Origin of the sequence: Nocardioides marmotae (assembly GCF_013177455.1) — a bacterium.
Classification (GTDB): domain Bacteria; phylum Actinomycetota; class Actinomycetes; order Propionibacteriales; family Nocardioidaceae; genus Nocardioides; species Nocardioides marmotae.
Genome location: NZ_CP053660.1, coordinates 55,714 through 168,398, shown reverse-complemented (window position 1 = coordinate 168,398; position 112,685 = coordinate 55,714). Strand labels below are relative to the sequence as shown.

The 112,685-nt window shown below is 74.5% G+C and carries 105 protein-coding genes and 4 tRNA genes (2 of these 109 only partly in view); 40 read left to right on the top strand and 69 right to left on the bottom strand.

Translation table 11 applies throughout. The features are described 5' to 3' along the window. Positions 1-1,351, bottom strand: the 5' portion of a protein-coding gene (locus HPC71_RS00805; RefSeq protein WP_216656502.1) for a YncE family protein. It extends 26 nt beyond the left edge of the window; 1,351 of the gene's 1,377 nt are visible here — the first part of the coding sequence; it begins with the start codon at positions 1,349-1,351; the stop codon falls past the left edge of the window. 101 nt (positions 1,352-1,452) lie between these two features. Here HPC71_RS00805 and HPC71_RS00800 point away from each other — a divergent pair, with 101 nt between their 5' ends. Genes HPC71_RS00800 through HPC71_RS00790 form a run of 3 tightly spaced genes read left to right on the top strand, consistent with a single transcriptional unit; the run spans position 1,453 to position 4,269 of the window. Then, positions 1,453-1,902, top strand: a complete 450-nt coding sequence (locus HPC71_RS00800; RefSeq protein ID WP_154615854.1) for a hypothetical protein — start codon at positions 1,453-1,455, stop codon at positions 1,900-1,902. Positions 1,903-1,909: 7 nt separating this feature from the next. Next, positions 1,910-2,881, top strand: coding sequence for an ESX secretion-associated protein EspG (locus HPC71_RS00795; protein ID WP_154615857.1), 972 nt, complete (start codon positions 1,910-1,912; stop codon positions 2,879-2,881). Between the two features lie 8 nt (positions 2,882-2,889). Then, positions 2,890-4,269: a hypothetical protein gene (locus HPC71_RS00790; RefSeq protein WP_154615859.1), complete on the top strand. Its 1,380-nt coding sequence runs from the start codon at positions 2,890-2,892 to the stop codon at positions 4,267-4,269. 74 nt (positions 4,270-4,343) lie between these two features. Here the strand turns inward: HPC71_RS00790 and HPC71_RS00785 are convergent, their stop codons facing one another. From HPC71_RS00785 to HPC71_RS00775, 3 genes are all read right to left on the bottom strand, one after another. Then, entirely contained in the window at positions 4,344-4,622 is a 279-nt protein-coding gene (locus HPC71_RS00785) for an HU family DNA-binding protein (RefSeq protein WP_154615861.1), read from the bottom strand. A gap of 170 nt (positions 4,623-4,792) precedes the next feature. Beyond that, on the bottom strand, positions 4,793-6,214 hold the full coding sequence (locus HPC71_RS00780) for a VWA domain-containing protein (protein WP_171895950.1): 1,422 nt from the start codon (positions 6,212-6,214) through the stop codon (positions 4,793-4,795). 7 nt (positions 6,215-6,221) lie between these two features. Next, positions 6,222-7,103 (bottom strand): AAA family ATPase, encoded by an 882-nt coding sequence (locus tag HPC71_RS00775; RefSeq protein ID WP_154615862.1) that lies wholly within the window; start codon positions 7,101-7,103, stop codon positions 6,222-6,224. A gap of 141 nt (positions 7,104-7,244) precedes the next feature. On the opposite strand from HPC71_RS00775, the gene HPC71_RS00770 reads away from it, so the two are divergent. Next, entirely contained in the window at positions 7,245-7,619 is a 375-nt protein-coding gene (locus HPC71_RS00770) for a hypothetical protein (RefSeq protein ID WP_154615864.1), read from the top strand. 24 nt (positions 7,620-7,643) lie between these two features. Here HPC71_RS00770 and HPC71_RS00765 read toward each other — a convergent pair whose 3' ends face one another. The 7 genes from HPC71_RS00765 to HPC71_RS00735 all read right to left on the bottom strand — a co-directional run bounded on the left by HPC71_RS00765 (position 7,644) and on the right by HPC71_RS00735 (position 12,873). Then, entirely contained in the window at positions 7,644-8,168 is a 525-nt protein-coding gene (locus HPC71_RS00765) for a gamma carbonic anhydrase family protein (RefSeq protein ID WP_171895949.1), read from the bottom strand. A 44-nt stretch (positions 8,169-8,212) separates the two neighbouring features. Further along, positions 8,213-10,591, bottom strand: a complete 2,379-nt coding sequence (locus HPC71_RS00760) for an ATP-binding cassette domain-containing protein (RefSeq protein WP_154615868.1) — start codon at positions 10,589-10,591, stop codon at positions 8,213-8,215. Positions 10,592-10,704: 113 nt separating this feature from the next. Continuing rightward, a complete protein-coding gene (locus HPC71_RS00755) occupies positions 10,705-11,355 on the bottom strand; it encodes a hypothetical protein (protein ID WP_154615870.1) in 651 nt (216 codons plus the stop codon). A 97-nt stretch (positions 11,356-11,452) separates the two neighbouring features. Continuing rightward, positions 11,453-11,707 (bottom strand): hypothetical protein, encoded by a 255-nt coding sequence (locus tag HPC71_RS00750; protein WP_154615872.1) that lies wholly within the window; start codon positions 11,705-11,707, stop codon positions 11,453-11,455. Positions 11,708-11,786: 79 nt separating this feature from the next. Beyond that, positions 11,787-11,876: transfer RNA gene (locus HPC71_RS00745), tRNA-Ser, on the bottom strand. A gap of 38 nt (positions 11,877-11,914) precedes the next feature. Beyond that, positions 11,915-12,361 (bottom strand): nucleoside deaminase, encoded by a 447-nt coding sequence (locus tag HPC71_RS00740; protein ID WP_154616163.1) that lies wholly within the window; start codon positions 12,359-12,361, stop codon positions 11,915-11,917. A 26-nt stretch (positions 12,362-12,387) separates the two neighbouring features. Further along, the gene (locus tag HPC71_RS00735; protein ID WP_171895948.1) at positions 12,388-12,873 is read right to left on the bottom strand and encodes a tRNA adenosine deaminase-associated protein; all 486 of its coding nucleotides are present in this window, start codon (positions 12,871-12,873) and stop codon (positions 12,388-12,390) included. Between the two features lie 101 nt (positions 12,874-12,974). On the opposite strand from HPC71_RS00735, the gene upp reads away from it, so the two are divergent. Then, entirely contained in the window at positions 12,975-13,616 is a 642-nt protein-coding gene (gene upp / locus HPC71_RS00730; RefSeq protein ID WP_154615874.1) for a uracil phosphoribosyltransferase, read from the top strand. Between the two features lie 206 nt (positions 13,617-13,822). Here upp and HPC71_RS00725 read toward each other — a convergent pair whose 3' ends face one another. Genes HPC71_RS00725 through thpR form a run of 4 tightly spaced genes read right to left on the bottom strand, consistent with a single transcriptional unit; the run spans position 13,823 to position 17,228 of the window. Then, positions 13,823-15,196, bottom strand: coding sequence for an NAD(P)(+) transhydrogenase (Re/Si-specific) subunit beta (locus HPC71_RS00725; protein ID WP_171895947.1), 1,374 nt, complete (start codon positions 15,194-15,196; stop codon positions 13,823-13,825). Further along, positions 15,193-15,492: an NAD(P) transhydrogenase subunit alpha part 2 gene (locus HPC71_RS00720; protein WP_154615876.1), complete on the bottom strand. Its 300-nt coding sequence runs from the start codon at positions 15,490-15,492 to the stop codon at positions 15,193-15,195. Before HPC71_RS00720 ends, HPC71_RS00725 begins: the two co-directional genes overlap by 4 nt. Then, entirely contained in the window at positions 15,492-16,613 is a 1,122-nt protein-coding gene (locus HPC71_RS00715) for an NAD(P) transhydrogenase subunit alpha (RefSeq protein WP_154615878.1), read from the bottom strand. Before HPC71_RS00715 ends, HPC71_RS00720 begins: the two co-directional genes overlap by 1 nt. Before the next feature lie 36 nt (positions 16,614-16,649). Next, the gene (gene thpR, locus HPC71_RS00710; protein ID WP_171895946.1) at positions 16,650-17,228 is read right to left on the bottom strand and encodes an RNA 2',3'-cyclic phosphodiesterase; all 579 of its coding nucleotides are present in this window, start codon (positions 17,226-17,228) and stop codon (positions 16,650-16,652) included. 76 nt (positions 17,229-17,304) lie between these two features. On the opposite strand from thpR, the gene HPC71_RS00705 reads away from it, so the two are divergent. Beyond that, the gene (locus HPC71_RS00705) at positions 17,305-18,042 is read left to right on the top strand and encodes a GTP pyrophosphokinase (protein WP_154615880.1); all 738 of its coding nucleotides are present in this window, start codon (positions 17,305-17,307) and stop codon (positions 18,040-18,042) included. A gap of 77 nt (positions 18,043-18,119) precedes the next feature. Here HPC71_RS00705 and HPC71_RS00700 read toward each other — a convergent pair whose 3' ends face one another. After that, on the bottom strand, positions 18,120-19,265 hold the full coding sequence (locus HPC71_RS00700) for an acyl-CoA dehydrogenase family protein (RefSeq protein WP_154615882.1): 1,146 nt from the start codon (positions 19,263-19,265) through the stop codon (positions 18,120-18,122). Between the two features lie 150 nt (positions 19,266-19,415). Between HPC71_RS00700 and glgX the strand changes: the two genes are divergently transcribed. From glgX to treZ, 3 genes are read left to right on the top strand one after another with little or no spacing between them, the layout of a single operon-like run. Beyond that, positions 19,416-21,581 carry a glycogen debranching protein GlgX gene (gene glgX / locus HPC71_RS00695; protein WP_154615884.1) on the top strand — a complete coding sequence of 722 codons (2,166 nt, stop codon included), beginning with the start codon at positions 19,416-19,418 and terminating at the stop codon, positions 21,579-21,581. Between the two features lie 2 nt (positions 21,582-21,583). Next, entirely contained in the window at positions 21,584-23,968 is a 2,385-nt protein-coding gene (gene treY / locus HPC71_RS00690) for a malto-oligosyltrehalose synthase (protein WP_171895945.1), read from the top strand. Between the two features lie 4 nt (positions 23,969-23,972). Continuing rightward, a complete protein-coding gene (treZ, locus tag HPC71_RS00685) occupies positions 23,973-25,781 on the top strand; it encodes a malto-oligosyltrehalose trehalohydrolase (protein WP_154615886.1) in 1,809 nt (602 codons plus the stop codon). A gap of 33 nt (positions 25,782-25,814) precedes the next feature. Here treZ and HPC71_RS00680 read toward each other — a convergent pair whose 3' ends face one another. The 3 genes from HPC71_RS00680 to HPC71_RS00670 are packed head-to-tail and all read right to left on the bottom strand — an operon-like array spanning position 25,815 to position 28,031. Continuing rightward, the gene (locus HPC71_RS00680) at positions 25,815-26,504 is read right to left on the bottom strand and encodes an NAD-dependent deacylase (RefSeq protein WP_154615889.1); all 690 of its coding nucleotides are present in this window, start codon (positions 26,502-26,504) and stop codon (positions 25,815-25,817) included. A gap of 37 nt (positions 26,505-26,541) precedes the next feature. Further along, on the bottom strand, positions 26,542-27,063 hold the full coding sequence (locus HPC71_RS00675) for a DUF4333 domain-containing protein (protein ID WP_154615891.1): 522 nt from the start codon (positions 27,061-27,063) through the stop codon (positions 26,542-26,544). 23 nt (positions 27,064-27,086) lie between these two features. Next, positions 27,087-28,031 (bottom strand): 1,4-dihydroxy-2-naphthoyl-CoA synthase, encoded by a 945-nt coding sequence (locus HPC71_RS00670; RefSeq protein ID WP_154615893.1) that lies wholly within the window; start codon positions 28,029-28,031, stop codon positions 27,087-27,089. 71 nt (positions 28,032-28,102) lie between these two features. Here HPC71_RS00670 and HPC71_RS00665 point away from each other — a divergent pair, with 71 nt between their 5' ends. Further along, on the top strand, positions 28,103-28,555 hold the full coding sequence (locus HPC71_RS00665) for a nitroreductase family deazaflavin-dependent oxidoreductase (protein WP_154615895.1): 453 nt from the start codon (positions 28,103-28,105) through the stop codon (positions 28,553-28,555). A gap of 132 nt (positions 28,556-28,687) precedes the next feature. On the opposite strand, the gene HPC71_RS00660 is transcribed toward HPC71_RS00665, so the two are convergent. The 5 genes from HPC71_RS00660 to HPC71_RS00640 form a co-directional block, all read right to left on the bottom strand. Further along, positions 28,688-29,299 (bottom strand): ACT domain-containing protein, encoded by a 612-nt coding sequence (locus tag HPC71_RS00660; protein WP_154615898.1) that lies wholly within the window; start codon positions 29,297-29,299, stop codon positions 28,688-28,690. A gap of 44 nt (positions 29,300-29,343) precedes the next feature. Then, positions 29,344-31,173, bottom strand: a complete 1,830-nt coding sequence (gene recD / locus HPC71_RS00655) for an exodeoxyribonuclease V subunit alpha (RefSeq protein ID WP_154615900.1) — start codon at positions 31,171-31,173, stop codon at positions 29,344-29,346. After that, positions 31,170-34,562, bottom strand: a complete 3,393-nt coding sequence (locus tag HPC71_RS00650) for a UvrD-helicase domain-containing protein (RefSeq protein ID WP_171895944.1) — start codon at positions 34,560-34,562, stop codon at positions 31,170-31,172. The genes recD and HPC71_RS00650 overlap by 4 nt, the downstream gene beginning before the upstream one ends. Then, a complete protein-coding gene (gene recC / locus HPC71_RS00645) occupies positions 34,559-37,906 on the bottom strand; it encodes an exodeoxyribonuclease V subunit gamma (protein ID WP_171895943.1) in 3,348 nt (1,115 codons plus the stop codon). The genes HPC71_RS00650 and recC overlap by 4 nt, the downstream gene beginning before the upstream one ends. A 72-nt stretch (positions 37,907-37,978) precedes the next feature. Next, complete coding sequence (locus tag HPC71_RS00640) at positions 37,979-38,632, bottom strand: SemiSWEET family transporter (protein ID WP_154672475.1); 654 nt, start codon at positions 38,630-38,632, stop codon at positions 37,979-37,981. A gap of 306 nt (positions 38,633-38,938) precedes the next feature. On the opposite strand from HPC71_RS00640, the gene HPC71_RS00635 reads away from it, so the two are divergent. Further along, positions 38,939-39,607, top strand: a complete 669-nt coding sequence (locus HPC71_RS00635; protein WP_171895942.1) for a hypothetical protein — start codon at positions 38,939-38,941, stop codon at positions 39,605-39,607. Between the two features lie 43 nt (positions 39,608-39,650). Here HPC71_RS00635 and HPC71_RS00630 read toward each other — a convergent pair whose 3' ends face one another. From HPC71_RS00630 to HPC71_RS20850, 3 genes are all read right to left on the bottom strand, one after another. Further along, positions 39,651-40,118, bottom strand: a complete 468-nt coding sequence (locus HPC71_RS00630; RefSeq protein WP_253943844.1) for a PGPGW domain-containing protein — start codon at positions 40,116-40,118, stop codon at positions 39,651-39,653. A 106-nt stretch (positions 40,119-40,224) separates the two neighbouring features. Continuing rightward, positions 40,225-40,806, bottom strand: coding sequence for a nuclear transport factor 2 family protein (locus HPC71_RS00625; RefSeq protein WP_154615906.1), 582 nt, complete (start codon positions 40,804-40,806; stop codon positions 40,225-40,227). 4 nt (positions 40,807-40,810) lie between these two features. Then, positions 40,811-41,620 carry a lytic transglycosylase domain-containing protein gene (locus HPC71_RS20850; RefSeq protein WP_253943843.1) on the bottom strand — a complete coding sequence of 270 codons (810 nt, stop codon included), beginning with the start codon at positions 41,618-41,620 and terminating at the stop codon, positions 40,811-40,813. 284 nt (positions 41,621-41,904) lie between these two features. Between HPC71_RS20850 and HPC71_RS00615 the strand changes: the two genes are divergently transcribed. Together HPC71_RS00615 and HPC71_RS00610 are read left to right on the top strand one after the other, a co-directional pair. Next, positions 41,905-42,726, top strand: coding sequence for an adenylate/guanylate cyclase domain-containing protein (locus HPC71_RS00615; protein WP_171895940.1), 822 nt, complete (start codon positions 41,905-41,907; stop codon positions 42,724-42,726). Positions 42,727-42,756: 30 nt separating this feature from the next. Continuing rightward, a complete protein-coding gene (locus tag HPC71_RS00610; protein WP_154615908.1) occupies positions 42,757-44,418 on the top strand; it encodes an FAD-binding dehydrogenase in 1,662 nt (553 codons plus the stop codon). A 49-nt stretch (positions 44,419-44,467) separates the two neighbouring features. Here HPC71_RS00610 and HPC71_RS00605 read toward each other — a convergent pair whose 3' ends face one another. Genes HPC71_RS00605 through HPC71_RS00595 form a run of 3 tightly spaced genes read right to left on the bottom strand, consistent with a single transcriptional unit; the run spans position 44,468 to position 47,034 of the window. Beyond that, a complete protein-coding gene (locus tag HPC71_RS00605) occupies positions 44,468-45,265 on the bottom strand; it encodes an HAD-IIA family hydrolase (protein WP_154615910.1) in 798 nt (265 codons plus the stop codon). Positions 45,266-45,297: 32 nt separating this feature from the next. Next, positions 45,298-46,305, bottom strand: a complete 1,008-nt coding sequence (locus HPC71_RS00600; protein ID WP_216656500.1) for an alpha/beta fold hydrolase — start codon at positions 46,303-46,305, stop codon at positions 45,298-45,300. Positions 46,306-46,362: 57 nt separating this feature from the next. Further along, positions 46,363-47,034 carry a TetR/AcrR family transcriptional regulator gene (locus HPC71_RS00595; RefSeq protein WP_171895939.1) on the bottom strand — a complete coding sequence of 224 codons (672 nt, stop codon included), beginning with the start codon at positions 47,032-47,034 and terminating at the stop codon, positions 46,363-46,365. Positions 47,035-47,110: 76 nt separating this feature from the next. Here HPC71_RS00595 and HPC71_RS00590 point away from each other — a divergent pair, with 76 nt between their 5' ends. Then, entirely contained in the window at positions 47,111-48,469 is a 1,359-nt protein-coding gene (locus HPC71_RS00590; protein WP_253943842.1) for a cytochrome P450, read from the top strand. 230 nt (positions 48,470-48,699) lie between these two features. On the opposite strand, the gene HPC71_RS00585 is transcribed toward HPC71_RS00590, so the two are convergent. Beyond that, positions 48,700-50,241: an ABC transporter substrate-binding protein gene (locus HPC71_RS00585; protein ID WP_171895938.1), complete on the bottom strand. Its 1,542-nt coding sequence runs from the start codon at positions 50,239-50,241 to the stop codon at positions 48,700-48,702. Positions 50,242-50,465: 224 nt separating this feature from the next. Here HPC71_RS00585 and HPC71_RS00580 point away from each other — a divergent pair, with 224 nt between their 5' ends. Continuing rightward, positions 50,466-50,822, top strand: a complete 357-nt coding sequence (locus HPC71_RS00580; RefSeq protein ID WP_154615920.1) for a VOC family protein — start codon at positions 50,466-50,468, stop codon at positions 50,820-50,822. Positions 50,823-50,914: 92 nt separating this feature from the next. On the opposite strand, the gene HPC71_RS00575 is transcribed toward HPC71_RS00580, so the two are convergent. Beyond that, positions 50,915-50,987 (bottom strand) — tRNA-Arg (locus HPC71_RS00575). A 342-nt stretch (positions 50,988-51,329) separates the two neighbouring features. Between HPC71_RS00575 and HPC71_RS00570 the strand changes: the two genes are divergently transcribed. Next, complete coding sequence (locus tag HPC71_RS00570; protein ID WP_171895937.1) at positions 51,330-53,138, top strand: phosphoenolpyruvate carboxykinase (GTP); 1,809 nt, start codon at positions 51,330-51,332, stop codon at positions 53,136-53,138. 120 nt (positions 53,139-53,258) lie between these two features. Next, complete coding sequence (locus HPC71_RS00565) at positions 53,259-54,269, top strand: phospholipase D-like domain-containing protein (RefSeq protein ID WP_171895936.1); 1,011 nt, start codon at positions 53,259-53,261, stop codon at positions 54,267-54,269. Between the two features lie 165 nt (positions 54,270-54,434). Here HPC71_RS00565 and HPC71_RS21140 read toward each other — a convergent pair whose 3' ends face one another. The 3 genes from HPC71_RS21140 to HPC71_RS00555 all read right to left on the bottom strand — a co-directional run bounded on the left by HPC71_RS21140 (position 54,435) and on the right by HPC71_RS00555 (position 55,438). Then, positions 54,435-54,569, bottom strand: coding sequence for a hypothetical protein (locus tag HPC71_RS21140; protein WP_257866226.1), 135 nt, complete (start codon positions 54,567-54,569; stop codon positions 54,435-54,437). A gap of 212 nt (positions 54,570-54,781) precedes the next feature. Continuing rightward, positions 54,782-54,875: transfer RNA gene (locus HPC71_RS00560), tRNA-Ser, on the bottom strand. Between the two features lie 65 nt (positions 54,876-54,940). Next, entirely contained in the window at positions 54,941-55,438 is a 498-nt protein-coding gene (locus HPC71_RS00555; protein WP_154615924.1) for a hypothetical protein, read from the bottom strand. Between the two features lie 129 nt (positions 55,439-55,567). Between HPC71_RS00555 and HPC71_RS00550 the strand changes: the two genes are divergently transcribed. Next, positions 55,568-55,655, top strand: a tRNA-Ser gene (locus HPC71_RS00550). Between the two features lie 71 nt (positions 55,656-55,726). Next, positions 55,727-55,957 (top strand): biotin/lipoyl-binding carrier protein, encoded by a 231-nt coding sequence (locus HPC71_RS00545; protein ID WP_154615926.1) that lies wholly within the window; start codon positions 55,727-55,729, stop codon positions 55,955-55,957. A 30-nt stretch (positions 55,958-55,987) separates the two neighbouring features. Here HPC71_RS00545 and HPC71_RS00540 read toward each other — a convergent pair whose 3' ends face one another. Together HPC71_RS00540 and HPC71_RS00535 are read right to left on the bottom strand one after the other, a co-directional pair. After that, a complete protein-coding gene (locus HPC71_RS00540) occupies positions 55,988-56,956 on the bottom strand; it encodes a hypothetical protein (protein WP_253943841.1) in 969 nt (322 codons plus the stop codon). Positions 56,957-57,105: 149 nt separating this feature from the next. Beyond that, positions 57,106-57,873 carry a carbon-nitrogen hydrolase family protein gene (locus HPC71_RS00535; protein ID WP_253943840.1) on the bottom strand — a complete coding sequence of 256 codons (768 nt, stop codon included), beginning with the start codon at positions 57,871-57,873 and terminating at the stop codon, positions 57,106-57,108. Between the two features lie 44 nt (positions 57,874-57,917). On the opposite strand from HPC71_RS00535, the gene mobA reads away from it, so the two are divergent. The 4 genes from mobA to HPC71_RS00515 are packed head-to-tail and all read left to right on the top strand — an operon-like array spanning position 57,918 to position 60,491. Continuing rightward, the gene (mobA, locus tag HPC71_RS00530; protein ID WP_171895935.1) at positions 57,918-58,472 is read left to right on the top strand and encodes a molybdenum cofactor guanylyltransferase; all 555 of its coding nucleotides are present in this window, start codon (positions 57,918-57,920) and stop codon (positions 58,470-58,472) included. A gap of 41 nt (positions 58,473-58,513) precedes the next feature. After that, positions 58,514-58,825, top strand: a complete 312-nt coding sequence (locus HPC71_RS20845; RefSeq protein WP_187811254.1) for a DUF6457 domain-containing protein — start codon at positions 58,514-58,516, stop codon at positions 58,823-58,825. A gap of 29 nt (positions 58,826-58,854) precedes the next feature. Next, positions 58,855-59,832, top strand: coding sequence for an NAD(P)H-quinone oxidoreductase (locus HPC71_RS00520; protein WP_154615930.1), 978 nt, complete (start codon positions 58,855-58,857; stop codon positions 59,830-59,832). A 38-nt stretch (positions 59,833-59,870) separates the two neighbouring features. Beyond that, positions 59,871-60,491 (top strand): bacterial proteasome activator family protein, encoded by a 621-nt coding sequence (locus HPC71_RS00515; protein WP_154615932.1) that lies wholly within the window; start codon positions 59,871-59,873, stop codon positions 60,489-60,491. A gap of 51 nt (positions 60,492-60,542) precedes the next feature. Here HPC71_RS00515 and HPC71_RS00510 read toward each other — a convergent pair whose 3' ends face one another. From HPC71_RS00510 to serS, 5 genes are read right to left on the bottom strand one after another with little or no spacing between them, the layout of a single operon-like run. Then, positions 60,543-61,157 (bottom strand): hypothetical protein, encoded by a 615-nt coding sequence (locus HPC71_RS00510; RefSeq protein WP_154615934.1) that lies wholly within the window; start codon positions 61,155-61,157, stop codon positions 60,543-60,545. A gap of 18 nt (positions 61,158-61,175) precedes the next feature. Beyond that, positions 61,176-61,970, bottom strand: coding sequence for an HAD family hydrolase (locus HPC71_RS00505; RefSeq protein WP_171895934.1), 795 nt, complete (start codon positions 61,968-61,970; stop codon positions 61,176-61,178). A 7-nt stretch (positions 61,971-61,977) separates the two neighbouring features. After that, positions 61,978-62,463: a GNAT family N-acetyltransferase gene (locus HPC71_RS00500; RefSeq protein WP_154672500.1), complete on the bottom strand. Its 486-nt coding sequence runs from the start codon at positions 62,461-62,463 to the stop codon at positions 61,978-61,980. Next, positions 62,460-63,317, bottom strand: a complete 858-nt coding sequence (locus tag HPC71_RS00495) for an HAD family hydrolase (protein WP_171895933.1) — start codon at positions 63,315-63,317, stop codon at positions 62,460-62,462. The genes HPC71_RS00500 and HPC71_RS00495 overlap by 4 nt, the downstream gene beginning before the upstream one ends. Then, positions 63,314-64,591, bottom strand: coding sequence for a serine--tRNA ligase (serS, locus tag HPC71_RS00490; RefSeq protein WP_154615936.1), 1,278 nt, complete (start codon positions 64,589-64,591; stop codon positions 63,314-63,316). Before serS ends, HPC71_RS00495 begins: the two co-directional genes overlap by 4 nt. A gap of 79 nt (positions 64,592-64,670) precedes the next feature. Between serS and HPC71_RS00485 the strand changes: the two genes are divergently transcribed. Next, positions 64,671-66,248 carry a bifunctional phosphatase PAP2/diacylglycerol kinase family protein gene (locus tag HPC71_RS00485; RefSeq protein ID WP_253943839.1) on the top strand — a complete coding sequence of 526 codons (1,578 nt, stop codon included), beginning with the start codon at positions 64,671-64,673 and terminating at the stop codon, positions 66,246-66,248. A 49-nt stretch (positions 66,249-66,297) separates the two neighbouring features. Here the strand turns inward: HPC71_RS00485 and HPC71_RS00480 are convergent, their stop codons facing one another. Further along, positions 66,298-66,696, bottom strand: a complete 399-nt coding sequence (locus HPC71_RS00480) for a DUF4446 family protein (protein WP_187811256.1) — start codon at positions 66,694-66,696, stop codon at positions 66,298-66,300. A gap of 23 nt (positions 66,697-66,719) precedes the next feature. Between HPC71_RS00480 and HPC71_RS00475 the strand changes: the two genes are divergently transcribed. The 4 genes from HPC71_RS00475 (at position 66,720) to HPC71_RS00460 (ending at position 70,028) form a co-directional block, all read left to right on the top strand. After that, on the top strand, positions 66,720-67,574 hold the full coding sequence (locus HPC71_RS00475; RefSeq protein WP_171895932.1) for a prephenate dehydratase: 855 nt from the start codon (positions 66,720-66,722) through the stop codon (positions 67,572-67,574). Between the two features lie 75 nt (positions 67,575-67,649). Continuing rightward, positions 67,650-68,252 (top strand): TMEM165/GDT1 family protein, encoded by a 603-nt coding sequence (locus tag HPC71_RS00470; protein WP_154615942.1) that lies wholly within the window; start codon positions 67,650-67,652, stop codon positions 68,250-68,252. A 28-nt stretch (positions 68,253-68,280) separates the two neighbouring features. Next, positions 68,281-69,543 (top strand): arginine deiminase, encoded by a 1,263-nt coding sequence (locus HPC71_RS00465; RefSeq protein WP_154615944.1) that lies wholly within the window; start codon positions 68,281-68,283, stop codon positions 69,541-69,543. A 122-nt stretch (positions 69,544-69,665) separates the two neighbouring features. Then, positions 69,666-70,028: a Crp/Fnr family transcriptional regulator gene (locus tag HPC71_RS00460; protein ID WP_154615946.1), complete on the top strand. Its 363-nt coding sequence runs from the start codon at positions 69,666-69,668 to the stop codon at positions 70,026-70,028. 25 nt (positions 70,029-70,053) lie between these two features. Here HPC71_RS00460 and HPC71_RS00455 read toward each other — a convergent pair whose 3' ends face one another. From HPC71_RS00455 to HPC71_RS00440, 4 genes are read right to left on the bottom strand one after another with little or no spacing between them, the layout of a single operon-like run. Beyond that, on the bottom strand, positions 70,054-70,989 hold the full coding sequence (locus tag HPC71_RS00455) for a DUF5926 family protein (protein WP_154615948.1): 936 nt from the start codon (positions 70,987-70,989) through the stop codon (positions 70,054-70,056). A 10-nt stretch (positions 70,990-70,999) separates the two neighbouring features. Then, positions 71,000-71,806, bottom strand: a complete 807-nt coding sequence (locus HPC71_RS00450; RefSeq protein WP_171895931.1) for a glycerophosphodiester phosphodiesterase family protein — start codon at positions 71,804-71,806, stop codon at positions 71,000-71,002. 23 nt (positions 71,807-71,829) lie between these two features. Next, positions 71,830-73,014, bottom strand: coding sequence for an ATP-binding protein (locus HPC71_RS00445; protein ID WP_154615950.1), 1,185 nt, complete (start codon positions 73,012-73,014; stop codon positions 71,830-71,832). 42 nt (positions 73,015-73,056) lie between these two features. After that, positions 73,057-73,314, bottom strand: a complete 258-nt coding sequence (locus HPC71_RS00440) for a hypothetical protein (protein WP_154615952.1) — start codon at positions 73,312-73,314, stop codon at positions 73,057-73,059. Between the two features lie 140 nt (positions 73,315-73,454). Here HPC71_RS00440 and HPC71_RS00435 point away from each other — a divergent pair, with 140 nt between their 5' ends. Next, the gene (locus tag HPC71_RS00435) at positions 73,455-74,321 is read left to right on the top strand and encodes an Fpg/Nei family DNA glycosylase (protein WP_171895930.1); all 867 of its coding nucleotides are present in this window, start codon (positions 73,455-73,457) and stop codon (positions 74,319-74,321) included. 62 nt (positions 74,322-74,383) lie between these two features. After that, positions 74,384-74,719, top strand: a complete 336-nt coding sequence (locus tag HPC71_RS00430; RefSeq protein WP_154615954.1) for a rhodanese-like domain-containing protein — start codon at positions 74,384-74,386, stop codon at positions 74,717-74,719. A gap of 132 nt (positions 74,720-74,851) precedes the next feature. Here the strand turns inward: HPC71_RS00430 and HPC71_RS00425 are convergent, their stop codons facing one another. After that, positions 74,852-75,382, bottom strand: coding sequence for a hypothetical protein (locus HPC71_RS00425; protein ID WP_154615956.1), 531 nt, complete (start codon positions 75,380-75,382; stop codon positions 74,852-74,854). Positions 75,383-75,467: 85 nt separating this feature from the next. Then, the gene (gene aat / locus HPC71_RS00420; protein WP_171895929.1) at positions 75,468-76,241 is read right to left on the bottom strand and encodes a leucyl/phenylalanyl-tRNA--protein transferase; all 774 of its coding nucleotides are present in this window, start codon (positions 76,239-76,241) and stop codon (positions 75,468-75,470) included. 36 nt (positions 76,242-76,277) lie between these two features. On the opposite strand from aat, the gene HPC71_RS00415 reads away from it, so the two are divergent. Then, positions 76,278-76,970: an EcsC family protein gene (locus HPC71_RS00415; protein WP_154615958.1), complete on the top strand. Its 693-nt coding sequence runs from the start codon at positions 76,278-76,280 to the stop codon at positions 76,968-76,970. Here the strand turns inward: HPC71_RS00415 and HPC71_RS00410 are convergent. The 6 genes from HPC71_RS00410 to HPC71_RS00385 form a co-directional block, all read right to left on the bottom strand. Then, positions 76,931-78,145: a hypothetical protein gene (locus HPC71_RS00410; protein ID WP_154615960.1), complete on the bottom strand. Its 1,215-nt coding sequence runs from the start codon at positions 78,143-78,145 to the stop codon at positions 76,931-76,933. The genes HPC71_RS00415 and HPC71_RS00410 overlap by 40 nt on opposite strands. Then, entirely contained in the window at positions 78,142-79,314 is a 1,173-nt protein-coding gene (locus HPC71_RS00405) for a hypothetical protein (RefSeq protein ID WP_154615962.1), read from the bottom strand. The genes HPC71_RS00410 and HPC71_RS00405 overlap by 4 nt, the downstream gene beginning before the upstream one ends. After that, complete coding sequence (locus HPC71_RS00400) at positions 79,311-80,414, bottom strand: hypothetical protein (protein ID WP_171895928.1); 1,104 nt, start codon at positions 80,412-80,414, stop codon at positions 79,311-79,313. Before HPC71_RS00400 ends, HPC71_RS00405 begins: the two co-directional genes overlap by 4 nt. Next, positions 80,411-81,352, bottom strand: a complete 942-nt coding sequence (locus HPC71_RS00395) for a hydroxymethylglutaryl-CoA lyase (protein WP_154615964.1) — start codon at positions 81,350-81,352, stop codon at positions 80,411-80,413. Before HPC71_RS00395 ends, HPC71_RS00400 begins: the two co-directional genes overlap by 4 nt. Further along, positions 81,349-83,271, bottom strand: a complete 1,923-nt coding sequence (locus tag HPC71_RS00390; protein ID WP_253943838.1) for an acetyl/propionyl/methylcrotonyl-CoA carboxylase subunit alpha — start codon at positions 83,269-83,271, stop codon at positions 81,349-81,351. Before HPC71_RS00390 ends, HPC71_RS00395 begins: the two co-directional genes overlap by 4 nt. A gap of 86 nt (positions 83,272-83,357) precedes the next feature. Continuing rightward, entirely contained in the window at positions 83,358-84,914 is a 1,557-nt protein-coding gene (locus tag HPC71_RS00385; RefSeq protein WP_284438248.1) for a carboxyl transferase domain-containing protein, read from the bottom strand. 130 nt (positions 84,915-85,044) lie between these two features. Here HPC71_RS00385 and HPC71_RS00380 point away from each other — a divergent pair, with 130 nt between their 5' ends. From HPC71_RS00380 to HPC71_RS00370, 3 genes are all read left to right on the top strand, one after another. Further along, entirely contained in the window at positions 85,045-86,331 is a 1,287-nt protein-coding gene (locus HPC71_RS00380; RefSeq protein ID WP_171895927.1) for an O-acetylhomoserine aminocarboxypropyltransferase/cysteine synthase family protein, read from the top strand. Between the two features lie 19 nt (positions 86,332-86,350). Continuing rightward, positions 86,351-87,463: a homoserine O-acetyltransferase MetX gene (metX, locus tag HPC71_RS00375; protein ID WP_171895926.1), complete on the top strand. Its 1,113-nt coding sequence runs from the start codon at positions 86,351-86,353 to the stop codon at positions 87,461-87,463. A 152-nt stretch (positions 87,464-87,615) separates the two neighbouring features. Continuing rightward, positions 87,616-88,170, top strand: a complete 555-nt coding sequence (locus tag HPC71_RS00370) for an SACE_7040 family transcriptional regulator (RefSeq protein ID WP_171895925.1) — start codon at positions 87,616-87,618, stop codon at positions 88,168-88,170. A gap of 23 nt (positions 88,171-88,193) precedes the next feature. Here HPC71_RS00370 and HPC71_RS00365 read toward each other — a convergent pair whose 3' ends face one another. Then, positions 88,194-88,889: a DUF6989 domain-containing protein gene (locus HPC71_RS00365; protein ID WP_154615968.1), complete on the bottom strand. Its 696-nt coding sequence runs from the start codon at positions 88,887-88,889 to the stop codon at positions 88,194-88,196. Positions 88,890-88,969: 80 nt separating this feature from the next. On the opposite strand from HPC71_RS00365, the gene HPC71_RS00360 reads away from it, so the two are divergent. Next, on the top strand, positions 88,970-89,665 hold the full coding sequence (locus tag HPC71_RS00360) for a hypothetical protein (protein WP_154615970.1): 696 nt from the start codon (positions 88,970-88,972) through the stop codon (positions 89,663-89,665). 44 nt (positions 89,666-89,709) lie between these two features. Here HPC71_RS00360 and HPC71_RS00355 read toward each other — a convergent pair whose 3' ends face one another. Next, a complete protein-coding gene (locus HPC71_RS00355; RefSeq protein WP_253943837.1) occupies positions 89,710-90,393 on the bottom strand; it encodes an SWIM zinc finger family protein in 684 nt (227 codons plus the stop codon). Between the two features lies 1 nt (position 90,394). Continuing rightward, positions 90,395-93,235, bottom strand: a complete 2,841-nt coding sequence (locus HPC71_RS00350) for a DEAD/DEAH box helicase (RefSeq protein ID WP_171895924.1) — start codon at positions 93,233-93,235, stop codon at positions 90,395-90,397. A 48-nt stretch (positions 93,236-93,283) separates the two neighbouring features. On the opposite strand from HPC71_RS00350, the gene HPC71_RS00345 reads away from it, so the two are divergent. Then, the gene (locus HPC71_RS00345; RefSeq protein ID WP_154612298.1) at positions 93,284-93,784 is read left to right on the top strand and encodes a glutathione peroxidase; all 501 of its coding nucleotides are present in this window, start codon (positions 93,284-93,286) and stop codon (positions 93,782-93,784) included. Positions 93,785-93,869: 85 nt separating this feature from the next. Next, entirely contained in the window at positions 93,870-95,447 is a 1,578-nt protein-coding gene (locus HPC71_RS00340; protein ID WP_171895923.1) for a DHA2 family efflux MFS transporter permease subunit, read from the top strand. 102 nt (positions 95,448-95,549) lie between these two features. On the opposite strand, the gene HPC71_RS00335 is transcribed toward HPC71_RS00340, so the two are convergent. After that, positions 95,550-97,667, bottom strand: coding sequence for a RecQ family ATP-dependent DNA helicase (locus HPC71_RS00335; RefSeq protein WP_154615972.1), 2,118 nt, complete (start codon positions 97,665-97,667; stop codon positions 95,550-95,552). A gap of 393 nt (positions 97,668-98,060) precedes the next feature. Here HPC71_RS00335 and HPC71_RS00330 point away from each other — a divergent pair, with 393 nt between their 5' ends. After that, positions 98,061-99,467 (top strand): MFS transporter, encoded by a 1,407-nt coding sequence (locus HPC71_RS00330; protein ID WP_154615974.1) that lies wholly within the window; start codon positions 98,061-98,063, stop codon positions 99,465-99,467. 64 nt (positions 99,468-99,531) lie between these two features. Here the strand turns inward: HPC71_RS00330 and HPC71_RS00325 are convergent, their stop codons facing one another. Continuing rightward, positions 99,532-101,475 (bottom strand): M13 family metallopeptidase, encoded by a 1,944-nt coding sequence (locus tag HPC71_RS00325; RefSeq protein ID WP_284438247.1) that lies wholly within the window; start codon positions 101,473-101,475, stop codon positions 99,532-99,534. 63 nt (positions 101,476-101,538) lie between these two features. On the opposite strand from HPC71_RS00325, the gene HPC71_RS00320 reads away from it, so the two are divergent. After that, positions 101,539-101,835 carry a putative quinol monooxygenase gene (locus HPC71_RS00320; RefSeq protein WP_154615977.1) on the top strand — a complete coding sequence of 99 codons (297 nt, stop codon included), beginning with the start codon at positions 101,539-101,541 and terminating at the stop codon, positions 101,833-101,835. Positions 101,836-102,034: 199 nt separating this feature from the next. Here HPC71_RS00320 and HPC71_RS21005 read toward each other — a convergent pair whose 3' ends face one another. Genes HPC71_RS21005 through HPC71_RS00300 form a run of 3 tightly spaced genes read right to left on the bottom strand, consistent with a single transcriptional unit; the run spans position 102,035 to position 104,834 of the window. Beyond that, a complete protein-coding gene (locus HPC71_RS21005) occupies positions 102,035-103,201 on the bottom strand; it encodes a 2-phosphosulfolactate phosphatase (RefSeq protein WP_253943836.1) in 1,167 nt (388 codons plus the stop codon). Then, positions 103,194-104,159, bottom strand: coding sequence for an NADPH:quinone oxidoreductase family protein (locus tag HPC71_RS00305; RefSeq protein ID WP_154615979.1), 966 nt, complete (start codon positions 104,157-104,159; stop codon positions 103,194-103,196). Before HPC71_RS00305 ends, HPC71_RS21005 begins: the two co-directional genes overlap by 8 nt. Before the next feature lie 9 nt (positions 104,160-104,168). After that, positions 104,169-104,834: an MOSC domain-containing protein gene (locus HPC71_RS00300; protein WP_154615981.1), complete on the bottom strand. Its 666-nt coding sequence runs from the start codon at positions 104,832-104,834 to the stop codon at positions 104,169-104,171. Positions 104,835-104,910: 76 nt separating this feature from the next. Here HPC71_RS00300 and HPC71_RS00295 point away from each other — a divergent pair, with 76 nt between their 5' ends. Continuing rightward, entirely contained in the window at positions 104,911-106,953 is a 2,043-nt protein-coding gene (locus HPC71_RS00295; RefSeq protein WP_154615983.1) for a vWA domain-containing protein, read from the top strand. Positions 106,954-106,958: 5 nt separating this feature from the next. Here HPC71_RS00295 and HPC71_RS00290 read toward each other — a convergent pair whose 3' ends face one another. The 6 genes from HPC71_RS00290 to HPC71_RS21210 all read right to left on the bottom strand — a co-directional run. Next, positions 106,959-108,290: a serine/threonine-protein kinase gene (locus tag HPC71_RS00290; protein ID WP_154615985.1), complete on the bottom strand. Its 1,332-nt coding sequence runs from the start codon at positions 108,288-108,290 to the stop codon at positions 106,959-106,961. Positions 108,291-108,311: 21 nt separating this feature from the next. Further along, entirely contained in the window at positions 108,312-109,532 is a 1,221-nt protein-coding gene (locus HPC71_RS00285; RefSeq protein ID WP_253943835.1) for a M15 family metallopeptidase, read from the bottom strand. 99 nt (positions 109,533-109,631) lie between these two features. Then, entirely contained in the window at positions 109,632-111,023 is a 1,392-nt protein-coding gene (locus HPC71_RS00280) for an MFS transporter (RefSeq protein ID WP_171895922.1), read from the bottom strand. Then, positions 111,020-111,604 carry a TetR/AcrR family transcriptional regulator gene (locus tag HPC71_RS00275; RefSeq protein ID WP_154612306.1) on the bottom strand — a complete coding sequence of 195 codons (585 nt, stop codon included), beginning with the start codon at positions 111,602-111,604 and terminating at the stop codon, positions 111,020-111,022. Before HPC71_RS00275 ends, HPC71_RS00280 begins: the two co-directional genes overlap by 4 nt. Before the next feature lie 83 nt (positions 111,605-111,687). Further along, positions 111,688-111,903 carry a ferredoxin gene (locus tag HPC71_RS00270; protein ID WP_154615989.1) on the bottom strand — a complete coding sequence of 72 codons (216 nt, stop codon included), beginning with the start codon at positions 111,901-111,903 and terminating at the stop codon, positions 111,688-111,690. Then, positions 111,903-112,685, bottom strand: the 3' portion of a protein-coding gene (locus HPC71_RS21210) for a fatty acid desaturase (protein WP_154615991.1). 666 nt of this gene lie beyond the right edge of the window; only the last 783 of its 1,449 coding nucleotides appear in the window; its start codon lies beyond the right edge, outside the window — the gene reads right to left on this strand; it ends in the stop codon at positions 111,903-111,905. Before HPC71_RS21210 ends, HPC71_RS00270 begins: the two co-directional genes overlap by 1 nt.

Genomic DNA, 112,685 nt, shown 5'->3' with positions numbered 1-112,685 from the left:
GCGACCGGTCGGGGACGTGGTTCGGCAGGCCGGCCACCAGGGTGCGGTCGACGAAGCCGTTGCGGACCCGCTGCGGGTGGTAGCCCACCTTGGTGGTCCGCACGATCCTCCCGGTCGCGTAGGAGATCTTCGAGATCGTGTCCGAGCCGCTCCACGAGATGTAGCAGTGCTTGCCGTCCCAGCTGGGGGTGACCCAGTAGGGCTTGAGGCCGCCCTTGAGCAGCCGGCCGGTGCGGAAGGTCCGGGCGTCGACGACGGTGGCGTAGTCCGACATGGTGCCGGCGACGCAGAGCTTGGTGCCGCGGTGGTTCATCGCGATGCCGTGGTGGGCGGAGTCGAGCAGGTAGAGCTCGCGCGGGGTGTCCGGGACCAGGTCGGGCAGCCGCTTGACGCGCGTGATCCGCCCGCTGCGGCGGTCCATCTCGACGAAGCCGTGGAAGAACGAGAGCTGGAAGTACATCTTCTGCTCGTCCGGGCTCAGCGTGATCGGGCGGACGGCGGTGCTGACCTTCGTCAGTCCGCGCTCGTCCAGGGCCTTGCGCAGGTCGTACCGGCGGACGACCTTGTTCGTCCGGGCGTCGACGACCTGGAGCACCCGCTCGTCCTTGAGCGGGTCCAGCAGCGGGTCGTCGAGCGGGGTGTAGACCAGCCCGATGCTGGCGTGGAGGATCCGCTTGCCGTCGTCGATGTAGGTGCTCTCGTGCGGGGAGCCGCCGGAGGGGAACTGGCCGAGGTCCTTGCCGTCCTTCATCCGGATGACGTGGACGACGTTGCCGGTCGAGGCGCTGACCACGACCCGCTTGCCGTCGGGCGAGACCGCCATGTGGTCGGAGCGGACGCCCGCGACCGGGAAGCGCCAGGCGATCTCCTGGGTGGCCAGGTCGATCCCGACCACGTCGCCGAAGGAGGGCCGGGAGACGACGAGGAGCCGGCCGTCGTTGGAGGTGTACATGTCGTCGACGTACTGGTCGTGGCCCTCGCCGATGAGGGCGCGGATCGCAAGGAAGTAGGCCAGCCGGTAGGGGTTGAGCGCGATCTCCTGCATCCGCGCGGCGCGGTCCGGGATGATGTCGATCCGGCCGAGCCGGCGGAAGCCCGGAGTCACGATGCTCGCCGTGCCGTCCCAGTTGTTGCCGACGAAGACCGCCCGGCGCACGCCGGGCGCCTGACGGGCGGCCTGCTGCGCCGACGTCGGCAGCTCACGCACGGCCGCCGCACGGCCCTCGTCGGCGGCGCTCGGGGCGGCGGCGCTCGGGGCGGCGGCGCCCGGGCCCACGGGGCCGGCGAAGGTGCCGGCCAGGGCGAGGGCCAGGGCCGGGACCATGGCGAGGAACGGGCGGCGAGGGAGCATGCGCCCGATCCTGCCGGTTCCGGGCGTTTCGGGACAGGTTCGTCCGGGAATGCGACGGCAGTCGAGGCCCCCCTCGTCGAGCGGCCCGACGAGGAGGATGGATGTACGGCGACACCGACGTGATGCGCCGCCGGGTCGACCAGCTGCGCGAGCAGGCCACCGACCTGCGGACGCTGGCCGACCAGCTGGTGGCCCGCACCGAGGGGACCGGATGGAGCGGCCGGGCCGCGGAGTCGCTCGGCGAGCGGGTCCGCGAGCGCGCCGCTCGCCTGCGGCAGGCCGCCGGCGGGCACGACCAGGCCGCCGAGGCGCTGGCCCGGCACGCGAGCGAGGTCGACCGGGCCAAGGACGCCATCGCCCAGGTCGAGCGCAAGGCCGGCAGCCTGGTGGCCGACGCCCGCGCCCGGGTCGCCCGCGTCGACGCGCAGGCCGCCGACGACCCCACCGGCATCACCCGCACCCCCGACCCCACCGACCAGCAGCTCGCCGCCTTCGACCCTCCCCCGCCCGGCCACCGCGACTGGCTCGGCGTCCACCTCCCCGGACTGTGAGGCCCCTGTGACCCTCGTCGACCTGAGCACGCCGCCACCGGCGCCCGCCCCCGGAGCCGGACCCCCCGCCGGCCTGCTCGACGCCCTCCCCCGCCGCGTCGCGCTCACCCTGCCCGAGCTGCGCTGCGCCGCCCAGCACGCCGGCGGCGCCCCGCTCCCCTTCGACGTCTGCGACCCCCAGCCGGCCGGCGACAGCGGGTTGGAGTCCCGGCTGGGCCGCTCCCGCGGGTCGGCCGAGGACGACGCCCGAGCCGCCGTGATGGCCGCGCTGCACGAGCCGGTCGGCTCGCTGACCCGCCGCGGGCTGCTCGTCGACGACGTCCTCGACGAGGGGCTGGCCGGCGCGCTCGGCCTGCTCGCGGTGCCCGACGTCGCCCTCGACCTCGACGTGGCGGTGCGGACCGGCGGCGGCCTGCTGCGCGCCCGCGCCTGGCACCGGGAGGCCGGCGGCGCGGTCGCCACGCTCGCCACCATCGACGGCGTGGCCTTCGAGCTCGCCTGGTTCGCGGCCGACCACTGGCCCGCCGAGCTGGCCCGCGTCGCGGTGCTCCCCGAGGACCACCCGACGGGCGGGTCGAGCGTCCCCGCGCACGTCGACCTCCCCTACGAGCTCGCGGACGCCGCCGCCGAGGCGGTGCGGTCCTCGCGGCCCGACCTGCTCGCGGTGCTCGCCGGCCAGGAGGGCGCGACCGTCCGCGGCGCCGACGGCACGACGTACGAGCTCGCGGAGGTGCTGGACCTGCTGGCCGGGCTCAGCGGCGAGGCCCAGGGCCGGTTGCGCGCGATGGTCGCGGACACCTCCGGACCCGAGACGACCGTCGTCGGCGTCGTGTCGTGGACGCTGCTGGCCGACGGGTGGCACGCGCTGCGGACCCACCGGGACCCCGGGACCGGCGAGGCGCGCGTGGAGGTACGACGCGTGGAACCGGCCGACCTCGGCCCGCTGCTCGCGCCGGTGCTGGCGGAGGTGACCCGATGAGCGAGCCCATGAACGAGCCCGTGAACGAGCCCGTGGACGAGCACCCCCTGGGCGACCCCCAGGACGAGCCGACCGTGCCGCGCGACGCGGTCGAGGCGGCGGACCTGGCCGACTCCTACGACCGGATGAGCCGGCTGGCCGACCTGTTCGACGCCGCCGGCGAGGAGGCCCGGGCCCGCGCGGCGCTGGGCGCGCAGGTGCTCGGCGACCCGGCGGTCGCGGAGTCCGCCGAGCTCGCGCCCGCCACGTGGGCGGAGGTCGAGCGCGACGTGCTGGCCGCCACCGGCGAGAAGCACGGGCTGCTCGGGCGCTCCGCCGAGCTCGACGCCGACGCGGTCGTCGTGCGCGCCACCGTGGCGACGTACCGCTGGATCGACGAGCTGGCCGCCGAGGCCTCGCGCACGCTGGGCGCGATCGCGGGCCGCGCGATCGGCTACCTCGCACCGGAGGTCGCCCTGGGCGGCCCCGTGCTGAGCGCCGGGCTGATCGAGCTCGACACGCTGGACCGCGAGGACGTCGCGTCGTACCTCTCCGAGCTGGCCCAGGACAACCCCGAGCTGCTCGAGCACGTCTCGGGCGGGGGCGGGCTGCTCGACGGGCTGCGGATGCGCTCGCTGCTGACCGTCGGCCTGCTCGCCGGGGAGACCGGCCGGGCGGCCGCCCGCGGCGGCCTGCGCGCGGTCGGGGCCGAGGACCTGGCGATCGACGTCGGCTCGGCCCTGCGCGACGTCGCCGGCGGGGTGGTCGACGCGCCCGGGGAGGCCGAGGACGCGGCCGCGCCGGCCGCGGGCGGGGCGCCGCGCGGGCTCGCGGGGCTGATGAGCGCCCTGGGCGAGGTCACCGCGTCGGTGGCGGTCACGAAGGTCGGCGAGGGCCGCTACATCGCCTACCTGCCCGGGCCGAGCGGCGGCGGTGCGCGGCTGCGGCTGGTCAGCGGCGACGCGGCGCCGTACGCCGCGCAGGTCGTCCGCTCGATCGAGGCGGCCGTCGAGGGCGACGACGACGCGCGGGTCATGCTCGTGGGCTCCGCCCAGGGCGGGGTGACCGCCGCCGAGGTGGCCGCGGCCGCGGGCGGGCCGTCCGGGTCGGCGTCGTTCACCGTCGAGCAGGTGGTGACCGCCGGCGCCCCGGCCGCGCAGGTGGCGCGGGTCCCCGAGCCCACGCGCGTCCTGGCGCTGGAGGACCGCGCCGACCCGGTCGCGCTGCTCGGCTCGCTGCTGAACCTCGCCATGCCCAACCGGCTGACGGTCGTGTTCGAGGCCGCCGCGGTCGACGGCTCGCGGGAGAGCACGTACGTCGCGGGCGGCCGCGCCGCGGACGCCGCCGACCACCCCGCGGTCCGCACCGAGCTGGACCGCCTCGCCTCCCTGGGCTACCTCGCGGGCTGAGGCCGGGAACGGCCGAGGGCCGGGCCCCCTGAGCGGGGTGCCCGGCCCTCGGCCGTCGTACGTCGGGTGGCAGCTCAGCTGCCGGCGACCGCCGACTTGAAGGCCGAGGCGGCCTTGAACGCCGGCGCGGTGGTGGCGGCGATCTCGATGGTCTCGCCGGTCTGCGGGTTGCGGCCCTGGCGAGCCGAGCGCTCGCGCGACTCGAAGGTGCCGAAGCCGCTGATGCTGACCTTGTCACCGGCGGCGACGGCCTTGACGATGGCGTCGAGGACGGCGTCGAGGGCCTGCTCGGCCTCCTTGTTGCCCAGACCGGTCTGCTCGGCGACGGCGTCGCGCAGCTGTCCCTTGTTCATGTCGTGCTCCTGTTCGTCGTCTGCTGGGGTCGTGCGGTGCCGGCCCGGTCGGGGTTCGGCGGCACGACCGGCGGCCTGCGCGTGGTGCCGCAGGCTCGTCCGGCGTCCCGCAGGCTAGCCGTACCGCGGCACAGCACGGCATCCGCGGGGCCCGAAACCGCCCGGCGTGTCTAGAGGATGTCGTGGACGAACTCGCCGAGCTGGGTCAGGTTCCGGCACTCCACCATGGGCACGACGGCCCCGTAGCGCGACGCCGCGGAGTCCCCGTTGTCCCAGTGCCGGCGGTGCTCGGGGTTGAGCCACCAGGCGTTCCGGATGCCGCCGACGAGCTCGCCGAGCGTGTCCAGCGCGAGGTCGGAGTAGTTCGACCGGGCGTCGCCGAGGATCAGCAGCGAGGACTTCGGGCCGAGCGCGTCGGCGTGGTTCTCGGCGAGCTTGGTGATCGCCCGCCCGTAGTTGGTCCGCCCCCACAGCGCCGCGTGCGAGGTGCTCGCCGCCAGGTCGGCCATCACGTCGACGACGTCGGCGCCGGGCCGGAAGTGCTCGGTCACCTCGTGGACGTGGTCGATGAAGGTGAAGGCGCGGACCTTCTGGAACTGGTCGCGCAGCGCGAAGACGAGCAGCAGCGTGAACTGCGCGAAGTTCGCGACCGAGCCGCTGACGTCGCACAGCACGACCAGCTCGGTGCGGTGCGGCCGCTTCGGGCGGTGGTGGGTGGTCAGCGGGACGCCGCCGGTCGAGATCGAGGCGCGGACGGTACGCCGGAAGTCCAGCGGGCCGCGCCGCTGCGCGTGCTGCTCCTTGGTCAGCCGGGCCGCGAGGCGGCGCGCGAGCGGGTAGATCTCGCGGCGCATCTGCTCCAGGTCGGTCCGGCGGGCGGACAGGAAGTCGAGCCGGTCGATGCTGGGGCGCAGGGCGACGTTCGCGACGTGCTCGGGCCCCTTCTCCTCCGCGATCCGGCGGCGGGCGTCGTCCTCGACCAGCCGGGTGAACCCGCCGACGCGGCGGCCCGCGGTGCGCTCGGCCTCCTCCTCGGTGCGGCCCTCGGCGAGCAGCCCCGCGACCAGCCGGTCGACGAGGTCGTTCGGCGCGACCCGCTGGAGAGCGGTGTACGCCGACCAGCTCGACAGCCCCGGCCCGCGGCCCGGCATGGCGCCGAACCGGGCGACCATCTCCGCGGCCAGGTCGCCGAGCGCCTGGCGGTCGTCCGCGGCCAGTGCCTCGGCCAGCCGCTCGCGGAAGTCGCGCAGCGCCTCGGCACCGTCGCGCACGGTGAACTGCTGGCCCGCCGCGTCGGGGCCGTCGCCCTCCCCGTCACCCGTCCCGTCGCCGGAGCCGGTCGCGGCGCCCGCACCGGAGCCGACCATCCGCGGGAAGTAGAGGTCGAAGAGCGCGTCGAAGGTGGGCCGCTGGGACTGCTTCTTGACCAGCGTGGCGGCGTACGCCGCGTGGACGGTCTGCCGGCTGCCCCACTCCAGCGCCGAGAGCGCCGCGATCGCGTCGAGGTCCTCGGCGAGGGAGACCGACAGCCCGGCGGACCGCAGCGCCTCGAGGAACGCGATGTGCCTGTCGAGCAGGCCGCTGCCGCTCACGGCCGGGTCACTTCCGCAGCCGCAGCTCGCGGACCGCGCGGTCGTGGTCGGAGGCGTGCTTGAGCACGACGCCGAGGGTGTCGGCGACCGCCTTGTCGTCGAGGTCGCCGATCTCGAGCGCGATGAGGGTCCGCGCCCAGTCCACCGACTCCGCGATCGAGGGGGCCTTCTTCAGCTCCAGCTCCCGCAGCCGCGCGATGGTGGCCACCAGCTGGCCGGCGACCCGCTCGTCGAGGTCGGGCACCTGGCTGGAGACGATCTCGCGCTCCCGCTCGGCGTCGGGGTAGTCCAGGTGCAGGTAGAGGCAGCGGCGCTTGACCGCCTCGGAGAGCTCGCGGGTGGCGTTGGAGGTCAGCACGACGAAGGGGCGGCGCACGGCCGCGACCGTCCCGAGCTCGGGGATCGTGACCTGGAAGTCCGAGAGCACCTCCAGCAGCAGGCCCTCCACCTCGACGTCGGTCTTGTCGACCTCGTCGATGAGCAGCACGGTCGGCTCCTCGCGGCGGATCGCGGTCAGCAGCGGCCGCGTCAGCAGGAACTCTTCCGTGAAGATGTCGTCGTGGGTCTCGTCCCACGTGGCCGCGTCACCGGTCGCCTGGGTGGCCTGGATGCGCAGCAGCTGCTTCTTGTAGTTCCACTCGTAGAGCGCTCGCGCCTCGTCGAGGCCCTCGTAGCACTGCAGCCGCACCAGCTCCGCGCCGCTCGCCCGGGCCACCGCCTTGGCCAGCTCGGTCTTGCCGACGCCGGCGGGCCCCTCGACGAGCAGCGGCTTCTGCAGGGCGCCGGCGAGGTACGCCGTCGTGGCGGTCGCCGGATCGGCGAGGTAGCCGGTCGCCGCGAGCCGGGTGGTGGCGTCGTCGGGCGAGGAGAACCAGTCGGCGGCGGTCATGGCCGCCATCCTCGCCCATGACCGGGTGGCGCGCCCGGTCCAGAGATTTCGCTCACGCCGGCGGCCGGGACGTGACCGGCCCCGGGGCGGGTCGTTGTCACCGGCGTACCCACCCCTCCGACCGGCAGCGGGAGCCCAGCGATGCGACCCACCACCAGGCGAGGCCCCACCCGGGCGCAGGTCTCCTCGGTGCTGCTGGCGTTCAAGGCCGCGGTGCTCGCCGCCGTCCTCGCGCTGACCGTCACCACCGGGCTGGCCGCCTCCGGCGGCGCCGCGGCCGCGCCGGACGCCCGGCCCCCGACGATGGCGATGGACCACGCGAGCCAGGCCGTGCACCGCGCGATGAACGAGCACAACTGCTCGAGCACCGGCTTCGACCCCGGCACCCAGCCCGACTCCGCGCTCGTGCGGACGACCCGCGGCGAGCTGCGCATCGTCTCCTTCGACCGCGGCTGGGACGTCTTCACCGGCCGCCGGCCCGGCCTGCTCGTCGCGGTCTGCCTCGCCCGCCCCTGAGCCCCGCGCCTGAGTTCCGCGCGGTCAGGCCGGGTGCGCGGTGGCGGCGTGACGCTTGGCGAGGTCGGCGTAGTAGATCGCGTTGGTGTCGACCCAGAGCTGCGAGGACGTGCCCTCGATCGGCTTGGCCGGCTTGCACGGCGTGCCGGTCGCGACGACGCCGGCCGGGATCTCGGTGCCCGGGGTGACGACCGAGCCGGCGGCGACGAGCGTGCCGGCGCCGATCGTGGCGCCGTCGAGCAGCGTCGAGCCGTTGCCGACGAGCGCCTGCTCGCCGACCTCCGCGCAGTGCACGACGCAGCCGTGGCCGACGGTGGCGTTCGGCCCGACGGTCAGCACCTGGTCGGGCCCGGCGTGCAGGACGCTGTTGTCCTGGATGTTGCTGCCCTCGCGCACGACGATGCGGCACACGTCGCCGCGCAGCACGGCGCCGTACCAGATGCTCGCGCCGGCCTCGACGGTCACGTCGCCGATCAGCGTGGCGGTCGGTGCGACCCAGGCGTCGGGGTGGACGGTGGGGCGCTTGCCCTCGAACTCGAAGAGGTTCACGGCGCCCATCCCACACCACGCGGGCGGTGCGGGCGGCGGCGGTCTCAGGCCCCGACGTACGCCGCGAGGTGCTGGCCGGTGAGCGTCGAGCGGTCGGCGACGAGCTCGGCCGGGGTGCCCTCGAAGACGACCCGGCCGCCGTCGTGCCCCGCGCCGGGGCCGAGGTCGATGATCCAGTCCGCGTGCGCCATGACCGCCTGGTGGTGCTCGATGACGATGACCGACCGGCCGTCGTCGACGAGCCGGTCGAGCAGGCCCAGCAGCTGCTCGACGTCGGCGAGGTGCAGGCCCGTGGTCGGCTCGTCGAGGACGTAGACGTCGCCCTTGTCGGCCATCTGCGCGGCCAGCTTGAGCCGCTGTCGCTCCCCGCCGGAGAGCGTCGTGAGCGGCTGGCCGAGCGTGAGGTAGCCGAGCCCGACGTCGGCGAGCCGGGCCAGGATCTTGTGCGCGGCCGGGACCTTGCCCTCGCCCGCGGCGAAGAACTCCTCGGCCTCGGCCACCGACATCCCGAGCACCTGGCTGATGTCGCGCCCGCCCAGGGTGTGCTCGAGGACGGCGGCCTGGAACCGCTTGCCCTCGCAGTCCTCGCAGGTCGTGGCCACCCCGGCCATGGTGGCGAGGTCGGTGAAGATCACCCCGGCGCCGTTGCAGGTCGGGCAGGCGCCCTCGGAGTTGGCGCTGAACAGCGCCGGCTTCACGCCGTTGGCCTTGGCGAAGGCCTTGCGGATCGGCTCCAGCAGCCCCGTGTACGTCGCCGGGTTGCTGCGCCGCGAGCCCTTGATGCCGCCCTGGTCGATGGCCACCACGCCCTCGCGGCCCGCGACCGAGCCGTGGACGAGCGAGCTCTTGCCCGAGCCCGCCACACCGGTGAGGACGACCAGCACGCCGAGCGGCACGTCGACGTCGACGTCCTGCAGGTTGTGGGTGGCGGCCCCCCGCACCTCCAGCACGCCCTTCGGCGTACGCACCTGCTCCTTGAGGCGGGCCCGGTCGTCGAGGTGGCGGCCGGTCAGCGTGCCGCTCGCCCGCAGCCCGTCGAGGGTGCCCTCGTAGACGATCTCGCCGCCGTCCGCGCCCGCGCCGGGGCCGAGGTCGACGACGTGGTCGGCGATCGCCATCGTCTCGGGCTTGTGCTCGACCACCAGGACGGTGTTGCCCTTGTCGCGCAGCTGGAGCAGCAGCTCGTTCATCCGCTGGATGTCGTGCGGGTGGAGCCCGACCGTGGGCTCGTCGAAGACGTAGGTGACGTCGGTCAGTGAGGAGCCGAGGTGGCGGATCATCTTGACCCGCTGCGCCTCGCCGCCCGAGAGGGTGCCGGAGGGCCGGTCCAGCGAGAGGTAGCCTAGGCCGATCGCGTCGAAGGAGTCCAGGGTGTGCCCGAGACCCTGGAGCAGCGGCGCGACCGACGGCTCGTCGAGCTCGTGCACCCACGTGGCGAGGTCGCTGATCTGCATCGCGCAGACGTCCGCGATGTTGAGCCCGCGGATCCGCGAGGAGCGCGCCTCGGGCGCCAGCCGGGTGCCGTCGCAGTCGGGGCAGGTGGCGAAGGTGACCGCCCGCTCGACGAAGGCGCGCACGTGGGGCTGCATCGCCTCGACGTCCTTGGCCAGGAACGACTTGTGGATCGAGGGGACCAGACCGAGGTAGGTCAGGTTGATCCCGTCGATCTTGAGCTTGGTGGCCTCGCGGTGGAGCAGGTCGTCGAGCTCGCGCCTGCTGTAGTCCCGGATCGGCTTGTCGGGGTCGAAGTAGCCGCAGCCGCGGAGGATCCGGCCCTGCCAGCCGTCCATGCTCCAACCCGGGATCGTCAGGGCGCCCTCGTTGAGCGACTTGCTCTCGTCGTACAGCGCCTCCAGCGCGATGTCGGAGACGGCACCCCGGCCCTCGCACCGCGGGCACATCCCGCCGAGGCGGTTGTACGTCGCCTTCTCGGCCTTGGTGCGGCCGCCCTTCTCCACCGTGATCGCGCCGCTGGCGCGCACCGAGGGGACGTTGAAGGAGTAGGCGTTCGGCGGACCGATCTGCGGGTCGCCGAGGCGGCTGAAGAGGATGCGGAGCATCGCGTTGGCGTCGGTGACCGTGCCGACCGTCGAGCGCGGGTTGGCCCCGAGCCGCTCCTGGTCGACGATGATCGCGGTGGTCAGCCCGTCGAGGACGTCGACCTCGGGGCGCGCCAGGGTCGGCATGAAGCCCTGCACGAACGCGCTGTAGGTCTCGTTGATCAGCCGTTGGGACTCCGCCGCGACCGTGCCGAAGACCAGCGAGCTCTTCCCCGACCCGGACACGCCGGTGAAGACCGTCAGCCGCCGCTTCGGCAGGTCGACGCTGACGTCGCGCAGGTTGTTGACCCGCGCCCCGCGGACCCGGATCAGGTCGTGGGTGTCGGCGGGGTGGCTGGCGAGGTGGCTGGCGGTCTCGGTCATGGATCTCCGTCCTCCGTCGGGCGGGGCCAGCATGCCGGACGCCGCCGACAGCGGCCGCCGGGCTGCTCGTCGGTGTCCAGACCACCCGGGCGGCCCGGGCTCATCGCTTGCGGTCAGGAGCCCGCGGACACCCGCTCGGCGAGGCGGACGGCGGCGGTCAGCACCAGGTCGGCGGTCTCGGGGTCGGCCACGGCCCGCTCGGGCACGAGCCCACCCAGCAGCCCGGCCGGCTGGGTGAGCCAGGCCCAGGCCCGCCACGGGTCCATCCGTGCGGCCAGGATCGGCTCGAGGACGGGTGCGAGGTCGGCGCGCACCTCGCCGTCGCCGCTCAGCTGGAACGCCGGCACGATGCTGCGCTCCTCGACCGGCACCACCAGCAGCCGGTGGGTCGAGGCGGCCTTGTGCACCGCGAACCGGGTCGCCTCGAGCGAGGCGCCGCGCAGCTCGGCCAGCGAGGCGTAGTCGTGCCACGGGGTCGCCAGCAGCTCCTCGCGCAGCCGGGCGTGCCGGCGCAGGACGAGGAGCGAGACCGGTACGGCGTGCTCGGGCTCGGTCCCCTCGCTGCGCAGCAGCTGCTCGACGTCTCGGAGCTGGGCGAGGCTGAGGTCGCCGCCCGTGCCGGGGTCGATCCAGCGGGCCCGGCCGTCCTCGCCGTCCCGCCGGAACGTCGGCAGGCCGGCCTCGGTCAGGTGGCCCTCCAGCCCCAGGGACTCGATCCACGTCGCGAGGTCCTCGCCCAGTGCCGCCCGCTGCTCCTCCGTCACGGTCCCAGCCTGCCGCATCGGGCCGGGTCGACCGCAGTCGCGGGCCGGGGTCGGGGCCCGGTCCGGGTCCGGGTCCGGCGCGCGGACGTCACCGCTCTCAGGCGTACCGGTGGTTCTTCTCCGCGTGGCCGGCGGGCCTGGTGCAGGCCCGCCCGCTGATGGCCCTGTGCCCGCAGGCGGCGTCCGTCGAGGGGGCCGCGGTCGTCTCGATCGCAGGCTTCCTGGCGGGTGTCCGCGCCGCCGGCGTACGGGTCTTCCGCGGCGCGGCGTCCTCGGCGGGGACGGACCGGGTCGCCCGGTCCTGCTCGTAGCGGGCCTCGCGGAGCGCACGCAGGTTGTCCATCTTGCTCATCGGCGGTCCATGGCACGACCTTAAGCCGCGCAACGACGAGAGCCTCGCCCGGCATGCCGGGCGAGGCTCTCGTGCTGGCTGGCGGTGGCGGTGGGATTTGAACCCACGGTGGGTTTGACCCCACACATCATTTCGAGTGATGCACCTTCGGCCGCTCGGACACGCCACCGCGGCAGAATGTACCGGAGGGCGGCGAGGCCCACGAAATCAGGCGGGGCCCGGCTGCCGGTGCCCGCGGAAGAACTCCTCGAGCAGCGCGGCGGACTCCTCGGCGAGCACCCCGCCGACGACCTCGGGCCGGTGGTTGAGGCGGCGGTCGCGGACGACGTCCCAGAGACTGCCGACGGCGCCGGCCTTGGGGTCCCAGGCACCGAGCACGACCCGCTCGACGCGGGCGAGGACGGCGGCGCCGGCGCACATGGTGCACGGTTCGAGGGTGACCACGAGCGTGCAGCCGTCCAGCCGCCACTCCCCGCGGCTGCGGGCGGCCTGGCGCAGCGCGACGACCTCGGCGTGCCCGGTGGGGTCGGCCTCGGCCTCGCGCACGTTGCGGCCGGTCCCGACGACCACGCCGTCGGGGTCGAGCACGACCGCGCCGATCGGGACGTCGCCGGTGGCCAGCGCGGCGCGCGCCTGGTCCAGGGCGGCGAGCATGGGCTCGCGCCAGCGCTGGGCTCCGCTCACGCCGAGGTGAGCCCCACGGCGTCGTCGAACAGCTCGCCGAAGCCCAACCGGCGGGCGACGTCGGAGAGCACCTCGTCCGGGTAGAGGTCGGGGTCGTCGAGCAGGTCGCCGAGGTCGAGCGCGTCCACGCCGAGATCCCCGAGCAGGGCCAGGTCGCCGGCCGGCACCTGGTCGTCGTCGTCCTCGGGCATCGGCAGCCGCAGGAACTCCACCGCCGAGGCGGCCAGGTCCCACTCGTCGGCGGCGGTGATGTCGGAGAGCAGCACGCGGGTGCTGGGGCCCGCCACGCGGACGAGGAGGAAGAAGTCCTCGTCCATCGCGACCATGCCGAGCGCGCCGGCATCGCCGGGCAGCCGGCGCAGCCCGTCGGCGAGGGTCGCGACGTCGTCGAGGTGGTCGTGGACGAGCTCGGCGACGGTCCACGCGCCGTCCTCGCGGTAGGCCGCGACGGCGAAGTCGACGGCGTCGAGCTGGTCGGACACGGCGCCCCTCCTCGTGCTGGCGGGATCCGGACCCGTCCAGGGTGGCACGCCCCCGCCGTGGGGCCAACCCCCGCGCGGACCCCGGGGCCTAGAGTTCACCCATGCGCACCCACGTCGTGGACCACCCCCTTGTCGCCCACAAGCTCACCGTCCTGCGCGACAAGCACACCGACTCCCCGACGTTCCGCCACCTCGCCGACGAGCTGGTCACGCTCCTGGCCTACGAGGCCACCCGCGACGTCCGCGTGCAGAGCTACTCCATCGAGACGCCGGTGGCGCCGACGACCGGCACCGCGCTGGCCTCGCCGAAGCCGCTGGTCGTGCCGATCCTGCGCGCCGGGCTGGGCATGCTCGACGGGATGATGCGCCTGCTGCCGACCGCCGAGGTCGGCTTCGTCGGCATGGTGCGCAACGAGGACACCCTCCAGGCCTCGACGTACGCCGAGCGGCTGCCCGCGGACCTCTCCGGGCGCCAGTGCTACATCCTCGACCCGATGCTGGCCACCGGCGGCACCCTCGCGGCGGCCATCAAGTTCCTCACCGACCGCGGCGCCGACCACATCACCGCGATCTGCCTGCTCGCCGCCCCCGAGGGCTGCGCGCGGCTCGAGCGCGAGCTCGAGGGCCTCGACGTCCCGGTTACGGTCGTCACCGCCGCCCTCGACGAGCGGCTCGACGAGAAGGGCTACATCGTCCCGGGCCTCGGCGACGCCGGCGACCGGTTGTACGGCGTCGCGCACTGACCCGACTGCCCCGCCGAGTCGGCACTTCTGACCGGCCGAGTCGGCACTTCTGACCTGGTGAGTCGGCACTTCTGGCCGGCCGGGCGACCACACCTGCGCGGAAGTGCCCACTCGCCTCGCCGGAAGTGCCCACTCGGCTCACCAGAAGTGCCCACTCGGCCCGCCAGAAGTGAGCACTCGGCGGAAAGCCGGGGGCAGGACGGTGGTCAGAGGGCCTTGACCGCGGCGAGCAGCCGGGTGAGGGACTCCTTGGCGTCGCCGAACAGCAGGGTGGTGCGGGGGTCGAAGAGCAGCTCGTTCTCGATGCCGGCGAAGCCCGGGCGCATCGAGCGCTTGAGGAAGACCACCTGCCGCGCCTGGTCGACGTCGAGGATCGGCATGCCGTAGATCGGCGCGTCGGGGTTGCTGCGGGCCGCGGGGTTGACCACGTCGTTGGCGCCGACGACCAGCACCACGTCGGTGTGCGGCAGGTCGGGGTTGATGTCGTCCATCTCGACCAGCTGCTCGTAGGGCACCTGCGCCTCGGCGAGCAGCACGTTCATGTGCCCGGGCATCCTGCCGGCGACCGGGTGGATCGCGTAGTCGACGCGGGCGCCACGGGCGGTGAGCACCTCGACCAGCTCGCGCAGGGTGTGCTGGGCCTGGGCGACCGCGAGCCCGTAGCCGGGCACGACGACGACCCGCTCGGCGTACCCCAGCGAGATCGCGACGTCCTCGGCCCCGGCGCTGCGCACCGGCCGGTCGGAGGCCTCGCCGGCGCCCAGGGTCGACCCGCCGCGCAGCGCGCCGAAGAGGATGTTGCCGACCGAGCGGCCCATCGCGCGGGCCATCAGCAGGGTGAGGAACGAGCCGGAGGCGCCCACGAGCGTGCCGGCGACGAGCAGCACCACGTTGCCCAGCACGTACCCGCCGGCGGCGACCGTGAGGCCGGTGAGCGCGTTGAGCAGCGAGATGACGATGGGTACGTCGGCACCGCCGACCGGCAGCACGAGCAGCGCGCCCGCGGCGAGCCCGACCAGGGCCAGCGCGACGCCCCAGCCGACCGAGGCCTCGGTGACGACCAGCGCGGCGAGGCCGAGCACGGCGAGCAGCAGCACCGCGAAGAGCACCGGCAGGCCGGGGAAGACCACCGGCCGGGAGGTCATCAGCTCCTGGAGCTTGGCGAAGGTGACGACGGAGCCGGCGAAGGAGACCGCGCCGACCGCGACGGTGAACGCGGTCGCGACGAGGTCGAAGCCCGGGGTGGCCGGGCCGAGGTGGCCCAGCTCGAGGAGGGCGACCAGCGCGGCCGCCCCGCCGCCGACGCCGTTGAAGAGCGCGACCAGCTGCGGCATCTGGGTCATCTGCACCCGACGCGCCCCGACGGCACCGACGATGCCGCCCACGGCGATCGCGGCGAGGATGAGCGCGACGTGGTCGAGGTCGACGTGGGCGAACGGCACGGCCACCGCGACGGCCGCGGCGCCCGCGCCCAGGAGGTTGCCGGCGCGGGCCGTGCGCGGACCGGCGAGGCCCTTGAGCGCGAGGATGAAGCAGACCGCGCAGCCGAGGTAGACCAGCTGGGCCCAGGTCGGGGTCACCGGCGGTCACCGCCCGGGCGGCGCCGCGTGAACATCTGGAGCATCCGGTCGGTCACCACGAAGCCGCCGACCAGGTTGACCGCCGCGAGCACCGTGGCGACCAGCCCGACGACCAGGGTGGGGGTCGAGTCGGCCGTGCCGGTGACCAGCACCGCGCCGAGCAGGATGATCCCGTGGATGGCGTTGGCGCCGGACATCAGCGGGGTGTGCAGGGTCGAGGAGACCTTGGCGATGACCTCGACCCCGACGAACACCGAGAGCACGAAGATCGTCAGCCACACGACGGACTCGTCCATCAGACCTCCTCCAGCAGCGCGCGGGTGGGCTCGTGGCGCACGACCCCGTCGGCCGTGACGCAGCAGGCGTCGAGGATGTCGTCGCCGAGGTCGGGCGCCAGCGCCCCGTCGACGGTGAGCAGCTCGACCAGGCTGACGACGTTCTGGGCGTAGAGCCGCGAGGCCGGCCCGGGCATCTGGGCCGGCACGTTGCGCCCGCCCCAGACCTGCGCGTGCCCCAGGCGCACCACCTCGCCGGGCACCGAGCCCTCGACGTTCCCGCCGGAGTCGGCCGCGAGGTCGACGACCACCGACCCCGGCCGCATCGCCTCGACCATCGCGGCGGTGACCAGCACCGGCGCGGTCCGGCCCGGCACCGCGGCGGTGGTGATCAGGCCGTCGGCCGCCGCGACGTACGGCGCCAGGAGCTCGCGCTGGAGGGCGGCGCGCTCCTCCGACATCTCCCGGGCGTAGCCGCCCGCGCCGTCGAGGGTCGGCAGGTCCAGCTCGATCGCCTGCGCCCCCATCGACCGGATCTCCTCGGCGGCCGCGGCGCGGACGTCGTAGGCCTTGACCACCGCGCCGAGCCGGCGCGCCGTGGCGATCGCCTGGAGGCCGGCCACGCCGGCGCCGAGGACGACCACCTGCGCCGGCGGGACGGTGCCGGCGGCGGTCATGTTGAGCGGGAAGAACCGGCGCAGCAGCCCCGCGCAGACGATCGCGCAGCGGTAGCCGGAGACCAGCGACTGCGAGGACAGCGCGTCCATGGACTGCGCCCGCGAGGTGCGCGGCACCAGCTCCATCGCGAAGGCGGTGACGCCGAGCTCGCGCAGGTCCGCCACGAGGCCGAGCTCCTGGCCGGGGGCGAGGAACGCGACCAGCGCCGCGCCCCGCCGGATCCGGCGGGCGGTCCCCACGTCGGGCGGCTGGACCGCGAGCACCAGGTCGGCCGCCTCGACCGCCCGCTCGTCGAGGACGGCCCCGGCGGCGGCGTACTCCTCGTCGGCGTGGAGGGCGCCGAGGCCCGCGCCGGGCTCGACCAGGACCTCGTGGCCCAGGCCGACCAGGCGCGGCACCAGGTCGGGCACGAGCGCCACGCGGGTCTCGCCCGCGCGCGTCTCGCGGACCACCGCGATCCTCATGTGACCGGCCTCACGCTGTGCCTCACGTGCGGCAACCTAGCCCAGGTCGACCCCGCCGAGCGGGAGATCGGCGACCACCTCGTGGCGGGGGCGGCGCCGCGGCCCCTCCCCGAGGTGGGACTCCACCAGCGTGACGCGGTCCGCGGTCCACGACGGGCCGGCGTAGGCGTCGAGCAGCCGGACCCACCGGGTGACCTCCGCCGGGCGGCCCAGCCGCGCGAGGGTCAGGTGCGGGCGGAAGCGCTGCCCGTCGACCCCGACCCCGCTGCGGGACGCGGCGTTGCGGCACCCGGTAGCGAGCCGGTCCAGCTCGGCGGCCGCGCCCTCGTCGAGGTCGAGCCCCGCCCACAGCACGCGGGCGCGGGCGACGTCGGGGAACGCGCCGCCGCCGGCGACCCGCGCGCGGAACGGGGTACGCCGCCGGGCGGCCGTGCCGAGCCGCTCGACCAGCTCGTCGAGCGCGTGGTCGGGCACGTCGGCGTAGAAGGCCAGGGTCAGGTGCAGCTGCTCGGCCGCGGTCCAGCGGAACGGGCCGGCCTCGCGGCGCGCCTCGAGGAAGTCGTCGAGGTGCTCGACCGCCTCCTCGGGCGGGACCAGGGCGGCGAAGAGGCGCACCCGGCGACCCTACGACCCGGGCCGCGGCGGCACCCGGGTCCGGGACCGGCGAGCGGTTGCGTACCTTGGGCCGGTGATGGAGAGCGCTCCGAGCTGGGACGAGACCGTGCGGCGGTTCCTCCTCGAGCACCGCTTCGGCATGGACGAGGTCGTCACCAAGCTGTCGATCCTGCGCGATGAGTTCGCGCACCTGCACGACTACAACCCCATCGAGCAGGTGAGCTCGCGGCTGAAGTCGCCCGAGAGCCTGCTGGAGAAGATGCAGCGGCGCGGGATCGACCTCGACGGGCCCGACCCGCTGGCGCGCGTGCGCGAGGAGATCACCGACATCGCCGGCGTGCGGGTGGTGTGCAGCTTCGTCTCCGACGTCTACCACGTCGTCGACCTGCTCATGGCCCAGCAGGACGTCACGACCCTGGAGCTGCGCGACTACATCGCCTCGCCCAAGCCCAACGGCTACCGCAGCCTGCACGCGCTGGTCGAGGTCCCGGTGTTCCTCTCCGAGGGCACCGTCCCGGTCGTGGTCGAGGTGCAGTTCCGCACCATCGCCATGGACTTCTGGGCCAGCCTCGAGCACAAGATCTACTACAAGTACCGCCGCGACGTCCCCGCCGACCTCCTCGCCGGGCTCAAGGAGGCCGCGGACACGGCGTACGCCCTCGACGCGACGATGGAGCGGCTGCACCAGGAGGTCCAGGGCCTCGAGCCGCTGTCCGGCGGGCTGGTCGAGCGGCTGCGGACGGCGTCGGCCACGATGCCCGCCGGCGAGCTCATCGACTCCCTGCGCCGGCTGGGGTCACCGCCGGAGGTGTGAGCCCGGCCTGAGTTCGGTGTGAGGCCGGGGGCGCCGTCGGCGCCCCCGGCACATCGTCTGCTCAGGAACCAGGATGCTCAGAGGCCGAGGTCGCGGCCGATGAGCTCCTTCATGATCTCGTTCGAGCCGGCCCAGATCCGCGAGACGCGGGCGTCGCGCCAGGCGCGGGCCACGCGGTACTCGTTCATGAAGCCGTAGCCGCCGTGCAGCTGGACGCAGTGGTCGAGGATCCGGTTCTGGATCTCCGAGGTCCACAGCTTGGCCTTGGCCGCGTCGACGGGGGTCAGCTCGCCGCGGTCGTGGAGCTCCACGCAACGGTCGATGAAGGCCTGGCTGACGTCGATCTGGGTGTCGATGTCGGCCATGAGGAACTTGTTGTGCTGGAAGGTGCCGATCGGGGCGCCGAAGGCGGTGCGCTCCTTGGTGTAGGCGACGGTCTCCTCGAAGATCTGCTTGGCGTGCGCCAGGTTGGAGATCGCGCAGCCCAGCCGCTCCTGGGGAAGCTTCTGCATCATGTGGATGAAGCCCATGTCGACCTCGCCGACGACGTGGTCGTCGGAGAGCCGGACGTTCTCGAAGAACAGCTCGGCGGTGTCGGACTCCGGCTGGCCGACCTTGTCCAGCTTGCGGCCGCGGCTGAAGCCCTCGGCGTCGGCCGGGATCGCGAACAGCGTGATGCCGCGGGCCTTCTTCTCCGGGCTGGTGCGCACCGCGGTGATGACCAGGTCGGCGGAGTAGCCGTTGGTGATGAAGGTCTTGGAGCCGTTGATGACCCAGTCGTCGCCGTCGCGGACGGCGGTGGTCTTCAGCGCGGCGAGGTCCGAGCCGCCGGAAGGCTCGGTCATGCCGATCGCGAGCAGGATCTCGCCGGCGGCGACGCCGGGCAGCCAGCGCTGCTTCTGCTCCTCGGTGCCGAGCTCCACGAGGTACGGCGCGGTGATGTCGGCGTGGATGCCCCAGCACGACCCCAGCGCGGCGTTGACCTTGGACAGCTCCTCGGCGAGCACCGTGTTGAACCGGTAGTCGCCGGCGCCCGCGCCGCCGTACTCCTCGGGGATCTCCAGGCCCAGGAAGCCCTGCTTGCCGGCCTCGAGCCAGAACTCCCGCGGGATCGCCTTGGCCTCGGCGTGCTCGTCGACGTGGGGGATGACCGACCGCTCCAGGAACTCCCGGACGGACCCCCGGAACGCCTCGTGGTCCTCGTCGTAGATGTCGCGCTTCATGCGGCCGATCCTACTCACCGGTAGCACACCCCGCAGGGTGACGGTTCCCACGGGGCGGAGTGGGTATCGGACGCACCCCGGGGGCGTTCCCGCGCGCCCCGGACTTCGATCGATCCAAATCCACCACGCACGCACCACGAAGGGCACTCCATGACCGAGGTCTGGCCCGGCCAGCCGTACCCCCTGGGCGCGACGTTCGACGGCACCGGCACGAACTTCGCCCTCTTCAGCGAGGCCGCCGACCGCGTCGAGCTCTGCCTCTTCGACGAGTCCGGCGCCGAGACGCGCGTGGAGGTGACCGAGGTCGACGCGCTCGTCTGGCACTGCTACCTGCCGGCCGTCCAGCCCGGCCAGCGCTACGGCTACCGCGTGCACGGCCCGCACGACCCGGCCCAGGGCCACCGCTGCAACCCCAACAAGCTGCTGCTCGACCCCTACGCCAAGGCGACCAGCGGCACCATCGACTGGGACCAGGCGCTCTTCGGCTACGACTTCGGCGACCCCGACTCCCGCAACGACGACGACTCCGCCGCCCACATGACCAAGGGCGTGGTGATCAACCCGTTCTTCGACTGGGAGGGCGACCGCCCGCTGGGCGTCCCCTACAACGAGTCGTTCATCTACGAGGCCCACGTCAAGGGCCTGACCCAGCTGCACCCCGACATCCCCGAGGCCCAGCGCGGGACGTACGCCGGCCTGGCCCACCCCGCGGTCACCGAGCACCTGCAGAAGCTCGGCGTGACCGCGATCGAGCTGATGCCGGTCCACCAGTTCGTCCAGGACAGCACGCTGCTGGAGAAGGGCCTGCGCAACTACTGGGGCTACAACACCCTCGGCTTCTTCGCCCCGCACGACGAGTACGCCGCGTCGGCCGAGCCCGGTCAGCAGGTCCAGGAGTTCAAGTCGATGGTCAAGGCGATGCACGCCGCGGGCATCGAGGTGATCCTCGACGTGGTCTACAACCACACCGCCGAGGGCAACCACCTGGGCCCGACGCTGAGCTTCCGCGGCATCGACAACCAGGCCTACTACCGCCTCGTCGATGACGACAAGCGCTACTACATGGACTACACCGGCACCGGGAACAGCCTCAACGTCGGCCACCCGCACTCCCTGCAGCTGATCATGGACTCGCTGCGCTACTGGGTCACCGAGATGCACGTCGACGGCTTCCGCTTCGACCTCGCCTCGACCCTGGCGCGGGAGTTCTACGAGGTCGACCGGCTGGCGACGTTCTTCGAGCTCGTCCAGCAGGACCCGGTGGTCTCGCAGGTCAAGCTGATCGCCGAGCCGTGGGACATCGGCCCCGGCGGCTACCAGGTCGGCGGCTTCCCGCCGCAGTGGTCGGAGTGGAACGGCGCCTACCGCGACACCGTGCGCGACTTCTGGCGCGGCGAGCCGGCGCTCGGCGAGTTCGCCAGCCGTCTCGCGGGCTCCTCCGACCTCTACGAGCACTCCGGCCGGCGGCCGTTCGCGAGCATCAACTTCGTCACCGCCCACGACGGGTTCACCCTGCGCGACCTGGTGTCGTACAACGAGAAGCACAACGACGCCAACGGCGAGGACAACAACGACGGCGAGAGCCACAACCGCTCGTGGAACCACGGCGTGGAGGGCCCGACCGACGACCCCGAGGTGCTCACCGCCCGGGCGCGCGAGCAGCGCAACTTCCTGGCCACCCTGCTGCTGAGCCAGGGCGTGCCGATGCTGCTGCACGGTGACGAGATGAGCCGCACCCAGGACGGCAACAACAACACCTACGCCCAGGACTCCGAGATCGCCTGGATGCACTGGGACCGCGCCGACACCGCGCTGGTGGAGTTCACCGCCGCGATCGCCGAGCTGCGCCGCGCCCACCCGACGTTCCGCCGCAAGCGCTTCTTCACCGGCTCCGAGGTCCGCACCGGCGACGGCGAGCGGCTCAACGACATCGTCTGGCTGCACCCCGAGGGCCGGCCGATGGAGGACGGCGACTGGACCGCCGGCCAGCAGGTGATCGGCATGTACCTCAACGGCGACGGCATCGCCGGCCTCGACGCGCGCGGCCAGCGGATCCTCGACGACCACTTCCTGCTCTACTTCAACGCCGACGGCCCGACCGAGGTCACCCTCCCGCCCGATGAGTACGCCGCCGGGTGGGACGTCGTGGTCGACACCGGCCACGACAGCGACGCGACCGCGCTGAAGCCGGGCTCGACGCTCTGGCTGGAGACCCACAGCCTCGTGGTGCTCCAGCAGCACTCCGCGCCCGAGGCCGAGGTCGACACCTCCGTCGCGGCGTCGGTGGCCGCGCTGATCGAGAACGGGCAGGACTGAGCGTGGAGGGCAAGCACCGCGACCCCGGCCCCGCCGACGGCCAGCGGGTGCCGGTCAGCACCTACCGGCTCCAGGTCAGCGAGGACTTCGACCTCTTCGAGGCAACCCGCCGGCTGGCGTACCTGCGCGACCTCGGCGTGGACTGGGTCTACCTCTCCCCGCTGCTGGCCGCGGAGCCCGGCAGCACCCACGGCTACGACGTGGTCGCCCACGACCGGATCGACCCGGCCCGGGGCGGCGAGGCCGGGCTGGCCGCGCTGTCGGCGGAGGCCAGGCGGCTCGGGATGGGCGTGCTGGTCGACATCGTGCCCAACCACGTCGGCGTCGCGGCCCCCTCGGAGGACACCTGGTGGTGGGACGTGCTCAAGCACGGCCGCGCATCCGAGCACGCGACCGCCTTCGACATCGAGTGGGCCGCCGGCGACGGCCGGATCCGGATCCCGGTCGTCGGCGACGACGACCTCGACCCCTCCGGGGCGATCGGCAACCTCCGGGTCGTCGACACCCCCGACGGCGCCGAGCTGCTCTACCACGACAACCACTACCCGGTGGCTCCTGGAACCTGGTCCGAGGGCGACGACGCCAACGCCGTCCACGCCCGCCAGCACTACGAGCTCGTGCACTGGCAGGTCGCCGACGACGGGCTGAACTACCGCCGCTTCTTCGCCGTCAACAGCCTGGCCGCGGTGCGCGTGGAGGACCCCGAGGTCTTCGCCGAGTCGCACAAGGAGGTGCGGCGCTGGTTCGAGGAGGGCCTGGTCGACGGGCTGCGGGTCGACCACCCCGACGGCCTGCGCGACCCCAAGCGCTACCTCGACGACCTCGCCGAGCTGACCGGCGGCGCCTACGTGCTGGTCGAGAAGATCCTCGAGCCCGGCGAGCACCTGCCCGTGGACTGGGCGACCGCCGGCACCACGGGGTACGACGTGCTGGCCCACGTCGACCGGGTGCTGACCGACCCCGCGGGGCAGGAGCCGCTCGACGCGCTCGAGGCGCGGCTGCGCGGCGGGCCGGTCGACTGGCACGCGATGATCCACGACACCAAGCGCGAGGTCGCCGACGGGATCCTGGGCAGCGAGGTCCGGCGGATCACCCGCGAGGTGCGCCGGATCCTGCCGGCCGGCCCCGACACCACGACCGCGCGGATCGTCGACGCCGTGGCCGAGCTGCTGGCCTGCTTCCCGGTCTACCGCTCCTACCTGCCCGAGGGCCGCGCCCACCTCGACCAGGCGTTCGCGGCCGCCCGGGCGCAGCGCCCGGACCTGGTGGCGACGTTCGAGGCGCTGCTGCCGGTGCTCGCCGACCCGTGGACGCCGCCCGCGCGGCGCTTCCAGCAGACCAGCGGCATGGTGATGGCCAAGGGCGTCGAGGACTGCGCGTTCTACCGCTACTCCCGCCTCACCTCGCTCAACGAGGTCGGCGGCGACCCGAGCGTCTTCTCCCTCGACCCCGAGACCTTCCACGACCACATGCTGGTGCGCCAGGCCCGCTGGCCGCACGCGATGACGACGCTGTCGACCCACGACACCAAGCGCGGCGAGGACGTCCGGGCCCGGATCACCGCCCTCGCCGAGGTGCCCGAGGCGTGGACGGCGACGCTGGACCGGCTGCTGGCGCTCGTGCCGCTGCCCGACCCCGGCTTCGCCTCCCTGCTGTGGCAGGCCGTCCTCGGCGCCTGGCTGCCCTCGGACCCCGACCTCCGGTCGCGGCTGCACGGGTACGCCGAGAAGGCCATGCGCGAGGCCGGCGACCGGACCACGTGGACCGAGCCGGACGAGGCCTACGAGGCCGCGGTGCACGCCGCCGTCGACGGTGCCTTCGACCGCGACGACGTCCGCGCCACGATCGAGGGCTTCCTGCCGCTCGTCGTCGGCCCCGGCTGGGTCAACGCGCTCTCGGCCAAGCTGCTCTCGATCACGCTGCCCGGCGTCCCCGACGTCTACCAGGGCAGCGAGCTGTGGGAGCAGTCCCTCGTCGACCCCGACAACCGGCGCCCGGTCGACTTCGAGGCCCGCCGCACCATGCTCGAGCTCGCCGAGTGGTCCCCGCTCGGCGCGGCGCTCGACGACCCGGGCTCGGCCAAGATGCGCGTCGCCCACGCCGCGCTCACCCTGCGCCGCGACCGGCCCGAGCTCTTCGACGGGTACGTCGCCGTGCCGGCCCAGGGGCCGGCCGCCGACCACGCGCTCGCCTACGACCGCGGCGGCGCGATCGCCGTGGTCACCCGCCTGCCCGTCGGCCTGGCCGCCCGCGGCGGCTGGGGCGACACCACGCTCGCGCTGCCGCCCGGCCGGTGGCGCGACGTCGTGACCGACCGGCCCGCCTCGCCCCGGCTGGCCGAGCTGCTCGCCGAGTGCCCCGTGGCCCTGCTCGTCCGGGAGGACTGATCTGATGACCGTGCCCACCTCCGGCCTCACCGCTGGCCTGATCTCCGGGGCCCGCCCGCCCGCCCGCGGCCCGTTCGACCTGTGGGCGCCGCGGCCCTCCCGCGTCCGGCTCGCGATCGGTCCCGCCGAGGCGACCGAGGTCGTGGAGATGACCCGCGGGGACGACGACTGGTGGACGCCGCTGGAGCCGGTGCCGACCGACGGCGAGGTGGACTACGGCTACCTCGTCGACGACTCCGACGTGGTGCTGCCCGACCCGCGCTCGCGCCGCCAGCCGCAGGGGGTGCACGAGCGGTCGCGCACCTACGACCCCGCGTCGTACACCTGGGGCGACGGGGCGTGGACCGGCCGCCAGCTGGCCGGGTCGGTGCTCTACGAGCTCCACGTCGGCACGTTCACCCCCGAGGGCACCCTCGACGCAGCGATCGGGAAGCTGGACCACCTGCGCGAGATCGGCGTCGACCTGGTCGAGCTGCTGCCGGTCAACGGCTTCAACGGCACGCACAACTGGGGCTACGACGGGGTGCTGTGGCACACCGTCGCCGAGCAGTACGGCGGCCCGGCGGCGTACCAGCGCTTCGTCGACGCCTGCCACCAGGCCGGCCTCGGCGTGGTGCAGGACGTCGTCTACAACCACCTCGGGCCGAGCGGGAACTACCTGCCGGTCTTCGGGCCCTACCTCACCAGCGGGCGCAACACCTGGGGCGACTCGGTGAACCTCGACGGCGAGGGGTCCGCGGAGGTGCGCCGGTTCATCCTCGACAACGTGCGGATGTGGCTGCACGACTACCACGTCGACGCGCTGCGGCTCGACGCCGTGCACGCACTGGTGGACACCTCCGAGGTGCACCTGCTCGAGGAGATGGCGGTCGAGGTGGCCGCGCTCTCGGCCCATCTGCGGCGGCCGCTCACCCTGATCGCCGAGTCCGACCTCAACGACCCGGTGCTTGTCACGCCGCGCGAGGCCGGGGGCTACGGCCTCGACGCGCAGTGGAGCGACGACTTCCACCACGCGGTGCACGTGGCGCTGACGCGGGAGACGACCGGTTACTACGCCGACTTCGAGCCGCTCGCGGCGCTGGTCAAGGTCTGCGAGCGGGGCTTCTTCCACGACGGCACGTGGTCCTCCTTCCGCGAGAGCGACCACGGCGTGCCGATCGACACCGAGAAGATGCCCACCTGGCGGCTCGTGGTCGCCAACCAGAACCACGACCAGATCGGCAACCGCGCCGTCGGCGACCGGATCGCCGAGGCCCTCGACGACGACCAGCTGGCCTGCGCGGCGCTGCTGACCCTGGCCGGCCCGTTCACGCCGATGCTCTTCCAGGGCGAGGAGTGGGCCGCCTCGACGCCGTTCCAGTTCTTCACCTCCCACCCCGAGCCGGAGCTCGGGAAGGCCACCGCCGAGGGGCGGATCGCGGAGTTCGCGAAGATGGGCTGGGACCCCGCGGTCGTGCCCGACCCCCAGGACCCGGAGACCTTCCGCCGCTCCACGCTGGACTGGAGCGAGCTCGCCGAGGGCCGGCACGCGGTGCTGCTCGACGTCTACCGCCGGCTGGCGACCCTGCGGCGCACCGTCCCCGCGCTCACCGACCCGGCGTTCACCTCGATCTCCTGCACCGCCGACGAGGCCGCCCGCGTCTTCACGATGGAGCGCGCCGGCACGCTGATGGTGATCAACTTCGGCGACGAGCCCGCCGAGCTCACCGTCGACCCCGACCTCACCGTCCTCTTCGCCACCCCCACCGGCGCCGAGCACCTCCCCGGCGGCGCGCTCGCACTGCCGCCGCACGTCGGGGTGCTGCTGGGGTAGGGGCCCGGGCGTGGACCGGGGTCGGGGCGCCGGTCAGCGGCCGAGGAGCTCCTCGACCCAGGCGGGGACGAGCTCGCCGGCGCGGCCGTGCCGGGTCTCGTCGAAGAGCGTGGTGACCTCGCTGACCTGGAGGTTCAGCTCGAGGGTGCGGGCGCCGTACGCCGCGGCCTGCTGCACGAAGCCGGCGGCCGGGTAGACCGCGCCCGAGGTGCCGATCGAGACGAACAGGTCGGCCGACTCGAGCGCGAGGTAGATCCGGTCCATCTCATAAGGGATCTCGCCGAACCAGACCACGTCCGGGCGCAGGTCCGGCGTGCCGCAGCGCGGGCACGGGGGCAGGTCGGCGAGGTCGCGCTCCCAGCGCGAGCGGCTGCGGCAGGCACGGCACACGGCCGAGAGCAGCTCGCCGTGCATGTGCAGCACGCGGCTCGAGCCGGCCCGCTCGTGCAGGTCGTCGATGTTCTGGGTGACCACGAGCAGGTCGTCGCCGAGCGCCTCCTCCAGCCGCGCGAGCGCGTGGTGGGCGGGATTGGGCGCCACCGCGGCCAGCGCCTTGCGGCGGGCGTCGTAGAAGCGGTGCACCACGAACGGCTGGGCGTCGTACGCCTCGGGCGTGGCGACGTCCTCGACGTGGTGCCCCTCCCACAACCCGTCGGCGTCCCGGAAGGTGGGCACCCCGCTCTCCGCGGAGATACCGGCCCCGGTCAGCACGACGACCTTCATGCCGCCGAGTTTGTCAGGTCGCCGGGCGTCTCGCTGGTCACCCCGCAAGACGGAACCGGAGACGTACGTCGAGGCCGTCGACGGCGCGCACGATCGCCTCGACCTCGGTGCGCCCCTCGCCGTCCGGCGGGGCGGCCCGGCAGGACACGGATGCACCGACCACGCCGAGCAGGTCACCGGCGCAGACGACCTCCCCGACGACGTACCCGTCCTCGCCGAGGCCACGCAGGACCGTCCGCGCGACCCGGTCAGCCGCCACGACCGGCACCGTGGTGAAGACCGGGCCGGCGTCGCCCTCCTCGGTGACCCTCGCGCGCACCGTGACGACGTCGCGGCGCACCGCCACCCGGCAGTCCCGGGTGGCACCCACCTCGGCCGCGAGGGGTCCGTCGCAGCGGACGTCGACGCGGGTGTCCCCCGCGCCCGGGTAGAGCGAGGCGACCTCCTCGGCGAGCGCCTCCGCGGAGAGGTCCTGCGGCTGCGCGGTGCACGCGACCATGCCGGTGACGGTGCCGCCGGCCGCGGCCAGCGCAGCGGCGAGGAGCAGGAGACGTCGCACGGGCGGCCGGTGCCCTAGCCGTTTCAGTAGTACCAGGGGTAGGGCGACCAGTCGGGGTCGCGCTTCTCCAGGAACTGGTCGCGCCCCTCCTGCGCCTCGTCGGTCATGTAGGCCAGGCGGGTGGTCTCGCCGGCGAAGAGCTGCTGCCCGACCAGGCCGTCGTCGATGGCGTTGAAGGAGTACTTCAGCATCCGCTGCGCGGTCGGGGACTTGCCGTTGATCAGCCGGCCCCACTCCAGCGCGGTCGCCTCGAGCTCGGCGTGCGGGACGGCGCGGTTGACCGCACCCATCCGGACGCCGTCCTCGGCGGAGTACTCCTGGCCAAGGAAGAAGATCTCGCGGGCGAACTTCTGGCCGACCTGGCGGGCGAGGTACGCCGACCCGAACCCGCCGTCGAAGGACCCGACGTCGGCGTCGGTCTGCTTGAACCGCGCCTGCTCGATGCTGGCCAGGGTCAGGTCGCACACGACGTGCAGGCTGTGCCCGCCGCCGGCGGTCCACCCGGGGACCACGCAGATGACGACCTTGGGCATGAACCGGATCAGCCGCTGCACCTCGAGGATGTGCAGCCGGGCCAGCCGGGCCTTGTCGATGGGGCTGGGCTGCTCGGCGCCGGTGTCCGCCGAGCCGGCGGCGACGTCCTCGTACTGGTAGCCGGCCTTGCCGCGGATGCGCTGGTCGCCGCCGGTGCAGAAGGCCCACTTGCCGTTCTTCTCGCTCGGGCCGTTGCCGGTGAGCAGGACGCAGCCGACGTCGGCGCTGGTGCGGGCGTGCTCGAGGACGCGGAGCAGCTCATCGACCGTGTGCGGCCGGAAGGCGTTGAGCACGTCGGGCCGGTCGAAGGCGACGCGGACGGTGCCGTGGGCCTTCGCGCGGTGGTAGGTCAGGTCGGTCAGGTCCTCGAAGCCGGGGACCGCGTCCCACTGCTCGGCGTCGAAGATCTCCGACACCCCGTCGATCGCGCTCATGCGCCCGACCCTAGTCGGGGCGCGCCGGGGCCCCGGGAATAGGTGGGCGCCGGTCGGGGCTCCGGAGAGGCATGGACCTCTTGGACGGTGAGTACCAGCCCAGCCCCGACCAGTGGGTGCGCGACCAGGTCGAGACCTACGAGCGCACCGGCGGCCGCGAGGCCGCCACCTTGATGGACAAGCCGGAGTGGCCGATCGTCGTGATCACCTCCCGTGGCGCCAAGTCCGGCAAGCTGCGGAAGAACCCGGTGATGCGGGTCGAGCACGACGGCGTGTACGCCGCGGTGGCCTCCAAGGGCGGCGCCCCGGAGCACCCCGGCTGGTACGCCAACTTCCTCGCCCACCCGGTCGTCCAGCTCCAGGACGGCCCCGAGCCGGCGCTCTACCGGGCCCGGGTCGCCACCGGCGCGGAGCGCGCGCAGTGGTGGGAGCGCTGTGTCGCCCAGTACGCGCCGTACGCGGAGTACCAGGAGAAGACCGACCGGGAGATCCCCGTCTTCCTCCTCGAGCGCGTCGAGGACTGAGCCTCTCCGCGTTCGGGTCGCGGGGTAGTCCGCCACGTACGCGCCCTTGCCGGGATGGTCCGACACACACGCGCCCTTGGCGGCGAGATCCAGGGCGCAGGTGTGGCGGACTATCCCGCCCGGGGGCGGGGGTCAGCCGACGCGGGCCATGGTCTGGGCGAGGCCGACGAGGTGGTCGAGCCGGGCGAGCTCGGAGTCGAGGAACTCCGGGCCGCCGCGGCGGCCGATCACGATGATCTCGTTGCCGTCGAGGCGGACCGCGGCGTAGATCGTCACGTCGTCGCCCTCCATCTCGAGCCGCTCGGTGCGGTCGATCTCCACGAACTCCAGGCCGTCGGGGGCGGCCTCGGTGCGGTGGCGGACGCCGGAGACGCGGTGGACGCGGGCGGCCCAGTCCGCGCGGAAGGTGATCGGCAGCAGGTCGACACAGCGGTCCACGGCCTCGGCGGGCTTCGCGGTCAGCTCCTCGACGGCCTCGAGGTCCAGGACGAGGTTGCCGCCGGCGGCGTACCGGCTGATCCACACCACTTGCACGCCGTCGAGCTGGTTGCAGGCCGAGACCACCGAGTCCGGCATCGCCCCACCCGACATCTCGAGCAGCACGTCGTCGAGCGCGGTGCCGTCGTGGCGCTTCTCGACGATCTCGATCGCCTCGATGTCGCCGCCGGCCTCACCGATCGCGGTCGCCAGGCGGCCCAGCGAACCGGGGACGTCGGGCAGCTCGACGCGCAGGAGGAAGGGCATGCCCGGACCCTAGACCGCGCAGGTTGCGTGATGGTTTCCCGATGTCACGCACCGGACCCGGCCGCGCGGGCGGCCCGGGCGGCCTGGAGCCGCTGGCGCAGGCCGGTGGCGCGCTCGGCGCTGGTCTCCACCGCGGCCCGCACCGCCGCCTCCGAGCCGACCACGCGCACGTGCTGCTGGGCGCGGGTGACCGCGGTGTAGAAGAGCTCGCGGCTGAGCAGCCGCGACCCCTCCTCCGGCAGCAGCACGGTCACCCGCCGGGCCTGGCTGCCCTGGCTCTTGTGGATGGTCATCGCGTGCATCGTCTCGACCGCGTCGAGCCGGCCGGGGGCGAAGTCGTGCAGGCCGCCGGAGCCGGCGATCCAGGCGCGGACCCGGCCGTCCTCGCCGAGCACCACCGCGCCGGTCTCGCCGTTGTAGACCTCCAGCGCGTGGTCGTTGGTGGTCACCAGCAGCGGCCGGCCGACGTACCACGGGTGGTGGAGGTCCTCGCCGATCTCCTCGGCCAGCCACTGCTCGACGGTGCGGTTCCAGACGCGTACGCCGTAGGGCCCCTCGCGGTGCGCGCAGAGCAGCCGGTGGTCGTCGAGCGCGTGGACCGCGGCCTCGGCGTCGCCGCGCTCGGCGGCCCGGCGGACGGCGAGGGCCGAGGCGAGTGCGTCGGGGCGCAGCACGCCCGCGGGGTCGTCGGTCTCGACGTACTCCACCTCCGGCGACGGGGTGCGCAGGGCGGCCAGGACCTCGTCGGCCGTGCCGGTGCGCAACGCCTCGGCGAGGGTCTTGATGTCCTCGGTCGAGCGGTAGTTCTCGGTCAGCGAGACCACCGGGGAGGCCGGGTCCCCCTCGTGCCCGGCGACCAGGTCGGAGAGGACGGCGCCGGCGCCGACCGAGGTGAGCTGGCGGGGGTCGCCGACCAGCAGCAGCCGCGCCTGCGGGCGGACCGCCTCGAGCAGGCGCGCCATCAGGGTCAGCTCGACCATCGAGGACTCATCGACCACGACCACGTCGTACGTCAGCCGGTTGGTCCGGTCGTGCCGGAACCGGGTCGCGTTGTCGGGCCGCCAGCCCAGCAGCCGGTGCAGGGTCATCGCGTCGAGCCCGCGACCACGGCCGCTGGTCCGCAGCAGCCGGTCGCGGTCCTCGGCCGGGAGCCCGGCCAGCTCGGTCTCCACCGCCTCCTGGAGCCGGGCCGCCGCCTTGCCGGTGGGGGCGCTGAGGGCGACCGAGAGCCGCTCGCCCCGGGCGGCGGCCTGGTCGGCGAGGACGGCGAGGATGCGCGCGACCGTCGTGGTCTTGCCGGTGCCGGGGCCGCCGGTCAGCACCGTGGTCCACTGCCGCACGCTGCGGTCGGCCGCGTCGCGCTGCTGGTCGCTGAGCCGGCCGCCGCCCACGCGATCCAGGGCCGCGGCGAGCGCGGCCTCGTCGACGGGCGGCGGGGGCTGCTCGGCCCGGGCCACGAGGTCGGCGCAGACCTGCTGCTCGAGCCGGTGGTAGCGGTCGAGGTAGAGCAGGCCGTGCTCGAGCCGCAGGGCACCGCTGCCGACGAGCCGGGAGCGGGCGACCGCCGCCAGCCACGCCTCCGGCTCGGGCAGCGCGAGCCCGGGGACCAGGTCGCGGACGAGGTCGGGGAACCGGGTCAGGTCGACCGCGACCGAGCCGTGCCGGACCGCGCGGACCGCCAGCGCGAGCGCGAGCAGCACCGGCTCGGCGTCCGCCCCCTCGCCGGTCTCCCCCGCGAGGTCGGCCACCCGGGTGGCGACGTGCAGGTCGCCGGCCTCGAGCAGGCCGGCCCGGTTGAGTGCGCCGAGCAGGCCGTCGGCGCCCCGGGCGAGGCGGTGGTCGTGGTCGCCGACCGGTTCGAAGAGCTCGGTCATGCGGACACCTCCTGGGAACCCCGGCTGTCGACCCGGCCGTCGAGCAGGTCGGAGAGTGCCTCGACCAGCGCGACCGGCGGACGCCAGGTGAAGATCCCGCACGGCTCGCCGTCCACGAGCGGGGTGCCGGGGCCGCACATGCCGCGCAGGTAGAGGTAGAGCACCCCGCCGAGGTGCACCTCGGGGTCGTACCCGGGCTGGCGCCAGCGCAGGAAGCGGTGCAGCACCGCGGCGTACAGCAGCGCCTGGAGCGGGTAGTCGGAGTGGCCCATCGCGCCGGCGAGCGCGTCGGGGCGGTACGCCGCCGCGGTCAGCGGCTCGTCGATCGGGCCGAGCCAGTTGGTCTTGTAGTCGACCACCACGTAGCGCGGCCGGCCCTGCTCGTCGCGCAGCCGCAGCACCACGTCGACCGAGCCGGTCAGGTAGCCGCGCAGGCTCTGCGCGCCGAGCGCCGGCTGGTCGAGCTGGTCGGCGTAGGCCCGCACCGGGTCGCCCTCGGGCAGGTGGCGGCGCAGCAGCGGCGCGAGGTCGCCGAGCCGGGCGCCGCGGCCACCGGCCGCCGGCAGGTCGCCCCCGGACAGCGGCAGCTCGAACTCCATCTCGCGCAGCCGGTCGCGCAGCGGCACCCGGCGCAGCGTGGTGGACGCGACCGTCCCGCCGACCGAGCCGAGCGGGGAGTCGCAGACCGCGACGAGGGCGTCGGCCAGGCGCTCGGGGTCCAGCGGCACCGGCCAGCGGACCAGCTGCTCGCGGACGTGGCCGAGCAGCTCCTCGCGCAGGTCGGGCGCGTCGGGGTCGGCGTGCTCGAGCACGGCGTGGACCAGGGAGCCGAAGGTCGCCCCGACCGGCAGGTCGGCCATCGGGGAGAGCACGGCCTCCCCGGCGGCGGGCGCCGCCTCCTCGGTAGCGGAGGTGGCCGGCGCGGGCACGGGCAAGGCGGGTTCGTCCTCCTTCGCGACCGACTCCGGCTCGCTGCCGACCCCGCCGGGCGCGGCCGCGGCGGCGACCACCTCCACGCGGGTCAGCGCGGAGTACGACGTCCGCCGCCACGCCACGTCGACCTCGCGGCCGAAGCGGCGCAGGCCGAGCGCCGGCAGGGCGGGCCGCTCGGGGTCGGGCCCCGGGTCGGCGAGCACGGCCGGCTCGACGGTCGGCCCGCCCGCGGCCTGCCACCGGGTGAGGAACTCCGCGGCCTCGTCGTCGCTGCGGTTGGCGAACTCGGCGGGCACCTCGGCCATCCCGGGCCGGCGGCCCAGGACCATCCGGTGCAGCGGCGAGCTGGGGGTGTTGCGGGTCGGCGACCACCAGGCGACGACCTGGGAGCGGGCGCGGGTCAGGGCGACGTACAGCAGGCGGAGGTGCTCGGCGGCCTCCTCGTCGGCCCAGCGGCGGACGTGGTCGTCCCAGCCGTCCCCGCCGGGACCGCCGACCGCGAGGCAGCGGCGGCCCTGCGCGTCGTGGAAGAGCGGGGTCGAGGGCTTGGGGACGTTGCGGTCGGCGAGGGCGGGCAGGTAGACGACGGGGTACTCCAGGCCCTTGCTGGCGTGGATCGTCACCAGCTGGACCGCGGCGGCGTCGGAGTCCAGCCGGCGGGTCCGCTCGGCCCCGCGGCCCTCCTGCGCGTCGGCCATCTGCTGGCGCAACCAGGTGACCATCGCGACCAGGCCGAGCCGCTCGGTGAGCGCGGCCTCGTGCAGCGCCTCCCCGAGGTGGCGCAGGTCGGTGAGCCGGCGCTCGCCGCCGACCTCGGCGAGGACCCGGGCGGGCAGGCCGCCGACGGTGGCGGCCTCGAGGACCGCGGCGACGCCGCGGCGGGTGAAGACCTCGACCCAGGAGCGCAGCGTGTCGGCGACGTCGTCGGTCAGCCGGTCGCCGCCGGCGTCGAGCTCGGCCGCGGTGTGGCCGAAGAAGCAGGTCAGCGCCGCGGTCCGCACCCGCGCGCTGCGGTGCGGCTGCTCGAGCGCCTCGAGCAGCTCGAGCCACTCGGTCGCCGCGGGGGTGGCGAAGACGCTGCCGCCGCCGGCGATGACGGCCGGCACCCCGACCTCGTGCAGCGCGGCCCGGCACGCGGCCAGGTCGGCGTGGCGGTAGCTGATCACGGCCACGTCGCGGGGCTCGAGCGGCCGGCCCTCGAACGTCGCCCCGGAGGCCAGCAGCCGGCGCACGTCGAGCGCGAGGTCGCGGGCGATGTGGGGCCGGGTCTGGCTGACGTAGAGCGGGGCGGTCCCCCGCCGGCCGAGCTGGTCGCGGCGCAGCACCCGCAGCCGGAACGGCGCGGTGCTCGGCGCCCCCGCGAGCCGCGAGCCCGCGTGGTGGTGGGTCACGTCGTGCACGACGATCCGCGGGTCGCCGAGCTCGGCGCCGCGCAGCACGGTCTGGAAGGCGTCGAGCAGGGCCTCGTCGCTGCGCCAGTTGACCGGCAGCGTCTTGGTGGTGGTCGCGGTCGCCGCGGCCTGGAGGTACGTCGTCACGTCGCCGCCGCGGAAGGCGTAGATCGCCTGCTTCGGGTCGCCGATGAGCACCATCGTCGCGTGCCCGGTGAAGGCCCGGTCGAGCACCTGCCACTGCACCGGGTCGGTGTCCTGGAACTCATCGACCAGCACGATGCTCCACCGCTGCCGCATCCGCGCGCGGGCCGGCGCGTCGGGGTGCTCGAGGGCGTCGGCGAGCTGGGCGAGCAGGTCGTCGTAGGACAGCACGCCGAGCCGCCGCTTGCGGCGCTCCATCTCGGCGCGGACCGCCCGGGCGAAGGCGACCCGGCGGCCGGCGGGCGTGGTGCGGTCCTGGTCGGCGGGCTCGAGCCGGGCCTGCGGGTCGCCGACCACGGTCCGGGCGATGCCCATCGCCTCCGCGCGGCTGAAGGCCGGGTCGGTCTCGGCGAAGGCGAAGGCGCGCAGGTAGAGGTCGTCGACCACCTCGGTCAGCAGGTCGTCGAGGTCCTCGACCAGCCGCGCGCGGGCGTCGGTGTCGCCGGCCACGCCCAGCGAGCCCAGCACCATCGAGCAGAACTGGTGGGTGGTCGCGATCGTCGCGCCGTCGAACCCGGCGAGCGCCTCGCTGACCCGGCGGTGCCGACGCGCCCGCTCGCCCTCGTCGCAGGCGAGCAGCAGGTCGATGAGGGCGGAGGGCTCCGCCGGCGCCAGGGTCGGGTCGTCGGCGAGCGCGCGCTCGGCCTCCACCAGCTGGGTGCGGACCCGCTCGCGGAGCTCCTGGCTGGCCGCGCGGCCGAAGGTCACCACGAGCATCCGCTCGAGCGGGCAGGCCCCCTCGGCGACGTACCGGGTCACGAGCGCGGCGATGGTCCAGGTCTTGCCGGTGCCGGCGCTCGCCTCGAGCAGGGTGGTGCCGGTCGGCAGCGGGTCGCGGATGTCGAAGGCCTCGGCGCTCACAGGGCGGCCACCCGCTCCCCGCCGGTCAGCAGCGGCTCCCACACCTGCCAGGCGTACGTCGCCAGGCCGGCGTCGAGCAGGACCGAGACCGGGGCCCGCTCGCCCCACACGCGGACGTGGTGGGGGTCGGCGTCCTCGTTCTCGATGCCCCACGGGTTGCCCGGGTTGGTGCACCACTCGCGCTCGGCGGCCTGCGCGGGCGAGCGGTCGTTGCCCATCAGCTCCAGCAGGTGCGCCTCCGCCCAGGCGTGGGCGGTCGCCACCGGGATCGGCAGCGGACGACTCAGGCCGAGGTCCATCAGCTCGACGAGCCGGCGCAGCCAGTCCGTCGCGCGGTGGTCGAGCGGCCCGGACAGGGCACGCTTCGGGCCGGCCTTGTCGCGGCCGACGGCGTGGGCGGTCCAGTGCTCGTCGGGGCGGCCGGCGCTGAGCGCGAGCAGGTCGACCCAGGAGGCCAGCCGCTGCCTGGCCTTGAGCCGGGAGTAGGTGAGCGTGACGATCCGCGTGGCGTGGACGCGCTGGACGACGCCGCTGAGCCGGCGGCCGTCGCCGAGGGCCACGTCGACGTCGATGCTGCGCGCGGCGCCGACCCGGAGGTCGGCGGTGTGGTCCCACAGCTGCTGGGACTCCCGGGCCACCTCGTCGAGCTTCTGGTGGCCCAGCCGGCCCGGCGGGAGCGAGCCGCGGAGCTGCTCGGCGGTGAGCACCGCGGTGGCGTCCTGCCCGGCGAGGAGCTCGGTCAGCAGCCGGTCGCCGACCTCCCAGGAGCGCAGCCCGTCGAGGTCGACCGGGATCGCGTCGCTGACCTCCTCGGCCGAGCGGGGGCTGCCGATGTCGAGCCGGCGGCGCAGGAACGCGCGGACCGGGTGGCGCAGGAAGTCGTGGAGGTCGGCCAGCGCGACGTCCTCGGTGTCCCGCTCGGCCAGCGGGCCGGGCAGGAACGGCGGGCGCGGGTGCCGCTCCCCGAGCGCGGCGCGGGCACCGAGGAGGGCGGGCTCGTCGAAGCCGAACGGACCGGGGACGCCGAGGGCGCCGTCGGTGAAGGTGCGGGCGTCGTAGGGCTGGAGCGGGTGGCGCACGACCACGCGGTCGCGGACCGGCGCGCCCGTGGTGCGGTCGAGCGCGTCGAGCACCTCCCCGAGCGGGACCGCCGGCGGGCGGGCGGCGCCGGAGTGCTCGTTGGCGCCGGTGTAGGTGACCACGAGGGTCTCGGTCGCGGCCATCACGGCGTCGAGGAGCAGCTGACGGTCCTCGCTGCGGGGATCCCGCTCGCCGGTCAACGGGCGGCGGGCGAGCACGTCGTCGCCGTCGACGGAGCCGGTGCGCGGGAAGACCCCGTCGTCGAGGCCCACCAGGCAGACCACGCGGTGCGGCACCGAGCGCATCGGGACCATCGTGCAGACGGTGAGCGTGCCGGTGCGGAAGTTGGCCCGGGTCGGGCGCCCCGCCAGCCGCGACTCCAGCAGCGCGCGGACGTCGGCCAGCCGCAGCGGTACGTCGGCGCCCGCGCCCGCCGACTCCACCGCGCGGGCGAGCTCGCGCTCGAGCTGCGGCAGCTGCCAGGCGTCGTCGAGGGGGACGTCGGTGAGCGCGCGGACGCCCTCGTGGAGCGCGGCCATCCAGTCCCCCACCTTGCCGGCCGACCCGAGCGCCCGCAGGCACTCCTCGAGGCGGGCCATCAGCTCGGCGAACCGGCCGACGAGGTCGATGTCGCCGCTGCCGACGTCGTCGAGCGGGAGCCCGCGGCCGAGGTGGCGGTGGTCGTCGCCGCTCATCACCACGCCCAGCAGGACGCGGTCGAGGCCGGCGCGCCAGGTGTTGTGCTCGAAGCGGTTCATCGCGAAGCCCGCGCGGCCCTCCGCGTCGAGGCCCCACCGGATGCCGGCGTCACCGACCCAGCGGGTGACCCGGGCCAGCTCGTCGTCGGTCAGCCGGAACCGGGCGCGCACCGGCTCCGCGGCCATCAGGTCGAGCACCTCGCTGGCGGTGACCCGCCCGCCGGCGAGCTCGACGAGCCGCGCCGCGACCGAGAGCAGCGGGTTGGTGCTGGTCAGCGCCCGGTCCGCGAGCCGCACGCGGAGCCGGTGGGCGGGGTGGCCGCGGTCGTCGGGGACCACGTCGGCCAGCCCGAACCCGGCCGCGACCAGCGGCGCATAGGTCTCGATGTCGGGGCACATGACGAGGATGTCGCGCGGCTCGAGCGTCGGGTCGTCGGCCAGCAGCCCGACGAGCACCTCGCGGAGCACGTCGACCTGGCGGGCGGGACCGTGGCAGGCGTGGACCTGGACGCTGCGGTCGCCCGCGGCGAGGGTGCGGCCGGCGCGGGTGGTGGCGTCGGGGGCGGCGTTGGCCCGCAGGTCGTCCTGGAGCCAGCCGAGCAGCGTGCCGGGCGGCTCGGTCGCGGGGTCGTGCTCGTGCTCCTCGGCCGGCGCGGTGGCGAGCGTCCGGCGCAGCTCGCGGGTGTCGCGGCCGAGCGAGGCCAGCAGGGGGTGGCCGACCCGCAGGGCGGTGTCGTCGTCGGCACGGACCACCGGGCCGGCGAGGTCGGCGAGGTCGGCGAGGTCGGCGAGGTCGCGCCACAGGCCCGGGGAGGGCTGCGGCAGCCACAGGTGGACCTCCCGGCTCTCCGCGAGGGCCCCGAGCAGCTCGACCTCGGTCACCGGCAGCCGGGTGTGGCCGAAGAGGGAGAGCCGGTCGGGCAGGTCGAGCCCCGCGCCCCCGGCACGCAGCGCGGCCAGGGTGGCGGCGTGGCGGACGTCGGGCGGGTCGAGCGGCACCCGGTCGAGCAGCCGGCGCCACAGCTCGGCCTGCCAGTGGAGGTCCTCGTCGAGCGGCCCGCCGGCCCCGTCGGTGTCGCAGCCCGCGCGCCAGTCGGCCACCAGCGTGGGTCGTTGGACGGCGTAGGAGGCGTAGAGCCCGGCGAGCCGCCGCGCGACCGACCAGCGGCGGTTGCGCCGCAGCGCGGCCTCCTCGCCGTCGAGACCGTGCCCGAGGTGGCGGGCCAGCGTGGCGCACCAGGGCTCGTCGAGGCTGTCGTCGATGACGCCGAGCAGCGGCCACACCAACCGGTCGGGGTCCCACGGGTCGTCGCGGTCACGGTCGAGCAGCAGCCCGACGAGCGAGCGCGGGCTGAGGAACCGGACGCCCGCGCACACCCCGTCCGCCCCGCCCGGCGACGTACCGAGCCGGTGGGAGAGCCGCTGGGTCAGCCAGCGCTCGACGCCCTTGGCCGGGACCGCCACGACCTCCTCCGCGAACGGGTCCGCCAGCGGGCGCGACAACAGCTCGCCGAGCGCGTCGGCGAGCAGGTCGGTCCGCGGGGCGGAGTGGAGGTGGAGCGGCACGCGGCGCAGCATGCCATCCGGCGCCGACAGACCCCCCGAGGTGGGCCCGGTGCGGCCGGGCGGCGGGAGGGCTTAGGCGACCAGGCTCAGCTCGTCGGTGGACCCGGCCGGCGCGGGCAGGCGGACCAGCCGGGCGTGCACGTGGGCGGGCAGGCCGACCCGGACGAGGATCGCGATCGAGCCGAGGGTGGCGACGGCGGCGTAGATGACGTTCGCCTCGACACCGGCGAGCACGCCGTAGGCACCGGCGAACCCGGCGTCGACGATGAGCATCACCCAGCCGGAGACGGCGATCGCGGCGACGTCGTGGCTGCGCCAGGCGGTGAGCGCGGCCGGCGTCACGAGCAGGGCGACCGAGCAGCCGAGGACGACCGTGGCCGGGCCGGGCCCGACCCACAGCGCGGAGAGGCCGGCGGCCCCGACGACGCCCGTCCACAGCACCGGCAGCCACAGCCGGTCGCGCGAGCCGCCCCGGCGCCAGGCCAGCACGAGCGCGCCGAGGGTCGCCGGGATGCTGACCGCGGCGGGCAGGGCCACCCACACGTCGCGCTCGATGACGCCGTACGTCGTCCAGGCCAGGTTGCTGATGCTCGAGCAGGCGAGCGCGGCGACGCTGACGCCGGCCGCGGAGGTCGTGCGCCGCAGCTTGCGGAACTGCGGCACGGTGTAGCCGAAGGCGAGAAGGGTGGCGGCGAGTCCGATCAGGCTCGCGAGCTCGAGGGGCACTGCTGGTCCGTCCTGTTCCTTGGCGCGCGGTGGCGCGCACGTACGACGCGGCCGTCCCGCGGTGGCGGGACGACCGCGAGGGTCGTTGCTGGGTGGTTGCTGCTGGGTGGAGCCGAGCGGCGCACGCCGGCGCGTGGTCAGCCGGGGCCGCTCACGGGAAATCGTACGGCCTGGCACCACGGTTGTCGGACAATCTTGCGGTCGCTGAGCCTCCGGGCGGGGTGATCTCCGGCACACCGGGTGCCTAACCTGCCCCGGCCTGGCTCGTTGACCCCGTGGAAGGTCCCGCCAGCCCCAGGAGTCGCCATGTCGCACCCCGTCCTCCGCCAGCTCCTGACCGCGGTCGCGGCCGTCGCCCTCGTGGTCGGCTCGGTCGTCGGCACCGGGGTGCTGCTCACCTCCGCGGGCACCTCCGCCGCGGCGGCGCCGCCGAACTGCATCGCCGAGCAGAACGCCTTCGACGACGAGGCTGCCCGCGCCGACCGGCTCTCGCGGTCGCTGACGAAGAAGAACGAGAAGGTCAAGGCGGCCCGGAAGGCCTACCAGCAGGCGGCGAAGGGCTCGCAGCAGCGCGCCCGGGCGAAGAAGAAGCTGACCGCGGCCAAGGCGGCCAAGCAGCGGGTCCGGCGCGACCTGGCCCAGGCGCGCGCCGACCGGGAGGCCGCCCGCCAGGACCTCGCCGACTGCCGCGCCCTGGCGACCGCCACCACCTCCCCGAGCGGCAGCACGAGCCCGACCGCCACCGCGACCGCGACCGTGACGATCAGCCCGAGCCCCAGCGCCGACCCGACGTGCGACCCGTCGCCGACCGCCACCGGCTCCCCCTCCGTCACCACCAGCCCGCTGCCGACGGCCACCCCCACGAGCACGACGTCACCGACCGCCAGCCCGACCGCCGACCCGTGCGGGGGCGGAAGCCCGCTGGACCCGCTCTGCGAGCTCCTGCCGATCCCGATCCTCTGCTCGCTGCCCTGAGATCGGCGGGCTGAGCCCGGGGCAGGCCGCGCCGAGCGAGGGGTCAGCCCGCGGCGCGGTCGCTGTGGTCGGCGCGGTGCGTGTCGCGCTCGAGGGCGGCGACGGCGTGCGGCTTGCCGTGGAAACGGCGGTAGCTGTAGACGAGCAGCCCCACCGCGACGATCGCCGAGACGATCTGGGTGATGCCGGTGGCGATGCCGCCGGGCAGCCACCAGGAGTCCGCGAGCATCCACCAGGTCGGGGCGTCGGGCTTGACCATCCACAGCACGCCGGCGGCGGCGAGCACCAGCGCGCCGGTGGTGGTGAGCGCGATCCGGAGCGGGGTCTCCACCGACTCCGCGGCGCCCCGGAGCGCGCGGTACTTCACCGGGTCCAGGCGCCGCTCGGCCCACTCGTACTGCTGGCTCAGCACGGCGAGACCACCGAAGAGCATGAGCAGTCCCGGGCCGGGGAGGACCAGCGCGGCGATGCCGGCCACGACCAGGACCCAGCCGACCACCTCGAGCGTCACCCGACGGGCCGCCCCCTTCACCGGTCCCGCTCCACGGTCTCGACCCCATCCTGCATGGGGTCGAGCATCCCAGAACGGGGCAAGCCGGCGCACGCCGGCGCGGCGGTCATCCGCCACCCCGAGCGCCGGCCGGCCCGCCGCCGTACGTCGCGACGTAGGCCCGCCCGTCCTCGTCGAGGCGGCCGTGGGCCTCGGCGACGGCCGCCCACCGCAGCGTGGTGCGCAGGAAGCGCAGCGGGTTGTAGACGTCCTCCTCGCGGGAGAACAGCCCGTCGCCGGCGTAGGTCATGATCGTGAGGTTCGACTCCTCGTGCACCGAGCCGTCGCCGGGGTCGGGCATCAGGTTGCGCACCTCGCAGACCAGCCGCGAGCGCTCGACGTCGATCGTCGACCAGGCCAGCGGGAAGCCGGTCATCACCCGCCCGGGGAAGCTCGTCATCGTCCGGACCGACCAGGCGCGGATCTCCTCGCGGCCGCGGAAGGTGCCGTAGGCGTGCTCGACGTACGTCGCGTCCTCGGTGAACAGGTCGGCGTACCCGTGCCAGTCGCCGCTCGCGGTGAACCCCGCGACCCGCTCCTGGAACGCGGCGTACGCCTCGGTGATCTCGGCGGCGCCGAAGGTCCCCGTCCGGTCCGCCCCGCCTGCCGGGTCCGCCCGGTCCCCCAGCTCCGTCGCGTCGAGCGTCATCCGCTCACCCCGTCCGCTCGGCGTAGGAGGTCGCCGCGGCGTGCACGGCCACGACGTACTCCTGCGCGTGGTTGTAGGAGAACACCGCCGCGGACCAGCCCGCGCCGGTGGTGAGGTCGTGGCGGTCGGCGCACAGGTAGCCCACCGCGGCGAGCGCTGCGTCGTCGACGTCGTTCGGGTCGGCCGTCCCGTCGCCGTCCCCGTCGGCGGCCCACCGCTCCCACGTCGAGGGGATGAACTGCATCGGCCCGACGGCGTGGTCCCACGTGGGGTTGCCGTGCCACCGGGTCGAGGACGGCGTCGCGCGGATCGCGGCGACCTTGCCGCGGCCGTCGAGCGCGGGGCCGAGGATCGGCTCGGAGGAGCGCCCGTCGGCGCCCAGCGTGCGGCCGTCGATCGTGCCGTGCTGGGACTCCACCCAGCCGATGCCGGCGAGCGTGGTCCAGCCGATCGAGCAGCCCGCGGGCGCCATCAGCGTCGCCCGGCCGTACGCCGTGATCGCCGGCAGCGGGATCCCCGCGCGCTCCGCGGTGGTGGCCGCCCACCCCGGGTCCACCACCGGTACGTCGCCGGGCGACCGCCCGGCGACACCGCTCGCGGACCGGCCGGAGCCCCCGGCCGCCCCGGCTGCCCCGGCGGGCGCCGGCGCGGCCTCGGGTGGGCCGACCGGCCCATCGGCCGGCGCGCCGCCGATGATCGGGCCCGCGGGCCGGCCGCGCGCGGGGTCGAGCACCCCCTGCTGGAGCCAGGTCGCGGCGCCGGCGAGCACCGCGAGCACCACCAGGAACAGCAGCACCGCGGGCAGCGCGCGCACGCGCCCGGTCATCGGGGCGTACCCGGGCAGGCAGGGTCGCCGGCGCACCGCGTGGGGACGCGTGCGGCCAGCTGCCTGTGGTGCGTGACGACGATGACGACCTCCCGACCCTCCAGCATGGTGGCCTCCGCGTCGCGTGTCGAGGTCCCGTCCGGCCCTGCCGGGCACCTGCCTTCGGCCCTGGCGGCTGCCGGGCGCCGGCCCGGGCGCCGGCCCCGGCGGCCGGGCGGGGCGCTTCTCGGACAACGGCCCACGCGACCGGGCGGGTGCACGATGATCCTCCGGTGAGCACCTCGACGCTGCTGCTGGTCGTCGCCGTCGTGCTCGAGGCCGTCGGCCTCGCGGTGCTGCTCGGCCTGTGGCTCGGCAGTCGCCGGCGGGTCCGGTTCCTCCGGGCCAAGGTGGCCGCCCTGCGCGGCGAGCGGCGCCCGCCGCGGCGGCTCGTGCCGCGGCCCGACGAGGTGGTCAAGGCGGTGTGGGAGACCGCCGCGCTCGTGCGGGAGAAGGGGTTCGGCGGGGCGCTGCGCAGCTCGGTGGAGGAGCTGGCCGGGTGGGCGCAGGTCGAGCGGCCCGACCTGGTCCGGATGGCCGGGGCCGACGGCACGGTCGCGATCCTCTTCTCCGACATCGAGGGCTCCACCGCGCTCAACGACCAGCTCGGCGACAAGGCGTTCGTGCGGCTGCTGGCCCGCCACGACCAGCTGGTCCGCGACCGCGTGGCCCGCCACGGCGGCCACGTCGTGAAGACCCAGGGCGACGGGTTCATGGTCGCCTTCCCCACCGCCGAGGCCGCCGTGCGCTGCGCCGCGTCGATCCAGCGCGCCCTGGACCGCGGGCGGCTGCGGGGGCGGACGCCGGTCGCGGTGCGGATCGGCGTGCACCAGGGCGACGTGGTCCACCGCGACAACGACATCTTCGGCCGCAACGTCGCCCACGCCGCCCGGGTGGCGGCCCTCGCCGAGGGCGGGGAGGTGCTGGTCAGCGGACCGGTCGCCGACGCCCTCGCCGACCTCGACGACGTCGTCCTCGACCAGCCGCGGGCCGTGGAGCTCAAGGGGCTCGCCGGCGAGCACCTCGTCGCGGCCGTCGACTGGTCGCTGGCCTGACCGCCCCGACCCGGTGGGAGCATGACGGGCATGGATGGGTGGAGCGCCGACCTCGTCGTCGTGGGAGCCGGCCTCGCCGGCCTGGTCGCCGCCGCGGAGGCCGCCGACGCGGACCGCAGCGTGCTCCTGCTGGACCAGGAGGGCGAGCAGAGCCTCGGCGGCCAGGCCTTCTGGAGCCTCGGCGGGCTGTTCCTCGTCGACAGCCCCGAGCAGCGCCGCATGGGCGTCAAGGACAGCCTGGAGCTGGCGCGGCAGGACTGGTTCGGCAGCGCGCAGTTCGACCGGCCCGAGGACCGCTGGCCCCGCGCGTGGGCCGAGGCCTACCTGCAGTTCGCCGCCGGTGAGAAGCGCGCCTGGCTGCGGCAGATGGGCCACCGGGTCTTCCCGGTCGTCGGCTGGGCCGAGCGCGGCGACGGCACCGCCAGCGGCCACGGCAACTCCGTGCCCCGCTTCCACATCACCTGGGGCACCGGCCCCGGCGTCGTCGCGCCCTTCGAGCGCCGGGTCCGCGAGCACGTCGCCACCGGCCGCATCCGCCTCGGCTTCCGGCACCGCGTCGACGAGCTGCTCGTCGAGGGCGGCGCGGCCGTCGGCGTACGCGGGGCGCTGCTGGAGCCCACCTCCGTGGACCGCGGCCGGCCGTCGAGCCGCACGGTGGTCGGCCACTTCGAGGCGCGCGGCGCGGCGGTCGTCGTGACCAGCGGCGGGATCGGCGGCGACCACGACCTGGTGCGCCGCAACTGGCCCGCCCGGCTCGGCACCCCGCCGAAGCGGATGGTCGCCGGCGTCCCCGCCCACGTGGACGGCCGGATGCTCCAGATCACCCAGGACGCCGGCGCGAACGTGGTCAACCCCGACCGGATGTGGCACTACGTCGAGGGCTTGCGCAACTGGGACCCGATCTGGGCCGACCACGGCATCCGGATCCTCCCCGGCCCCTCCTCGCTGTGGCTGGACGCGGAGGGCAACCGCCTCCCGGCGCCGTACTTCCCCGGCTTCGACACCCTCGGCACGCTGCGCCACCTGCGTGCCACCGGCCACGACTACTCCTGGTTCGTGCTCACCCAGCGGATCATCGAGAAGGAGTTCGCGCTCTCGGGCTCCGAGCAGAACCCCGACCTCACCGGCAAGGACCTCAAGCTCCTGCTCTCCCGGGTCAAGAAGGGCGCGGCCGGGCCGGTCGAGGCGTTCAAGCAGCACGGCGAGGACTTCGTGGTCGCCGAGACGCTCGAGGAGCTCGTCGCCGGGATGAACCGGGTCGCCGACGACGACGTCCCGCCGCTGGAGGTGTCCCGCGTGCGCACGATCGTCGAGGCGCGCGACCGCGAGATGGACAACACCTACAGCAAGGACGCCCAGGTCACCGCGATCCACGGGGCCCGCACGTTCCTCGGCGACAAGCTGATCCGCGTCGCCCGCCCCCACAAGCTGCTCGACCCGGCGGCCGGCCCGCTCATCGCCGTACGGCTCAACATCCTCTCCCGCAAGACCCTCGGCGGGCTGGAGACCGACCTCGAGGGGCGCTGCCTGCGCGCCGACGGCAGCGCGTTCCCCGGCCTGTACGCCGCGGGCGAGGTGTCGGGCTTCGGCGGCGGCGGGATGATGGGCTACAACGCGCTCGAGGGGACCTTCCTCGGCGGCTGCCTGTTCTCCGGGCGGGTCGCCGGCCGCGCCGCGGCGCGAGCCGTCTGACGGGCCGTCTGACGGGCCGTCCGACGGGCGGTCGGACCGGGCCGGGAGCTCAGTCGAACGAGCCGCGCCGGGCGACCTCGACCAGGTCGGCCACCGAGTCGACCACCCGCGTCGGCCGGTAGGGGAAGGTCTCGACCTGCTCGCGCCGGGTCGACCCGGTCGTGACCAGCACGGTGCGCAGGCCGGCCTCCAGGCCGCTGACGATGTCGGTGCTCATCCGGTCCCCGACCATCACCGCCGACTCGGAGTGGGCGTCGATCCGGTTCAGCGCCGAGCGCATCATCAGCGGGTTCGGCTTGCCGACGAAGTACGGCGTCCGCCCGGTCGCGGTGCTGATGAGCGCGGCCACCGACCCGGTCGCCGGCAGCTTGCCCTGCTGGCTCGGCCCGCTCGGGTCGGGGTTGGTGGCGATGAACCGCGCGCCGGCGTCGATCAGCCGGATCGCGCGGGTGATCGCCTCGAAGGAGTAGGTCCGCGTCTCCCCGAGCACGACGTAGTCGGGGTCGCGGTCGGTGAGCACGTAGCCGATGTCGTGCAGCGCCGTCGTCAGGCCCGCCTCCCCGACGACGTAGGCCCGCCCCTCGGGCCGCTGGTCGGCGAGGAATTGGGCGGTGGCGAGCGCGGAGGTCCAGATCGCCCGCTCCGGCACGTCGATGCCGCTGGCGAGCAGCCGGGAGCGCAGGTCGCGCGGGGTGAACATCGAGTTGTTGGTGAGCACGAGGAACCGGCGACCCGAGGTGCGCAGCGCCTCCAGGAACTCCCCGGCGCCGGGGATCGGCACGTCCTCGTGGACGAGGACGCCGTCCATGTCGGTCAGCCAGTACTCGATCGGGCGCTCCTCGCTCATGTCGTCGAGTCTGACAAGCCCGTCCACCCCGGTCAGCCGGCCGGCGGGTCCTCCCCGGCGAGCGCGGCGCGGACCAGCGCCTCGACCTCGGCGGCGGTGAGCCCGGCCGCGCGGGCGGCGTGCACGGCCGCAGCGAGCTGCTCGGCCTCGGGCCCGGGCGCGTCCTGCTCGGGCCCGAGCGCGTGCTCGCGGACCAGCCGGGCGACCTCCTCCGGGGCCTCGGCCGGCGCCAGGTGCGCCACGTCGGGCAGCTCCACCGCGCGCCCGTCGGGCACGGCCTCGGCCAGCCCGCGGACCTCCTCCGGAGGAGCGGGTACGTCGGCGGAGCCGCCGACCGCGAGCAGGGGCACCGTGACGGCGCCCAGCCGCTCGCGCACGTCGAACCCGCCCAGCGCGCCGCACACCGCGGCGTACGCCTCGTCGTCGGCGTCGGTGAGCGAGCGCAGCAGTCCCGCCGCCCGGTCCGGCTCGCGCTCGACGAACCCGGGGGCGAACCAGCGCCCGCTGGACATCTCCACGAGCGCCTCGGTGCCGCGCTCGCGGACGGTCGCCGCCCGCTCGGCCCAGGAGTCCGGGTCCCCGAGGCGGGCGGTGGTGCCGAGCACCGTGAGGCTCTCGAGCCGGTCGGGGGCGTCGAGGGCGAGCTGCAGGCCGACGGCACCGCCGACGGAGACGCCGGCGTAGTGGAAGGCCGGCCGGTGCAGGCCCTGCGCCATGGTGTCGACGAGGTCGAGCACCGCGGCTGCGAGGGCCGGCACCGTCAGCGGGTCGTCCGCGGCGTCGGGGTCGACCCGGTTGGTGCCGTGACCCGGCAGGTCCCACGCCACGACCTGGAGGTCGCGACCCAGGAGGCGGGCGCACGGCCCCCACAGGGCGGTGGCCGAGGTCCCGAGCGCGGGGCCCAGGACCAGCAGCGGGAGGTCGGGCCGCCCGCCGAGGCGGACGGCCGTCAGCGAGGTGGTCAGAGGAGGATCAGAGCCAGGACGATGACGGCGATGATCAGGGCGACGATGGCGATGGTGCGGGTGTTCATGGTTCACCTTTCTCTCGGGGGTGGCGGGCTGGTGCCCGTCCGACCGAAGTGACAAACGCCCAGGTCAGCGGTGATCTGGTCCATCCGGCCCGGCGGGGTCGACCGGGTCGGCCGGCGCGGCGCCGCTGACCAGCAGCGCCAGCGCGCGCCCCATGAGGTCGTCGGGGACCGCGGCGGGGTCGACCAGGCGCTCGATGGCCAGCCCGTTGGAGAGCGCCAGCAGGAGGGTGGCCAGCGACCCCGCGGGCAGGGGCAGCTCGGCGCCCGCCTCCTCCGCGTGCGCCGCGACCGCGGCGGCGACCGCGGCGTGCAGCTCGCGGCGGCGCTCGCCGAAGGGCCCGTCGGTGCGGCCGGTGCGCACCGCGCGCTGCCACAGCTCGAGGAAGAGCAGGTGCCAGTCGTGCTGCTCGTCGGTGGCCGCGGTGAGCCGGTCGCCCAGCATCCGGGCGCGCTCGGGGAGCGTCGCGTCGGTGTCGGCGACCGCGGCGAGGCCCAGGTCGAGGTAGGCCGAGACCCGGTCGTCGACGAGCGCGGCGACCAGGCCCTCCTTGCTGCCGAAGTTGGAGTAGACCGCGCCCTTGGTGAAGCCCGCGGCGGCCGCCACGTCGTCGAGGCTGGCGGCATCGATCCCCTGGCGCGCGAACGTCCGGGCCGCGGCGTCCAGGAGGGCGCGGCGCACCTCGTCGCGCGGTGGCCGGCGGCGTACCTCCCCCGGCGGGGGCGGGACCGTTGACATGCGCCGGACGATACCGGAAGGTATCGGATACCCGCCGGTATCGAACCCGCGGATCGAACCCCGCCGAGGAGGCCCCGTGCTGCTGCGGACCGCGACCCGACCGCTCGCGCCCCGCGCCGAGGCCCTGCGCTCGGCCGCCCGCCCGGCCGTCCGCTGGGGCCTGGGGCACGCGCTGCCCCGGACGGCCATCGGCGCCGCCGCCCGGCGGGGCGACCTGCACGGCCGGCTGATCGTCGCCAGCAGCACGACCAGCGAGGTGCCGGTCGACCTCTTCGACGCCATCCGGGCCAGCGGGCCGCTCCACCGCTCGCGCTACGCCTACGTCACCGCGACCCTGCCGGTGGTCCGCGAGGTGCTGGCCAACCCCGACGTCCGCGCCGGGATCGACCTCGGCACCGGCACCGGTCCGCTGGGCCGGCTCGGCCGCTGGGCGCACCGCACCACCCCGATGGGCCCGCTCACCCCACCCTCCCTGCTGGTCACCGAGCCCCCGGACCACACCCGGATGCGCAAGCTCGTGACCCGGGTGTTCTCGGTCCGCGCCGTCCAGCGGCTCCGCGAGCGCACCGAGGAGATCGCCGACGACCTGCTGACCTCGCTGGCGAGGGAGGCCGGCGACCGCCCGGTCGACCTGGTCGAGGCCTACTGCGCACTGCTCCCCGTCACCGTGATCGCCGAGATCCTCGGGGTGCCGGACTCCGAGCGGAAGACGGTCCTCGACTTCGGCACCGCCGCCGCGCCCAGCCTCGACCTCGGCCTGTCCTGGCGCCGGTTCCGCAGCGTCGAGGGCGCCCTGGCGTCGTTCGAGGCCTGGCTGGCCGACCACGTCGAGGCCAAGCGCCGCGACCCCGGCGAGGACCTGCTCAGCCAGATGGTCGCCGCGCGCGACGACGACGGCGTCGCCCTGACCGACCGCGAGCTGATCGCGACCGCGGGCCTCGTGCTCGCCGCCGGGTTCGAGACGACCGTCAACCTGCTCTCCAACGGCATCGCGCTGCTGCACGACCACCCCAACCAGCGCGCGCTGCTCGCCGCCGAGCCGGACCGCTGGCCCACCGCCGTCGAGGAGGTGCTGCGCATCGACCCGCCGGTGCTGCTGACCGGCCGCACGGTCCTGCGCGACACCGAGGTCGCGGGCGTGCGGATGCCGCGCGGCGCGGTGGTCACCACGCTGCTCGCCGGCGCCAACCGCGACCCCGAGGTCTTCACCGACCCGCACCGCTTCGACGTCACCCGCGAGAACGCCGCCGACCACGTGTCCTTCTCCGCCGGGCGGCACTTCTGCCTCGGCGCCGCGCTCGCCCGGATGGAGGGCCAGGTCGGGCTCCAGCGGATCACCGAGCGCTTCCCCGACCTGCGGCTCGCACCCGGCCCCACCCGCCGCGACACCCGGATCCTGCGCGGGTTCGAGACGCTGCCGGCGTACCTCTCCTGAGGGCGCCGATCAGGCCGGCGCGCTGACAGGCCGCGGGCGGGCCACCACCGCCGTCGTGAGCAGGCAGGGCTCGGGAGGTCGGGGGTACGTCGCACGCTTGACCAACGAGGAGCGGCAGCGCCGTTGCCGGCGAGGAGGTCGACTCCGCCCGGCCCGGCGCACCGGGTTGGCGTTGATCCCGAACGGGCCCGGCTCCTTGCACAGGGCGCGAGTGAAGCCCACGTCGCGCCTCACCGATCGATCGTGGCGTCGTCGAAGAGGGAGATCCCGGCGTGCCTGAACTGCACTCCCTCGACCCCTTCGTTCCACGCCAGTCCCTGGCGCCCGTGAGCGGTGATCGCCATCGGGACGTCCTCGTTCCAGATCGCCTGCATCTCGAAGAGGGCAGCCTGGCGCTCCTCGACCGTCCCCGCCGCTCGCAGCTCGTCCATGGCCCGGCCCATGGCGGGGCTGCGATAGCCGACGCGGCTCTGCGCCACCGTGTCCTGTCCCAGCGTGGTCTGGAAGGTCACCCACGGCAGGCTCTCGTCGACGCTCATCGCGAAGCAGCTGAGGTCGTAGTTGCCGGTGAAAAAGAGCTCTCGGTGGTCCGTGAGCGAGCGTGAGTTCTCCAGAGTGACGTCGAAACCGATCTTCTCCAGCATCGCCTCGACGGTCAGTGCCCATTCCACCTTGGCGGGGGCGTTGTCACACGAGAGCGTGATCTTCCCGTCGTACCCGTCGGCCTTCGCCTGGGCGAGCAGGCTGCTGGCCTCCGCCGGATCGTGTGCCGGGCCCTCGAGTCCCTCGGACCACAGGATGGACTCGTCGGTCACCAGGGCGGTGCTGGGCACCCCGGTGCCGCCGGTGGCACGGTCGTCGATCACCTCGGGGTCGAGGGCATGGGCGATCGCCTTCCGGACCCGCACGTCCTTGCCGGGACGGTCCACGCCGCCGGTGCCGTGATTGATCAGCACGGTGGCAGCACCCCATCCGATGCTCGTGTGCATCTCACGCGGAGCGCGACGGACGGCGTCGATCACCGAGGCGTCGTTGAAGTACGCCATGTCGAGCTCACCGTTGAGGAAGCTGTCCCGACGCGCTTCCTCGTCCTCCACGTAGACGAACCGCAAGGTCCCGATGCAGAACTCGCCCTCGCCCCAGTAGTCCTCGTTCCGGGTCAGGACCACTTCCTCGCCCTGGGTGTAGCTGGCCACCTTGTACGGCCCGGCGGCGCCCGCGCTCGGATCCACGCCGAACTCCTCCGGGCCCGCCTCCTCGAAGACGGCCGGGTCGGCCAACATGCCCGGCGCAGTGGCGAAGACGGCTGGGAAGTCGCCCTGAGCGTCCTTGAGCCGGAAGCTCATCTCGAGATCGCTCGTGACCTCCATCGACTCGATGACGTCCATCTGCGCCTTGAACAGCGAGACCGTGTCGTCGGCGCCGTGTCGGTCGACCGAGAACTTGACCGCTTCGGTCGTCACCGGGTTGCCCGAGTTGAAGGTGATGCCGTCACGCAGGGTGAGCGTCCACTCGGTGTAGTCCTCGTTCGGCTCGAAAGACTCCGCCATCCGGGGGACGAAATCACCCGTCCCGGCGTCGTACTCCATCAGCGTGTCGAAGACCGCCGAGCGCTCGTGGCCACCGGCGACGCCGACAGTGCCTCCGTTGACCACGTCGAAGCCACGCACCTCGGTGTGAACGCCGAACCGCAGCTCGCTCGTCGGGCCGCAGGCACCTGCCGTCGCACCGTCGTCGTCACCGCTGCCGCACGCGGTGATCGCCGAGGCCATCAGCAACAGCCCCACAGCACCCGTCGCCCGCCGAACCGACATATTCGCACTCCTCGACATCACGCCGAGACGAGCCTCGGACAAACAATGAAACTAGCCACGCCACTCGGCGACGTCAACCAATCGTCCGGTAGATTTTTAGGGGCAGGAAGGCCTCAGGAGCGCCATTGTCGCCCCGAGGGCCAGGCCGGCCCCTACGGGAAAGGACCAGAAGGACCACCACCATGAGCGCTCACAACATCCGCCAGGTCATCCTGTCCACCGAGGACCTCGATGCCTCGATCCGGTTCTACGAAAGCCTCGGCTACACCCTGCGCTTCCGCGACGGCGAACGCTACGCAGCGCTCGACGGCGGAGCCGTGACCCTTGCCCTCGCCACGGCGAGCGACCACCCCCTACCGGGCTCGGTCGTCGTCGGCATCAAGACCGAGGACGTCGACACCGCCGCGAGGGCGGTCGAGGCCGCAGGAGGGCAGGTGGTCCAGGGACCGGCCGATGGCGCGCACGAACGGCGCGCAGTGGTCCGCGACAGCCAGGGCAACGGACTGGTCTTCTACAGCCCCTTGCCCCGCAAGCCCTGAGCTCGTCCAGCGGACCGGCCCGATGTCGTCCCCCAGCCGTCCCCGGAACGACGAAACGGCCCCCACCGCCGGTGGGGGCCGTTCACGTCCTGCGCGCCTGTAGGGATTCGAACCCCAAACCTTCTGATCCGTAGTCAGATGCTCTATCCGTTGAGCTACAGGCGCCCGTCCGCACCTCGGCGGACAAGGGAAGACCTTAGCCGACAGGGCCCGGGAAGCCGAAATCCGACCCCGCCTCGGCGCGACTGTGATCTGCGCCACCAGCCGTTGAACGATCCAATAGTGGCCCCCAGAGGCCGGGGGTACATTCAGCGGACCGGAGGCCCGGCGCATCCTCGTCGAACCCCGGTGCACACACAAACGAACGCACAAAAGTCGCCGACAACGAGGCCGTGCGATCCACAGCAGCTCCACGACACACCGTCGATACGCTCGACGGCCGGAGGCACCGACGCGGGAGCGCGGGCGTCCACCGCGAATGCGCGAGAGGGAACGGAACTAAAGGCTATGACCGCCGAGACGCAGGCACCGACCACCCACCGAGGCATCGCCGACTTCGTCGAGAAGTGGGCCGCGATCATGCAGCCGGACAGCATCCACTGGTGCACCGGTGACGACCAGGAGTGGGACGAGCTGACCCGCGCGCTCGAGTCCACGGGCACCTTCACCCGGCTCAACCCGCAGCTGAAGCCGAACTCCTTCTACGCCGCCTCCGACCCGATCGACGTCGCACGCGTCGAGGACCGGACCTACATCTGCTCGGTCGAGGAGAAGGACGCGGGGCCCACCAACAACTGGATGGCCCCCGACGACATGAAGTCCCTCATGAACGGCCTCTACGAGGGCTGCATGAAGGGCCGCACCATGTACGTCATCCCCTTCGTCATGGGCCACCTCGAGTCCGAGCGCCCGATGTTCGGCATCGAGATCACCGACTCGGCGTACGTCACCGCCTCGATGCGCGTGATGGCCCGCATGGGCACCAACGTGCTGCGCCGCATGGAGGAGCTCGAGGCCGACTTCGTCGAGGCCGTGCACTCCGTGGGCCACCCCCTCGCCGAGGGCGAGGCGGACGTCGCCTGGCCGTGCAACGAGACCAAGTACATCGTGCAGTTCCCCGAGGAGCGCGCGATCTGGTCCTTCGGCTCCGGCTACGGCGGCAACGCGCTGCTCGGCAAGAAGTGCTACGCCCTGCGCATCGCGAGCGTCATGGCCCGCGACGAGGGCTGGCTCGCCGAGCACATGCTGATCCTCAAGCTCACCAGCCCCCAGGGCGTGGTCAAGTACATCGCGGCGGCCTTCCCGAGCGCCTGCGGCAAGACCAACCTCGCCATGCTCGAGCCCACCATCCCGGGCTGGAAGGTCGAGACCCTCGGCGACGACATCGCCTGGATGCGGATCGGCGAGGACGGCCGCCTGTGGGCGGTCAACCCCGAGTACGGCTTCTTCGGCGTCGCGCCGGGCACGAACTACCACACCAACCCGAACGCGATGAAGACCATCGAGAAGGGCAACTCGGTCTTCACCAACGTCGCGCTCACCGAGGACGGCGACGTCTGGTGGGAGGGCCTGGAGAACCCGCCGGCCAAGGCCACGTCCTGGAAGGGCGAGCCGTGGACGCCGGAGTCCGACGAGCTCTCCAGCCACGCGAACAGCCGTTACTGCACGCCGATCAAGCAGTGCGACATCCTCGCCGAGGAGTACGACGACCCGCGCGGCGTGCCGATCGACGCGATCCTGTTCGGCGGCCGCCGCAAGACGACCGTCCCGCTGGTCTTCGAGGCCCGCGACTGGACCCACGGCACCTTCCTCGGCGCGACGCTCTCCTCCGAGACCACCGCGGCCGCGGTGGGCGCGGTGGGCGTCGTCCGGCGCGACCCGATGGCGATGCTGCCCTTCATCGGCTACAACGCCGGTGACTACTTCAGCCACTGGATCAACGTCGGCAAGGACAACGACGCGGCCAAGCTGCCGAAGATCTTCTACGTCAACTGGTTCCGCCGCGACGACGAGGGCGGCTTCCTGTGGCCGGGCTTCGGCGAGAACAGCCGCGTGCTGAAGTGGGTCGTGGAGCGCATCGACGGCCAGGCCGCCGCCGAGGAGACCGCCATCGGCCGCGTGCCGGCGCCGGGCGCCCTCGACGTCGAGGGCCTCGACCTCTCCGAGGACGCGCTGCGCCGCGCCCTCGAGGTCGACCCCGAGGAGTGGAAGGCCGAGATCCCGCAGATCCAGGAGTGGTTCGAGAAGTTCGGCGACGACCTCCCGGCCGTGCTCTGGACCGAGCTCGACGGCCTCAAGGCCCGCCTCGGCGTCTGAGCCCCACCCGCACCACCCGCCTCATCCCGAGGGCCCCGTCCGACCGGACGGGGCCCTCGGTGCGTGTGGGACCATGGGCCCGGTCCCGGGGGCGGCAGCGAGGGAAGCAAGGGGTGGTCCGTGGCGGCCTACGACGCACAGGATCGGCAGCTCTTCGAGAAGGTCGCCGCGCCCCTGTACGAGGAGATGCTCGCCGGGTCGGGCCTGCCGGCCGACGATCCCCGCCTGGGCCACGACGGCACGGACGGCGAACCCGCGAGCACCGTGCGGCGCGCCCTCGACCTGCTGGCCGAGCTCGGCCTGGCGCGCCTGGACCCCGAGACCGACCGCTGGCTGCCGGAGGACCCCACCAGCAGCGTCGCGCGGGTCGTCTCCCCGCTGGGCCGCGAGGGTGCCCGGCTGCTCGAGGAGTCGGCCGCCTGGTCCTCGACGCTGGCCACGCTCGGCCAGGCCTGGCGTCGTACGCCGCAGGCAGCCGACGTGGGCCCCTTCACCTACCTGCGCGCCGAGGCGATCGAGCCCTTCCTCGCCGCGCTCGTCGCGGAGTGCCAGGAGGAGGCGCTGACCGCCCAGCCGCAGACCGGCCGCGACCCCAAGCTGCTGGCGGTCGGCATCCAGCGCGACACCGCCCTGCTGGAGCGCGGCGCCCGCATCCGCACGCTCTACCAGCACAGCGCGCGCCGCAGCTCGGCCACGCGGGAGTACGTCGCCGAGGTGACCGCCCGCGGCGCGGAGGTCCGCACGCTCGATGAGTTCTTCAACCGGATGATCGTCATCGACCGTCGGGTGGCGCTGATCCCGAGCGGCGACGACCTGAGCGTCGCGCTGGCCGTGCGCGAGCCGTCGGTGGTGGCCTACCTCGTCGACGTCTTCGAGCGATCCTGGGCACGCGCCCGACCCTTCACCAGCCGCAGCGCGACGATGCTCAAGGACATCGCCGCCGAGCAGCGGGCGATGACGCTGCGGATGCTGATCGAGGGCCACCCCGATCCCGTCTCGGCCAAGCGGCTGGGCGTCAGCCCCCGCACCTACGCCGGCTACGTCGCCGACCTCAAGCACGAGTTCGAGGCCGAGACCCGCTTCCAGCTCGGCTACACGATCGGTCAGCGCGGCCTCTCCGGCGAGGAGTGAGCCGGTACCCGGGCGAGGCCACAGGAGGCCCGGAGATGCATCGAGACCGGCGACCTGTGCGGTCGCCGGTCTCGAGACGGCCCGGGCGCCGTCCGGGGTTGGGGGGACGGGACGGCGGACGCTGCCACCGGGGGGACGGGCAGCGTGCCCGGGCGGGTCGGGGGGTTACTTCCCGGCCGTGGGAGCGACCCGGTAGCCCCACGTGGTGTCGGCCTGGGCCGCGGGCGCGGAGACCGCGAGGAGACCGATGCTGACGGTTGCTGCTGCGACGGTGATGCCGACCTTGCGAACGATGCTCATGAGTCCCACCTCTGTGTCCTGTGTCCGGCGCCCGTGCCGGCGCCGGGCCCCAGTCTGGCCCGACCGGGCCGGCAGGAGACCCCGGACGCTGGCTCACAAATGTGCAGTGCAGGAACCTGCAGCCGGGGTGGGCCCCGCTCGGCCGCCGGTCAGCGCCGGTCTGCAGGGTAGTGCAGACGACCCCCGCGCGGCGGGCCGCGCGGGGGTCGGGCTGGCGGAGGCGGCGGGATTTGAACCCGCGAGAGGGTTGTAGCCCTCAACCCGCTTAGCAGGCGGGCGCCATAGACCGGACTAGGCGACGCCTCCTCGACAGCGCGCACAGGCTACAAGGCGCCGAGCCGCCGCGGCCAATCAGGGCCGCCGGCAGACCCTCAGAGGGGCCGGAGGCCCTCGCCGCGGCGCAGCCGCACCTGCAGCTCGCGGACCACCTCGTCGGGGTCCCCGGCGAGGACGTCGACCGGGATCGTCGTCGTACGGCCGTCGACCAGCCGCAGCACGATGCACCGGATGCCGCGCGGCGAGGCGGTCTGCGCCTCCTGCACCTCGCTCCACGCCGCCTGCTTCACGCCTGCGCCGCGCACCAGCCGGACGCGGTAGCCGGCGTCGTCGAAGCGGACCACCGCGAGCCCCGAGCGCAGCCACCAGCCGAGCGCCAGCACGCCGAGGACACCGAGGGCGGCGAGCACGACCACGACGTCGCCGGGCAGGCCGGTGGCGACCAGGGCCGTGGCGACCAGGACGAGCACGGCGAGGAGCACGAGCGCGGCGCCGACGAACCGGACGGCCACGGTCGGGGCGAGGCGGTACTCGGTGGGCGTCGTGCCGGGCTGCGGCGCGCCGGAGGCTGCGGAGGGTGCTGCGTCGGACATGCCCCCGATTGTCCTCCAGGCCCGGGTCGCAGGCTCCCGGCGGGTCGGGGCCGGGCCGGAACCCGGCGGCGCGGGCGGGGCGTCTCCTACACTCCTCCCGTCGGCCGCCGCCCTGCGCGCAGCCGACACGGAGGGGTGCCGGAGTGGCCGATCGGAACCGCCTTGAAAGCGGTCGTAGGGAGACCTACCGCGGGTTCGAATCCCGCCCCCTCTGCCAGCACCTGCCTCCGCCGGGCCCGCCCGCGGCGGATGCGCGGGTACCCCCGGGTAACGGCTAGCGTCGCGAGCATGCCCCGGGAGCAGGTCAGCGAGATCGTCGCCGAGATGGTCGCCAACGTGATGTCGGTGGTCGTGGAGCCGGGCACGGCGGTCGCCCCCGGCGACACCGTGGTGCTGCTGGAGTCGATGAAGATGGAGATCCCCGTCGTCGTCGAGCACGCCGGCACGGTCCGCGCGGTCAAGGTCGCGGCCGGCGACGTCGTCCAGGAGGGCGACGTGCTCGTCGAGGTCCTCCTCTAGCTCCGATCCAGATCCGACTCGGGGCCCGGGTCAGAGCAGCGCGTCGGTACGCCGCGGCTCCGGGCGCCCGGCGGCCGCCTCCTCGGCGCGCCGCGACCGCCGGCCCCGCGGCCCGGTCAGGGCCAGGTCGGCGCGGATGACGGCGTACCCGAGCAGCAGCCCGACGAGGGCGCCGTAGATGAGCGACAGCGCGCACTCGAGCAGCGAGATCGAGGGGTTGGCCAGGGCGTTGGCGACCGGCACGGTCGCGCACACGCCGAAGGCGCAGACCCACCAGCCCTGCCGGCGCCGGGCGCGCATGTGGCAGCCCCAGACCAGGGCGGGGACGCCGAGGACGGTCTCGATGGGCCGCGGGAACGCGCCGAGGTTGTCCCGGCTCCAGCGCACCACGTCGAGCAGCGAGTCCACCAGGCCGGGGGTGCCGTAGCGGCGCAGCAGCTCGGCGTAGGCCAGCGTGATCGCGAGCACCCCGGTGCCGAGGAGGACGACCACGACCCCGCGGCGGCCGAGCCCGTGCAGGCCCGCGCCGAGGCGGTGGACGAGGAGGAAGACTCCGACGAGCGCCAGCCCGAGGGTGACGTACTCGAAGCGGAGCAGGGCGACCCGCGGCTCGAAGCCGACGGTGGCCAGCCCACCGATCGCGGCGACGAACAGCGCGAAGGAGCACTCCCGCGCCGCCTCCCAGAACCGCCGGGCCGGCACGGTCGCCATCACCGCCAGCACCGCACTCACCACGCAGGTCAGCACCGCGGCGCCGGTGCGCAGGACGTCGCTGCCGGAGACCAGGGCGACGACCCCGACGAGCAGGGCCGCGGCCGCGGTGAGCAGGGGTCGGCCGCCGGTGCGCGCCCCGAGCGCCCAGGTGTACGTCGTCGCGACGGCGACCGACCCGACGCCGGGGAGCCAGCCCGGACCGACCGGAACCATCCCGGCGACCAGTGCGGCGACGGCGATCCCGACGACGACCCAGGCGATCGTCACCTTGGTCCGCCCGCTCACCTGCGGCGCGCTCCCCCGCGACCACCGCGACCACCACGCCCGTGGACCCCGGGCCTCCCCGGCCTCCCGGGGCTCCCGGCGCTCCGGCGGGGCCGGGCTCGGTGGCTCGGCGCGGCGGCGGGGGGTGGCGCGGGGCATGGCGAGCAACGTTACAGACGTCGGTTGGCCAGGGAGGGGTTGGTCCGGCGGGCCTGCTCGAGCGCCTCGGGGCGCAGCTCGGCGCTCAGCACCCCCGCGCCCTCGCCGGCCTCGGCGAGCACGTCGCCCAGCGGGTCGACGACCAGCGAGTGGCCGCTGTAGCGCGGGGCGGGCTGCCCGCAGGCGAGGACGAACACGGTGTTCTCGATGGCGCGGGCGCGCACCAGGGTGCGCCAGTGGTCGACCTTCCGCTCCCCCGCGACCCAGGCGGCCGGCACCACGAGCACCTCCGAGCCCCGGTCGACGAGCAGGCGGGCCAGCTCGGGGAAGCGCAGGTCGTAGCAGGTCATCAGGCCCACGCGGGTGCCGGCGACGTCGAGGACCACCGGCTCCACCTCGCCGGCGGTGAGCCGGTCGGACTCGCGGTAGCCGAAGGAGTCGTAGAGGTGCACCTTCCGGTACGCCGCCTGGGCACCGCCGCGGACGAGGAGGGTGTTGTAGGGGCGGGCCGGGTCGGGGCCGGTCTCGAACATCCCCGCGACGACGGTCGTGCCGCGCTCGCGGGCGACCCGGGCGACCTCGGTGCCGAACGGGCCGTCGACCGGCTCGGCGTACGGACCCACGTCGGAGCCGGCCTCGCCGAAGTCCCGGGCGAACGCCTCGGGCAGCACGACCAGGTCGGTGTCGCCGGGCACGAGCGCGTCGAGCCGGGCCCGGTTCTCGGCGGGGTCGAGGCCGGCGGCCTCCTGGACGAGGGACACACGCAGCGGGGAGCGCACGGACCCAGCGTGCCACTCCCGCCCGGGTGGGGCAGGATCGAGCGGTGCTCGAGAGCTTCTGCGCGGTGGTCCTGGCCGGCGGCCGCGCGGCCCGTCTCGGCGGGGCCGACAAGGCCTCGGTGGAGGTCGCCGGGCGGACCCTGCTCGCCCACGCGCTCGACGCGGTCGTCGACGCCGCTGAGGTGGTGGTCGTGGGCGACCCGGTGCCGACCGAGCGGCCGGTGACGTTCGTCCGGGAGAGCCCGCGGTACGGCGGCCCCGTCGCCGCGCTGCTCACCGGCCGCGACGCGCTGCTGCGGAGCACGCCGACGCTGGCGGTGCTGGCCGTCGACATGCCGCACGTGACGCCCTGGACGCTGCGCCGGCTCCACGAGGCCGCCGCCGGCCGCGACGGGGCCGCGCTGGTCGGGCCCGACGGCCGCCGGCAGCTCGCGCTCGTGCTCGACCTGGCCCGGCTCGACGCGGTGCGGCCCGACCACGAGGACCAGCACGGCGCCGCGCTGCACCGGCTCCTCGCGCCGCTCGACCTGGCGGCCGTGCCCGCCGAGGGGCGCGAGCACCGCGACGTGGACAGCTGGGCCGACCTGCGCGACCTCTGACCCGGTTGCGGGGCGCCCCGCCGGTCGGTCATCGTGTCGCCGTGGACCTGCACGACTGGATCGACGAGCTCAGCGACGTCCTCGGGGTCGAGGAGGAGATGGACGAGGCGCTCGTGCTCGACCTCGCCCGCGTCGTCGCCCACGCGGTCCAGCGGCCCGCGGCGCCGATCACCGCCTACCTCCTGGGGTACGCCGCCGGGGCGGCCGGCGCGGACCCGGCCGGCGTCGAGCGGCTCGCCGCGCGGGCGCAGCGGCTCGCGGAGGCCTGGGACCGGCCGGCCGGCGCGCCGGACCCCGACGTACCGGCCCCGGACGACGTCGCGGTCGACCACCGCGGGGACGGCGCGGACTGATCCCTCGGCACGCCTCCTAGGGTGGGCGCATGCGAGCCGTGATCGCCGACGGGGCCGGTGGGCCGGAGGTCCTCAGCGTGCAGGAGGTGCCGGACGTCGAGCCGGGGCCCGGGGAGGTGGCGATCGCCGTCGCGGCGACAGCGGTCAACCGGGCCGACCTGCTTCAGCGGCAGGGCTTCTACCCGCCTCCGAAGGGCGCCTCGGACGTCATCGGCCTGGAGTGCAGCGGCACGGTCGCGGCCCTCGGCGAGGGCGTCGAGGGCTGGGCGGTCGGCGACGAGGTGTGCGCGCTGCTCGCCGGCGGCGGCTACGCCTCGCGGGTCGTCGTGCCCGCCGGGCAGGTGATGCCGGTGCCGGACGGGATCGACCTGGTCACCGCCGCGGCCGTGCCGGAGGTCGCCTGCACCGTCTGGTCCAACCTGTTCATGGTCGCCGGGCTGCGCCCCGGGGAGAACCTGCTCGTGCACGGCGGCGCCGGCGGCATCGGGACCTTCGCGATCCAGCTCGCCGCGGCGACCGGCGCGCGGGTGATGACCACCAGCGGGACGGCCGAGAAGCTGGCGTACTGCCGCGAGCTGGGCGCGGACGTGACGATCAACTACCGCGACGAGGACTTCGTCGAGGCGGTGCGGGCCGCGACCGACGGGGCCGGCGCCGACGTGGTGCTCGACAACATGGGCGCGAAGTACCTCGGCCGCAACGTCGACGTCCTCGCCCCCGAGGGCCGGCTGGTCATCATCGGCATGCAGGGCGGGACCAAGGGCGAGCTCGACATCGCCAAGCTCCTCGGCAAGCGCGGCGCGGTCATCGCCACCTCGCTGCGCGGCCGACCGGTCGAGGGCAAGAGCGCGATCTGCGCCTCGGTCGTCGAGCACGTCTGGCCGCTGCTCGCCGAGGCGTCGGTGCGCCCGGTCGTGCACGGCACGATGCCGCTCGAGGACGTCGTGCGCGCGCACGAGCTGATGGAGTCCGGCGAGCACACCGGCAAGATCGTGCTGACCCTCTGAGCCCGCCGGGCTGGGTGGGAGGGACTATGTTCGAAGTCATGACCGGTCCTGCGGAGGAGCCCCAGCAGCACGTCGTCGTCGTCGGCCCCGACGGCCAGCCCCTGGGGTCCGTGCCCGTCTCGGCCCTCCAGGAGCAGGTGGGCGGCGCTCCCGAGCCTGCCGGTGAGGAGGACGAGGAGCAGCGCTCGGTCACCGAGCTGGTCGAGCAGCCGGCGAAGGTGATGCGGATCGGCGGGATGATCCGCCAGCTCCTCGACGAGGTGAAGGCCGCGCCCCTCGACGAGGCCAGCCGCAACCGGCTCAAGGACATCCACGCCGCCTCCATCAAGGAGCTCGAGGCCGGGCTCGCGCCCGAGCTGGTCGAGGAGCTGAGCCGGCTCGCGCTCCCCTTCACCGAGGACGCCACGCCGTCGGAGGGCGAGCTCCGGATCGCCCAGGCGCAGCTCGTCGGGTGGCTCGAGGGCCTCTTCCACGGGATCCAGACCGCGATCTACGCCCAGCAGGTCGCCGCCCGCGCGCAGTTCGAGCAGATCCGCCGCTCGCTCCCGCCCGGCGCCGTGCCCGGCGCCGCCGGCGCCATGCCCACGATGGGCCAGCAGCCGCGGCAGGACCCGGGCGGCGCGGCCGCGCCCGGCGAGTCCGGAGGCATGTACCTCTGACCCCCTCCCGTCGTACGACGGGAAGGGCCGGGCAGCTCCCGGCAGCAGGTCCTAGCGGCGCCCGAGGCGCCGGACCACGGCGAGCCCGAGCAGCCCGACGATCACCATCGCCAGCCCGGGGGCGGCGGTGCGGGTCAGCGGGGCCGGCTCGCTGTCGGCGACCCGGGTGAACGCGGCGGTCTCCGGCGCGGGCGCGACCGGCGTGGTGCCGGGGCCGAGCAGCCGGGTGACCTGGCCGACGATCTGGTCATCGGCCGGGGCGGTGCGGCCGGCGCCGTCGGCGCTCCAGCCGTTGGCGCGACGCTCGACGAAGAAGAGGTACGTGGTGCCGGTGGCCAGCTCACCGAGGCCCGCGACGCAGGACCGGCCGCCGGCGCCGGCGACGCGCTCGGTGCGGACCTCCACCTGCTCGGTCGACAGCCCGCCCTTCCAGACCCGCTCGACGGTGACCTGCTGTTCGTAGCGGGTGGTCGACCCCGACGAGCCGGCCCGCGCGGCGGACTCCACGGTGCCGAGGAAGACGGCGTCGGCCCGCCGGGTCGCGTCCTGGACGGTCACCGTCGGACAGGCGGGCGGGGCCGCCGGTGCGGCGACGGCCGGGGCGGCCACCGGCCCCGCGACGCACGCGGCGCCGAGCAGGGCGGTCGCCAGGGCACGTCGGAGCACGGGGAGCATCAGAACAGATCAGAGGTCGAAGACACCAGCCAGGACCCGCGCGACGCCGTCCTCGTCGTGGCCGGGCGCGACGTGCGAGGCGGTGGCGGTCACGGTGGGGTGCGCGTCGGCCATGGCGTACGCCGTCCCGGCCCAGGACAGCATCGGCAGGTCGTTGGGCATGTCGCCGAAGGCGATGACGTCCTCGGCGCCGACGCCGAGGTCGGTGCAGAGCAGCTCGAGGGTCGAGGCCTTGGTGACACCGGGTCCGCTGACCTCCAGCAGCGTGGTCGAGGAGGACCAGGTGAAGGTGAGCCGCCCGGCGTTGACCTCCTCGGCGCGGTCCCAGAAGTCCTGGGCCCCGAGCTCCTCGTGGCGAACCAGCAGCTTCAGCGGCGGCCGGGCGAGCAGGTCCTCGACCGGGCCGCGGCGCGAACCGAGCGGCATCGGGTAGCGCTCCATGAAGTGCGGCTCCAGGCCGATCCCGTCCAGGTCCTCCACGGCGTACGACGTGCCGGGCACGGCCGCGCGCAGGTCGCGGCAGACCTCGAGCGCGACGCCCGGCGGGATGGGTCGCTCGAGGTGGACGCTGCTGCGGGCGACGTCCCAGACCAGGGCGCCGTTGGAGACGATCGCCAGGCCGTGCTCCCCGACGTGCTCGAAGACCTCCTCGGCCCACCGCAGCGGGCGGCCGGTGACGAAGACGACCGGGACGCCGAGCGCCTCGACCTTCGCGAGCACCTCGGCGGTGTAGTCCGACACGGTGCCGTCGGAGCGGACCAGGGTGCCGTCGAGGTCGGTGGCGACCAGGCGGGGGCGCCTCACCTCGGCCTCACGTCGGCAACGGGCGGGCCATGACGAGCTCGCCCTCCTCGTTCGCGCCCCGCAGCTCGGTGAAGCCGCACTTCGCGAGCACCCGGATGCTCGCGGCGTTGGTGGGCTCGACGCTGGCGCGGACCCGCACCCCGTGCCGGTCGGCCTCGGCGAGCAGCCCCTGGAGCGCCTCGGTGGCGAACCCGTAGCCGCGGGCCTCGGGGACCAGCCCGTAGCCCACCTCGACCTCGGGCACGCCGTCGGCCGCCGGCTCGGGCGGGCCGAAGAACCCGATCGAACCGAGCGCGGTGACGCCGCGCACCACGTGCCGCGGGCCCCACGGGTCGCCGTCGCGCCAGATCGTGGTCGCGTCGAGGTCGTCGCGGCGGGGGTAGTCCGCGTGCCAGCCCGGACGGCGCTCGCCGGCGCGGAAGGCCGCGACGTCGTCGGCCGTCCACAGCGGCAGGCGCAGCCGCTCGGTGCTGAGCATCGCGGGGAGGGTCACGCGGGGAACCAGCGCGCGATCTCCTGCGCCGCGCCGTCCTCGCCGACCGTGGCGGTCACCGCGTCGGCGGCCGCGCGGACGACCTCGATGGCCTGCCCCATCGCCACCCCGCGGCCGGCCCACTCCAGCATCTCGATGTCGTTGCGGCCGTCGCCGATCGCCAGGACGTCGGCGGCGGTGCAGCCCAGCTCGGCGCAGACCCGCTCGAGGCCGGAGGCCTTGGAGACGCCGATGGGAGCGATGTCGAGCCAGGCGGTCCAGCCGACGATGTAGTTGGTGCCGTGCAGCCCGAGCTCCGCGGCGAGGGCGACGAACTCGTCGGCGGTCGCCTCGGGGTCGCGGATGATCACGCGGCTGACCGGGCCGGCGACGAGGTCCTCGAGGTCGGTGACGATCATGTCGCCGGACAGCTCGCCCTCGGGGAAGTGCGAGGTGACGCGGTAGCCCACGCCGCGCTCCTCGACGGCCACCAGCGCCTTCGGGTGCCGCTCGAGGACGGCCTTGACGGCCTCCCCGGCGTCGAAGGTCTCCTCGTGGACGACCTCCAACGGCGGGTAGCGGAAGACCACCGCGCCGTTCGAGGCGACGACCCACAGCGGGTCGTCGTCGACGTGCACGCCCGGGTGGAGGTCGAGCAGGTCGGCGATGGTCGTCATGCCGTGCGGGGAGCGACCCGAGGCGAGCACCACGTGGCCGCCGGCCTCGCGGACGCGGCGCACGGCGTCGTACACGGCGGGCGCGATCTCCTCGTGGGTGCTCCCGCCGCCCTCGACCCACTTCAGCAGGGTCCCGTCGATGTCGAGCGCGACGACCTTCGGCTGCCAGCCGTCGGTGCCCGGGGCCGGTGCGCTCACGGGGCCACCGGCTCGAGCACCTCGCGGCCGCCCATGTACGGCTGCAGCGCCTTCGGGACGCGCACCGACCCGTCGGCCTGCTGGTGGGTCTCGAGGATCGCCACGATTGTGCGCGGGATGGCGGTCAGCGTGCCGTTGAGCGTCGCGGCCGGCTTCACCTCGCCGTCCTGGCGGACCCGGATGTCGAGGCGGCGCGACTGGAACTCGGTGCAGTTCGAGGTCGAGGTGAGCTCGCGGTACCGGCCCTGCGTGGGGATCCAGGCCTCGCAGTCGAACTTGCGGATCGCGGAGAGCCCGAGGTCGCCGGTCGCCACGTCGATGACGCGGTAGGCCAGCTCGAGCTTGTCGAGGAACTCCTTCTCCCACCCGAGCAGCCGCTGGTGCTCGGCGTAGGACTCCTCGAGGGTCGAGTAGACGAACATCTCGACCTTGTCGAACCAGTGGACGCGGATGATCCCCTTGGTGTCCTTGCCGTGCGAGCCGGCCTCCTTGCGGAAGCAGGGGCTGAACGCGGCGTACCGCAGGGGCAGCGACGCGCCGTCGAGGATCTCGTCGGAGTGGTACGCCGCCATCGGCACCTCCGAGGTGCCGACCAGGTAGAGGTCCTCGCCCTCGATCCGGTAGACGTCGTCGGCGGCCTGGCCGAGGAAGCCGGTGCCCTCCATGGCCCGCGGGCGCACCAGCGAGGGCGCGACGACCTGGGTGAAGCCGGCCTCGCGGGCCTGCTCCATCGCGAGGTTGACCAGCGCCAGCTCCAGCTGCGCGCCGACGCCGGTGAGGAAGTAGAAGCGCGAGCCGGACACCTTGGCGCCCCGCTCGAGGTCGATCGCGCCGAGCATCCGGCCGAGCTCGATGTGGTCGCGCGGCTCGAAGCCCTCCGCGACGAAGTCCCGGGGCGTGCCGATCTCCTCGAGGACCACGAAGTCGTCCTCGCCGCCCTCGGGGGCCTCCGGCGCGGCGAGGTTCGGCAGCGACATCAGCGCCGCCTGCCACTCCTCCTCGGCAGCGGCCTGGGCGGCCTCGGCCTGCTTGACCTCGGCGGCCAGCGCCTTGGTGCGAGCCAGCAGGTCGGCCTTCTCCTCGCCCTGGGCCTTGGCGACCTGCTTGCCGAGCTGCTTCTGCTCGGCGCGGCGGGACTCGAAGGTGCCGATCGCGGCGCGGCGGGCGGCGTCGGCGGAGAGCGCGCGGTCGACCACCTCGTCGGACAGCCCGCGCTTGGCCTGGGCGGCGCGCACGCGGTCGGGGTCGTCGCGGAGGATGCGGGGGTCGATCATGTCGGCAAGGCTAGCCGCCGGGCTCGGGGCGCCTCACGCGAGTTCCGGGCACGTGCTACCGGCGGGTCATACTGTCGAGGTGCTGGACCGCCCCCGCGTCGCCCCCCTGACCTGGGCCGCCGCCTTCTTCGTGCTCCTGGCGCTGCTCGGCATCGGGGTCGTGCAGGGCTGGGGCCCGCTCGCCGCCTTCGACGAGCGCGGCGACCCCGCCCAGCAGTGGGCGGTCGACGTCGACTGGCTGTCCGGCCCGCTGCGCTGGATCGAGGTCGCGTTCTCGACGATCGGGATGACGATCCTGACGATCGTGGTCGCGGCGGCGATGTTCTCCAAGAAGCACGTCCGCGCGGCGGCGTACGTCGTGGCCGTCATGGTCGCCACGTCGTTGGCGACCACCGGGATCAAGCTGTGGACCGCCCGGGACCGGCCGGAGTGGCAGCTGGGCGAGGCGCTGCTGAGCACCAAGTCCTTCCCCTCCGGCCACGCGTCCTCGGTGGCGGCCTTCGGCGGCGTGCTCGTCGTGCTGGTCGCGATGCTGGTGCGCCGCTCGAGCGCCCGCCGGCCGGCGTACGTCGGCATCGTGGTGCTGGTCGTCGTGGTCTGCCTGGACCGGGTGCTGCTGGGCCGGCACTTCCCCTCCGACGTGATCGGCGGGGTGCTGCTCGGCGCCGGCATGGTGCTGCTCGGGCTCGCGGTGCTCAACCCGCTGCCGCGCAGCATCGCGGGCCGCTCCGAGCCGCTGCCCGAGGTCTTCGAGTCCCAGCACCGGCTCGCGGTCGTGGTCAACCCGATCAAGGTCGAGGACCTCGACGACTTCCGCGCCACGGTCACCGCGATGGCCCGCGACGCCGGCTGGTCCGAGCCGCGGTGGCACTACACGACCGTCGAGGACCCCGGCGGCGGGATGGCCGAGCAGGCCGCGGTCGAGGGGTCCGACCTGGTCCTCGTCTGCGGCGGCGACGGCACGGTGCGCGAGGTGTGCGCCGAGCTCGCCGGCACCGGCATCCCCGTCGGCATCATCCCGGCCGGCACCGGCAACCTGCTGGCCCGCAACCTCGGCATCCCGCTCTACCTCCGCTCGGCCATCGACATCGGGCTCAACGGGCAGGACCGTGCGATCGACCTGGTGCGCGTCGAGGGCGACGGCGTGGAGCCGGACACCCACTTCATGGTGATGGCCGGCATGGGCTTCGACGCCGCGATCATGGAGGGCGTCAACGAGGAGCTGAAGAAGAAGGTCGGCTGGGTCGCCTACGTCGTCTCCGGGCTGAAGTCGCTGATGTTCCCGGCCGTGAAGGTGGAGATCTCCGTCGACGGCGGCGAGTTCACCAAGCACCGCGCCCGCACCGTGGTGGTCGGCAACGTCGGGTTCCTCCAGGCCGGCATGCCGCTGCTGCCCGACGCCGCCATCGACGACGGCCAGCTCGACGTGGTGATCCTGCACCCGGGCAACTTCTTCGCCTGGGTCCCGCTCGCCTGGCGGGTCATGCTCAAGCGGCCGCACACCGACGAGCTCGTCGACCGCAAGACCGGCGCCTCGGTCGTGGTGCGCGCCGAGAAGGACACCCCGCGCCAGCTCGACGGCGACTCCATCGGCCCCGGCCGCGAGCTGAGCATGGAGTGCATCCACGGACGCCTGCTCGTGCGCGTCCCCCGCTGACCGCTGCTCGGCAGCCGGTCAGGGCTGGTCAGGGCTGGTCAGGGGCTGCTCAGGGGCGGGCGGCGGAGATCGCCTCCTCCTCCTCGGGGGAGAGCTGCTGCTCGCAGGTCCAGCCCGCGACCGTCTTGGCGTAGGTGCGCGAGTCGCTGCGGCCGTGGATCGAGGTGAGCACCACGCCGTTGCCGCCGTCGTCGACCAGCGCCAGCGACCAGGACAGGTGCCCGCCCATGTCGCCGAACGCGTCGTACCGCACGACCGCGAGGTGCCGCAGCGCGTCGCGGGTCTCGGCGCGCAGCGCGGCGACCTCCTGACGCAGGCCGTGCACGTCCTCGGGGAGCGCGTCGACCGGCGCGGTCCGAGGACCGGAGGCCGTACGCCGCAGCGCGAGGACCGCGAAGGCCACGGCGAGGAGGGCGACCAGCAGGGAGAGCACCACGAGGACGACCACGGCGCCGACCCTAGACTGCGGCCGTGCCCGACGCCCGACGCATCGCCTACCAGGGCGAACCAGGAGCCAACTCCCACATCGTGTGCGCCCAGCACTACCCCGACTGGGAGGCCGTGCCATGCGCGTCCTTCGAGGACGTCTTCGCCGCCGTCGAGCCCGGCCCCGGGATCGAACCCAGCGCCGACCTGGCGATGATCCCGATCGACAACTCCATCGCCGGCCGGGTGGCCGACATCCACCACTTCCTGCCCGGCTCGGGCCTGCACATCATCGGCGAGCACTTCCTGCGCATCCGGTTCCACCTGATGGGGGTGCCGGGCGCCTCGCTGGACACGATCCGGACCGTCCACAGCCACGTCCACGCGCTCGGCCAGTGCCGCAAGATCATCCGCGAGCACGGGCTGACCCCCGTCATCTCCGGCGACACCGCCGGCGCCGCGCGCGAGGTGGCCGAGGCCGCCGACCCGACCCAGGCGGCGATCTCCCCGCCGCTGGCCGCCGAGATCTACGGGCTGGAGGTGCTGGCCGAGGACGTCGAGGACGAGGACCACAACACCACCCGCTTCGTCGTGCTCTCCCCCGAGCTCATCCAGGCCGAGCGCGGGGCCGGCCCGGTGGTCACCAGCTTCATCTTCAACGTCCGCAACCTGCCCGCCGCGCTCTACAAGGCGCTCGGCGGGTTCGCGACCAACGGCGTGAACCTGACCAAGCTGGAGAGCTACATGGTCGGCGGGGAGTTCACCGCCACCCAGTTCCTCTGCGAGGTCGACGGCCACCCCGAGGACCCCGCCCTGGCCCGCGCCCTGGAGGAGCTGGCCTTCTTCACCACCGACATCAAGGTGCTCGGCGTCTACCCCGCCGACCCGTTCCGCGCCTGAGGTACCCGCTGCGCGAGCGGCGGGCCGGCGACCTACGCTTCACCGTCGCCCCCTCCCGCGAGAAAGCAGCACCCCATGGACCTCGCCGTCGCGGCGATCGCCTTCGGCACGATCTTCCTCGTCGAGCTGCCGGACAAGACCTTCCTGGCCACGCTCGTCCTCTCCACCCGCTACCGCCCGCTGCTGGTGTGGCTCGGGGTCGGCCTGGCCTTCGCGGTGCAGACCACGATCGCGGTGCTGCTGGGCCACGCGGCCTCCTTCCTGCCCGAGGAGGTCGTCAAGATCGCGGCGGCCGTGCTGTTCCTCATCGGCGCGTTCGTGCTGCTGCGCGAGGCGCGCGCCCACCAGCGTGACGCGGCGGCCGACGAGGGCCAGGAGTTCGCCGAGAAGGCGAAGCCGGCCACCGGCTGGCGGGCGGTGCTCGCCTCGTTCCTGGTGCTGCTGGCCGCGGAGTGGGGCGACCTGAGCCAGCTGCTCACCATCTCGCTGGTGGCGCGGTACGACGCGCCGTTCGAGGTCTTCCTCGGCGCGCTCGGCGCGCTGCTCGCCGTGAGCGGCCTGGCCGTGCTCGCCGGCCGCACCCTGATGCGCTGGCTGCCGATGCACGTGCTCTTCTACGCCGGCGCCGCGGTGTGCCTGGTCCTGGAGGCGTTCCTGATCTGGGAGCTGCTCGGCTGACCACCGCCGGCCCCCTACAGTCCTGGACATGACCGCGCCCGAGAGCACCCCCGGCCCCCACGGCGCGGACAGCGAGGTCGGCCGGCTGCGGACCGTCGTCCTGCACCGACCCGGGCCCGAGCTCAAGCGGCTGACCCCGCGCAACAACGACAAGCTGCTCTTCGACGGGATCCCGTGGGTCGCCCGCGCCCAGGAGGAGCACGACGCCTTCGCCGAGGCGCTGCGGGCGCGCGAGGTCGAGGTGCTCTACCTGACCGAGCTGCTGACCGAGACCCTCGAGCTGGAGTCGGCCCGCCACCACGCCATCACCGCGGCGCTGTCCGGGCTGCACCTCGGCGACACGATGCGGGCCTACCTGGCGCGGTTCCTCCGCGAGGCCTCGCCCGCCGAGCTGACCGAGTACCTCACCGCCGGCATCCGCAACGACGAGGTCCGCGGCGGCTTCGGGCTGGTCACCTCGCTGCTGGCCAGCGACGACTTCCTCGTCGACCCGCTCCCCAACCTGCTGTTCACCCGCGACTCCAGCGTGTGGGTGCGCGACCGGGTCGCGGTCACCTCGCTCTCGATGCCGGCTCGCAAGCGCGAGACCCAGCTGACCGAGCTGATCTACACCGAGCACCCCCGCTTCCGCGGCACCGGCCGCATCCACGGCTGGCACAGCGAGTACGTCGAGGGCGGCGACGTGCTGCTGCTCGCGCCGGGCGTCATCGCGGTCGGCGTCGGCGAGCGGACCACCCCGGCCGGCGTCGAGCGGCTGGCCCGGCAGGTCTTCCAGGCCGACCTCGCCCACACGGTGCTGGCCGTCCCGATCGCCCAGGAGCGGGCGACCATGCACCTCGACACGGTCTGCACGATGGTCGACGTCGACAAGATCGTGATGTACCCGAACGTCGCCGACTCCCTCCGGGCCCACGCCGTCACGCTGGCCGACCCGGCCGGCGGCGTACCCGCCTCGGAGCGGGCGGAGGCCGGCGAGCTGACCCTGCACGTCGCCGAGGCCGAGCCGTTCCTGGTCGCGGCCGCGAAGGCGATGGGGATCGACACGCTGCACCAGATCGACACCGGCCTGGACCCGGTGACCGCCGAGCGGGAGCAGTGGGACGACGGCAACAACACCCTGGCGCTGGCGCCGCGGGTGGCGGTGGCCTACGAGCGCAACGTCGAGACCAACGACCGGCTCGAGGCCGCCGGCATCGAGGTCGTCCGGATCGCGGGCTCCGAGCTCGGCTCGGGCCGGGGCGGGCCGCGCTGCATGAGCTGCCCGGTCACCCGGGACCCGCTGCCCGCCTGACCGGGGCGCCGCAGGGCGGGGTGGTGTGGTGCCCGTCTCCTTCCCACCTCGGTGGTGGTCTGCGAGGATCTGGCGCGGGGAGGGTCCGCTGTCGCACCGTTCGCGGTGAGGAAGGAACGCACATGAGCGTCTCGTTCTTCGAGAACTTCACCCCGCAGGAGGTCGCCCGGATCAGTGCCGCCGGCACCCGGGTCCACCTGCCCGAGGGGTGGTCGCCCATCTCGGAGCGGACCCCCGCCGACAAGGCCTACATCCTGCTCGACGGCCGCGTGTCGGTCCGCCGGGGCAAGGAGGAGATCGCCCAGCTCGGCCCGGGCGACATCATGGGCGAGAAGGCGATCGTCGGGCACTCGCTGCGGACCGCGTCGATCGTGGCGCTGACCCCGCTCGACCTCATCCACCTCACGTCCGAGGCGGTCGAGCGGCTGTGCGAGGAGATGCCGTCGTTCCGCGAGGCGCTGAACGCCGTGGTCGAGTCGCGCTAGTCGTGACCCGTGCCAGGCGGCGGGGTCAGCGGATGGTGACCTGACGCCCCGCCAGGCCCGACCGCGCCGCGCGCTGCTCGGAGGTCAGGTCGGAGGTGTCGGCCAGCGCCTCGGCGAGGTCCTGGGCGAACCGGTCGGCCGGCTCCTCGAGCACCTCGGCGCCGGTGCCGAGCGGCAGGTCCCAGACCGGCGCGAGCAGGCCGTGGGCGCGGAACATGCCCACGAAGCGGGAGTCGGGCACGAGCACGTCGCGGCCGGCCACGTGCAGCCGGGCCAGCGCGGTGAGCAGGTCGTCCTCGGGCTCGGGCATGACCCAGCGCAGGTGCTCCTTGGTGCCGACGTTGGTCCAGTACGCCGCCTCGACGCTGGTCAGCCGGGCGGTCGGGGTGGCCGCGCTGTTGGCCTGCTCGAGCGCGGCCTCCATCCCGGTGGTGTCCTCGAGGTCGGCGATCCAGAACTCGAAGCCGTCGTGCACGGTCACCTCAAGCTTGTCGCCGGTGATCAGGTCCTGCAGGCGGGGGCCCTCCGCGGGGGGCTCGACGAGGCCGACGATCCCGGGCTTCTCGGCGGCGAGCGCCTCCTGGAGCGCGGCGGCGAGGTCGCGGGAGGGGTCGCCGAAGGAGTGCTGGACCTGCAGCCCGAGCCAGGTCTGGCCGCTCTCGCGGGCCATCGCGGGCGCGGCCATCGGCAGCAGCGAGGCGAGCAGCACGGGGCGCTCGGGGTCGTCCTTGAGGGTCAGCGGGGCGGTCGCGGCCGGCACCAGCTCGCGCATCGCGACGATGTCGCACTCCGAGGGCAGGCCCTCGAAGGGACGCGCGACGTAGGGCGCGGCGCCGCCGGGCGCACCGTGGCAGGCCTTGTACCGCTTGCCCGACCCGCAGGGGCAGGGCTGGCGCGGGCCGACCTCGCCCTCGGCGAGCGGCTGCGCGGTACGGGACTTGGTGCGGGACTTCTTCGCCATGCCTCGAAGACTAGGCGCCGAGCTCCTCGAGGATGAACGCCGGGCGGTCGGTGATGACCGCACGGACGCCGAGCTCGAGGCACAGGTCGAGGTGCTCGCGGGTGTTCACGGTCCACACGTGCATGCCGTGGCCAGCCCGGGTGATCCGCGGGCCGAGCCACGGGTGGTCGGCCAGCTCCTCGACGCCGGGCCCGACCAGCCAGTCGCGACCGATCACCCGGCGCAGGGCGGGCCAGTACTGCGCGCGCTCCATCAGCATCACCCGCGGGACCTCGGGGGCGAGCCGCTCGATGCGCTGGAGCGCGGTGAAGCTGAAGCTCATCACCCGGGCCGGCGTGCCGGCGCGGTGCCAGCCGAAGTCGCGCAGCACCTCCACGACCCGCTTCTCGACCAGGCCGCTGTACCGGGTCGGGTGCTTGGTCTCGATCGCCACCTCGATCCGGCGGTCGTAGTCGGCGGCCACCTCGCACAGCTTGCGCAGCGTCAGCACGCGGTGGTGCTCCTCGTCGCGCTCGGGCGCCTCGTCGTCGAGGTCGGCCCAGGGGTTCTTCCACGAGGCGAAGTCCAGCTCGGCCAGCTCCGCGAGCTCCATGGTGGACACGAGCCCCCGCCGGCTCGCGGTGCGGCGGACGTTCCGGTCGTGCACGCAGACCAGGTGGCCGTCGGCGGTCAGCCGGACGTCGCACTCCAGCGCGTCGGCGCCGGCGTCGAGCGCGGCGACGTACGCCCCGAGCGTGTGCTCGGCGCGCTCGTCGCTGGCCCCACGGTGGGCGACGACCTGGGGACGGCTCGCCGCGCTGGCGGGGTCGGGAGGCACGGGGACATGCTCCACCACGGGGGTCAGCGAGCGCGAAGGAACCTGCCGAAGTGCGGGACGGTGAAGGCCACCGAGCCGCGTTCGCCCGAGTAGACCAGGCCCTTCTTGATCAGGCCGTCGCGCGCCGGGGAGAGCGACTGCGGCTTGCGGTCGAGGTGCCGGGCGACCTCCGCGGTGGCGACCGGCCCGTCGCCGTCGGCGCCGAGGTCGGCCATCGCGGTCATGTAGTCGCGCTCGGCCGGGGTGGCCCGCTCGTAGCGGGCGCCGAAGAACCCGATCGCGAGCTCGGCCTCCGCCAGCGGTGCGGCCTCGGCGACGTCGGCGACCGTGATCGGCGAGCCGACGGCGGCGTCCCAGACGACCTTGCCGTAGGCCTGCACGAAGTAGGGGTAGCCGTCGGTGAGCCGGTAGAGCTCGTCGAGCGCGCCGGGCTCGAAGTCGACGCCCTCCTCCGCGGCCGGGACCCGCCAGGCCCGGTCGGCCATCTCGCGCGGCAGCCGGTCGACGGAGACGTAGCGGAAGAGCCGCTCGGCGTAGGACTTCGAGGCCGCGAGCGCGACCGGGAGGTGCGGCAGGCCGGCGCCGACGACGACCAGCGGCGCGCCCTGCTGGCTGATCTCGTGGCAGGCCCCGCACAGCGCCGCGAGCTCGGAGGGCTCGATGTCCTGCATCTCGTCGACGAACAGCCCGATCCCGACGCCGAGGTCGCGGGCCAGGCTCGCCACGTCGGTGAACAGCTCGAGCAGGTCGAGCTCGAGGTCACCGGAGTCCGCGCGCCCCTTGGTCGCCGGGACGTCCAGCGGCGGGACCCAGCCGAGCCCCTTGCGGTCGGTCAGGGTCGTCCGCAGCGCGTAGGACTTGAGCACGCCGGCGACCTCGTCGACCCGGTCGGGGTCGCGGTGCCGGTGCGCCACCTCGCGGACGGCCGCGTGGACGGCCTGCGCGACCGGGACCCGCAGGCTCCGCTCGGGGCGGGCCTCGATCTTCCCGGTCCCCCAGGCCCGGCGCACGGCCTGGCCACGCAGGGCGTTGAGCAGGACCGTCTTGCCGACCCCGCGCAGGCCGGAGAGCACCATGCTCCGCTCCGGCCGACCCGCCGCCACCCGCTCGAGGGTGATCTCGAACTGCTCGAGCTCGCGGTCGCGGCCGGCGAGCTCGGGCGGGCGCTGCCCGGCGCCGGGGGCGTACGGGTTGCGGATCGGGTCCATGCCGCGACCGTATCGGCGATATCTGCCCGTCTAGTGCATTCGCTAGACGCGTGTCGACGGAGGTAGCGCTCCCCCGACCGCCAGGTCGTACTGCTCGTCGAGCCCGCCGCGCAGCACGTCGATCAGGGCCGGGACCTCCTCGACGGTGAGCCGGAAGGAGCCGGCGCAGGTGTCGTCGCGCCACAGCGAGAGCACGACCAGCCCGGACTCGTGGTGCCAGGAGACCCGCAGCGCGCGGGCGCCGCCCCGGGCGTCGAGGTGGATCGAGCCCGAGACCGGGAGCGGTCGCGCGGCGGTCATCGGCCCATCGTGCACCCGCGGGGGCGGCTTGTCACCGGGGTCGCCCCACGGGGGTGCGGGGAGCACCGCGAGAAGTACGACGCCTGAACCCGCCCACGTTCTCGGGCACGGGGCCTGGACGCGCTGCCTAGACTCGCGACGTGCCCGAGCTGCCCGAGGTGGAAGCGCTGGCCCTCGACCTCAAGGGCCGGCTCGACGGGCGCGCGATCGTGGCGGTCCACGTCGCGGCGTTCAGCGCGCTGAAGACCTTCGACCCGCCGCTCTCGGCGCTCGAGGGGACCCTCGTGGACGACGTGACGCGGCACGGGAAGTTCCTCGACCTCGACTGCTCCGGCACGCACCTGGTGCTCCACCTCGCGCGCGCCGGCTGGGTCCGGTGGCGCGAGGAGGTGCCGGCGATCCCGCCGAAGCCGAGCAGCAAGTCGACGCTCGCGGTCCGGATCGTGCTCGACGACGGCTCGGGGCTCGACGTCACCGAGGCCGGCACCCGCAAGAGCCTGGCGATGTACGTCGTCCGCGACCCGCTCGACGTACCCGGCATCGCCTCGCTCGGGCCCGACCCGCTCACCGACGACTTCACCGTCGAGCGGCTCGGCGAGATCCTCCAGCGCGAGGGGCGCAAGCAGATCAAGGGCGTGCTGCGCCACCAGGGGACGATCGCCGGCATCGGCAACGCCTACTCCGACGAGATCCTGCACGCGGCGCGGATGTCGCCGTACAAGCCGGCGAGCTCGATCGAGGGCGACGAGCTCCAGACCCTGTACGACGCGTTGCGGACCACCGTCGGCGACGCGGTCGAGCGCTCGCGGGGCCTGGCGGCCAGCGAGCTGAAGGGCGAGAAGAAGTCGCACCTGGCCGTCCACGGCCGCACCGGCCAGCCGTGCCCGGTCTGCGGCGACGTGGTCCGCGAGGTGTCCTTCGCCGACTCCAGCCTGCAGTACTGCCCGACCTGCCAGACCGGCGGCAAGCCGCTCGCCGACCGGCGGATGTCGAAGCTGCTGAAGTAGCGGCGGCCAGTGGCCGGCGGCCGCCCTGCCGGGCCGGCCCGTCCGCCGGTCACACTGGAGCCATGAACCCGATCCCGACCGTGTCGATCGACGGCGTACCGCAGCCCCTGCCGGAGGGCGTGAGCGTGCTCGACGTGCGCGAGCCGGTCGAGTGGGAGCACGGGCACATCGAGGGCGCGGTGCACATCCCGCTGATGGAGCTGCCCCAGCGCCGCGCCGAGGTGCCGGAGGGCCAGGTCCTGGTGGTGTGCCGGGTGGGCGGCCGATCCGCGCAGGCGGTCGGCTACCTCGTCCAGCAGGGCCACGACGTGGTGAACCTCGACGGCGGGATGCTCGACTGGGCGGCGGCCGGCCGGCCGATGGTCAGCGAGAACGGCCGGCCGCCCCAGGTCGCCTGAGGTCGTCTCAGGTCGTCCGCAGGCCCGCGGGCCGCGGACTTATCAGGGGAGTCCTGCACATATCGGGGCAAATCTGCCGTGGTGTGTGCAGGGGTCCCCGGTTAACCGGGGACTCCTGCACCAGCCCGACGATCAGGGAGCCGGCGACTCCGTCGAGCTCTCCTGGCCCTCGGGAACCTCCGGGGTCTCCGCGCTCTCCCCGTCACCCGGCATGCCCGGCATGGCGTTCGCGCAGTTCTCCGAGATCCAGGTGTTGAGCGCCGTGGCGTCCTCCTGCTCGCTCTCGGAGTAGTCCTGGCTGTCCTGGAGGTCCTCGAGGTCGCTGACGTCCTCGATGCTGGAGGCCTCGTCGAGCACGAGCTCGAAGCCGCGGCGGGCGTCCTCGGGCAGCTCCTCGGGGGTGCCGACCTCGCGCATCTGGTCGCTCCAGTCCTGGAGCGCCTCGACGGCTGCCTTCTCCTGCTCCTCCTGGCTGGCGTCCGTCGGCGCGGAGAGCAGCGAGTCGAAGATGCTGCTGTAGGCCTCGCAGAACTGCTCGGGGGTGGCGTCGTCGGGGGCCGAGCTGGCGTCGTCGTCACCCCCGCACGCGGCGGCGAACGGGGCGACCAGCAGCAGCGAGGAGGTCGCGGCGGCGCGGCGCAGGGTGAGCGTGGAGAGAAGCATCGGTGTCCTCAGGGTTCGGTGTCTGGTGCGGCGGCGGGCCGGTCGGCCTGACGGCGCTGGCTCACCCTGCCCAGCCTGGCACGCTTCACTCCTCGCCGATCGCCCGCCCCGGGTCGGCGCCCGGGTCGGCGCCCGGGACCGCGCCCGGGACCGCGCCCCGGGCCAGGCCCGCCGGCAGCGGCAGGCGCAGGGCGCGGCGCAGCCGGGCCAGGTACGTCGCCCGGGGCACCTCGACCACGCCGAGGGAGGCCAGGTGCGGGGTCGACCACTGCACGTCGAGCAGCCGGTCGGCGGCGTGGTCGTCGCGGAGCCGCTCGACCAGCCCGACGAGCGCGACCTTGGAGGCGTCCCGCGCCCGGTGGAACATCGACTCCCCCGCGAACAGCCCGCCGATCGCGACGCCGTACAACCCGCCGAGCAGCTCGCCGTCGCGCCACGCCTCGACCGAGTGCGCCCAGCCGAGCTCGTGCAGGCGCAGGTACGCCGCCCGGATGTCGGCATCGATCCAGCCCTGCGGCCGGGTGGGATCGCCGCAGGCGTCGACGACCTCGGCGAAGGCGGTGTCGACCCGGATCTCGTAGTCGCGGCAGGCCCGGCGCAGCGACCGGGAGACCACGAGCCCGTCGAGCGGCAGCACCCCGCGGTGCACCGGGCTGAACCAGTACACCGGGTCCCCGGGCGTGCCCGAGGGCATGGGGAACAGCCCGTTCCGGTAGGCCGAGAGCAGCGTCCCGGGCGCGAGGTCGGCGCCGATCGCGACCAGGTCGTCGTCGGCGTCGTACAGCGCCGGGTCGCCGAACGCCCAGGCGGAGGGCGGGGGCTCGACGGGCTCGACGGGCGGGCGTGCGGGCTCGGGCACGCGCCGACGTTAGCGACCCCTCCCTACGATGACGCCATGAGCGTCAAGCGCAGCGTCACCGGCCACCTCGGCAGGCAGCTCGCCCCCCGGATCGCCCAGCTCGCGCCGGGCCTGACCACCTCGTTCGTCCGCGAGGCGCTGCACCGCGCGATCCAGGGCGTCGGGCCGCTCCCGGCGGCCGCCGCCGCGGCCGAGAAGCAGCTCTCCGAGCAGCGCGGCGACGTCGGCCGGGCCGTGCACGAGGTGATCGAGAACCACGTGCGGTACTCCGGCGCCAGCGGGTTCACCACCAACGTCGGCGGGCTGGTCACCGCCGCGGTGACGATCCCGGCCAACATCACCGGCCAGGCGCTCATCCAGTGCCGGATGATCGCCGGCATCGCCCACCTGCGCGGCTACGACCTCGAGGACCCGCGCGTGCGCAATGCCGTCCTGGTGACGCTGCTCGGCGAGGACAAGGTCGACGAGCTGGTCAAGAAGCGCAAGCTGCCGGCCCCGCCGATGGCGCTGGCCACCGCGCCGGCGCACGACCCCGACCTCGACGCGATCGTCTCCGCGGAGGTCGCCTCGGAGCTGATCACCAAGGTCGCCGGCAAGCGGATCGCGACCACGGTCGGTCGGCGGGTGCCGGTGGTCGGCGGGATCGTCGGCATGGGCGCCGACGGGTACGCCACCTGGCGGGTCGGCCGCTACGCCGACCGCGAGCTCCTGCCCCGCACCCGGCGGTAGACCGCGAGCGCGCCGCGCCCGACGCGGCCGCCCTGGAGGCGGCGGACGACCTTCTCGCGCAGCCGGTAGGAGGGCCGCAGGTAGGAGCGCTCCAGCGCCCGGCGGCTCTCCTCGAGCTCGCCGTGCAGCCGCGCCTCCTCCTCGCGCAGGCGGACGTTCTCCAGCAGCAGCGCGCGGATCGCCTCGACGGCGGCGCCGGCCACCTGCTTCTCCGCGGGCCGGTCGGGGTCGGACCAGCGCGAGAGCGGCGGGGCGCCGGTCAGGTCGTGGAGGTCGCCGACGACGTCGTACCCGCGCCGGGAGACCTCGTCGGCCCACGAGGTCGCGAGCTGCTGGGCCCAGGGGTGCACGTCGGGCGGGAGCGCCAGGCGCGGGGAGCGGGTGCGCCGGGAGAGGGTCTGGTGGGCGAGCAGCTCGCGCACCAGCGGGCGGTACTGGGCGGGCTCGACGACCTTGTTGACCGCCAGGTTGATCCGCCGCAGCAGCGCGGTCTCCGGGACGCCCAGGGAGGGGTTGGAGCGCTCCGCGTGGAGGTCGAGGTCGACGTCGTCGAGGCCGAAGGTGCGGCTGAACCGCTGCCACAGCAGCTCCGGCGGGCCGCCCGGCGGCGGCACCGTCACCAGGTGCACCTGCTCCGGGGGCAGGTCGTGGCCCCAGCGGTCGAGGATGTCGGGGATCTCCTGCACGCCCCAGAACCACGTGGCGATCCGGCTCTCCCGGGCGGGGTCGCGGACCTGGTCGAGGAACGCCGCGTAGCTGACGGTGCTGCGGTGCTTGACGTTCTCCTGCCACTCCGCGGGGATCTGGCGGACCAGGTCGCGCACCGAGAGCACGAGGTGGACCTCGGTGCCCGCGCCGTGCCCGAGCGACTCCAGCGCCCGCCCGACCTGGGAGCGGGACGCGGTGGCGAGGATCTCGTGGCTGATGATCGCGGTGCCGCGGTGCTCCCGCACCCGCTCGGCGAGCCGGTCCCACGCCCCCACGGCCTCGGTCTCCAGGCCGCCCCAGGGCAGGCGCATCAGGTCCAGCGCGGCCAGGAAGTGGGCGTCGAAGCGGTCGGCGGGGTAGAGGATGCCGTGCTGGGCGAGCACCCGTTGGTTGCGGAACAGCACGTCCTGGAGGTAGGACGTGCCGGTCTTCGGGGTGCCGACGTGGAGGAGCACCTTGGCGCTCATCGGTCCTCGTTCCCCCCGTCGCTGGCGGTCTCGGTCGTGGTGGCGGTGGTGGTGGCGGTCTCGTTGGCGGTCCCGAGCGGGGTCTCGGCCGGGCCCGCGAGGAGCAGGCGCACGGCGAGGTCCAGCACGCCGTGCTCGGACGGCTCCAGCGCCCCCGCGGCCTCCCGAGGCAGCAGCTGGCCGGGATCGCCGACGACAGGGTAGCCAGCGGCGAGGACGGCCGCGTGCACCCGCCCCGCCTGCTCGTCCGCCCACCCCCGGTGCTCGGGAGGTACGACGAGGGGCGGGCCGCCGAGGGCGACCAGCCGCGGGACGAGCACCTCGCGGAGCACCCGCGCGCGCCGCTCGGGCCGCACGAGCAGGCCGAGCACCGGGGCGGTCCGTCGCGCCAGCTCGACACCGTCGGCGGGCAGCACGGGCGCGGGGGCCAGCGGCGTTCGGGTGCCGGTGAGCCGGGGCAGCGCGGCCGGGTCGAGGACCAGGCGGACCCGCTCGCGCCCGCCCCGCTCCTCCCACGTGCGGAGCGTGGCGAGCACGTCGACCCGCGGCGGCACCCGGTCGCGCGCGACGGCGTCGCCGAGCCAGTCGCGCCACGGCGGCGCGCCCTCGCCGAGGACCCGGTGGGCCCAGGCGTGGGTGAGCATCGTGGCGAGGTCGGTGGCCAGCACCAGCGCGAGCGCGCCGCGGCCGCCGGGGGCGCGGCCGCGGCGGCGCAGCTCGGCGCGGGCCGCGTCGGCCAGCCAGGGGTCGCCGACCAGGCGGAAGCGCCGGCGCCAGGGCCGCCGCGCGGTCGGGAGGTCCGGCAGCGCGGTGGCCACCAGGTCGTCGGCCAGCACCGAGGTGGCCACGCGGACCAGCTCGTCGTCGGGCAGGTCGGCGGGGTCGACCGGCCGGGGGCCGAACGGGCCGGGGTCCACGGCGCCGACGAGCTCGAGGTCGGGGCGGCCGCGACCGGGCGCGCTCGCGCTCAGCACGCGACGTACCAGCTCGGGGGTGGGGCGGCCGGCCAGGTTGACCCGGCGCAGCAGCTCCAGCTGCTGGGCGCCGGGGAGCACCCGGCCGCGGGCCTCGGCCTCGCCGGTCCAGGCCGCCCACGGCGTCGTGCCGCCCTCGCGCAGGGAGGCGACCCACCCCCAGGCGCGTCGCTCGCCCGAGGTCCCGGACGTCACTGCCGCCGCAGCCGGTCGAGCTGAGCGCGGGCCTTGCGCAGCGGCGCCTGCTCGGGGTCGTTGCGGCGCGCGGCCTCGCGGGTCATCGCGCCGAGGGCGTCGAGGGCGACGACGAGCTGCTGCTTGGGCGGGACCCGGTCGGGGTCCTGCCACGGCTCGGTCGGGGGCGGGCCGGGCCGCAGCTCCTCGAGGTCGCCGACCACGTCGATGCCCGACCCCTCGGCCCAGTCGATCCAGCGCTGCGCCTGCTCCTCGGCCCAGGGGTACATCTCGGGGGGCAGCCGGACCGGCGCCGAGGTCCGGTCGACGAGCTCGCCCTGGGCGAGCATCTCGCGGATCAGCTCGTCGTAGGCCGCCTCGCGCCGCGTCGCGCGGTCCATGCGCCGGTTGAGCCGGCGGATCACCTGGGTCTCGGTGATCCCGAGGGACTGGTTGGTCCGGTCGCTGTCGCGCGGAGCCCAGGCCGGGTCGATGCCCAGCGCCCGGCAGAAGCGCAGCCACAGCTCGTCGCTGCTCGCGCGGACGACCCGGCGCGGCGGCACGGTGACCAGGTGGACCTGCTCGGGCGGCAGGTCGGCGGCCCAGGTGCCCAGCACGGTGGGCAGGTCGAAGGCGCGGGAGAACCACGGCCGGCCCTCGCGGGTGCGGGCGAGGAAGCGGCGGTAGGTCCACTTGCGGCCCTGCTTGATGCTCTCCTGCCACGCGGCCGGGACCTGGCGGGCGAGGTCGCGGGCGCTGTAGACGACGTGCAGCTCGGTGCCGGGGCCGCCGAGGTCGCGCTTGGCGCGGGCGACCTGCGCCCGGTTCGCGGGGGCGAGGATCTCGTGGCTGACCACGACGGTGCCCGAGGTACGGCGGACCTTGCGCACCAGCGCGTCCCAGGCGCCCTCGGCGTGGCCGGGCGGGCCGCCCCAGTCCTGGTCGAGCAGGTCGAGCGCGGCACGGAAGTGGAAGAGCGCCGGGGTCACCAGGGGCGACCCGGTCGGCACGTGGACACCGTGCTTGGCCAGCGTCCGGGCGTTGAGGGTCAGCCGGTCCTGGACGTAGGTGGTGCCGGTCTTCGGCGCCCCGACGTGGAGGTAGACGCGGCGGGTGCTCACGACCCCGATCCTGCCAGGGCGCGCACGACCGCCGACGGGCTGGGCCGCCCGAGCTGCCGCGCCATCTCGGCGCTGGTGGCGACGACCGCGTCCAGGTCGACGCCGGTCTCGATGCCCAGCCCCCGCAGCATCCACAGCAGGTCCTCGGTGGCCAGGTTGCCGGTGGCGCTCTCGGCGTACGGGCAGCCGCCCAGGCCGCCGGCGCTGGCGTCGAAGGTGGCGATGCCGGCCTGGAGCGCGGCGTAGGTGTTGGCCAGCGCCTGGCCGTAGGTGTCGTGGAAGTGCATCGCGAGCCGCTCGGGCCCGACGCCGGCCGCGCCGAACGCCGCCACCAGCTCACCGACCCGGCCGGCCGTGCCGACCCCGATGGTGTCGCCGAGGCTGAGCTGCCCGGCGCCGAGGTCGAGCAGCCGCCGGCCCGCCGCGACGACCCGGTCGACGGCGACGTCGCCCTCCCACGGGTCGCCGAAGCACATCGAGAGGTAGGCGCGGACCTCCATGCCGGCGTCGCGGGCGCGCCGCACGGTCGGCTCGAACATCGCGAACTGCTCCTCGAAGGAGCGGTTGAGGTTGCGCTGGGCGAAGGTCTCGGTGGCCGAGCCGAAGATCGCGACGTGGCGGCAGCCCAGCTCCAGGGCCCGGTCCAGGCCGCGGTCGTTGGGGACCAGCACCGGCAGGTCGCGGGCGCGGTCGCCGAGCCGCTCCTCGAGCAGGCCGAGCAGCTCGGCGGCGTCGGCGAGCTGCGGCACCCAGCGGGGGTGGACGAAGCTGGTCGCCTCCACCACGGGCAGGCCGGCGGCCAGGAGCCGCTCGACGAAGGCCGCCTTGACCTCGGTGGGCACCAGCGCCGCCTCGTTCTGCAGCCCGTCGCGGGGGCCGACCTCGTAGACGGTGACGGCGGCGGGGAGCTGGCCGGGGCCGGTGGACGAGGTGCTCATGCCTGCTCGGTACCCGTCACCTCGAACAGGCGCGCCCCCAGCGCCACCTGCGCGCCCGTCACGGCCTCGACCGCGGTGACCGTGCCGTCGTACGGCGCGGTGAGGGCGAACTCCATCTTCATCGCCTCGAGCGCGCCGAGCACGTCCCCGGCCGCGACCCGGTGGCCGACCTCGACGCGTACGTCGAGGACCGTGCCGGGCATCGGGGCGACGACGGTGCCGTCGCCGGCCGCGGGGCCGGTGTCGGCAAGCACGTCGGGCTTGGTGAAGACGTGGCGCTGGCCGTCGAGCACCACCTCGACGGTGTGGGCGCGGGCGTCGACGACCGCGCGGCGGCGGCGGCCCTCGATCTCGAGGACGACGACGTGGCGGGCCGCGGAGACCGCGGTGACCGGGACCCCGTCGACGGTGCCGGGGACCCCGAGGCGGGCCTCGGTCACCACGACCGGGCGGTCGAGCTCGACGAGGACCGGCGCGGGCGGGCCGGAGAGCCGCCAGCCGTCGGCCTGGAAGGGGTGCGGCGCGCTGCCGACCCCGGGGGCGAGGAGGAACGCCGAGGTCCAGGCGGCGAAGAGCCGGGCCTCGTCCGGGCCGGGCGCCGGCACCTCGTGGCGGTCCAGCCAGGCGGTGTCGATGGTGGCGTCGCGGAACTCCTCGCCGGCGACCAGCGCGCGCAGGAAGCCGGTGTTGGTGGTCAGGCCGGTGACCGCGGTCTCGTCGAGCGCGCGGAGCAGCGCCCGTCGGGCGGACTCGCGGTCGGGGCCGTGGGCGATGACCTTGCCGAGCATGGGGTCATAGGAGGTGGAGACGACCTGGCCGTCCTCGAGGGCGTGGTCGACGCGGATGCCCGGCCCGCTCGGCCAGCGGACGATCTCGGCGCGCCCGGCCTGGGGCAGGAAGCCGCCGAAGGCGTCCTCGGCGTAGACCCGCGCCTCGATCGCGTGGCCGGTGATCCACAGCTCGTCCTGGGCGATCCCGAGCGGCTCGCCCGCGGCGACGCGCAGCTGGAGCTCGACCAGGTCGAGCCCGCCGGTGATCGCCTCGGTGACCGGGTGCTCGACCTGGAGCCGGGTGTTCATCTCCAGGAAGTAGAACTCGCCGGTGTCGGCGTCGAGGAGGAACTCCACGGTGCCCGCACCGACGTACCCGACCTGCTCGGCCAGGGCGACGGCCGCCGAGGTGATCCGGTGCCGCAGCCCCGCGTCGATGGTCGGGGCGGGCGCCTCCTCGAGCACCTTCTGGTGCCGGCGCTGGGTGGAGCAGTCGCGCTCGAAGAGGTGGACGACGTTGCCGTGGGTGTCGCCGAGGACCTGGACCTCGATGTGGCGGCCGCGCTCGACGTACCGCTCCACGAGCAGGGTGTCGTCGCCGAAGGCGCTCGCCGCCTCGCGCGCGGCGGCCGCGCGGGCCTCGGGGAGCTCGGCGGCCGAGCGGACCACGCGCATGCCCTTGCCGCCGCCCCCGGCCGCGGCCTTGACCAGCACCGGGTAGGTGAGGTCGGCCGGGTCGTCGTCCAGGCCGTACGCCGGCACGACGGGCACGCCGGCGGTCACCGCGAGGTCGCGGGCGAGGTCCTTGCGGCCCATCTGCTCCATGACCTGGGCGCTCGGCCCGACCAGGGTGATGCCGGCCGCCTCCAGCGCGGCGGCGAAGGCCGAGCGCTCGGACAGGAAGCCGTAGCCGGGGTGCACCGCGTCGGCGCCGACCCGCACCGCGGCCGCGACGACCTCCTCGACGTCGAGGTAGCTGCCGACCCGGACCGCGTCGTCGGCGGCGAGGACGTGCGGCGCGGAAGCGCCACCGGACATCTCAGCGTCGGTGTGGATCGCGACCGTGCGGATGCCGAGGCGGGCCGCGGTGCGGAAGACGCGCAGCGCGATCTCGCCGCGGTTGGCCACCATCAGGGTGCGGATGTTCACGACTCAGCCCTCCGAGGGGTCGGGGTCCCCGTGGCGTTGTTCGCGGAGGAGCGAAGCGGGGGAGCGAAGAACGTCATGGGGTGACCTCACATCCTGAAGACGCCGTAGGACGGCGTCGGGATCGGGGCGTGGGCGGCGGCCGCGAGGCCCATGCCGAGCACGCGGCGGGTGTCGACGGGGTCGATGACGCCGTCGTCCCAGAGCCGGGCGGTGGCGTAGTACGGCGAGCCCTGGGTCTCGTACTGCTCGCGGATCGGGGCCTTGAACGCCTCGTCCTCGGGCTTCCCGGCGACGGTCGCGAGCACCGAGGCGGCCTGCTCGCCGCCCATGACCGAGATCCGGGCGTTGGGCCACATCCACAGGAAGCGGGGGTCGTAGGCGCGCCCGCACATGCCGTAGTTGCCGGCGCCGAAGGAGCCGCCGATGACGACGGTGAACTTCGGGACGACGGAGCAGGCGACCGCGGTGACCAGCTTGGCGCCGTCGCGGGCGATGCCCTTGTTCTCGTACTCCCGGCCGACCATGAAGCCGGAGATGTTCTGCAGGAAGACCAGCGGGATGCCGCGCTGGTTGCACAGCTCGATGAAGTGCGCGCCCTTGAGCGCCGACTCCCCGAACAGGATGCCGTTGTTGGCGACGATCCCCACCGGGTGGCCCCAGATCCGGGCGAACCCGGTCACCAGCGTCTCGCCGTAGAGCTTCTTGAACTCCTGGAACCGGCTGCCGTCGACGACGCGGCGGATCACCTCGCGCACGTCGTACGGCGTGCGCGTGTCGGTGGGGACGACGTCGTACAGGGTCTCGGGGTCCTCGGCCGGCTCCTCGACCTCGGTCACCTCCCACGGCGCCGCGGACCCGGACCCGGCCCGGTGCGGGGGTCGCTCGAAGGTGGCGACGATCGAGCGGACGATCGCGAGCGCGTGGGCGTCGTCCTCGGCGAGGTGGTCCACGACACCGGAGGTGCGGGCGTGCACGTCGCCGCCGCCGAGCTCCTCGGCGGTGACGACCTCGCCGGTCGCGGCCTTCACCAGCGGCGGGCCGCCGAGGAAGATCGTGCCCTGCTCCTTGACGATGACGGTCTCGTCCGACATCGCCGGCACGTAGGCGCCGCCGGCGGTGCAGGAGCCCATGACGCTGGCGATCTGCGGGATGCCGCGCGCGGAGAGGTTGGCCTGGTTGAAGAAGATCCGGCCGAAGTGCTCGCGGTCGGGGAAGACCTCGTCCTGGAGCGGCAGGAACGCGCCGCCGGAGTCGACGAGGTAGACGCAGGGCAGGTGGTTGTCGGCCGCGACCTGCTGGGCGCGCAGGTGCTTCTTGACCGTCACCGGGTAGTAGGTGCCGCCCTTGACGGTCGCGTCGTTGGCGACGACCACGCACTCGCGCCCGCTGATCCGGCCGATGCCGGTCACGACGCCGGCCGAGGGCACCGGCGTCTCCCCCGGCGCGCCGTACATCCCCGTGGCCGCGAGCGGGCTCAGCTCGAGGAACGCGCTGCCCGGGTCGAGCAGCCGGTCGACGCGGTCGCGGACGAGCATCTTGCCGCGCGCGGTGTGCTTCTCGCGGGCAGCCGCCGAGCCGCCGAGCCGGGCGGTCGCCAGCCGCTCCCGCAAGTCCTCGACGGACGATCTCAGGTCCTGGGTCACGTTGGCAGGTTAGCGATCGTTAACCGGTACCGTCGAACGACCGGGCGCGTCCGGCCTCCGGACGCCCATTGTCGAGTTGAACAGTCGACAATACGCTGACTCGCGCCCGTCCCACCTTTGGAGGAACACCGTGCCGCACAGCCCCGAGACCCTCGCCGTCCACGCCGGCCAGGAGCAGGCCGACCCCGCGACCAACGCGCGCGCCGTGCCGATCTACCAGACGACGTCCTACGTCTTCAACGACACCGAGCACGCCGCCAACCTGTTCTCGCTGGCCGAGCCCGGGAACATCTACACGCGGATCATGAACCCGACCCAGTCGGTCTTCGAGGACCGGGTCAACCAGCTCGAGGGCGGTGTCGGCGCGCTCGCCACGGCCAGCGGCTCGGCCGCGACCACGTACGCCGTGCTGAACCTCTGCTACGCCGGCGACAACATCGTCGCGCTCTCCACGCTCTACGGCGGCACCTACGCGCTGTTCGCCCACACGCTCCCGCAGTTCGGCATCGAGGTGCGCTTCGTCGACCCCGAGAAGCCCGAGGAGCTCGCCCAGCACGTCGACGAGAAGACCAAGATGGTCTTCGGCGAGACCATCGGCAACCCCAAGATCAACGTCATCGACCTCCCCGCCTGGTCCGAGGCCGCGCACGCCCAGGGCCTGCCGCTGGTCATCGACAACACCACGCCCTCGCCCTACCTGGTCCGCGCGATCGAGCAGGGCGCCGACGTCATCGTGCACGCCGCGACCAAGTACATCGGCGGCCACGGCACCTCCATCGGCGGCGTGATCGTCGACTCCGGCAAGTTCGACTGGGCCGCGCACTCCGAGCGGTTCCCCGGCCTGACCAAGCCCGACCCGGCCTACCACGGCGCGGTCTGGACCGAGGCGGCCGGCCCGGCGGCGTACATCATCCGGGCGCGCACGGTGCTGCTGCGCAACACCGGTGCGGCGATCACCCCGATGAACTCCTGGCTCTTCCTCCAGGGCCTGGAGACCCTCCACCTGCGCATGGAGCGGCACAGCGAGAACGCGCTGGCGGTCGCGAAGTACCTCGAGAGCCACGACGCCGTGTCGTGGGTCAGCTACCCCGGCCTGGAGTCCAGCCCCTACAAGGAGGTCGCGGACCGCACCTTCACCGGCAAGGGGTACGGCGGCCTGGTCAGCTTCGGCCTCAAGGCCGGGCGCGACGGCGGCCGGTCGTTCATCGAGTCGCTGGAGCTGTTCAGCCACCTGGCCAACATCGGCGACGCGAAGTCCCTGGCGATCCACAACGCCACCACGACCCACTCCCAGCTCACGCCCGAGGAGCTGGTCGCGGCCGGCGTGCCCGAGGACATGGTGCGGCTCTCGATCGGCATCGAGCACGTCGACGACATCATCGCCGACCTCGAGCAGGCGCTGACCGCCACCAAGTGACGCTCCGCGGCAGCAGCCTGTGACCGGTCCGCTCGGCTACGTCGAGACCCAGCGGGTCGTCCTCTTCACCGAGGACGACCCGCTGGTCCTGCGTGGCGGCGGCCGGCTCGACCACGTCGAGGTGGCCTACGAGACGTACGGCGAGCTCTCGCCCGCCCGCGACAACGCGGTCTTCGTCTGCCACGCGCTCACCGGCGACGCCCACGCCGCGGGGCTGCACCTCGGCGCGAAGAAGCGCGGCTGGTGGGACAACCTGATCGGTCCGGGCAAGCCGGTCGACACCGACCGGTTCTTCGTGGTCTCGGCCAACCTGCTCGGCGGCTGCTCGGGCACCACCGGGCCGCTCTCGACGAACCCCGCCACGGGCGCGGCGTACGGCCTGGACTTCCCGATGCTGCACATGAGCGACCTGGTCGCCGTGCACCGGCGGCTGCTCGCCTCCCTCGGCGTCGCGCGGCTGCACGCGGCCGTCGGCGGCTCGCTCGGCGGGATGCAGGTGCTCCAGTGGGTCATCGACGCGCCCGACGAGATCGACCGAGCCGTCGTCGTGGCGGCCTCCTCGCGGCTGACCCCGGAGAACATCGCCTTCTCCTCCGTCGCCCGCGAGGCGATCATGAGCGACCCGGACTTCCACGAGGGGCGGTACGCCGAGAAGGGCGTCCAGCCGCGGCTGGGCCAGAAGGTCGCGCGGATGATGGCCCACATCACCTACGTCTCGGCCGCCTCCCTCGAGACGAAGTTCGGCCGCCGCCGCACCGGCAGCGGCGACGACTGGACGATGGGGCCCGACTTCGAGGTCGAGCACTACCTCCAGCACCAGGGCGAGACGTTCCTCGACCGCTTCGACGCGCTGTCCTACCTCTACCTGACCCGGCTGCTGGACTACTTCGACCCCTTCGCCGACCCCTGGACCGCCGACCGGATCCGCTCGACCGCCACCCGCTTCCAGCTCACCTCCTTCGACAGCGACTGGCGCTTCGACACCGGCCAGTCCGCGCGGATGGCCCGCGAGCTCGCCGCCTGCGGCGTCGCCGTCGACCACGTCGAGCTCCCCTCGCCCTGGGGGCACGACTCGTTCCTCCTCGAGCCGCCCGGCTACCACGACCGGTTGCGGGCGTTCCTCGTCGGTTGAGGGTGCGGAGGGGGCGCGCGTACCACCTTTAGGTGGGATTTGACCGCTTCTGGGCCAATATTTTGACCCGGAAGCGGGTGCGTCCCACCTAAAGGTGGGACGCGACCCCCACGCCCCGACCCGCCCCGGTTAACGACCGCTAACCTGCGGGGGTGAGCCGGAGAACCCAGATCCTGGCGACCGCGGCCGAGCTGTTCGCGGCGCGGGGCTTCCACGGGGTGTCCGTGGCCGACCTGGGGGCGGCGTGCGGGATCAGCGGGCCGGCGCTCTACAAGCACTTCCCGTCCAAGGACGCGATGCTGGCCGAGATGCTGGTCTCGATCAGCGAGGAGCTGCTCACGGTCGGCCGGCGGCGGGTCGAGGAGGCGCCGGACGCGGCGGCCGCGCTCGCGGCGCTGGTGGACTGGCACGTCTCCTTCGCGCTGGGCCAGCGGGCGCTGATCGTGGTGCAGGACCGCGACTGGGAGTCGTTGCCGGCGACCGCGCGGGAGCAGGTCCGCTCCCTGCAGCGTGAGTACGTCGACCTGTGGGCCGAGCAGCTCCGGTCGGTGCACGAGGGGCTGGCGCTCGACCGCGCGCGGGCGATGGCGCACGCGACGTTCGGCCTGCTCAACTCCACCCCGCACAGCGGGCTCCTGCCCGACGAGCCGATGCACGCGCTGCTCGCCGAGATGGCGCTGGCCGCCCTCGGCGTGCGCCCGCACTGACCCGGCCGCACTGAACCCGCGGGTCAGGCCACGAGCCGCCAGCCGGCGACGTCGATGAGGAAGTGGCACAGCACCAGCGCGCCCAGGTAGAACGTGGCGACCGCCAGGGCCGCGGCGACCCGGGCCGGGAGCGGGCGCCCGCGGACCGCGGCGAAGGCGGTGGCCGTCGCCCAGCCGAGGGCGACCTCGGCGGGCAGGACGTAGAGCGCGACGCCGAGCACGCGGTGGGTCTCCCCGGCCGGCTCCCAGAGCCCGAGGGAGGGGGCGAGCACCTCGGCGCCGAGGAAGACCAGCCCCGCCAGCAGCGCGGCCCGCCCGGGGCGGCCACCCGCCAGCGCGACGGCGAGGAACAGCGGCGCGACCCACATCGCGGCCATCGCCAGCGGGATGACGTCGTCGACCCGCGGGCCGCCGGTGTCGGGGAAGCGCAGGGTGCCGACCAGGTCGGCGAGGACCCAGTCGGGGAGCAGCTGGAAGAGCGAGACCAGCGCCAGGAACCCGGTCAGCGCGAGCAGGTCCGCGCGGCCGGTCGCGCGGCACACCGCGGCCAGCGCGACGACGTACCCGACCACGACCAGCAGCACGCCCCAGCCCTGGGCCGGCGCGTCCAGCGAGAGCGCGACCGCCCCGCCCGCGAAGAGGCCGGCGTGGACGGCGACGAGCGGGGCCAGGCCCGCGCGCGAGGCCCCGGCCGGTGCGGGCGCGAGGGTCGTGGTCACGCCCGTCACCGTAGTGACGCGGGCGCCCCCGCGCCGGTGATCCGCGCGACGCCGCCGCGCGCGCGGCCTAGTCTCGACGGGTGCGCAGCCGGCTCGTGGTCCTGGTGCTGGCCGCGGTCCTCGGGGCCGGCGGCGGGGTGACCGCCGCGCTGGTGGACCGCCCGGCGCCCGAGCCGGAGGCCGCGGACCCGCTGCGGCTGGGGGTCGAGCGGGCCGACCTCGGCTGCACCGGCCAGGCCGCGCTCGTCGTGGCCGTCGGCGACACCCCGGCCGCGCTGCGCGGAGCGGTGGCCGACCACGGCGACCGGGTCCGGTACCTGCGCACCCGCGACTCCTGCGCCACCCGCTGGAGCGCCAACGAGGACCACCCGGTGCCGACGTGGGCGGCCTACCTCGGCCCCTACGACGACCTCGCCGAGCCCTGCGCGGAGCGGATGACCCTCGACCACAAGGGCGACGGCGTCACGGTGCTGACCGACGGCACCACCGACCTGGTCCGCTGCGTGTGCGTGCTGCCGACCACCGCGATGCCCGACCTCCACCTCGGGATGCCCGTCGACCCCGAGCTCGGCATCTGGGTCCGGGCGCTCCAGGGGATGCTCGTCGACCTCGACCCCGTGCGCTTCCCCGAGGAGCGCGTCACCGGCCGCTACGACGAGGCGACCGCCGCCCGGATGGCGCCGCTCCAGGCCTTCAACGACATCGCGCCCGGCCCCGTCGAGGAGCCCTCGTGGCGCGCCCTGCGCGACCGGGCCTGCGGCGGCTACGACTTCTGACCGAGCCCCTGAGGGGGCTCCGGACCGGGGTCCCGTCCGGCCGCTCAGAGCAGGTGGTCGACCGTGTGGCCCTGGGCGAGCAGGTCGAGCGCCCGGGCGGCGCGCAGCGCGGCGTCGTACGCCGTGTCCTCGTCGGTCGCGGTCGGCTCGTCCGCGCTCGCCGGGCCGGAGCGGGCGTGCAGCCGGGCGAGCAGCTCCTCGCGCGGCAGTCCCCGCAGGTGGAGCAGCACGAACGGGTCGGCCTCGAGCAGCCACCCGAGCTGGGTGAGCACCCCGAGGGCGTGCACGCACGGGTCGGTCCAGCCCTCGCAGGTGCAGGTCGCGCCGAGCTCCCCGCCGTAGGGCAGCAGCTCCACCCCGACGTCCTCGGCCTGCTCGACCAGGGCGTGCGGCAGGTCCCCGGCCAACAGCGCCGCGACCCGGCCGGCCTCGGCGGCGACGGTCTCGACGAACGCCTCGCGGGCCCCCTCGTCCAGCACCGGCACGGTGCCGGAGGTCGTCCACAGCCCTCCGTCGTCCTCGACGGCCGCGACGAACGTCCCGACGTCGACGATGATCCCGCCGACCCGGCCCGAGCGGGCCAGCCGCCGGGCGGCGACCAGGTCCGCCTCGTCGTACGCCGCCTCCTCGACCGCCCGCGACCAGGCCCGCGCCCACCAGCTCGCCGCCCGCCCGCCGCCGCGCCGCGGGGGGACGCGCGGGTGCACCACCCGGGTCGGGCCGGCCACCTCAGGCCTCCGGCCGCAGCGTGACCAGGTCGCGCAGGTCGGCGTCGGAGAGCTCGGTGAAGGCCGCCTCGCCGCTGGCCAGCACGGAGTCGGCCAGGGCGCGCTTGCGGGTGAGCAGCTCGGCGACCCGCTCCTCGATGGTCCCGCGGGTGATCATCCGGTGCACCTGGACCGGCTTGGTCTGCCCGATCCGGTAGGCGCGGTCGGTCGCCTGCTCCTCGACCGCGGGGTTCCACCAGCGGTCGAGGTGGATGACGTGGTCGGCGCGGGTGAGGTTGAGCCCGGTGCCGCCGGCCTTGAGGGAGAGCAGGAAGACCGGCACGGGGGCCGGTTCGTCGGGCGCGCCGCCCTGGAAGCGGGCCACCATCGCCTCCCGCTCGCGGACCGGCGTGCCGCCGTGGAGCAGCTGGTGGCCGATGCCGAGCCGGGTCAGGTGCGCCTCGACGAGGCGGGCCATGGCGACGTACTGGGTGAAGACCAGGGCGGCCCCGCCCTCGGCGACGACAGTGGCGAGCAGCTCCTCGAGCAGGTCGAGCTTCTGCGAGCGGCCCGCGAGCCGGACCGCGCCGGACTGCTTGAGGAACTGGGCGGGGTGGTTGCAGATCTGCTTCAGGCCGGTCAGCAGCGCGAGGACCAGGCCGCGCCGGGTGTCCTCGTCGGCGCGCTCGATGCGCTCCATCGTGTCGCGGACGAACGCCTCGTAGAGCACGACCTGCTCCCGGGTCAGCCGGAGCGGGTGGTCGGTCTCGGTCTTCGCGGGCAGCTCGGGGGCGATACCGGGGTCGGACTTGCGGCGGCGCAGCAGGAACGGCCCGATCAGGTCGGCGAACTGCCGCGCCTTGGTGGGCTCCAGGCCGGACTCGATCGGCGCGGCCCACACCTTGCGGAAGGCGTTGCGGCTGCCGAGGAGGCCGGGCGTGGCCCAGTCGAGCACCGACCACAGCTCGGTGAGGTCGTTCTCGATCGGCGTGCCGGTGAGCGCGACCCGCGCCCGCGAGGGGATGGTGCGCAGCGCGCGGGCGGTGGCGGTGCGGGCGTTCTTCACGTGCTGGGCCTCATCGGCGACGACGAGGTCCCAGCCGACCGCGGCGAGCACGGCGGCGTCGCGGCGGGCGGTGCCGTACGTCGTCAGCACGAACCCGGCGTCGGTGCCGGGCAGGCCGTCCTCGAGGCCGGCGAGGTCGCGGCCCGAGCCGTGGAAGCGGCGCACCGGCGTGCCCGGGGCGAACCGGGCGACCTCGGCCTCCCAGTTGCCGAGCAGGCTCGTGGGGCACACGACCAGCGTCGGGCCGGTCGCGCCGCGCTCGCGGCGGTGCAGGTGGAGCGCGATCAGGGTGATCGTCTTGCCCAGGCCCATGTCGTCGGCCAGGCACGCGCCGAGGCCGAGCGAGGTGAGCTCGGCCAGCCAGGTCAGCCCGTGGCGCTGGTAGTCGCGCAGCTCGGCGCGGAGCGCGGCCGGCTGCGGCACCGGCTCGCGGGTGGCCGCGGTGGTCAGCTGCTCGCGCACCCGCTGCAGGCTGGCGCCGACGACCACCTGCTCCTCGGCGTCCTCGACCTGGACGCTCCCGGTGAGCGCGGCCGCCACCGCCTGGGCGGGCGTCGCGGTCCGCACCAGCCGCTTGCGGGCCTTGCGGGCGGTCGCGGGATCGACGACCGTCCAGCTCCCGCGCAGCTTGAGCACCGGGGAGGCGGCCTTCGCCAGCTGGTCCATCTCCTCCTCGGTCAGCGGCTCGCCGTGCAGCGCGAGCTGCCAGCGGAACGCGAAGAGGTCCTCGGTGCCGAGCACCGGCTTGTCCAGCGGCTCCTCGCGGGCCCCGCCCGCCGCGGACCCGCGCGCCGGCGCCGCGTCGAGGACGGTCCGGGCGGTGAGGTCGCGGCCCAGGCTGCGCGGCCACAGCACGTCGACGCCCCGGTCGCGCAGCGCGCCGACGCCCTCCTCGAGCAGGCTGACGATCTCGTCGGTGTCGAGGGTGATCTGGTCGGGGACCCGCAGCTCCAGCATCCGGTCGAGCACCGGCCAGGCCTCGGCCGCCGCCCGCAGCGCGATGGTGGCGTGGGTGCGCGCCCGCTCCCCGAAGCCGTGCGCCGCGTCCGGGCCGGTCTCGACCCAGAGCCGCGCGGCGTCGCAGACGTGGAGCGGGTCCTGCTCGTCGTGCACCTGGAGCACCAGCCGCACGGCGCCCGCGACCAGCTCCTCCTCGTCGGCCTCGACCCGCAGCGAGACGGTCACCAGCGAGGGCAGGTCGCCCAGGCGCCCGCCGCCGGTGCGGTGCCGGTCGATCCGGGCCTGGAGGCGCGCCGCGAATCCCGGGTCGGCCCGCCCGCCGCCCGCCCGCGCGGCCCCCGGTCGGGCGGCACCCGGTCGGGCGGCACCCGGTCGAGCGGGCCCGCTCCCCGACCGGGTCGCCGCGACGGCGGGCCGGCGGTCCGGCCGGGGCGCGGTGCGCGGGACGGCGTCGGCGACCGCGTCGAGCACCTGCCGCACGAGCGCCTCCGCGGCCGCGGCGTCCACGCCGTCGTACGTCCGCGAGCGGGCGAGCATGACCACCCGGTCGGTGTCGGAGTCGTCCAGCGCGGCGATCCGCCAGGACGCCGGCCCGTCGCCGTCCGCCGGCTCCAGGCGCCCCGCCGCGACCAGGCGCAGCCCGAGCAGGGCGGCGCCGGAGAGCAGCCGCACGCTGGGGTGGACGTCGTCGCGGGCGTGGGCCTTGGTCAGCACCGGCAGCGCGGCGCGCATCGGCAGCGCGACGGTCCGCCGGTCGTCGCTGAACTCGACCACGCCGTCGCGCGGCGGGTCACCGGGACGGAACGCGGCCGGTCCGGTGACGGGCACGAAGCTCACTCCGGAGACCGTAACCGGTCTCGCCGACACCCCCGGTACGGTCGCCCCATGAGCATCCTCGACCAGCCGATCAACCGTCTCGACGGCACGCCGACCACCCTCGGCGAGATCACCGGCGGCGGGCCGGCGCTGCTCGTCAACGTGGCGAGCAAGTGCGGGCTGACCCCGCAGTACGCCGGCCTCGAGGCGCTCCAGGAGGAGCTGGCCGGCTCCGGGTTCACCGTCGTCGGGCTGCCCTGCAACCAGTTCCTGGGCCAGGAGCCGGGCACGTCGGAGGAGATCGCGGAGTTCTGCTCCGCGACGTACGGCGTGACGTTCCCGATGACCGAGAAGATCGAGGTCAACGGCGAGGGCCGGCACCCGATCTACGAGGAGCTGGTGCGCACCCCCGACGAGGAGGGCGAGGCCGGCGACGTGCAGTGGAACTTCGAGAAGTTCCTCATCGCCGCCGACGGCACCGTCGTCGGGCGGTTCCGCCCGCGCGTCGAGCCCGACGACCCGCGGCTGCGCGACGCCGTCCGCGCGCTCGCCTCCAGCGGCCGCGCCTGAGGCCCCGCCCCGCAGGGCCGCGACGGTGACCAAGCCCACTTCGCCGCCCGATGACCGGGTAAAGGAATCGCACTAGCCTCCTGCGGTGAGCACAGACCTCTCCAGCACCCCGCCCGGGAGCCCCGGCGCCCCCGCCTCGGACAAGCTCGACCGCCACGTCCTCGTGATCGCCGGCGTCGTCGTCCTCGGCGCGATCATGTCGATCCTCGACATCACCGTCGTCTCGGTCGCGCTGGAGACCTTCCAGCGCGAGTTCGACGCCACGACCGCCCAGGTCGCCTGGACGATGACGGCCTACACCCTGGCCCTGGCCAGCGTGATCCCGCTGACCGGCTGGGCCTCGGACCGGTTCGGCACCAAGCGGCTCTACCTGATCGCGATCGTGCTCTTCTCGGCCGGCTCGGCGCTCTGCGCCGCGGCGACGTCGCTGGAGATGCTGGTCGCGTTCCGGGTGGTCCAGGGCCTCGGCGGCGGCATGCTCGTCCCGCTCGGCATGACGATCCTGACCCGCGCCGCCGGCCCGGAGCGGCTCGGCCGGGTCATGGCCGTCATGGGTGTGCCCATGCTGCTCGGCCCGATCTTCGGCCCCATCCTCGGTGGCGCACTGATCGACAACGCCAGCTGGCACTGGATCTTCCTGATCAACGTCCCGATCGGTGTGGCGACCATCGTCTACGCGGCGATCGTGCTGCCCAAGGACGACGTGGAGCCGTCGGAGACCTTCGACTGGCTCGGCATGGTGCTGCTCTCCCCCGGTCTGGCCGCGTTCCTGTACGGCGTCTCGACCATCCCGGAGACCGGCACGATCCTCGACGCCGAGGTGCTCGTCCCGGCCATCATCGGCCTGCTGCTGATCGCCGCCTTCGTCCCGTGGGCCCTGTCCCGCCGCAACGCCCACCCGCTGGTCGACCTGCGGCTCTTCCAGAACTTCACGCTCACCATCGCGGTGATCGCGATGGCGCTCTTCGCGATGGCCTTCTTCGGCGCCAGCCTGCTCTTCCCGCTGTACTTCCAGCAGGTCCGCGGCGAGGGCGCCCTCGACGCCGGCCTGCTGCTCGCCCCGCAGGGTCTCGGCGCCATGCTGGTGATGCCGCTGGCCGGCGTGCTCACCGACCGGATCGGCCCCGGCAAGATCGTCCTGGTCGGCGTCGCGGTCATCACCGTCGGCATGGGGATGTTCGCCACGCTCGACGCAGAGACGTCGTACTACTTCCTGACGGGCGCGCTCTTCGTCATGGGCCTGGGCATGGGCGCCACGATGATGCCGATCATGACCGCGGCACTGCAGACCCTCCGCGGCCACACCGTCGCCCGCGGCTCCACGCTGCTCAACATCGTCCAGCAGGTCGCCGCCTCGATCGGCACCGCGATCTTCTCGGTGCTGCTCACCAACGGGGTCAAGAACGAGGCCGACCCGACCGCCCTGGCCCTGGGCGAGATCGAGGACGAGTCGCAGCTCCGCGCGTTCCTCGAGCAGACCGGCATCCCCGCCGAGCAGCTGCCCACGATCCTCCGTGACCTCACAGACGACCTCGCCGGCGTCTTCAGCGGCACCTTCTGGATCGCGGCGGCCATGGTGGCCGTCGTGCTCGTGCCGGCGTTCTTCCTGCCGCGCAAGCCCCCCGCCGAGCCGGTCGACCAGACCGCCCTCATGGGGCACTGACGCCCGACTCTTCACCCGCACCACCCGCGCCAGCCCTCGTGCTGCTCAGCGTGCGCTCCGGCGCACGGTGGGCAGCACGAGGCGTTTCGGGGGCCGCGCCGCTCAGCCGGTGACGGCCAGGACGAGCGGCAGCACCTCGGCGGCCCCGGCCCGGCGCAGCGCACGGGCGGCGAGGGTGAGGCTCCAACCGGTGTCGGAGCGGTCGTCCACGAGCAGCACCCGCGCCCCCTCGGGCACGTCGGCGTGCAGGGCCGAGCGGCGACCGACGGCCGCGACCCGCTGCGCGGAGTTCATCGCGCCCTGGCCGGGGGCGACGTCGGGGTCGACGACCGCCCAGGTGCCGACGACCGGCACCTTCAGGTAGCGCGACAGGCCGGAGGCGAGGTCGCTGGTCAGCGTGGGGCGGGTGGCGGACTCGACGACGACGATCGCGTCGACCTGCGGGCGCCACTCCTCGAGCACCTCGACGACCGCGCGGACGAGCGGCACCGGCACCGGCCCGTCGGGCGTGCCGGGGGCGAAGAGCTCCCGCAGCGCCTGGCCGTGCCCGAGGTCGGTCAGCCGGGCGACCGCGCGCCCCTCCGAGGCGCCGTCCTTGATCTTGCCCTTGAGGTCGATCCCGAGGTTGGCCAGCGCGGTCGGCCACATCTTGCGCGGCTCGACGACCACGCCGGGGCGGGAGAGGCGGGCGCCGGCCTCCTCCAGCGCGGCCGCGGAGACCTCGGTGGACAGGTCCAGCCCGCCGCAGTTGTCGCAGCGGCCGCAGTCGGCGGCCTCGGGGTCGTCGAGCTGGTCGCGCAGGAACCGCATCCGGCACCGGTCGGTGGCGATGTAGTCGAGCATCGCCTGCTGCTCGCGCTCGCGGGCCTCGCTCACCCGGCGGTAGCGCTCCGCGTCGTAGCTCCACTCCTGCCCGGTCGACTCCCACCCGCCGCGCACGCGGCGTACGGCGCCGTCGACGTCGAGCACCTTGAGCATCGTCTCCAGGCGGGTCCGGGTCAGCTCGACCCGGGTCTCCAGCGCCGCCGTGCTCATCGGCCGGCCCTCCGCGGCGAGCGCGTCGAGGGTCTGGCGGACCAGCTCCTCGCGCGGGAAGGCCAGCGAGGCGAAGTAGTTCCAGATGTCGCGGTCCTCGGTGGCCGGCAGCAGCACGACGACCGCCTCGTCGGTGCCGCGGCCGGCGCGGCCGACCTGTTGGTAGTAGGCCACCGGTGAGGCCGGGGCGCCCATGTTGACCACGAAGCCGAGCGTCGCGTCGAAGCCCATCCCGAGCGCGCTGGTCGCCACCAGGGCCTTGACCCGGCCCGCAGCGAGGTCCTGCTCGAGGGCCTGCCGCTCGGTGGTGTCGGTCTGCCCGGAGTACGCCGCCACGTCGTGGCCCCGCGAACGCAGGTAGTCCGCGATCTCCTGGGTCGCGGCGACGGTGAGGCAGTAGACGATGCCCGACCCAGGCTGCTCGGCGAGGTGGTCGGCCAGCCAGGCCAGCCGCTGCTCGGCCGTCCGCAGCCGCACCACCCCCAGCCGCAGCGACTCGCGGTCCAGCGACCCGCGCAGCACCAGCACCTGCTGGCCCAGCGGGCCGAGCTGCTCGGCGACGTCGGCGGTCACCCGCTCGTTGGCGGTCGCGGTGGTCGCGAGGACCGGGATCCCGTCGGGCAGCTCGGCCAGCAGCGTGCGGATCCGGCGGTAGTCGGGCCGGAAGTCGTGGCCCCAGTCGGAGATGCAGTGCGCCTCGTCGACCACGAGGAGCCCGCAGGTGGCGGCCAGCTTCGGCAGCACCTCGTCGCGGAAGCCGGGGTTGTTCAGGCGCTCGGGGCTGACCAGCAGGACGTCGACCTCGCCGTCGCGGATCGCCTGGTGCGTCGGCTCCCAGTCCTCGATGTTGGTGGAGTTGATCGTCACCGCGCGGATGCCGGCGCGCTCGGCGGCGGCGATCTGGTTGCGCATGAGCGCCAGCAGCGGGGAGACGATCACGGTCGGCCCGGCGCCCTGGCCGCGCAGCAGCAGGGTGGCCACGAAGTAGACCGCCGACTTGCCCCAACCGGTGCGCTGCACGACCAGCGCGCGGCGGCGGTCGACCGCGAGCGCCTCGATGGCCGACCACTGGTCCTCGCGCAGGACGGCGTCGTCCCTGCCGACCAGGGCGCGCAGGTGCGCCTCGGCCTGCTCGCGGACGTCGGTCGCGCTGCTCGGGGACGGGGCGGCGGCGGGGCTGGTCATGCCGACCTGTCTACCAGCGGCCACGGACGCTCCGCGGTCCCCCTCCACAGCTCCGGCCCGGCGGAGCGGGCGCGGACACACCGGCGGGGGATAGTCCGCCACACCTGCGCCCTTTCCTGGCCCCGCAAGGGCGCTCCTGTGTCGGACTACCCCGCGACCCGGCCCGGCGATGCCCCCCCGGCGATGCCCCCCGGCGATCCCCGGCGATCCCCGGCGATCCCCGGCGACGCCGATCCCGGCATCGGCAACGCCTGTCACCGAGCCGTGGACCCGGGCGTGCCCCGACAGGCGCAGCCTTCTATGGTTTGTCACGTTGTTCGGTACACAAACTTATCCACAGCCGGTGGACGACGACCTCGGTCCCCGGCTGCCCAGCGCCAGGAGAGACGAACCATGGCAAGCACCTCGGGAGCGGCCGCAGCGAGCGCGACCACGCCACCCGCCGACCCGCCACCCGCCGACCCGCCACCCGCCGACCCGCGCCGGGTGGCGATGGCCTCGGCCGTCGGCGCGACCATCGAGTGGTACGACTTCTTCCTCTACGGCACCGCCGCCGGCCTGGTCTTCGACAAGCTCTACTTCAACGGGCTCGACGGACCGGCGGCGCAGTTCGCGGCGTTCGGCACCTTCGCGGTCGGCTTCCTCGCCCGGCCGATCGGCGGGCTGATCTTCGGCCACTACGGCGACCGGATCGGCCGCAAGACCATGCTGATCTGGACGCTGCTGATCATGGGGGTCGGCACCGCCGTGATCGGGATGCTGCCGACGTACGACCAGATCGGCGTGTGGGCGCCGATCCTGCTCGTGGTGCTGCGGATCCTCCAGGGCATCGGCGTGGGCGGCGAGTACGGCGGCGCGGTGCTCCTCGCCGTGGAGTTCGCGCCCGCGCGGCGTCGCGGGTTCTTCGGCAGCTTCGCCCACGTCGGGGTGCCCGGCGGCCTGTTCCTGGCCAGCGGGGCGTTCGCGATCGCCTCGCAGCTGCCCGACGAGGCGTTCCTCGCGTGGGGCTGGCGGGTCTGCTTCCTGCTCAGCATCGTGCTGCTCGCCGTCGGCGCGTGGATCCGGCTCAGCGTCATGGAGACCCCGTCCTTCCAGCGGGTGCAGGAGGACAAGCAGGTCTCGGCGATGCCGGTGACCGAGCTGTTCCGCCGGCAGGGCCGCACGCTGTTCCTCGGCATGGGCACCCGCTTCATCGAGGGGTTCACCTTCAACCTGTTCTCGGTCTACCTGCTCGCCTACGCCGTGGACGAGGTCGGCGTCTCGAAGTCGACCGCGCTGAACTGCATCATGGTCGGCGCGCTGCTCGGCGTCGGGCTGGTGCTCGTCTCCGGCCGGCTCAGCGACCGCGTGGGCCGGCGGCCGGTGTTCGCCTCGGGCGCGGCGTTCGCGCTGGTCTTCGCCTTCCCCGCCGCCTGGATGATCCAGACCGGCTCGACGCTCGGCGTCTTCCTCACCTTCGTCGGCGGGCTCGGCATCATCTACGGCTGGGTCTACGGGCCGCTCGCGGCGTTCTGGAGCGAGCTGTTCGACACCCGCTACCGCTACTCCGCGCTCAGCACGCTCTACCAGGTCTCCGGCATCCTCGCCTCCGGCCTGACCCCGCTGATCGCGGCCTGGCTGGTGACCAAGGGCGACGGCACGCTGTGGCTCGTCGCGACCTACAACGTCGTCGTGGCCGCGATCAGCCTGGTCTGCGCGCAGCTGCTGCCCGAGACCCGCGGCCGCGACCTGACCGAGGACCTCGCGCCGGTGGTCGAGGCCGAGCAGGCTCCCGCCCGGCCGGAGCCGGCCTCGGTCTGAGGACGGTCGCCCGGCGGCGTACGCCGCGCCGCGCCCTCGCGATGAGGGCGCGGCGCTCAGCGGGTCACCAGATGCGGACCCGGCGGTCCGGCTCGAGCCAGAGCCCGTCGCCCTCGCGGGTGCCGAAGACCTCGTGGAACTCCTCGAGGTTGCGCACGATGTTGGCGCGGAACTCCGGCGGGCTGTGCGGGTCGATGGTGAGGTACTGCTGCTCCTGCTGGGTGCGGCGCTTGGTGCGCCACACGTAGGCCCAGTTGAGGAACAGCCGCTGCCGGTCCTCCTCCGCGGCGGTGCCGCCCTCGGAGATCAGGTAGGCCCGGTGGGCGATCGTCAGGCCGCCGAGGTCGCCGATGTTCTCCCCGACGGTCAGCGCGCCGTTGACGTGCTCCCCGGGCAGGTTGCGCGGCTCGAACCCGTCGTACTGCTCGATGAGCGCCTTCGACTTCACCTCGAAGGCGGCCTTGTCCTCGGCGGTCCACCAGTCGTTGAGGTTGCCCTCGCCGTCGTACTGGGCGCCCTGGTCGTCGAAGCCGTGGCCGATCTCGTGGCCGATGACCGCGCCGATCCCGCCGTAGTTCTCCGCCGGGTGGGCGTCGGCGCTGAAGAACGGCTTCTGCAGGATGCCCGCGGGGAAGCAGATCTCGTTGGTGCCGGGGTTGTAGTAGGCGTTGACGGTCTGCGGGAGCATGAACCACTCGTCGCGGTCGACCGGGGAGCCGATCTTGGCCAGCTGCCGGTCGGTCTCGAAGGCCGCGGCGGCCGCGACGTTGCCGAGCAGGTCGTCGGCGGTGACCCGCAGCGCGGAGTAGTCGCGGAACTTCTCGGGGTAGCCGATCTTGGGCCGGAAGGTCGCGAGCTTCTCATAAGCCCGCTGCTTGGTCTCCTCGGTCATCCAGTCCAGCTGGGAGATCGACTCGCGGTAGGCCGCGAGCAGGTTGTCGACCAGGTCGTCCATGAGCGCCTTGGCGGTCGGCGGGAAGTGCCGGCCGACGTACTCCTTGCCGACCGCCTCGCCGATCGCGCCCTCGACGAACGCGACGCCGCGCTTCCAGCGGGCGCGCAGCTCGGGGGTGCCGTTGAGGGTGCGGCCGTAGAAGTCGAAGTTGGTCTCGACGAAGTCGTCGGTCAGGTAGGGCGCGGAGCTGCGCAGGACGTGGCTGAGCAGCCACGGGCGCCACGCGTCGATCGGGACCTCGTCGAGCACGGTCGTGAGGTGGCCGAGGTACGACGGCTGGCGCACGCACGCCTCGGCGAGGGTCTGGTCGCTGCCGCCGAGGTTGGTGACGTAGGCGTCCCAGTCGAAGGCCGGGCACAGCGCCTTGATCTCTGCCAGCGTCATCAGGTTGTAGGTCTTCTGGACGTCGCGGGTCTCGGCGCGCTCCCAGTGGCCGGCGGCCAGGCGGGTGTCGATCTCGAGGACGGTGCGCGCGGCCGCGGCGGCGTGCGGGTGGTCGGCGAGGGCGAAGAGCCGCTCGAGGTAGGCGAGGTAGGCCTCGCGGATCTCGGCGAACTTCTCCTCGCGGTAGTAGGACTCATCGGGCAGGCCGAGCCCGCCCTGGACCAGGTGGAAGAGGTAGCGGTCCGAGCGCCGGTCGTCGGTGTCGACGTAGGAGCCGAAGAGCCCGTGCCCGCCGATCCGCTCGAACTCGCCGAGGAACGCCGCGAGGTCGCGCACGTCGCGCAGGCCTTCGACCGCGTCGACCAGCGGCTTGATCGGGCGGGTGCCGCGCCGGGCGATGGCCTCGGTGTCCATGAAGGAGGCGTAGAGGTCGCCGACCTTGCGGGCGTCCTCGGTCATCGTCGCCGGGTCGCCGGCCGCGAGCTCCTCGATGATCTCCTTGACGTGCGCCTCGGCCGCGTCGGCCAGCTGCACGAACGGGCCCCAGCTCGACCGGTCGCTCGGGATCTCGGTCTCGGCGAGCCAGCGGCCGTTGACGTGGCCGAAGAGGTCGTCCTGCGGGCGGATGTCGGGGTCCATGCCCGGACGGGCGTCATCGAGGATCGTCACGGGACCGACCCTAACCGCCGCGACCCACGACGCCCGGCCGCCGGGACCGCTACGTTCGGCGCCATGAGCGCCCCGATCCGCGTCGTCGCCACGCTGCCCGTCCAGCCCGACCAGGCCGAGGCCGCCCGTGCGGCCCTCGCCGCGCTCGCCGCCGCCTCCCTCGCCGACGACGAGGGCTGCCTGCAGTACGACGCCTTCGAGTCGGCCACCGCCCCCGGCACGTTCGTCACCATCGAGTCCTGGGAGTCCCAGGCCGCCATCGACGCCCACATGGGCGCCCCGCACGTCGCCGAGGCGTTCGGCGTGCTCGGCCCGATCCTCGCCGGCGACGTCGCGATCCATCCGTTGCGGGCGGTCTGAGGGCGCTCGGCTCGGCCTCGGCCTCGGCCTCGGCCTCGGCTCGGGATGGCTCGGCGGGGCGCGTTACGAGCCCCCGCTCGCTCCTGCCGTGGGGCTGCTGGGTCGGGAGGGTCGCGTGGGGCCGGCGTACGGCTTGTAACGCAACGTTCGCCGCTCTTCCTGCACGTTGCAGCGTGCAGGAAGTGTGGCGAACGGTCCGTTACATGACCGGGGCGGGGCGGAACTCGCCGTCCACGAGGAGCGGTACGACGCCGGAGGCTCCGACCTGCGCGGCGACGGCCACGTCGTCGGCGAACCCGAGGTCGGCCAGCTCGCGACCGCCCGCGCAGGCGGCCAGCTCCGCGGGCAGGCGGTCCGCGACCGATCGCCACGCGGCGACGGCCACCCGGGCCTCGGGCGAGGTGGCGACCGGGTCCGCGAGGAGCGTCGCGGGCAACCCCGCGAGGACCGCCCCGGCGCCCCAGAGGTCCTCGGCGGCGGGCCGCAGCGAGCCGTCCGGCCACCGTTCGCCGGCCGGCACGAGGGCGACCGTCGCGCCGGCCGCGACCCGCGGGGCGAGCCAGTCCGCGACGGCGGCCGCGTTGCGGAGCGAGGCCGCCACGACCGCGGGCCCGCCGCCGGCCCCCGCGACCTGAGCCCCACCACCGACCCCGGAGTCACCGGAGCCACCAGCCCCAGAAACACCGACCCCGGCCACATCAGCCCCGGCCCCACCGACCCCAGCCCCACCAACCCCGGAGTCACCGGAGCCACCAGCCCCAGAAACACCGACCCCGGAGCCATCAACCCCGGAGCCATCAGCCCCGGCCCCACCGACCCCGGAGCCACCAGCCCCGGAGCCACCAGCCCCGGAGCCACCAGCCCCAGAGCCACCAGCCCCGGCCCCACCAGCCCCGGCGCCATCAACCCCGGCGCCATCAACCCCGGAGCCACCGACACCGCCGGCCAGCGCCGCGCAGATGGTCGAACCGTTCGGGGAGGGCAGCACCAGCCGCGGCACCCCGGAGATCCGGGTCATCGCGGCCGGCGACAGGGTGACGACCGGCCCACCACCCGGAGCACCCGCCTCATCTGTCCGGGAGAGCGAGCGCGCCTCGAGCCGGCCGACGGCGAGGACGGCGTCCTGCGCGGCGGCGTACGCGCGGGCGCGCTCGTCGCGCCAGCGGAACGGCAGCACGGTGGTGCCGCGCTCGAGGGCGATGCCGAGGGTCGTGGTGAAGGACAGGACGTCGACGACGACGGCCACGTCGGCGGGCCGGTCGCCGCCGGCCACCGCGGCGGCGCCGGTCGGACCCCACTCCAGGCGCACCCGGTAGCCCGGCTGGCGGTGCGCCGGGAGGAACCCCGGGGACCGCGGCTCAGCCACGGACGCGGACGACCGACTTCCCGAGCGTGCGGCGAGCCTCCATGTCGAGCAGCGCCTGGGCGAAGTCCTCGAGCGGGTAGGTCGTGCCGATCGGCGGCTTGACCACGCCGGAGGTCATCATCGGCACCAGCCGCTCCCACTGCTGGGCCATGAAGCCGTCGCGGAGCATCGCGTAGGCGCCCCAGCCGACGCCGCGGACGTCGATGTTGTTGAGCAGCAGCCGGTTGACCTTGACCTGCGGGATGCTCTGGCCCGCGGCGAAGCCGACGACCATCAGCCGGCCCTGCGGCGCCAGCGCCCGCAGCGAGTCGGTGAACAGGTCGCCGCCGACCACGTCGACCACGACGTCGACGCCCACGCCGCCGGTGAGCTCCTTGGCGGCGTCCTTGAAGCCGTCGATGAGCACCGCCTCGTCGGCGCCGGCGTCCCGCGCGACCTTCGCCTTCTCCTCGGTGGAGACGACGGCGATGGTCCGCGCGCCCATGCCCTTGGCGACCTGGATGGTCGCGGTGCCCACGCCACCGGCGGCGCCGTGGACGAGCACGGTCTCGCCCTCGCGCAGGCCGGCCCGGTCGTGGAGGGTGAAGTCGGCGGTCAGGTAGTTCATCGGCAGCGCCGCGCCCTCGTCGTACGACAGCTCGTCGGGCAGCGCGAAGACGAATCCGGCGGGGTTGGCCACGAGCTCCGCCGCGCCGCCCCAGCCGCCGACGCCGGCGACCCGCTGGCCCGGCTCGAAGCCCGGCCCGGAGACGACCGTGCCGGCGAAGTCGACGCCGAGGGTGAACGGCACCTCGGGCTTCATCTGGTACTCCCCGCGGCTCAGCAGGAGGTCCGGGAAGGACACGCCCACGCTGTGCACCTCGACCAGGACGTCGCCCGCGCCCGGCGTGGGCTCGGCGACCTCCTCGACGCGGACGTCGGCGGGACCGGTGGTGTCGAGGACTCTCGCAGCGCGCATGAGGGGAGGCTACCGAGCGGGCGCTCGGTCTCCCAGCACGACGTGCTGGCCGATCGCGACCGGTCCGCCCGAGACCACGTCGACCACGACGCCGGCGGACCCGTCGTTGAGGCGGGTGGCCTCGTGGAGCACCGCGGAGCCGACCATCACGCACCGCGGCATCGGCTCGCGGACCACGAGCACCGGCCCGTCCTCGAACCGCAGCTCCCGGCCGGCCCACAGGTCCTCGGCGAAGGGCTGGATCCCCGGCACGTCGACCACCAGGTTGGCCCGCAGCAGCGCGCCGTCGGCGCCCAGCCGGTCGAGCGTCGCGGTCGTCACCAGGTGCAGCGGCCCCTCGTCGTGGTGCTCGACGTCGGACTCCTGCCGCAGCGCGACCGGCCGGCCGACGTACGCCGTCAGGGCCTCGTCGAGCGCCGGGTCCGGGGCGCGCCAGGTCGAGCCGTCGGGGAGGGTGACGACCGGCACGTCGCCGTCGTACGTCGCCGCGAGCTCGAGCAGGCCGGCCATCTTGCGGAACCGCCGGGTGGACTTGCCGCTGCCGAGCTTCCCGTCCGGCTCGCGCAGGGCCCACCACCGGTCCCCGACGACCCCCCGGGCCTCGACGTCGGCGCGCTCCAGCGACTCGCCCCGGAGCGACTTGACCGGGTACCTGCGCACCTCGACGACCCGCACGCCTCGACCGTAGCCGGTTTCCGGTCACGCTCCGCGGGGATGGTCGTGTCGACGGCCACCCGAGGAGAGACCACACATGGGGACCACCGCCCGCTCGTTGCCCGCCCTGCTCGCGCTCGTCGCGGTGCTGCTGACACCGGCACCCGCGACCACCGCCGCCGCGGCACCCGCCACCGCACCCGCCGCAGCGCCCGCCCCCGCAAACGCCCTCGGGGCGGCCGAGGAGGACCCCGGGCAGCTGCTGCTGATGCTCGACGCGTCCGGGTCGATGAAGGAACCCGACCCGTCCGGCACCACCAAGATGGTGGCTGCCAAGCGGGCGCTGACCTCGGTGGTCGACACCCTGCCGGAGGACTCGACCGTGGGCCTGCGCGTCTACGGCGACCGCTCCGACTCCTGCCGCGACTCCCGCCTCGTCGCCCCGCTGGCCACCCTGGACCGCGACGCCCTGCGCGCCGCCATCAACCAGACGCAACCGACCGGCGAGACCCCCATCGCCCACTCCCTGCGCGAGGCGGTCAAGGACCTCGGCCCCGAGGGCCGCCGCACCATCGTGCTGGTCTCCGACGGCGAGGAGACCTGCGCCCCGAACCCCTGCCAGGCCGTCCGCGCCCTCGTCGGGTCCGGCATCGACCTGCGCATCGACACCGTCGGGTTCGGCGTCGGCGCCCCCGCCCGCGACCAGCTGCAGTGCATCGCCGACGCCGGCGGCGGCACCTACTACGACGCCGCCGACGCCGAGGCCCTCACCGCCTCGCTCGCCAAGCTCTCCCAGCGCGCGACCCGCCCCTTCACCGTGACCGGCGAGCCCGTCGAGGCGACGATCCGCCCCGAGGAGGGCCCGCTGCTGGAGCCCGGGCAGTACACCGACCGGTTCGTCGTCGGCTCCCCCCTCCGCTACTACCGGCTGGCCCGCACGCCCGGCTCCACCGTCCGGTTCTCCGTGACCGCCCGGCCGCTGGCGACGGCCGGCACCCTCGACGTCGAGGACCTCGACGTCACCGTCACCACCCCGGCCGGCGAGACCTGCGAGAGCGAGCGGGAGTCGCGCTTCGACCCGCTCGGCCTCGGCCAGGTCCTCGTCCTCCACCTGCGCGTCGACGGCGCGACCCCCGAGGAGCTGGCGGCGGCGAGCGCCGCGGCCGACCCGTCCCCCACTGAATCGGCCAGCGAATCGGCCAGTGGATCGGCCAGCGACCCCGCCAGCACCCCCACCGAGGAGCCGGTCGAGCCCGCCGAGCCGTGCGCGACCAGCGAGGAGCTGGTCGTCGCGGTGAGCCGCACCCAGGGCGAGAAGCGCCCCGCGCCCGTCGAGGTCGTCTACGTCGAGGAGCCGGTCGTCACCGACCTGGCCGACCTGCCGGCCCAGCTCGACGGGGCGCCGGGCGAGCCGACCCCCGCGCCGGCGCAGGGGGACGGCACCCCGGTCGTCGGCGGCGGCGGCTTCTCCGACGCTCCGGTGCTGGAGGACGGCACCTACCGCGAGACGCTGCTGCCCGGCGAGCAGGTCTTCTACCGCGTGCCGGTCGACTGGGGCCAGTCCGCCACCGTCACGGTCGACCTGCCCGCCCCGGGCGAGGTCGTGCGGCTGTCGAGCACGTCCTACATCAACGTCCAGGCCGACCTGTTCACCCCCGACCGGTTGCGGTTCACCAACCTGAAGAGCATCGCCTCGCTCAGCGACTCCACGATGAGCTCCCAGGCCACCCGCGTCATCCCCGAGGTCCGCTACCGCAACCGCGAGGCCGTGCCCACCAACGACCCCGGCTGGAGCTGGGCCGACCTCCAGGCCTCCACCTTCGCCGGCGACCACTACCTCGCGCTGTCGCGGGAGCAGGCCGAGCCGGGCACCGACGAGGCGCAGCCGGTCACGGTCCGGTTCCGGGTCGCGGTCACCGGCGAACCCGCCGGCGCCCCGACGTACGACGGCACCGACCCGACCGCGGAGGAGTCGGCCGACGCCGAGGACGCCGCGGGCGACGGATCCGCGGACGGGGCCGGCGACACCGAGGCCGCCGCCGCGACCGGCGGGTCGGCGCTCCCGTGGGTGCTCGGCGCCGGCGTGCTCGTGCTGGTGCTCGGCGCGGTCGTCACGGTGGTGGTCCGCCGCCGGGCCTGACCGCCTCAGCCGGCGCGCCGCCAGGCCGGCCCGCCGGCGCCCGCCGCGCGGCACACCACGTCGACGCCGCCCAGCGTGGTCTCCCGCAGGCCGAGCTCGGCGGCCTCGCAGGGCTGGCCGACCCGGGTGACCACCCGGCCGACCTCGACCGAGCCGGGTGCGGACGGGGCGGGGCCGGACGGGGTAGCGCCCCCGGACGGCCCGGTCGACGAGGAAGTCGACGAGGGAGTCGGCGAGGGGTTCACCGGAGCCGAGGGCGAGGGGGCCGGGGCGGGGTCCGGCTCCGCCGCCGGGCCGGCCCAGGGTCGCCACAGCGCCAGGACCAGCGCGACGGCGGCGCCGGCGAGGAGCACGGTCGCCAGGCCGGCGCGGAGCGCGGAGGGGCGGCGCGGCTCGCGCGGCGCCCGCACCCGGGTCGGCTCCGGCAGCGTCCGTCGGCCCGCCACCCCCGCTGCGCCGGGCAGCGGCGCGGTGACGGCGTCGACCCGGACGTGGCCGACGGCGTCGGGGTGCCAGGCCAGCGACGGGTGCCCGAGCCGGTCGAGCGCCTCCTCGGCGCTCGGCCGGGCGGCGGGGTCGGCGGCGACGAGGTCGGCCAGGAGGTCCCACAGGGCGTCCGGCACCCGGTCCGGCCGAGCCGGGAGCGCGCCGGGGACCGAGGCGGGGGCGCCGAGGAGGAGGAACAGCGCGACCTGCCCGGCGGCGTACAGGTCCGCGGCGGGGGCCGCGGCCGCGCCGCCGGCGACCTCCGGGGCGAGGTATCCGGGCGTGCCGACGACCGCGCCGGTCTCGGTCAGCCGCGGCCCCGCGAGGTCCACGGCCACCCCGAAGTCGGAGACCACCAGGTGCGGCCGGCCGGAGCCGGTGGGGTGGAGCAGCAGGTTGGCCGGCTTCACGTCGCGGTGGACGACCCCCGCGGCGTGGATCGCCGCGAGCCCCGCGAGCAGCTGGCGCAGCAGCTCGGCGGCCAGCAACGGGGGCAGCACCGGGGGCAGCGCCGGGGCCGACACGGGGGCAGACACGGGCGGCGGGCCGCCGCGGCGGCGGACCAGGTCCTCCAGCGAGCCGCCCTCGACGACCGGCATCGTGAACAGCACCAGGTCGTCCTCGCCGGCCCAGCCGATCGGGGTGAGCACGTGCGGGTGGACCACCCGGGTCGCCTGCTCGCGCAGGAACCGCAGCAGCGAGACGGCGTCGGTCCGGCCCAGCACCTTGGCGGCGACCACCCGCTGCTCGCGCTCGTCGAGGACCCGCCACACCGTGCCCATCCCGCCCTCACCGAGGTGGTCGAGCAGGCGGTACCGGCCGGCGAACACGGTCGTCGGCGCCGGTTGCATGCCGGCAGGCTAGACGAGCGCTCAGGTCCGCGGCTCCACGATGGCGACCATCTCGAAGTGCATCGGGTCGGTGTAGCGCCAGTCGCCACCCCACCCGAAGCCCCACTTCTTGAAGATCGCGACCACCGTGCGGTCCATCTCCCCGACGGTGCCGCGCAGGTTGCCCGGCACGTTGAAGTCCAGGGCGAGCCCGAAGGAGTGGTTGGAGAGCTTGGTGGAGCCGGCGATGAAGCGCGGGTAGTAGCAGCCGGCGTACTCATCGGGCTTGATCTCGGCGGTCAGGCCGCGCTGGACGACCTCGGTCAGCGCGGCCCGCAGCTGCGGGAAGATCGCCTTGTTGCAGGTCACCGCGCCGAGAATCGGCACCGGCTCGGTGCGGATGTGCTCGGTCACCCAGGCCGGGTCCGGGGCGATCCGGCCGCCGCCGAGCACGGTGTAGTTGAACGTGCCGACGGCGTCGGCGACGCTGCCGACCAGGAACGCGGTCTGCTGGACGCTGGTGTCCAGGTCGGGCCCGAGGATCTGCACCGAGGCGTCCTCGCCCGCGATCTGCTGGATCGGCTTGCGCAGCGCCTGCGGTGCGGTGATGTCGGTGGAGACCAGCAGCGCGTTGCCGGGCTTCATCCCCAGCACCGCGCCCCACTTCTCGTTGACGACCGCGTCGACCTGCGGCACCTGGGCGACGTAGGCACCGACGTGCGCCTTCGGGGCGTCGCGGACGTTGCCGAGGGAGAGGAAGCCCTGGTCGTCCATCGGGATCTTCCGCTTCATCTCCGGCAGCACCGCGATCTCGCCGCCGGCCACCCGCCGCCAGGCCTCGAGCAGGCGCGCGCTGGGCGCCGGCACGAAGCGCCGGTACGTCGCCGGGTCGACCGCCGCGAGGTTGATGACCTTGTCCTCGACCGGGACCTGCGCCATCGCCAGCGGCTCGACCGCGTCGACCCCGCGCAGCCCCGCGATCTGCTCGACCATCTCCTCGCTGAGCGGGTCCTGGCTGTAGACGAGCATGTCGGGGCCCTCGAGGGTGCTCCCGCGCAGCGGGCCGGGCGGCTCGACGGCGTAGTCGCCGGCGGGCGAGGCCGTCCCGCCGCCGGGCTGCGGGGCGGCGGAAGAGGTGCCGGAGGACGTGCCGGGGGCCGGGGCGGGCGCCGGAGCGGACCCGCCGCCGCACGCGCCGAGCAGCAGCACGGCCGCGGCCACGAGCGGCAGCCGCGCGGCCCTGCGGGCAGGCGTCGTTCCCACTGTTCTCCCTCCCGAGCTCCCCGGCCCAGGGTAGGCGCGCTCGGCAACGGGCCGGGCCGAACGACCGGAACCGGCCGAAGCCGTCACCCCGGCCGGCGCTCACTCCGCCAGGACGTCGCGCCGGATCGCGAACCAGGAGACCAGCCCGCCCAGCACGAGCAGGGCGGCGCAGGCCAGCATCGCGGAGCGGTACGCCTCGCCGAGCGCGACCGGGTCGGCGTACTGCTCCCCGCCGAGGCCGACGGCGACCGGCAGCGCGGCGACCGCCAGCAGCGACCCGGCCCGCGCGACGGCGTTGTTGACCCCGCTGGCCACGCCGGCCTGCTCCTGGGGCGCGGCGGCCAGCACGGTCGCGGTCAGCGGGGCGACCAGGAGCGCGAGGCCCAGGCCGAAGACGGTCACGCCGGGCAGCACGTCGGTGAGGTAGTCGACGTCCGCGCCGACGCCGAGGAGCAGCGCCACCCCGACCGCCATGACGAGCGGGCCGAGGGTCATCGGGACCCGCGGGCCGATCCGGGCGCCGAGCGCCCCGCCGCGGGCGGCGAGCAGCAGCATGCACGCGGTGATCGGGAGGGTCGCGGTGCCGGCGGCCAGCGCGGAGTACCCGCCGACGGTCTGGAGCTCGATGACCAGGAAGAACATCACCGCGCCGAGCGCGGCGTAGACCAGCAGGGTCATCGCGTTGGCGGCGCTGAAGGTGCGGTCGGCGAAGAGCGCGGGGTCCAGCATCGGGTCGGGCCGGCGCCGCTCGACCACGACGAAGGCGACCAGCGCGGCGACGGCGAGCACGCCGGCGGGCAGGGCGAGGGCGTCGCCCCACTCGATGAGGGCGTACGTCGTGCCGGCCAGGCCAAGGGTGGCCAGGGCCGCGCCGGGCAGGTCGACCCGGCCGGCCGCGTGCGGGTCGCGGGTCTCGGGCACCGCGCGCACCGCGACCGCGACGGTGAGCACCGCGAGCGGCAGGTTGACGCCGAAGATCCACCGCCAGCTCGCGTGGTCGACCAGCGCGCCGCCCACGAACGGCCCGATCGCGGTGGCGACGCCGCCCAGGCCCGACCACGCCCCGATCGCCCGCGGGCGGTCCTCGGCGGCGAACGCGCCCTGGATCATCGCCAGGCTGCCCGGCGTCAGCAGCGCGCCGCCGACCCCCTGGAGCACCCGCGCGGCGATCAGCGTCTCCGCGGTCGGCGCGAGCCCGCAGGCGAGCGAGGCCAGCGCGAACCACACCGTGCCCACCACGAAGACCCGGCGGCGGCCGAACCGGTCGCCCAACGAGCCGCCGAGCAGGATCAGGCTGGCCAGGGAGAGCAGGTAGCCGTTGGTCACCCACTGCAGCTGGGCGAGGGAGGCGTCGAGGTCCTCCCCGATCCGCACCAGGGCGACGTTGACGACCGTCCCGTCGAGGAGGGTCAGCCCCGACCCCAGCGTCGCCGCCGCGATCACCGCCCGCCCGGTCGGCGTGCCGAGCCGGACCGCGGCGGGGCCGGTCACCCCACCCGCAGGACGCGCCCGGCCAGCCAGGCGATCCGGTCGGCCGTGCGGGCCGGCGGGTCCGAGGGCTGCATGACGTGGCTGAGCACGACGCGGACGACCATGTCGATGGCGGCGGCGAGGTGCTCGGGCTCCAGCCCGACGTCGTACGGCGCCACCCGCTCGGTCACGACCGCCTGGGCGGCGCTGAGCAGCGACTCGGCCTGGGTGGTGAGCAGCGGCAGCAGCTCGGTGTCGGCCCCGTGGGTCGCGCTCACGACCGCGTGGAGCAGCGGGTTGTCCTGGGCCAGCTCGAGCACCGCGCGCGTCGCCGCCCGGATCGCCCCGACCAGGTCGTCGGCGTGCTCGTCGAAGGCGAGCGTGACCACGCCGAGGAACCGGTCGAGCTCGCGGGCGATGATCGCCTCGGCGAGACCGGCCTTGGAGCCCATCTCGTTGTAGACCGTCTGGCGGCTCACCCCGACCTCGTCGGCCAGCCGCACCATGGTCACGCGGGACCAGCCGAGCTCGACGGTCATCCGCACCGCGGCGTCGACCACCCGGTCGCGCGTGGTGGGCGGCGTCGCGCCGGGCGGGGTCATGTGTCCAGTCTAGGAACGGGACCCCGGGCCGCGGCCGGTCGTGGGGGTACGCCGGCCATCGGCCCGGGGTCGTCAGGGGGCCCTCAGGCCGGGGCGAGGCGCAGCGCCAGCACCGGGCAGGCCTCGACCGCGGCGTGGACCCGTCCGCGGTCGGCCTCGGCCGGCGTCTCGTCGAGCACGTGCATGACCTCGTCGTCGTCGAGCTCGAAGTAGTCCGAGGCCATCGCCTCGCACATCCCGAGCCCCTCGCACAGGTCGCGGTCCACGGCGATCCGCACCGGGCCGGCCGGCGCGCCCATCAGGCGTCCATCCGGGCCAGCGGCACGAAGTCGACCTTCTCCCGCACGCCGCAGTCGGGGCAGCACCAGTCGGCGGGGATGTCGGCCCAGGCCGTGCCGGCCGCGAACCCCTCGTGCTCGTCGCCGACCTCGACGTCGTAGACGTAGGAGCAGCTCGGGCAGCGGGCCGCGAGCACCTCCTCGACCGCACCGGGGGTCAGGTCGTCCCGCTCGGCCGCGGTCGGCGCGACGACGGGGGTCGGGTACGCCGCGAGGATGCGGTCGCGCTTGCCGGGCTGGATGTTGGCGCGCGACATGTCGCCGCCGAAGTGGCCGTGCACGCGGGGGTCCATCACCCGGCGCCACAGCGGCGGGACGAGGGCGAGCACGATCATGCCGGCGTACCCCGTGGGGAGCACCGGGGACTCCTCGAAGTCCCGCAGCGTCTGGTAGCGCCGGGTCGGGTTCGCGTGGTGGTCGCTGTGCCGCTGCAGGTGGTAGAGCAGCACGTTGGTCGCGATGTTGTTGGAGTTCCACGAGTGCGAGGGGTCGACCCGCTCGTAGCGCTGCCGCGTGCCGGCGCCGACCTTCTGGCGCAGCATCCCGTAGTGCTCCATGTAGTTGACGACCTCGAGCAGCGAGAAGCCGATGACGGCCTGGAGCGCGAGGTAGGGCAGGACGCCGGGGCCGAGCCAGGCCACGACCGCGGCGAAGAGCACCGCCGACATCAGCCAGGCGTTGAGCACGTCGTTGCCGAGGCGGAAGGGGTGCTGGCCCTTGCGGGCGTAGCGGCGCTTCTCCAG

What these genes read in the sequence shown, in the direction of transcription:
- HPC71_RS00595 (WP_171895939.1), bottom strand. Translation starts at nt 47,034, where the DNA reads ATGTCAACGGTCCCGCCCCCGCCGGGGGAGGTACGCCGCCGGCCACCG.
- HPC71_RS00580 (WP_154615920.1), top strand. Translation starts at nt 50,466, where the DNA reads ATGAGCGCTCACAACATCCGCCAGGTCATCCTGTCCACCGAGGACCTC.
- HPC71_RS00720 (WP_154615876.1), bottom strand. Translation starts at nt 15,492, where the DNA reads ATGGACGAGTCCGTCGTGTGGCTGACGATCTTCGTGCTCTCGGTGTTC.
- HPC71_RS00445 (WP_154615950.1), bottom strand. Translation starts at nt 73,014, where the DNA reads ATGGACCCGATCCGCAACCCGTACGCCCCCGGCGCCGGGCAGCGCCCG.
- HPC71_RS00610 (WP_154615908.1), top strand. Translation starts at nt 42,757, where the DNA reads ATGGATGGGTGGAGCGCCGACCTCGTCGTCGTGGGAGCCGGCCTCGCC.
- HPC71_RS00555 (WP_154615924.1), bottom strand. Translation starts at nt 55,438, where the DNA reads ATGTCCGACGCAGCACCCTCCGCAGCCTCCGGCGCGCCGCAGCCCGGC.
- HPC71_RS00750 (WP_154615872.1), bottom strand. Translation starts at nt 11,707, where the DNA reads ATGAGCAAGATGGACAACCTGCGTGCGCTCCGCGAGGCCCGCTACGAG.
- HPC71_RS00760 (WP_154615868.1), bottom strand. Translation starts at nt 10,591, where the DNA reads ATGACCGAGACCGCCAGCCACCTCGCCAGCCACCCCGCCGACACCCAC.
- HPC71_RS00425 (WP_154615956.1), bottom strand. Translation starts at nt 75,382, where the DNA reads ATGCTTCTCTCCACGCTCACCCTGCGCCGCGCCGCCGCGACCTCCTCG.
- glgX (WP_154615884.1), top strand. Translation starts at nt 19,416, where the DNA reads ATGACCGAGGTCTGGCCCGGCCAGCCGTACCCCCTGGGCGCGACGTTC.
- HPC71_RS00625 (WP_154615906.1), bottom strand. Translation starts at nt 40,806, where the DNA reads ATGACGCTCGACGCGACGGAGCTGGGGGACCGGGCGGACCCGGCAGGC.
- HPC71_RS00715 (WP_154615878.1), bottom strand. Translation starts at nt 16,613, where the DNA reads ATGAGGATCGCGGTGGTCCGCGAGACGCGCGCGGGCGAGACCCGCGTG.
- HPC71_RS00585 (WP_171895938.1), bottom strand. Translation starts at nt 50,241, where the DNA reads ATGGCCTCGGCGATCACCGCGTGCGGCAGCGGTGACGACGACGGTGCG.
- HPC71_RS00290 (WP_154615985.1), bottom strand. Translation starts at nt 108,290, where the DNA reads ATGCAACCGGCGCCGACGACCGTGTTCGCCGGCCGGTACCGCCTGCTC.
- HPC71_RS00270 (WP_154615989.1), bottom strand. Translation starts at nt 111,903, where the DNA reads ATGGGCGCGCCGGCCGGCCCGGTGCGGATCGCCGTGGACCGCGACCTG.
- HPC71_RS00665 (WP_154615895.1), top strand. Translation starts at nt 28,103, where the DNA reads ATGGACCTCTTGGACGGTGAGTACCAGCCCAGCCCCGACCAGTGGGTG.
- HPC71_RS00320 (WP_154615977.1), top strand. Translation starts at nt 101,539, where the DNA reads ATGAGCGCCCCGATCCGCGTCGTCGCCACGCTGCCCGTCCAGCCCGAC.
- HPC71_RS00660 (WP_154615898.1), bottom strand. Translation starts at nt 29,299, where the DNA reads ATGCCCTTCCTCCTGCGCGTCGAGCTGCCCGACGTCCCCGGTTCGCTG.
- HPC71_RS00605 (WP_154615910.1), bottom strand. Translation starts at nt 45,265, where the DNA reads ATGAGCGAGGAGCGCCCGATCGAGTACTGGCTGACCGACATGGACGGC.
- HPC71_RS00635 (WP_171895942.1), top strand. Translation starts at nt 38,939, where the DNA reads ATGTCGCACCCCGTCCTCCGCCAGCTCCTGACCGCGGTCGCGGCCGTC.
- HPC71_RS00305 (WP_154615979.1), bottom strand. Translation starts at nt 104,159, where the DNA reads ATGCGCGCTGCGAGAGTCCTCGACACCACCGGTCCCGCCGACGTCCGC.
- HPC71_RS00460 (WP_154615946.1), top strand. Translation starts at nt 69,666, where the DNA reads ATGAGCGTCTCGTTCTTCGAGAACTTCACCCCGCAGGAGGTCGCCCGG.
- HPC71_RS00415 (WP_154615958.1), top strand. Translation starts at nt 76,278, where the DNA reads ATGAGCGTCAAGCGCAGCGTCACCGGCCACCTCGGCAGGCAGCTCGCC.
- HPC71_RS00740 (WP_154616163.1), bottom strand. Translation starts at nt 12,361, where the DNA reads ATGCTCGCCGCCCTGGACCAGGCGCGCGCCGCGCTGGCCACCGGCGAC.
- HPC71_RS00465 (WP_154615944.1), top strand. Translation starts at nt 68,281, where the DNA reads ATGACCGCGCCCGAGAGCACCCCCGGCCCCCACGGCGCGGACAGCGAG.
- HPC71_RS00345 (WP_154612298.1), top strand. Translation starts at nt 93,284, where the DNA reads ATGAGCATCCTCGACCAGCCGATCAACCGTCTCGACGGCACGCCGACC.
- HPC71_RS00785 (WP_154615861.1), bottom strand. Translation starts at nt 4,622, where the DNA reads ATGAACAAGGGACAGCTGCGCGACGCCGTCGCCGAGCAGACCGGTCTG.
- HPC71_RS00395 (WP_154615964.1), bottom strand. Translation starts at nt 81,352, where the DNA reads ATGAGCACCTCGTCCACCGGCCCCGGCCAGCTCCCCGCCGCCGTCACC.
- HPC71_RS00670 (WP_154615893.1), bottom strand. Translation starts at nt 28,031, where the DNA reads ATGAGCGCGATCGACGGGGTGTCGGAGATCTTCGACGCCGAGCAGTGG.
- HPC71_RS00705 (WP_154615880.1), top strand. Translation starts at nt 17,305, where the DNA reads ATGGAGAGCGCTCCGAGCTGGGACGAGACCGTGCGGCGGTTCCTCCTC.
- HPC71_RS00680 (WP_154615889.1), bottom strand. Translation starts at nt 26,504, where the DNA reads ATGAAGGTCGTCGTGCTGACCGGGGCCGGTATCTCCGCGGAGAGCGGG.
- HPC71_RS00790 (WP_154615859.1), top strand. Translation starts at nt 2,890, where the DNA reads ATGAACGAGCCCGTGAACGAGCCCGTGGACGAGCACCCCCTGGGCGAC.
- HPC71_RS00545 (WP_154615926.1), top strand. Translation starts at nt 55,727, where the DNA reads ATGCCCCGGGAGCAGGTCAGCGAGATCGTCGCCGAGATGGTCGCCAAC.
- HPC71_RS00570 (WP_171895937.1), top strand. Translation starts at nt 51,330, where the DNA reads ATGACCGCCGAGACGCAGGCACCGACCACCCACCGAGGCATCGCCGAC.
- upp (WP_154615874.1), top strand. Translation starts at nt 12,975, where the DNA reads ATGCGCACCCACGTCGTGGACCACCCCCTTGTCGCCCACAAGCTCACC.
- HPC71_RS00775 (WP_154615862.1), bottom strand. Translation starts at nt 7,103, where the DNA reads ATGACCGCCGCCGACTGGTTCTCCTCGCCCGACGACGCCACCACCCGG.
- HPC71_RS00330 (WP_154615974.1), top strand. Translation starts at nt 98,061, where the DNA reads ATGGCAAGCACCTCGGGAGCGGCCGCAGCGAGCGCGACCACGCCACCC.
- HPC71_RS00700 (WP_154615882.1), bottom strand. Translation starts at nt 19,265, where the DNA reads ATGAAGCGCGACATCTACGACGAGGACCACGAGGCGTTCCGGGGGTCC.
- HPC71_RS21140 (WP_257866226.1), bottom strand. Translation starts at nt 54,569, where the DNA reads ATGAGCATCGTTCGCAAGGTCGGCATCACCGTCGCAGCAGCAACCGTC.
- HPC71_RS00335 (WP_154615972.1), bottom strand. Translation starts at nt 97,667, where the DNA reads ATGACCAGCCCCGCCGCCGCCCCGTCCCCGAGCAGCGCGACCGACGTC.
- HPC71_RS00430 (WP_154615954.1), top strand. Translation starts at nt 74,384, where the DNA reads ATGAACCCGATCCCGACCGTGTCGATCGACGGCGTACCGCAGCCCCTG.
- HPC71_RS00515 (WP_154615932.1), top strand. Translation starts at nt 59,871, where the DNA reads ATGACCGGTCCTGCGGAGGAGCCCCAGCAGCACGTCGTCGTCGTCGGC.
- HPC71_RS00295 (WP_154615983.1), top strand. Translation starts at nt 104,911, where the DNA reads ATGGGGACCACCGCCCGCTCGTTGCCCGCCCTGCTCGCGCTCGTCGCG.
- HPC71_RS00520 (WP_154615930.1), top strand. Translation starts at nt 58,855, where the DNA reads ATGCGAGCCGTGATCGCCGACGGGGCCGGTGGGCCGGAGGTCCTCAGC.
- treZ (WP_154615886.1), top strand. Translation starts at nt 23,973, where the DNA reads ATGACCGTGCCCACCTCCGGCCTCACCGCTGGCCTGATCTCCGGGGCC.
- HPC71_RS00275 (WP_154612306.1), bottom strand. Translation starts at nt 111,604, where the DNA reads ATGACCCCGCCCGGCGCGACGCCGCCCACCACGCGCGACCGGGTGGTC.
- HPC71_RS00410 (WP_154615960.1), bottom strand. Translation starts at nt 78,145, where the DNA reads ATGAGCGCCAAGGTGCTCCTCCACGTCGGCACCCCGAAGACCGGCACG.
- HPC71_RS00770 (WP_154615864.1), top strand. Translation starts at nt 7,245, where the DNA reads ATGCGACCCACCACCAGGCGAGGCCCCACCCGGGCGCAGGTCTCCTCG.
- HPC71_RS00800 (WP_154615854.1), top strand. Translation starts at nt 1,453, where the DNA reads ATGTACGGCGACACCGACGTGATGCGCCGCCGGGTCGACCAGCTGCGC.
- recD (WP_154615900.1), bottom strand. Translation starts at nt 31,173, where the DNA reads ATGACCGAGCTCTTCGAACCGGTCGGCGACCACGACCACCGCCTCGCC.
- HPC71_RS00440 (WP_154615952.1), bottom strand. Translation starts at nt 73,314, where the DNA reads ATGACCGCCGCGCGACCGCTCCCGGTCTCGGGCTCGATCCACCTCGAC.
- serS (WP_154615936.1), bottom strand. Translation starts at nt 64,591, where the DNA reads ATGATCGACCCCCGCATCCTCCGCGACGACCCCGACCGCGTGCGCGCC.
- HPC71_RS00470 (WP_154615942.1), top strand. Translation starts at nt 67,650, where the DNA reads ATGGACCTCGCCGTCGCGGCGATCGCCTTCGGCACGATCTTCCTCGTC.
- HPC71_RS00455 (WP_154615948.1), bottom strand. Translation starts at nt 70,989, where the DNA reads ATGGCGAAGAAGTCCCGCACCAAGTCCCGTACCGCGCAGCCGCTCGCC.